The organism is Mucilaginibacter inviolabilis (assembly GCF_011089895.1).
Taxonomy (GTDB): Bacteria; Bacteroidota; Bacteroidia; order Sphingobacteriales; family Sphingobacteriaceae; genus Mucilaginibacter; species Mucilaginibacter inviolabilis.
Window position 1 is genome coordinate 346,027 of the sequence record NZ_JAANAT010000001.1, and the last position, 115,343, is coordinate 461,369.

The following is a 115,343-nucleotide window of genomic DNA, read 5'->3' on the forward strand; positions in this document are numbered from 1 at the left end:
AACAAAATATTATTCTATTTAATTAAGTTTGTTTTAAGAGGTTAAAAATATTGAAAAAAGGATCAGACTATATAAAAGAGTGGCACGAATTTGTTCATGAAGAGAACGAAGTGGCGTTTCATGAATTGTATTGTCACTATTTTAAATATCTTTCATTTATAGGGCTAAAAAAAGGTTTTTCAGTAAATAGGGTTAAGGATAATATTAACGATCTGTTCCTTAATTTATGGGAAAAGAAAGGGCAATTATACAGTGTAGTTAATTTTCACAATTATATTGTATCATCCTTCTTACGAAAATTATACCGAAGAGACAACCTGGAAATTGATGAAAGCATGCTAATTGAAATGGTACCCGGCCTGCAGGCTTATCCTTCGGTAGAAAGTCAATATATATCTCAACACACGCAAGATGATCTTAGCCGGATACTGAAAGTTTTTGTGGAGAAACTTCCTTACAAACAAAAGCAAATGATTTATCAAAAGTTTTATCTTGGATTATCATATAAAGAAATATCCGAAACTAACCACATCTCCATAAATACAGTATACAACACCGTTTACAAAGCCCTGGAAAAACTGAAAATAGAAATCGGCAAAGATAATCTTTCTGCCTTTTCGCTGGCATTAGCCTTGCTTTCTCTCCTTTGTTTAATTTATTTTCAAAAATTTTTATAAAAGAGTAGTGAAAAAATAAAATCCTGTACTCTATTGCTTATAAACACAATAAGATGCAGGATAAAGATATTTTCAACCTTTTAACAGACGAAAGTTTTTGCAACTATTGCCTTAAAACCAATGTTGAAGATGAGGAATACTGGGAAAATTGGTTGAAAAGAAATCCTTCTGAACGCGAAAATATTGCATCACAAAAAGCATTAGTTATTTTATTAGCGCATGAGGCGGCAACGCAGGTAACACAAAATGAATACCGGAAATTACAGCGGAGAATAAGGCTATCTGAAAAAAATAATGGTAAACTATTTTTGTTGTTCAGGCGATGGGCGATAGCTGCTTCTTTAATACTTTCCATTTCTGTTGGATATTATTTTTATCATAAAGCACGGGTCAACCAACAAATAAGTAGTATAGGTTCAAGTAAAATAGCGCCAGGTAATACTAAAACAATACTTATCCTGGCAAACGGCCAAAAAATAGAATTAAATGCCGCCACCGCAGGCACAGTAGCCAAACAAAGTAATACAACAATCCGAAAGACCAACGATGGCAGAATAATTTATGATGGCGACAGTAAAAATTTACTTTATAATACAGTCATAACGCCGCGGGGTGGAAAATTTGATCTGATACTTTCAGACGGCTCCAAAGCTACTCTTGATGCTGCATCATCCATAAAATATCCGGTTTCTTTTACAGGGAATGAACGGACAGTAGAAGTTACCGGACAAGTGTATTTTGAAGTAACACATAATGCTGCCAAGCCTTTCAAGGTCTTAACCAAAGGCCAAACAATTGAAGTTTTAGGAACACACTTTAATGTTAATGCTTATGACGATGAGCCTGCTATCAAAACAACGTTGCTGGAAGGTAGCGTTAAAATTAATTATCAAGGTAAAAATGTACTGTTAAAACCAGGGCAGCAAGCATCGGTAAAAAATGGAATCAGTGATATACGGGTAAATGTTGTTGATCCGGAGCTGGTGATCGCCTGGAAGAACGGATTATTTCGATTTAACAAGACTGATTTACTATCAGTTATGAGACAAATAGCACGCTGGTATAATATGGAAGTTGTTTATCCTGCGACATTAAAAAATACCGACCTATTTGAAGGCAGCACCCCAAGATCAGCAAATGTTCAGCGTATTTTAAGGCAACTTGAAGTTACCGGTCATGTGCGGTTTGAGGTTGACGGGAATAAGATAATTGTTAGGAATAAATAGATTTTTAAGATACTGACAAAACAATAATTTAATTGCATTAATAGCCTATGATAAAATAAAACTTACTTAAACCAATTCAGCCGGGTACAAAAAAGCGGAAGTGTTTGCAGCACCCCCGCCAATTTTTCCGGTTTGTTTGCCCCTGTTGGGAAATAATTCTTGTCAAAATATTTACATAAAACCAGATTTCAAATGTATAAAAAAATTATCCTATTTTTTTGTGTGCCATCGGGCTATCTCAGCAAATTCCTGTTTACAATGAAGCTAATAACTCTTTTTATTTTAGTAAGCCTGATGCAGGTTAGTGCTTCAAGCAGGGCTCAAAATGTAACTTATTCTAATAATCTCGCGTCGTTAGACAAACTTTTCAATGAAATCGAAAAGCAAACAAATTATCATGTGTTATGGTCATATGACAGGATAAAAAGCTTTCCTGCCTTTCGGGCCGATTTTAAGAAAACACCAGTTAAAGAGGTGCTTGATAAAGTATTTCAAGGTTCAAATTTGGAATACGTAATTGAAGAACAAACGATTCTGATTAAGGAAAAAGATTATAAAGCTGACCCTAAAACCGAAAATCCGGCCGATTTTACCCGAATGATCACCGGACGTGTTGTTGACGATAATGACAAGCCGTTACCAGGTTTAACAATTACTAATAAGAGAACTAAAAAAATATCAGTTTCCAATAATCAGGGAGAATATCAAATTGCTGCAGACGATGGAGATGTATTGTCATTTAGATTCATTGGATTTAAAACGGTTGAATTCATTGTAACAAACGGTAAGTCTACTTTTAATTTAAAAATGGAGTTAGTTACATCTTCGTTGGGTAATGTTGATGTTGTTGTAACAGGTTATAGTAATAAAAAGAAAAGTGAACTGACAAGCGCTATTTCGGTAGTCTCAGCCGAGAAGCTTAAAGATGTGACCACCAATGATCTCGGTTCAATGCTTCAAGGAAAGGTGGCTGGACTACAGGTGGTTGCCTCTTCCGGGGCTCCTGGGTCGGCTGCAGAGATCAGGTTGCGTGGAGTTTCATCTGTTAATGCATCGCAAAGTCCGCTTATTGTGGTTGATGGAATCATTGGCGGAAATTACGACCCTAATGATGTTGAAACAGTAACCGTATTGAAAGATGCTGGTGCAACCGCCATCTACGGTTCTCAAGCCAATGCTGGCGTTTTAATTATTACCACCAAAAAGGCAAAGGATAATCTGACACATTATGAAGTAAAGGCTACAACTGGTTTTCGTCAGGCCGATTTTGGGAAAATGCAAATGATGAACAGCAGTGAGCTCTATAACTATCAAAAACAACTATATAGAGATTACGTACCTGGGGCTCCTGACAATTCCTATGTAATTGATATTGTGAAATTTCAAAGTGAAAGGCCAGCATCTGTACTTAATAATAATACCAATTGGTTAAATACCATGTTCACCAGGGCCCCTGTTCAGAATTACTATTTTTCGGCCAGAGGTAAAACTGCCAAAAACGACTATTTTTTCGGAACAACTTTTTACGAGGAAAAAGGAACCTTTAATAATTCCAACTACAAACGGGTAAACTTACGTGCCTCGTCAGTTTATCATTTTACAGATAAAATAAGCCTTACCAACAATATAAATATCAGCGGAACCCAGGGCAAAAGTTTTGATTATACTGATATGTACAATGCTTACCTTAATCTACCATGGGACAATCCTTATGATGCTAATCATAACCCCATATATGTAGATGGTAAGTCAACTTTTAAATGGTGGTCAAGAGATAAGACCAATCCTTTAAACACAATAGCGAACTCTAACCACCCTTACAAAAATTTTGATGTAAACTGGGATGCCACACTAAGTTTGCCCATCACTAAATGGCTAACATTTTCCAGTGCCAACCGACTTTCTGCAAGTTATTTCACCAGTTCAAATTTTTATAGCCCCGAAGCTGCCGGAACCTATCATGGAACTGGTTATCTGAACCAGCAAAATACATTTAACTATGGAGGGATTTCAACAAACTTATTGCGATTCAATCTACAATATGGCGATCATGCCATCAGTGGTTTGGCAGGTGTCGAATTTGAAGGGAGCCAGAATAATTACTCGGGCGCCTCGGGCAAAGGGCTACCAACAGGTTTGAGTGTTTTAAATGTTGTTTCTAACAGTCAGGCTGTGAATGGTTATTATAATGACTATTCTATTATTTCTTATTTATCGCAGGCAAGCTATAGCTATAAAAACCGGTACTTTCTAACCGGTTCATACCGTGTTGATGGCTCTTCGGCTTTTCCCCCAGGAAATCGATATGCATCTTTTCCATCTGTTTCTGGTGCATGGCTAGCCAGTAATGAGGATTTCTTAAAAGAAAATAAAACTGTGAGTAGCCTGAAGCTAAGATTGAGCTATGGTGTTACCGGAAACCAAGATATAGGCGCTGCCAGGTATTTAGGACTTTATTCACTCAATAGCCAATACAACGCTACCGTTGCTGCAACACCTCTACAACTGGCCAGCCCTAACCTGACCTGGGAAAGCAAATATCAAACGGATGCGGGTATCGACATCGATTTATTCAAAAGGATTTCGCTTACCATCGATGTTTATCATAATGTAACCAAAAACCTGCTGCTTCAGGTTTCGCAGCCCCTGTCTGTTGGGTTTGAGACCAGGTGGGAAAACATTGGCCAGGTGGTTAATAACGGTTTGGAGTTTGGCATTTCATCAACCAATATTAAAACAAAGAATTTTCAATGGGTAACAGATTTTAATATCAATTTTAATAATAATAAACTCAGAGATTTTCCTTCCGATATTATTAAGACCGATCAACTTTCTATATCACAGATCTACAGAAATAATGGGAACCTTTATGAGTTTTATTTACCTAAATGGATGGGAGTCAATGCACAAACGGGGGCGCCGCAATGGGAAGTTATATCCAAGGATGGGGCCGGTAACATCACCAGATCTGTTACATCAGACTATGCATCAGCAACACCTCAAGAGTTAGGTTCTGCATTACCAAAATTTCAGGGAGGTTTTAACAATACTTTCAAATATAAGAACTTCTCGTTGGGGGTGAACCTTTACTTCCTGTCGGGTAATAAAATTTATAATAACAACCGATCGGTTACCATGAACGATGGTCACGAACCATACTACAATCAAATGGTAGCTCCTAAAGGGACGGTGTTATGGACTAAACCTGGAGATATGGCTACAGAGCCCAGTTATCAAAATGCCGCCAATTCAACCAGTCCATCTTCAAGATACCTGGAAAACGGTAGTTATATCAATATAAGGAATGTATCTTTTGGGTACACTTTACCCAAATCTTTTGTGCAGAGTTTAAAGCTTGATGAGGTCAGTTTATCCGTAACGGCAGACAATCTGTATACATTTACCAAATTCACCGGCCAGGATCCGCAAACTACCATCACTCCGGGGATCTATATAACCCCGGGAGTATCTGACTTCAAATACCCGAATAACCACCAATATTTTTTCAATATCAATATCAAGTTTTAACAATTGCAGAGATGAGAAATAAAGTAATTTTAATTGTATGCTTCTTAACTGTCGTATTGACAGGATGCAAGCTTGAATCGAATCCGAGCGATTCGATTACCACCGGATCCATCGCTAAAACTGCAGACGGTTTGACTAATGCGGTAAACGGGGCATATGCATTGTTTAAAGATCACCTGTCATTCAATGGTATTCAGAATGATAACCTGATGTATTTAAGGAACTTTTATCACTTAAGTGATTTTGCCTCTGATGATGTTGTTTGTGCCCAGGTAACAACAGATGAGTTGTTCTTAAGTTTCTCTCTTGATCATTCTCCTGCCCAAACTAATACCAGGTATTTCTGGTATATTTCTTATAAAATCATCAATACGGCCAACACCGTTATAGAGCAGGGCGAAAAGAGCGGTGATCAAAGTGCGCTTACCAAACAGCTAATAGGTGAGTGTTATTTTCTTAGAGCCTTTTGTCATTTTAACCTGGTTAGGTTATTTGCCAAACCTTACAGCATTGATCCTAATGCACCCGGCATTATTTTAAGAACTTCGTCAACGGAAAGCCCTCAAAAAGCGAGAGCTACGGTAAGCGAGGTATATGCTTCTGTCACTCAGGATGCAATTAAAGGAGCCTCTTTGATGAACCAGGCCCGGGGAGTACAGTACGGTTCGAAAGAAGCCGCTGAAGCCTTACTTTCCAGGGTGGCCCTTTATCAGGGAGCGTATCAGGACGCTATTAATTATTCAAATCAGGTCATTAATTCCGGCAGATTCTCTGAGGCAACATCGGCAACCTACCTTTCCCTGTTCTCTAACGCCGTGAGCAATTCAGAAACAATTTTCTGCATAGCTTTTACAGCTTTGGATGATTATGGGAAGTTTGGTTCAATAGCTTCACAGTATTATTCAAATGGTAACTCAGGATGGGGAGAAGAATTTGCATCAAAACCATTGCGTGACTTGTATGCCCAGAATCCCAATGATATCAGGGCAAACTATATTGTACCTTTAAAAGACGAAAGTGGTAATATTCAGTTAAAAAATGGTATACCGACTTATTATATTACGAAATTTTCCTTTCAGGGTGGAAGCCCTACATTAAGTTCGCCCATACTCTTCAGACTTTCTGAGATGTACCTTAATCGGGCCGAAGCGGAGGCAAATTTAAATCAGACGGTCGCGGCACTTAATGATATCGATGTAATTCGCAAAAACAGAGGACTGTCAAACGCGCTTTATAATGGTACCGTACCTGCAAACAGCACCTTGCTGCAAACTGTATTGCTGGAAAGAAGATTAGAGCTCGCCTTTGAAGGGCACCGGGCTTATGATGTTTACAGAAATAAACAAAGCATGAACCGTACTTACTGGGGATATCATCTGCCTGGCTTAAAAGAAAGCGACATTAACTTGAATGTAGATCCGGCTAATTACGCAGGAATGATCATTCCTTACACCAGTACAAAGATCATCTACTATCTGCCGGTTGACGAAATATTGTCAAATAAATTAGCAACCCAAAATCCATAACCTTAATTAAAATTCAAGAAAATTAGTTATGAAAATGATCAATAAGATTATACCCTATTTGTTGTTGCTATGTTTAGCTATAACCATAGACGCATGCAGAAAGAATGACAATGTAGATACTACAGATGTAACTTTCACTATCAGCCAGTCTGGCTATTCAGTTACTTATAATAACACTACGGCGGATGCCAAATCTTTTACCTGGACTTTTGGCGATGGCAGCACATCAACCGATAAAAGCCCTACACATATTTACAAAACCAAGGGCAAGTTTGTAACAAGTTTATCGGCAACCTTAAACAATGGTAAGGTGATTAGTGGTTCCACAATTATCAATGTGTCCAAAAGTTCGCCCATAAAATTAAATGATAACACCCTTGCTGATTGGGATACTATATCAAACCAGGTTACACCGACGGCAGCTCTAGGCAAAATAGTTAAAACATCCAAGTTTGATTATGACAGCCAGAATGTATACATCTACATGGAAATACAAACCACTGTAGCAGCGGGCAATATCTTTGATTTTTATCTGGATACTGATAATGACTCAACTACCGGATTTATCACCGGGACAATCCCTGGCGGCGGCTATGATTATTTGTTAGAAGGGCCCTTGCTGTCTACACCAAATGGGTTAGTACAACTCCAGCATACAGGCGCCCAAAACTCATTTAGCTTTACTCCGCTTAGCATCGCCGAGTATTATACTTTAGGCACAGTACAACAATCAAACGGTATAGTAAAGTTTGAAATGGCCCTTAGCCGCGGCAAAATTAGCGGATTAACAGGCAAAGCTTTACGTTTTGGCATCATTGTAAGTGATGCCGGCTATAACGAGTTGGGTTATATGCCAGGGCTAAATCAGCCGGCCATTACCCTAAACATCAGTCAATAACGAATAATCAACCATAACTATAAGCTTAATGGAAAACATTATTCCCAAAAACTCAAACAGACTCATCTCATTGGATGTAATGCGTGGCCTTATTATGATATTATTGGCGGGTGAAAGTTGCCTGGTGTATGAGAATTTAAAAGCCTTGCATCTCGGGGGTATTGCCAATGGCTTTATCGGTCAGTTTTTTCACCATCCATGGCATGGCCTGCACTTTTGGGATTGCGTTCAGCCCGCATTTATGCTGATGGCTGGTTCGGCAATGTACATGTCATTTCAATCGAAAAAGGCAAATGGCATAACATGGGAGCAAAACTTTAAACACATAGTTATACGATCACTTAAACTATTTCTTTTGGGTACGGGATTACATTGTGTTGCTGCCGGTAAGCTTGTTTTTGAGCTTTGGAATGTGTTAACACAACTCTCCGTAACCACTTTAATAGCTTATCTGATCATCAACAGATCTTTTTGGTTCCAATTAGGGGTATCGGCAATATTATTAGTGCTGACAGAAGTATTATATCGCAATATATTGATGCCTGGCTATGATCAACCTTTTGTGGAGTCGCACAATTTTGGATCTTACATAGATGCCATATTGATGGGCAAGATTAATATGGACGGTTGGGTAACTATCAATTGTATTCCTACCGCAGCGCATACCATTTGGGGTGTGTTGGCTGGTCGACTGTTAATGACTAATAGGCCGGCTCCTCAAAAAATCAGGTATTTAATCATTGCGGGAGTAATTGGTTTGATATTAGGCTACGGACTTGATTTTGCAAACATTACCCCTATAATAAAAAGGATCAGCACAAGTTCATTTGTTCTTGCTTCAGGCGGATGGGTGTTACTGATCATGGCCTTTTTTTATTGGCTTGTTGATATAAAGAAGGTCAATAAATATGCATGGGTTTGTGTAGTTGTAGGTATGAACTCCATATTTATTTACCTGTTTTTTGAAACGGTAGGAGCCCAATGGTTCAACGGGGCTGTAGGCATATTTGTAAAAGGGTTTATGGGATTTACAGGTGTATCTACAAATATTATTGCAGTGTTCTCGGCATTAGTTACCCTGTTTGTTGAGTGGTACTTGTGTTATTTTTTAAGTAAGCATAAGGTGTTTGTTAAAATATAGGTTATCTGTGCGAACCCGACACAATGATAATAGCCATTCCTAAAGGAGCCGGTCGGTAAAATAGTTTACCAGGCTCTTTTATACTGCAATTGTGATAGAAATTAGTTTTTACAAAATAGATTAATTAACCAAGTATATGATCAGATATATTCCCCTGACGATTCTTTTGCTGATGGCTATAGCAGTAAAGTCTGTAGCACAAGTAACCTATCCGGGTACAGAGCCTGGCAAAGCTGTCTCTAGTTCAGGGAGTAGTATTGTTAGTTTAAGCAATCATGCCTTGGCTATAACATTCAAGGTGGTGGCAAATAAGCTGGTTTTGGAAAGCTTTACAGATAAAGAAGCCGACAATATACTGAATCTCCGAAGTAGTCCTTTGTTCAGGATCGATTTACCGCATCGCGGATTTATTACTTCCTCAGAATTTATAGTGATCGGAAAAGGAATTCAGGTACGGTCGGACACCGGCAAAAATGCAGGAAAAAGCCTGGTTGCCGTGCTTTATAACAAGCGTTGGAACCTGACTGTCGACTGGGAGGCCCGGCTTGATGATCACGCTAATTATATAAGGCAGATCGTCAGCATCAGCCCGGGTAGCCCTATTCAGATTGAAAGTGTAAGGCTGATTAATATCAATAATAATAGAGGCTTTTATAAAGGAGGGGAGGTGGATGGTTCGCCGTTAATTAAGGGTAACATGTTTTTTGCTTTGGAACACCCAATGAGTAGTATAAGTCTGGATAATGGGCTCGCAACCGCAAAAATTTCCAGGCTTGTTCCGCTGACTGCTGCTGCACCACTGACTCTTTCCGCGGTATGGGGGGTAACGCCTCCGAACCAATTGAGGCGAGGGTTTTTATATTATATTGAAAGGGAGCGGGCAGTGCCATACCATCAAATGTTGCATTATAATTCATGGTTTGATATCTCTTATGGCATTTTAAAGCTGAACGATTCGCTTTGCCTGGATAGGATAAAGGTGTTTGGAGACAGCCTTATGCACAAGAGAAATGTTAAAATGAGAGCGTTCCTTTTCGATGACGGATGGGACGATCCCCGTACACTTTGGAAATTTAACTCCGGCTTTAAGGATGGGTTTAGTGAAATCCGCTCTGCAGCAGAAAAGCTAAATACAGGTATTGGTGTCTGGATCTCTCCATGGGGAGGTTATGATAAGCCGAAACTGCAGCGTATTGAATTTGGTAAAACACAAAAACCTCCCTTTGAAACCAATGATAATGGTTTTGCCCTGTCAGGTAAAGTTTACAAAAAACGCTTTACCTCTGTATCTACAGATTTTGTTAAGAAGTATAATGTGTCCATGTTCAAATTTGATGGCGTTGGTGCCGGAAACGGAGCCAGTGGGGCCAGTTTAAAATATCAAAAGGATATCGAGGCCCTGTTACGGCTGATCACCAATCTCCGTGCAATAAAACCCAATTTATATTTCAGTTTAACAGTTGGTACCTGGCCATCGGTTTATTGGTTGAAATATGGGGATGTGATTTGGCGGGCTGGGGAAGACACCGGTTTGGATGGAGAAGGGCCTAAAAGACAGCGTTGGATCACTTACCGGGATGGGCAGGTTTATAAAAACATTGTTAAGCGGGCGCCGCTGTATCCGCTAAATGCACTTATGAGCCACGGGATAGTCATCGCAGGTAATGGTCTGCCTGACTCTTTAGAAATGGATAACAAGAATATCCAGGATGAAATATGGTCGTTTTTTGGAACCGGTACATCCCTGCAGGAACTGTATATAAATCCTCATTTGTTGAATTCTGCAAACTGGGATTGTTTAAGTAAGGCTGCAAAATGGTCTGAAAGGAATGAATCTCTTTTTGATGATGTTCACTGGTGCGGGGGCGATCCGGCTAAAGGCGAGGTGTACGGTTATGCAGCATGGAAAGACGGCAAAGGAGTGCTTACATTAAGAAATCCAGGAACGGATAAAAGAAAATTTCAGGCTACAGTATCTCAATTATTGGACATCCCGCAAGGCGACGGTGACAATTACGCGTTTTGCGATACAAGATCCAATGATTATCATCAAATCAGTAAAGGAAGGTTATTAACTATTGAACTGGCACCGTTTCAAACTCTGGTAATGGATGCTATAAAATTAAAATAATGAATGTGTTTAGGCACTGGAATAAATCGCCTTTCTGTTAAGGCATTTTCCAAAACAGAATAATTAAATGACAAATTTAGATTTATACAATATTATCAACGCGTTTAACATTCAGGGAAAGGTTAACGATGCAGGTGTTTATGGTTCGGGGCATATTAATGATACATATTTATTCAAAAACAATGAACCGGGGTTTCCTGATTATCTTCTTCAAAAAATTAATATCCATGTTTTTAAAGATGTAAACGGCCTGATGTCTAACATCGATCAGGTGATCAGCCATCTTAAAAAGAAGGCCATCCTGACAGCTCCGCTTGATCCTGACCTTAACGTATTGACCCTGGTGAAATGTAAAAATGGTCAGCTATTTCTGGTTGACAATGATGGTGGTCACTGGCGTGTGTTTCATTTTATGAAAAATACTTCAAGTTATGATCAGGTCACCACCGAAAATCAAGCTTTACAAGGCGGATTGGCCTTTGGTAGCTTTATGAGTGCACTCTCAGATCTTGACCCGTCGTTATTGATTCAAACGATCCCCAATTTCCTAAATATAGAAAGCAGACTTAAAGATCTCAACATCGCTATGCACGTTGATGCTGCTAAGCGATTATCATCACTCCGGGATGAGACTGCCTTTTTATTGGAAAGATCATCGGCTATGATGAACATTTTGCAATTAGGCAAGTCTGGAATGTTACCACTCCGGATAACGCATAATGATACAAAGTTTAATAATGTTCTGTTGGGAGAAGGAGACCGGTTTCAATGTGTGATCGATCTCGATACGGTAATGCCAGGATATGCTGCTTATGATTTTGGGGACGCGATCCGGACGATCATTAACCAGGGTAGCGAAGATGAAAAGGATCTTTCGAAAATACAATTAAATCTGCCTTTATTCGCTGCTTTTACCCGCGGTTTCCTCTTTGCAACATCTTCATTCTTGCTGGAGTTGGAGATGTTGTCATTGGTTCAGGGCGTTTTACTTTTACCCTATATGCAGGCCGTTAGGTTCCTGACGGACTATCTCAATGGGGATGTTTATTATAAAATAAATGCGGAGCAACATAACCTTCAGAGAACCAGGGCCCAGATTCAATTGATAAAGATGCTGGAAAAAAATGTAGAGGAACTAAACAGTATTGTACTAAAGGAATGGATCAAAATTAAAAATAACCATTCAGCAATTAATATATCCTGAGGAAAAGCAAAGTCTGATTAATATGATGATTTTAGTATGGAACGGAAAAAAATTACAACCATCAAAGAGATAGCAAGGGTGCTTAATGTGGCTCCCTCAACGGTATCCAGAGCCCTTAATGGGCATCCGGGCATCAGTCCGGTAACTACAGATCGCGTGCGCAAAGTTGCTATGGCACAGGATTACTTTCCTAATCAGGCTGCCATATCCTTTCATAAAAAACGGTCATATACATTAGGGCTTATCGTTCCTGAATTCTCAGAACCGTTTTTCTGTTCTGCACTTAATGCGATAGAAAACGTTGCATCGGATCATAATTATAATATCATGATTGGGCAATCCCACGACGATATGGAAACGGAGACCAGGATCGTAAAGAAGTTTATGGATCGTCGTATCGACGGGCTGATCATTTCCATCGCAAAAAAGGGGAGTGATTATCAGCAATTATCAGCACTCGAAAAGCTCAATATTCCTGTGGTGTTTTTTGATTGCGTCTCGGATAGGAAAGACGTTCATTTTGTAGCCTCTAATCTGCAAACGGGTCTTTTAAAAGGTATTCGCGAGCTGGTAGGGGCGGGGCATCACAAGATTGCCCTGATAAACGGGCCAGCCACTCTTTCTGCGAGCCGGCAAAGGCTGGTTGCCTATGCCAAAGGACTTAAAGAACATGGTATCGAGCTAATGTCCGATTTCATTGTAACTACCGATCTTTCCAGGGAAGGGAATTTGTCGGCCTTAAATAAATTGATTGGACTAAGCGATCCACCTACAGCGGTTATCGTTTTTAACGATTATGTTTTTCTGGATTGCTTAGGACTGTTAGAGTCAAAGGGAGTAAAAGGTCTTTTGAAATTTATCAGCTTTGGGAACCTGCCGGATTGGAGCTTCTTTGAGCATCGGCCATTAGGTTCCATAGAACAATTTCCGGCCGAACAGGGGCAGATCGCCGCCAATATGCTGATAGAATTGATGAATGAAATGGCTGTTGAAGAACAGGGTCCGGTAAAATCTTTTCAAAGATATATTGATTCAGATATTATCTTCTTCGGCGATCGCGCAAAAGCAGATTAAGCAACCGTTTGCATAAGATAAAACAACCGTTTGCGTGGCCTAATTGGGTTATTATCAGTAATGTGCCATTTTTCTAATGCTTTGGCTAGTTGTAAATTGGTTCCTGAATTATAAACAAACCATCATAACTATGAAACACTACCTTTTCGCGCTTTTATGCCTATCCGTTTGCGCCGGATGTTCAAAGCAATCCTCGTTAGAACCTGCATCAAAAACTTCGCTCAAGGCAAATCACCTTTCTGTTTCGGGACTCCCTAATTATTATGTCAATGCCGCTACTGGCAATGATACTAATTCGGGGCTTTCTGCTACAAGCGCACTTAAAACTATCCAGGCCGGTCTGAACAAAACCACAGAAGGTGCAGGTGCAACCATCTATGTAGCGGCCGGAACCTATTATGAACGACTAAGCTGGCCACATTCCGGAGCTTCAGGAGCACCAATTACCCTTACCAGTTACAACGGTGGGGTTGTAAATGTGGATGGCAGTACGACCAGTTCTTCTTTGATTCCGTTATTAACTGTTTCCAGTAAAAGCTATATCCGGATTGATCATATCAATTTTACAAATAATATACAGGCTTATGCCAAGGGTATATATATTGCCGGATCAGGAACTGATGTGCAGGTAACCTATTGTGAAATTACCAATGTTGGCTGGACCGCCTGGACCACAAATGCGAGTGATCCCACATCTCCTACAGATAATGCTAATCCTTTTATTGTAGTTGGCACAGGTTCAAATTCCTACAACCAGATATATGTTGGTAGTAACAAGGTTTACAATTGTAGTACAGGATACAGCGAAGGCCTTACACTGGCCGGAAACGTGGAGATTTTTCTGTTAGAAAACAATACTATCCATGATGTACCCAACATCGGTATGGACATGAACGGTCATTATTCTTGGACCGGTGCGCCAGCGGCGGTTAATTATGTGCGTTCAGGAAACGTAAAACATAACACCGTTTATAACTGCTTTTCGAAAGTTGCACCTTCCGGTGGAATTTATGTAGATGGCGGGGCTTACATTAATATTGAAGGCAATACCAGTTACGGTAATGGCGTAGGGATCAGTGTAGGATGTGAAAATAATAATAATACTGCCGATAATATTAATATTCGTGATAATTTTATTTACAACAATGTGCATGCGGGAATGGTTATAGGAGCAAATCCGTCTAACTCAAAAGTAACCAATTCAACAATCTCCAATAATTCCTTTTTCCAAAACGTGTCTAAATCAGACTATGACGGTGAGATAGATATTCAAAACACAGACCATTTAAATATCATTAACAATATTGTTCAGTCAAGAAGCGATGTTGTGGTGGTCGCCCGGCAGGGTTATACATCTACCAATCTGACTATGGATTATAATAATTATTATACGGCATCAGGCACTGCAAACACCATAATATTTGACTGGGGTGGAATCAACGGGCAGGGTTATTATTCATTGGCTTCTTTTCAATCTGCTTTGGGTTTGGATCTGCATTCTACCTATGCATTACCAGGATTCGTCACAGCCAGCCTGCCAACACCTGATCTTCATTTAACACGTTCGGCAACGGCATGTATCAATAAAGGTTTACCATCCTTTACAGCGGCACCATGTGAGTTAGATATTGACAACCAGGCAAGGGTGCAAAACTCCAGGGTTGATATCGGGGCTGATGAAACACCATATTAAATACGCGATTAAGACTCTTTCTCAACCAATCATAAAAAGCCTCGTAAATCAATTTTACGAGGCTTTGCGTTTTCAGAGGAGAGGCGGGGACTCAATCTAACACCCTATACCATTTTTGGCCTTTTGAGAGACTTTGCAAATTTAACCGGCTTTAAAAGCCGTAATCAAGTCTTATTGATTTAAAGTGTGTTATTACTTTAACCTCAACCTTTACGAACAAATGGTTGGCTTAACTCGATGACATTGGAATCGGGGACCATGTAAGAGGCACTTTTTTTCCTCGGTTAAACTTGTTCTTTATAATTAGGGTCAAATTCCACAATCCATTCAATACCATATTTGTCTCTAAACATTCCGGCGTATGTACCCCAAGGACTGTCGCCAATGGGGCCTTCAATATTTCCACCTGCCGATAAGCCATTAAATAGATGCGCTGCTTCATCACGGCTTTCTGCACTCACTGCTATTTTGGACCGGTTTTCGTTTTCGTTTACTCTTCCCATAAATTCCGGAACATCATTGGCTATTAATACATTGTGTTTTCCTATAGGCAAAGCTATGGTCATTATTTTATTTGCTTCCTTTTCTTCTACCGGGAATTCATCACTTGATAGATCTTTGAAACGAATGATCTTGGTAAACTCGCCTCCAAAAACTGATTTGTAAAAGGTAAAAGCTTCTTCGGCATTGCCATTGAAATTGATCCAGGGGTTAATTGTTCTCATGATTTTTATTATTAGATGATTGATTTTTATAGTTGAACATTGAGCCTTTCCGCATTCTCGATGTGAATATGTAATATCTATGATAAGGTGGCCAACAGCTCCTCCAGGTTTTTCAAGGTCATGGTGAAACCTATTTTGAAGCCCTCCAATAACTTTTCCAATCGTTCAAATGATTCATTATAAATCGTAATGTCGACCCTGGTGATGCCGTTCTGCTCACTGAAATTGTAATCCCACTCAGATCCGGGCAGCTCGCGGTTTTCGTCCTTATCGGCAAACGCATTGTACATCTTAAAATTGGTTTTCGGGGTAATAGACGTAAATTCCTGCACCGACCAGCGCTCCTGTCCATCCGGGCTAATCATAGCGTAAAACCGGCGTCCTCCTACTTTGAAATCCATATACTTGGTTTGAGCGCGCATTGGCGCGGGCGCCCCCCATTGGTCCAATAATTCGGCTTTGGTAAAAGCATCCCATACCAGCGACTGACTGGCATTAAACTCCCGGGTGATGTAAACCATTTTCGCTGCCTTGTCTACATTAAAATCAAATAATAGATCCTTGTTCATTATTTCTGTGTTTTAATAGTTGTTAATAATTGGTCCAGTTGGTTAAATTGAGTTTCCCAGTTTTGCCTGAACTGGGCTAACCAATTGTCAAATTCCTGCATCTTTTTGGCGTTAAAGTGATAATAAATTTCCCGGCCGCTTTGCTTGGGTCTAACCAGATCGCATTCGTGCAACACCTTAATATGTTTTGATACCGCCTGCCGGGTCATATCAAATTTTTCGGCCATAACATTCGGCGTCAACGCTTGGATGGCCAGTAAAGTCAAAATAGCTCTGCGTGTAGGGTCGGCAATGGCTTGAAATATGTCCTGTTTCATGTTGTAATAACTAAAATAAGCAACCTTCAGGTTGCAAATATATGTGCAACTTTTGAGTTGCACAAGCGTATTGCGTTTTTTCGTGATATAATGATGGAAGTTTAGTGGTATTTGGTATTCGTTACTATAACTAACTAGCCCATGTTTTAATAAACATGAAGAAGGAACTAGAACATGAAAAACTTCATAATTATCCATTTTTTAATAATTATACTGAATTGATACAGATTATTTATAAACAGCAGAAAATTCAAAAAGAACTAGCTTGCTAAAAATTAATGCTTTAGCAAGCTATTGTATGCCAGGGCGGAAAAAATAGATTATTGAAAATGGTTCTGAGTAATTGAGTTTGTGTTTTAACTAATTGATAATGAGGTGTATATTTTTAGTTGAAAAGAGATAAATAGATATGTTTATCTCCATAAGTGGAGCCGGATGATCCTGAAATTTGATGTGTAAATTGTATTGCCGGATAGCAAAATGGCTAGTTTAGTGTGTAGATTCGGATATATAGGAAAAGAAAATGAGCTGTCGGAGAGTTGTCCTTGCTAATAGTTTTCCAACAGGACTCCAAAACGTTAAAAAAATTGAGAGAGGAGGCAATCTAAAGTATAGATTATTCTAAAAAGTATACTAAAGATTCGAATTATTTAAATCAATGTTATTCCTATGTTTCGCAAATGATCCATCTTAGGATTATCTGCCGGAAGGTCGGTTAGCAATCCGCTTATATCGGTTAATTCACAGACTTTGTAATGTTCTGTCAAATTAATTTTGGCGCTGTTTACGAGGGCAAATGTTTTGATTGCGTTTTTAAGCATTCTTTGTTTAAGCTCGCCGTCTGGCTGAAATACAGCGGTGATACCAAAATCTTTATGTAACGCACATGTACCCATAAAATAAACATCCGCAACAAAGTTGTTTACTTCTGAGCAGGCTTGTTCTCCGGTATTTATCTCCGTTTTTTTGTCATAGAGCCCCCCAAGAATAATTAATTCTATTCCTTTAAACTTCGATATGATTGGTACTAAAGCAAGATTATTGGTTATGAGGCGAAAGCTGGAATTTGAGGGCAGGTTCTGAGCGATGGCACAAATTGTGGTCCCTCCATCCATAAATATGGTTTGACCACTTTTGATGAATTGCTGCGCTTTCAGACCGATCAGGTTCTTTTCTTCAGAAAAATAACCCGTTCTGTCCTGAAAAGTGAGCGGGTTTTTGGACTGGGAAATGGCACCTCCACGTACCTTTAATAATAATCCATTATTATGTAAAGCATCTATATCTCTTCTGACCGTATCTTCAGAAACTTTCAATTCCGAGGATAAGGTATCGAATGCAACCTTTCCTTTTGTTTTTAAGGCGGCAAGAATATGACTAAATCTTTCTTCTTTTAACATTTTGGAATAAACAACAAATATAGCATTAGCAATGATTGTAATCAATTATCCGTTGTTCTCCTAAACCAATAAGAAACACCGACTGCAAACAGGAGAAATCCAGTAAATCCGAGTGCGACTGGCAGGGAAGTATGATGGGCGATAAATCCCAATGTTGCGGGACCAGCCAATTGTCCTGAATAACCAAAAGTGGAAATAGCGGCAATTGCTGCAGTAGATGAAACATTTTTAAGCCGTCCTGCTTCGCTAAAAAACACAGGAACGATGTTAGCTGCTCCAATGCCTAATAAAATAAACCCAAAAAGGGCGCTAAAAAGCCATGGAGTTAAGACCGCTATAAAAAGCCCGGTCGCTGCCGTTAAACTTCCGTAAACCACAACTTTTTTGCTGTTCAGCCGGGCTACAATATTGTCGCCCAGTAAACGCATGGTGGCCATCGCAACGGAAAAAGCGGCATAGCCAATACCGGCAAAAGCCAGGTTAACACCCCTGTTTTCTTTTAAAAAAACCGCACTCCAGTCCAGCATTGCTCCTTCAGAAAGAAAAACCGCAAAAGCCATCAGTCCTAAATAGATAACACTACCTTTTAACCATTGCAGCCTGGCCCTGGGTTTATCGTCAGACTTTTTTTCGAAATGAAATTTGTCACTTATTTCTTTTTCACACGGTGCTGTTAATAATGAGCGGTACTGTGTACCAACAATGAGTAAAAGCATAGCAGATATAGCAACTGTGGCAACAACCGGAGAAAGGCCTAACTTAATAAGAAAACCTAATCCAAGAGAGCCTAACAATCCTCCAACGCTGAATAGACCATGCAACGATGACATTATGGGTTTCCCGATGATGTTCTGGACCTGAACGCCATGGGCATTCATGGCTACGTCAACAGTGCCAATTGCTGAGCCGAATATAAAAAGGATTAAACCCATTGACACTATTGTATCCATCAATAATAATAATGGCAGGGTAATAGCAACAACTGTAGCGGATATCAAAATAATTATTCTACTCCCATACCTGGATATTAAAACACCTGTGATTGGCATCATAGAGACGGCTCCAGCCGCTAGCAATAATAACATTAATCCCAAATCACCGTCATTTAACGAAAGCCTGTCCTTTGCAAATGGCACCATGATCGCCCAACTCGAAATACCCAACCCGCAAATCAGAAAAATCGCCTTTGTTGCTATTGAGGATTTTGTAACAGCCACTTCGGAGGTAGGTTGTATATTTAAAAACATTTTGCAATTATATGCAATATTGCATATAATTGCAAAATAAAATTTAAGTCAACAACCATGTTAAAGAATTTTTTTTTCTTAATTACTCTATCTGCTGCAATCTCTTCCTGTGGTGAAAATAGTGATCAAACACAAAATCATGCCGACAGCACTAATGCCGCACATTTTGAAAAGGATGTAAAAAAAACCGATAGTGTTGTATCACCCGCACCGGCTGTCTCCATTGCCACTTCATCAGACAAAGGAGCTCAACTGATTATTCAGAATGACTGTAGGAACTGTCATAAAGAGCAGGAAAAGTTGATTGGTCCGGCGTTTACTGCTATCGCAAAGAAATATACACTTAAGGATATCGACGCGCTGGCTAGCAAAGTTATCAAAGGAGGTGCAGGTAACTGGGGCGATATTTCTATGAGCGCTCATCCATCTCTCCAAAAGAATGAGGCAAAAGAAATGGTTGCTTTCATCCTTAAAATGAAATAACGACTTGCCAAAATCATTCATATAGACATAATCATCAATTAAGGCACATTAAACATGAAGAAGAAAAACAAAATCGCAATGATCACAACAGCCATAGTAGCGTTGATGATTAATTGCTACGCAACGGTTAGTAATGAAAATAATGTACTAACGGCAAGTGAAAAAGCCGCAGGATGGAAGCTTTTATTTGACGGATACTCTACATCCGGTTGGCATTTATATAATTCTAAAGAGCCATTTACCATATGGAAAGTTAAAAATGGTGAATTGTTTTGCGACCCTCAGGATAAATCCGGTGTAGGCGACCTGGTGAGCAATACCCAGTTCAAAGATTTTGACCTGAAGTTCGATTGGAAACTGCCAAAGGGTGGAAATAGCGGGGTTTTTATTAATGTATTGGAAAGGAAGGATATTCCGGCGGCCTGGGCCTCTGGGCCTGAATACCAGCTACTGGACAGTTCGCATCCTGATTTTGTGAGGCCAAAATTACGTTCAGGATGTTTATACAGCTTTTCGCCGCAGAAAAATCCTGTTAGAAGCAAACCCGCTGATACCTGGAACCACTCGGAGATAAGACAAAAGAATGGCCAAATAGAATTTTTCCTCAATGGAGTGCTCACTGCAAAAGAAGATCTGAGATCTGACACCTGGAAGAAAAAAATAGCTGCGTCTCATTTTAAATCGTTTCCTGAATTTGGAAAATATTACAGCGGCGGTATAGCGTTACAGGACTGGTCGACAGGGATTTCGTTCAGAAACATCAAGATAAAAGAACTTTAATTTCTAAATAACCTAAACAGCTTTTCAAATTTTAACCTTTCAATAAATTTTATGATAAACAGAAGATCTTTTTTGCAGCAAACGAGCATTATTTCTGCTGGAATGATGCTCATGCCGGATTTGTTAACGGCAAAAACAAACCGTCAATACGGTTTGCAGCTTTTCGCTTTCAGAGAAACCTTGCCTAAGGAAGTTAATAGCATCATACCCAAAATTGCCCAAGCTGGCTATAAACAGGTAGAACCATTCGGTTATTCAAAAAAGAATGGCTTCTGGGGCCTTACTGCATCCGAATTTAAAAAGTTACTTGATGACAATGGATTAACTGTCCCCAGTGCTCATTACTCACTCGATTTATTCCTGTCGTCGGGAGATACGGCCCAGGTAGAGGAAGCGATTGAAGCAGCTAAGATCCTCGGGCAGAAATACATTGTTTTACCGTATCTTCCTGAGCAATATCGTAACAGTGCGGATGCCATGAATGCCGTTGTTGATAAAATAAATATTGCTGCTGATAAGATACAACAAGCCGGGCTGAAGATGGCTTATCACAATCATGATTTTGAGTTTAAAAATATAGGTGGGCAGCGTCTTTTTGACTTGTTGTTAAATAATACCAGTAGCAAGCAATTGGATTTTGAGATGGATATATACTGGGTCATCAGATCGGGAGAAGACCCTTTGAAATGGCTGCAGGATCATCCCAACCGTTTTAAGCTTGTACATATTAAAGATATGGAAAAAGCTAACCCTGCACTGAACACAGAGATAGGGAGCGGAAATATCGATTATAAAACCATACTTAAAAAAATTCGCTCTGCGGGCGTGAAATATTACATAGTTGAGCAGGAAAACTTTAAAATGGATCAGTTTTTAAGCATTGAAAAAAGCATTAATTATCTTAAACAAATAAGTTAAACGATTCGTTTTGATCTGGCCGTCTTTGGTTAACAAAGCTTTTTTGCTAATTTTTTATAGTAAATGCGAGGCGATTATATACTTGCTGCTTTTAACGGTAATATAAGCGGTAACGGGCGCATTAGTTCGCAATGTTCCATGACGATATTTTTTTGAGGCTCTTTATTTATCTTGACCTCATTAATTAGGATATTGTAACATGCTATTTTGATTTTTTTAGTAATGTTTGGATTCTCTTTTTTTGATTCGAGATCTTTTAACTGCTGGTTAGTTAAGTGGACAGATTCTTTGCGATCTCTAAATACGATAGGTCAAAGAGTCCTGGTTCGGACGGGAGTCTTGCAAATCTAATATATGCCGGAACATTTTCAGAGGAACAAGTAAGATCTCGAATGTACATAAAAGGGTAATTAACCATAACTTAAGGCAAAACCGGGTTGTGGTAATTGATGAACAGCCATTGGTTGGAACGAACCTGTTTAATTTCTTTGCCTTAAGCTAATGTTTAGGTAATATAATTACCATATACTACAACATGAAGTTAAACCGGAAGCTTTTTAGACTATTTATCGCAGAGTTTGTCGGTACGGCTTTACTTCTGGCAATCGGTTTAAGCGCGGTTATCCTCAATTGGGGTAAGGGATCCTGGACCGCCGCTTTGATTCCGTCAGTGCCATACCGACGTTTATTAACAGGCTTTCTTTTTGGCCTTACCGGGTGCATAATAAGCTTATCTCCGGTAGGTAAGGTTAGTGGGGCACATATCAATCCGGCAGTTAGTTTTGCATTTTGGCTAAGAGGAAAAATGAAAACAAAGGCTTTGGTTGGTTATATTATTAGTCAAATGTTGGGGGCTGTAGTCGGATGCCTGCCTCTGTTGCTTTGGCATGAGCAGGGTAGAAGCGTGGGTTATGGAATTACAATACCAGGTAAGCCAGGCGTTATTTTAGCTTTTTGTGGAGAGGTCGCGACTACGGCAGCACTCGTCACCGTGGTGTTTATTTTTGTTGGTAGTAAAAAATTACGCAATTATACACCTTTTACCATGCCATTTTTATTTGGTTTTATGGTATGGGCCGAAACTGCCCTTTCCGGATGCAGCACCAATCCTGCGCGGAGTTTTGGTCCTGCAGTAATAAGCGGTGTATATACCGGATATTGGATATATGTCATTGCGCCGTTAACCGGTGCTGCGTTAACGGCAGCAATTTTTAAACATTTCCGTTTGCATCATTACTACCATATCGAAGCGGCACGGATCAGTTACCATAACAGCCCCTCTCCGCAATCGCAGGATAAATGTAAATAAAACAACCATTAGCCGTCTTAAACAGAAATAGCATTAGCTATGCGTCAATGATATTTCTGTTGTTTCCTTTTTCTTTATTGCAGCATCGGTAATTATGGTGATGTAAAGCGTGTTAATATGATATAGACGCTCAAAAAAAGCATTCATGGTTTCGTTCAAGACAGTTGCCACGAGACAGAAACGCAAATTTGTGATCGAAAGTAGATTACTCTTTACTGATTTTATACAGGATAGCTTTTGAACTATGAAATTAAAGTGTAGAAAACCCGGGTAATTCAACTTTCACTCAGAATCTGCCTATATGTTTGCTACATTAAGATATAGTTATTGAATTGATATGATTAATTTGAATGACTATATCAATACCTGTTGCTTAACATTAACCTTTTTTCAAACTTTTTCTAATATTGTGGCTCATCCCGAATTCAGATTACCCAGATATGACATCAAAATTATAGGTATGATCTTTATCAAAAATAATTTATATCATGTTCATCATCTCTATCAATTACCTTTTGCCGGCTGCAATTGCGGTGATGTGTTAAGCTCCCTGGATATACTCAAAGTCTCATTTCAAAAACCAGTACTTAAGTAATGATTCTTTGGTTTGGTTCATTACAGAGGAAATTAGCCCGATTATTTATCCAAGGCGTCGTGCTATTGTTACTGTCAGGAGTCAGCAGCAGGAGTTACGCGCAGACTGAAAGTGTTACTTCCAGGATCTACTTTCCCGGATCCATTGGGTTGAACCTGCCGTTTGATGACTCCCGGCTCCACTTAAAAAACGGCACGATACTGACAACTGCACTAGAATACAGACCAGTTGATGGGAATGCGATATTCATTCGCTTCAATTATGACGCTATTCACAATCATTATCAGCAGGTTTATTCCAATTCGCCCACCAATGTAAATACAGGAAAACTATCCGCAGACATCTTTTCTCTTGGCTTAGGTTATCGCCGTAAAGCAGGAAGCATCAAACTGTTTGGTATTTTGCAACCCGGGTTAGCTATCAATAGTTATGACCGGGTTAATTTTAATCCGGAAACCATAAGTATCGATCAGATCAGTCGCCACCATTTAAGTATAAAACTTACCTCCGGGATAGAGTATTACCTGGCAGAACATTTTGCTTTAACACTTGAATCCTCTTATTTTTATCTCTCTCCACGTGGAAACTACAAATTACTTAACCCAAGTAGTTTAAATTTCAATATAGGTTTTACAACTACTTTGTTTTAAGTTTTGCAGCCTATTTGCAAAATGTACTTAAGCGACCATACATATTCAAGGTATAGTGTAATAACACGATTGATTCACGATTGGTTATTAATTTAATAACAACCTGATTAATACATTTCCCTTGTTAAACACCTTAGAAAGGGAGCGTCGTTACTTATTTATGATTTAAGCACGAACTAATTTATAGCGTTAATTTGGAATTCAGGCCTAATATTTTAAACGCTTCAATTTTATATTTTTTTGCATGCTTTTCGTAGTCAACCTGGTCATCAAGCATACTCAAAAAATAATAGGCTCCATCCGAGATCACAAAAATCAAATCAGATGCAAGTTCTGCGTCGGCACATTCTATTAATTTCTTATCCATACACTCCTGGATTAAATTTTTAAGCCATTCTCTTAGCAGGAGATGCATTTCTTTAAATTTAAACTTGATCAGCGGATTTCTGAATATGAGCGCAAAGCAATTATAAAATATGCTGTCATCTATATAATTATCCCATTTTCTTGAAAAGATGTTATTTAAAACTTCTACCAGCCGGTTCAAAGGATCGACATCCTCATTCTCAGGAATATATATTTTTTCGTAATTACTAATAATAAAATCGATCAATCCCAGCAGCATCTCCTCCTTAGTGGAAAAATAATGTACCACCAGGCTTGGATGCATATCCAATTCTTTTGCCACTTTACCAAATGAGGTGTTTTCAATTCCTTCGTTTTTAGCGATTTGATAAAAAGCTTCGATTATTCTTTTTTGCTGATCTTCTTTTAAACTTTTTCTACCCATACGTTCGGTAAAATTACCATAAAAGCACAAAAATATAATTGTAAAAATAAATTTACTGAATGTTCAGTTTATTTAATTTTATATTTACGAAAGCTTAACATGCGATGAGTTATTTTGATTGTTTTAAAAAAAGGCGTATGGATAAATTTTACAAAAGAATCTCTTAAACAATGTGCTTCGGTAATATCGATATGATCTACCAGGGCATGGGATGGCTCGGGACATTACTGTTCCTGATATCCTATTATTTGCTTGTTACCAAAAAGTGGAGGCTTTCATCCTATGCTTTTCATATTTCTAATCTGTTAGGCGGCATCCTGCTGGGCATAAATACTTACGTTGATCATTCTTATCCTGCTGCTTTCATCAACATTGCCTGGGCCCTTATCGCATTTTATGGGATGTATAACGATAAATGGAGGAAACAAGGTAGACCTCACAGTACTGATAATCAATAAGTAGATATTATTGATTGTCGCTATGCGAAAATAAAAGTGTAGAAAATCTTCATCTGAAGGTACTGAGAATACAGGCCTACCAAACAAAGATTTAAAAGTTAAACACAGTTATAAAAAGAAAAGAAATCAACAGAGTAAATGCTTTATCCCATTCCAGGTAATCGGGGTAAAATATTAACCGGCATGTGCGAGATGCCGGTTAAAAGAATCGCCATTAAACAGTACATCATTTAATTAACGAATTGCCAATTTATGCAAAAAAAAATTGACCCACGTTTTGAAATATCATGGATTTACAAAACATTTATTGTTGGCGTAGCCACAGTAGCCATTTGCGCTACTACGGCCAACGCTAATAATGCTCCTGCATCACTACCCCGACGCGGTAATCTAATGCGCAAAGATGCCATTGGAAATCAACAGGTATTAAATTTAAGCCACTCAATATCAGTGCCTGCTGAAATTATCAGGGGACATGTAACCGATCAAAAAAATCTTCCTCTTCCGGGTGTGTCTATCCTGGTAAAAGGAACTAACACGGGTACCACAACCAACCAGGAGGGCGATTTTTCGATCAAGGCCAAAACTGGTGATATCCTGATCTTAAAATTCATGGGCTTCAAAAGCCAGGAAGTAACCGTAACAGATAACAAGAAATATCAGATCACGCTTCAGGATGATGCCAAAGGTTTATCAGAAGTAGTTGTTACAGCACTCGGTGTTAAAAAAGAAAAAGCAAAGCTTGGGTATGCCGTTCAGGAGGTAAAAGGCGAAGATCTGGTTAAAGCACGGGAACCTAACGTTTTTTCCAATTTAACAGGCCGCGTTGCCGGTTTAACCGTTCAAAGCTCTACAGATCTGTTCCAGAGCCCAACTATCACTCTTCGTGGCCGGCAACCATTGATCGTAATTGATGGTATTCCGGATCAATCGGCCGATATCTGGAAGGTTAATGCTGACGATATCGAAAATATGACCGTATTGAAAGGTGCCAACGCATCTGCCTTGTATGGCTCTATCGGTCAAAACGGCGCTATCATGATCACAACCAAACGGGGTAAAGGTAAAGACCTGAGCATCGAGATCAATTCATCCACAGAACTGCAACCCAGCTTTATCAGAATACCCAAGGTGCAAACCGAGTATGGTGATGGCTTTAAAGGCCAATATAGCTATGTAGATGGCTCCGGTGGTGGTCCTGAAGGTGGTGGCTGGATCTGGGGTCCAAAATTGGATCAGAAAGATCCATCAACCAAAAGCGGCTTTGTTGAATTACCGCAATATGATAGCCCTATCGATCCGCAAACAGGTAAAAGAATACCTACACCGTGGATATCGAGAGGTAAAGATAATGTCCAGGACTTTTTCAGAACGGGCGTTATTTCATCCAATAACATCAGCATCACCAAAAGTTCAGATAAAGGAGCTTTCCGTGCTTCGGTTTCAAACGTTTACCAGGTTGGTATTGTGCCTAATACCGATTTGAATAATACATCCTTCAACCTGTCTGGCAATTATAACCTGTCTGACAACCTTACTGCAGACGCCCGTATAACCTTCAATAAACAATACACGAAGAACTTTCCCGAGGTTGGTTATGGTCCTACCAACTATTTATACAACCTCATCTTATGGACCGGTGCAGATGTTAGCGTAAAGGATTTGCGTAATTACTGGGCTCCGGGACAGGTAGGCTTGCAACAGCGCAATTATAATAACTCTTATTACAATAACCCTTATTTCCAGGCATATGAGTACTTAAGAGGGTATGATAAAAACAATACCTACGGGTCATTGAACCTGAATTACAAGATCAGCCCTGACTTTAGTATTCAGTTCAGAAACGGGATGAATTCTTACGGACTGAACAGGACTTATGATGAACCAAAAAGCTACATCGGTTATGGTAATAAATCAAGGGGTAACTTCACGGTTTCGAATGACAATTTCTTTGATATTACTTCAGATCTGATAGCCGACTTTAACCATACCTTTTCAGAAAAATTCAAATTGCATGCGCAGGTAGGCGGTTCAAATTATTATCGTAACGATAAATATGGCAGCGCGGCAACAGATGGTTTAACTATTCCCGGATTTTACAATTTAAGTAACTCAACCAACCCGGTTACTGCTACAAATGCCCTGGAAGAAAGACGCACCAGCAGCGTTTACGGTGTTTTGGATCTGGAATATCTGAATGCTATTTACCTGACCGCAACCGGCCGTAATGACTTTATTTCGACTTTACCTACTCAAAATAACAGCTTCTTTTATCCCTCATTTGGGTCGTCTGTAATAATTTCTCAGTTAACCAAACTACCAGATTGGTTTAGCCTGTTAAAAGCGCGTGGATCATGGTCGCAAGTTTCCAGTGCAACTTTAAATGATAACGCCTATACGTACAGCTATTTGCCAACCTATTCAAAAGGCTATACCTGGAACAACATTCCTTCGCTTTCCTATGGTTCATCGATATTGAATGCGAATCTGCATCCCCAAACTTCCAACAGTTGGGAAGTTGGTGTTGATACCAAATTTTTTAACAACCGTATCGGATTGGAAGCCACCTACTACCAGACCAGTGATTTTAACAATATTTTCTCCATTCCAATTTCCAACACCAGCGGTTTCAATTCACAACTGGTTAACGGAAATACCTACAAACGCAAAGGTTTAGAGCTTGTGTTAACAGCCACTCCGGTAAAAATTCCCGGATTTCGTTGGGATGTTGCCGCTAACTTCAGCACCTACCACCGTTATTTAACCGGTATATATAATAATGCACCAACCCTCAATAACCTGAAAGCTGGCGACCGCGTTGATAAGATCTACACCAGCGTATATCAAAAAGATCCAAGCGGCAATATTATTTATGGCAGCAACGGTTTCCCGTTAGATGATACTTTCCCAAGATCGGTAGGCTATGGTGATCCCGATTTTACCTATGGTTTAGAGAATAGCTTTACTTATAAGCAGTTCAGTCTGAAAGTATTGGTAGACGGACGCGTTGGTGGCTTAATGTATTCAACTACCAACCAGAAAATGTGGTGGGGTGGCACCAATATGGGTACACTCAACCATTACCGTGATGAAGCCAATGCAGGCAAGGCTACTTATGTAGGGCAAGGTGTGGTAGTAACATCAGGATCTGTTACTTATGATTCAAATGGCAACATTACCAGCGACACCCGGAAATTTGCGCCAAACACCAAGGCGGTCAACTATATCGATTACATGACCAATACCAGTAATTCGGCCAATACCAACTACAACTATTATTCACAAACATTTTTAAAGATCCGCGAGATCAGCTTTACCTGGCAGGTGCCCGGCAAATGGCTCAAAAGCTCCTTTGTTAAAGGACTTAACCTGTCTGCCGTTGGCCGCAACCTGTTCCTGTTTGCAAAAATTCCGAACGTAGATCCGGATACTGGTGTTGATAATCTTCAAACGCCGTCAACCCGCACCATAGGTTTTAATGCTAATATTAAATTTTAACCAGAAAATTGATGAAAAAGATATTTTTAGCACTGCTGGCCCTGGTGGCTTTAGGTGCCCCCGGATGTAAAAAGTTTAGCGAGTTTCAAACAGATCCTAACAAATCAACAACCGCTACACCCGACTTGCTTTTAAATACCGTTGAACAAAGCGCGTTTCAGTCAACCAGCCTGAACGTTGCCTTAGCAATAAGGCAGATGGCGGTTACGGAATCGGCCTCTAATTATCAATATTATGGCTGGACTCGTGGCGATTTTTCTAATTATAATAATCTTCGCCAGGTAATAAAAATGGAGCAGTCGGCTGCTACCATAAATAAACCGGAATATTTGCCGCTCAGCAAATTTTTCAGGGCCTGGTATTTCCTGCAGCTAACACAAAATTTTGGAGATATTCCCTATAGCCAGGCTTTACAGGGGGAGCAAAACCAAACCACTCCGGTGTATGATAAGCAAGAAAGCATTTACCTGGCTATCCTTGATGATCTGAAAGCAGCCAACGGCCTCATCACCTCGGGCACACCATCTGTTCAGGGAGATATTATTTACGGCGGTAATATGCAACAGTGGAAAAAAGCCATCAATACTTTGTCGCTGCGGGTACTGATGAGTCTTTCTATTAAGGCAAATAATACCACTTACAATTTTAAACAGCGCTTTGCCGATATTGTAAACAACCCCGCGCAATACCCAATTTTCGGCAGTAATGCCGATAATGCCCAGTTAAAGTTCTATGACCTGGACAATGACCGTTATCCCTATTACAACGATAATAGTATCCAAACCGCTTACTATATGGAGGAAACTTTTGTTGATATGCTTAAACAATTGAAAGACCCGCGCTTGTTTAGCTTTGCTCAAAAGGCTCCCAATCATTCCTCCGCAGCGGATAACGATTTTACGGCTTACGGCGGTATAAAAGGCAGCGATCCTGTTGACGTGAATGCGAAAAGACAGGTAAGTGGTGAGATATCCAGGATCAATCCTCGTTTTTACAGTAATCCAACTAATGAGCCCAGTATAGCCATGGGGTACGGAGAATTGCAGTTTATCCTGGCAGAAGCCGCTGCCCGGGGCTGGATAAGTGGAAGTGCGAATAGTTATTATCAGAATGGTATCCAGGCCTCCATGAGCTTTTATGGCATTGATCAGGCAGGTATAAACAGTTACCTAGCTCAAGCAGCAGTACAATTGAGCGGGGCAGATAACATTCAAAAGATCATCACTCAAAAATACATCGCTTCATTTATGAACAGCGGCTGGCAACCATTTTTTGAAAACCGCCGTACAAGCTTCCCAACCTTTGATGTTTCGGGTGATGGTGTATTGAACAACAAACGGGTACCTAAGCGTTTCCTTTACCCACAAACAGAGTTGCAATTAAACCAGCAAAATGTAAACGATGCTATAAAACGGCAGTTTCCTGGTGGCGATGACATCAATGCAACAACTTGGATCATCCAGCCATAATGTGCAAGCAACCTGATTATATTATCTTAGAAAATTAAAAATTATTGCAAATGATCGTTAATATGAAAAAAACATTGCTGATACTTTGTTCGGCGTTAACCCTATCGGCACATGCCCAAAAGGTTAAAAAAGCGGTATATATTATTGCCGACGGCATACCTGCAGATGTTATTGAAAAACTGGATTTGCCAAACCTCAAAAACGTGATCAAAGATGGTAAATATCTCCGGATACATGTGGGCGGTGACAAAGGGACCTATAATGAAACGCCTACTATTTCGGCGGTGGGTTACAACAGTCTGTTAACCGGAACATGGCTTAACAAGCACAACGTACCTGATAACGACATCAAGGATCCAAATTATAACTATCAAACAATTTTTAAGCTGTTTAAAGAACAATATCCCGCGAAAAAAATCGCGGTATTCTCCAGCTGGACAGACAACCGTACTAAACTGATAGGCGAGGGCTTAAAACAAACCGGAAATCTTAAGATGGATTACAAAGCGGATGGCTTTGAGTTAGATACGGTTCATTTTAAGCACAAGGGCGATTATATGCACCGTATTGATGAGGAAGTGGTGGCACAAGCCAGCAACAGCATAAAAACCGTGGCGCCTGATCTGTCCTGGATCTACCTGGAGTACACCGACGACATGGGACATGCACATGGCGACAGTCCGGAATTTTATGATGCGGTAAAGATGATGGATGCACAGATCGGAAAAGTTTATGAAGCGATCAACTATCGCAAGAAGAAATTCAACGAAGACTGGCTGCTGATCATTACCACCGATCATGGCAGAAGCGAAGCTAATGGCAGGGGACACGGCGGGCAGTCAGATCGTCAGCGCAATACCTGGTTGGTGACTAATTATCCTAATCTAAATCAGTACGCCAATGTTGCCGATCCGGGTATCGTGGATATCATGCCTACTTTAGCGAGGTTCATGAATGTGAAACTAACCGGAGATGCAGGTAGGGAAGTTGACGGCACGCCCTTGATCGGAGCCGTTTCCGTAAGTGATGTTAAACTAAATTACTTTCAAAATAGCATCGATGTATCCTGGAAATCATTGGATACCAAAGGAAATGTTAAGATTTATGTTACGCCTACCAACAACTTCAAAACAGGTGGTGTGGATAATTACAAGCTCATGGGCGAATATCCCGTAGCACAACGGCACGCGCTGCTGAATGTAAAAGATCTTCCCTCTGATTTTTATAAAGTGGTACTGGAAGCCCCGGACAATACCGTCAATAAATGGCTAATTATTACTGCGAAAAAATAACCTATTTTTTTGACTCTTATAAAAAAGCACCTTATAACAGGTGCTTTTTTATTGATTTAGGTTTTTAACTCATCTACTTCATATACTCTGTTTGTACTAATAGGTGATTTTGTAATGATTGAACCAGTATTCTTAATATAGACTAATGCGCTTTTAACTATCTTCTGCTTACCAGTGAAATTAGATAATTTTAAAATCTACACGATCATCAGCATCAGTATGTAATCGTGCAGCTACCAGGCCAACATGGGTAAATCCCATCACCGCATCGGCTGCGCAAATACCGGCAGCAACTTTCGGATTCCCTACCGTAAAAGGGCAATCTTGTACCATCTTGTACAGGTTTAAAAATAGATTTGAGGTAAAGCGAAGATTATTAGACCTTGTTTTTTCTTCACCAACAAATGTCACGATAAGCAATACAGTTAAAGCCAGCGAACTAGCCGAAGAAAAACCACGGAGCCACTTCTTTTTACTTTCTGAGATTGAAAATGCAGCACCTATAAAGCCCATGCCCGCCTTAAAAGAAGACAAGGCAACGTGGACAATTTCATAAGTTGTAACATCTGTGATTGTAAATTCGGCTTTATGATTTTTAGCCTGAAGTGCATGGTCCGCCACATTTGCCAAACTTAGTGTACTACTTAATAAGGAAAGGAGAGATTTAATTGTTGACAATTGCCCACGCTTGCGCCGCAGGTTTTGTTGCCAGCCCCCTGCTGCCGGCGCTGCACTTGTTAAATAGTTAAACAGGTCAAATGAGCCTACAATTATTTCAAGCGAACGGGTCACTTCATACATGATCACCAGCCATGACTCGGTTTGGTATACGGGATTGTCCGCTGGTTCTGGATCGGTTAAATTTTTTCCGGCTTTTGGTTGTACCCCTAAGCGTTCTTTAAACAGGGTATTTACTTCGTTTACGTCGATAGCCTTCACTTTATCATGCGGAAACGCGTCGCCGGTGGCTATTCTGTAAATTACGCGCAGGGGTAATGCAACCATTATAGACACAACACGAAGTACCGTAAGTTCGCGACCGCCAAGTATCAGTTTTAAAAGCCCGCTTAGTATCGGAATATCCATTTTTTCGTTTATTACGGCTTTAATGGCATTCAGCAGTAGTTTCAAAATGCTAAATAATGCTACTATGCCATGCTTTACCTCTTCGAGCACAGTGACAGCTATAATTTGCATTAAACGGGTTATTGTTTCACCTATGGAATCGGTTGAGATATGACTAAGCAGGTCGCCGATCATCGAAATGGCTTTTCCTGCGGTGAAAATTTCCTTCTCGAGCAAATCTTTTAAAACTCGCTCAATCTCTTCAGTAAAACTATCATTACTACCTGACGATAGTGTAGGTGAGGATTGACCATGAATCAAATGATAGGTAGCTAAATTGGCAGCCGGGTTTTGTAAAGGGCCGCTTCGCCCATCGGTTTTGTTGGTTTTGGTTGTATCCCCCAGCTTATTAACAATGTCTTCACCCGCAATAGCAATTTCAATGTCCCGAAATATCCCAGTAATTTTATCGCTTAATACATCTGCAGTACCAGCAATAATATCAAAACCATTGTTGATCACATCGCAGATCTTATCACTGGTTTCCAGAACATCGGTCCATCCGATTAACTTACCCAGCCATTCCAGAATTTTTTCCAGGTCGATGCCTATCAGCTTCAATACCCAGTTAAGGGCCTTAAACACGGCGCCGAGCGTATCCAATACAATGTTGAGTATTTTATCGCCTATAGCCAGTACAAATTGCAAACCCTCGTCAATTTTTTTCAAAACAAATTGTATCCCGTTTTCGAGTACAATTAACCCCTGCCTGATAGCGGCAATCGAAGTGTTAACAAACTCCGACAGGTAATGCAGGGCATCCCCGGCAAAATTTACGATCTCATCAAAAATATTACCCGGTGCGGCAATAAGTTCCAGATTGCCCGAAGCACCATAACTGAGCATGAAATTATCGGGCAGACTGTTAATCTCAAATCTGCCTGTGTGTAACACGCCTTTGTTTTCTACTGCTGTGAAGGTGTAGGAATCAAGAGCATTGCGGTTGCTACTTTTGAGCTCATGTCCCTTGTCTGCAAGTTGTGAGATATTACCGGCTACTGCTGTTAGGGTTTCATCATCATAACTACTGTTAGATAATACGGGTTTACCATCCTCTGTTTTTGCCCCCTTTAAATCGGCTGCCGATTTTATGTTTGCCAACCCTTTGGTTATTTTTCCGTTTGGATAAATATTAAGCGTTTTATCCATCCAGTCGGCAGTGAGGTGATAAATAGGGCAGGCGATATCATCGGTCATGGTGATAATGGTAATGTTACCCATGATATCGGTACTTACCTCTGCACTGCTGCCCTGGTCAAGGCTGTAGAGGAAGCCATTAATGGTCACATACACCCATTCCGACGCTGTGATTTTTACCTTCTCTTCAATCAGTATCTCTCCTTTTTCGCCTTCAAAGTGCAAATGTGTGGTATAGGAATTAAACTCAATAACATCTGTTTGCTCAGGTACGTTAATTACCTGCTGCCGCCATAATGTCGAACCGATATCCTGCCAGTAATGCTGGATGCTTTTATCCTGGGTTATCAGAAACAGCTCATTTCCCTGTCGCCCGGTATTGCGTATTGGTGCAATATGCAGTACATCCTCCTTAAACAATACCGGGTCATTCCATACATATTTTTCGCCTTTGGCCTCCTTTTTACCATATATATAGTACAGCTTATTACCTGCAGTTGATGCCCACACTACTATACTATCCTTATCCTGCCTTATAGTTAGTTCATGCACATCTTTTATTTTATCAGTTACCAATCCGCATTTGTTTACGGAGGCATTTTTAAAACAATATACCCCGGTTGATGAGCCCACAAAAATATCGGAGCATATAGAAATGCTTTTGTTTTTTGAACCTGTGGGTGTGCTGATGCAATTATAGGTAAGATGACGAAAAGGCTCGGGTATCATCACATTGCCGGCACTGTAGTCATAGCTTAACGACCCTAAGCTGGCATCGGCAAGCGTAGTGCAGGCAAGAGTTTGGCTTTCGCCGATATCGTATATGAAAAAGATTCCCGTTTGGCCAAATGCATATCCTATAGCAATATCTTTTAGGCTATCCGGGTGTTGTTTTACATCTTCCGGAAACTCATACTTCCGGGCACCTGCCGATCCATTTAACAGGTAGTAATATTTGTAGCCCTTAAGATTGCCGGCAACTATGCTTACTGGTGCTTTGCCATCATCACTAATGTTCATCAGCATTTGCTCAACTTTAAACGCCGCATCTACACCTTCAATTTTGTGTGACAGTGATGCGAAGTTTGCCCAGTCGGTTTCCGCGAAATTGTTTGAAAGGCGCGAAGCGGTGAAGATTACAGTATCACCCCCTGATTTTTTAACCATAGCAAGCGTGATCGAAATCCTCCCTTTAGCGTCCTGGGTCATGGCAAACGATACAGCATCCAGATCGGTCCCCAAACTATCGCTTAAATTAATTATTCCGTAGCCACCTTGTACAGAGCTATCGAGCTTTATAAGCGAAAATTTTTTATCGGTACCGATGGTGAAAATCATTGGCCATCCCTGATTGTCCTGTCCTACCTCAATATTTCCGGTAGGGTTGAGCGGCGAGGTGTGCTGCTGATTTTTCATTAGCTCGGCAACAATTGTCACATCTGCATTTGAAAATGCTTTGCCTTTAGCGGCAAGCTTTATTACATCGGTATCGTTCAATACCTCATTGTTATTAAGTGAAAACATTTTGATTTGATTTTTAGGTAAAAAATAGTTTTGAATCCCCTGATTAGCTTACCGAAGTAAGACTAACCTTACGTGTGGTTCTTAATGCCTCTAGTTTTTGAGCGAATTTCCTTGATTCAACCGCCACCTGTGAGTCTGTTTTGTAAGTAAGCGAAAGCGCCATATTACCTGTGGTATCCGCAACAGGATTTTTGAAAAAGAATACACCGCCCGCGGGGAGCATAACAGCGCTGTTAAAACTATCGTCCATATTACTTAAGGCAATAGCAATGTTGCCAAGCCCTGGTACCTGTGTTTTGAAAATATCGTCTAACAGCGACGAGAGGTTAAGGCCAAGAAAACTGAAAATGCTTGTCAGGAAGCTAAGTACACCACCTATTCCGTCCCAAACGTCGGCACAGGTATTTTTGCCTGACTCTGGTTGATATTTGTCTACAGTGCAGCTCTGTTCAAATTTAAGGGTAGGGTGACCATCTTTGTCTTTTACCACTTTGATAATGAATTTTGCGCTCCATTCGGTTCGCGTTTCTGCCCAGGCCCTTGCTGTGCATATCATATTTTTTTCCTTGCTTTTGTAAACAAACATACTTCCTTTAACATCGTAATGTATTTCTGTAGGATGGTTGCTGATCTTTACTTCAAAACTGTTCTGGTAAATGTCACTTTGGATATTCCAGTCGGATATCGCAAATTTATAGCCTGTTGCGGTAGCCTGTTTAGCCTCACTATACTCCTTTTTGGGGCCTAATGTCAATCCCTCTTTTAGTTTGTCATAGGTCTGGTCACGTAGTCTTTCATATAGAGGTTTAAGGATAAATTCTTCGCTGAAGCGGGATGCAGCATATATCATTTTCGCATCGCATTGGTCGTCGGGCGAAATCCAGTTACTTTCAAAATTATCAACACTGCTCTTGATGGTACCGTAACCGCCTTTGGTAACCAGTGCAAAGTTTAGGGTACTCAAATGCTGATGAACATTATCATGAAACATGGTGTAGGTTGTGCCTGTTGGCTTAATGCTATCGGGTACCTTTTCTTCTGCAGGTATGGCTGTTTGATCGTTCTGCGTTATGCTGTATCCCAGAATAAAGGGATTGCCTGTTTGGGTAAGCCATTTCAGATAAAAGTTCATGAAAATCACCAGCTGTTCTACACCTTGGTCTTTCGCTTTACCGGCATCAGTTTTTTCAGGGTCAAATTTCATCAGGTCGGTCGACTGGAAATTCATGAACAGGTGGTTTACATCAAACATATTTGACATAAACTTATTTAGCTGGTCTTCCACAAAGCCTGGTACTTTTATGTCCTTTGCCAAATTATCCTTTTGAAGTTGTTTCAGGTCCATGTTTATGGTAACCGCATATTGCCAGCCGGCAGCATCATAAGATACGAGTTTGGCTTTCTGGCCCTGACCCTTCCAAAACCAAACATTTCCTGCCAGGAATTTTAATATGAAGGTGATAACTTTGCCGCTGCTGCTGATGCTAACCTGAGGTTGTATCTCTACCTCTATTGTGGCTGATAAAGGTTCACCCTTGGCATTACGCGGAATATCGTCTGGCGAATCATAAACTTTAAATTTATACTCGTCGGTTTCTTCATCCAGTTCCTGCGTAATGATGAGCTCAGGATGAATAGTACCCATCCTGAGCAAATGGGTAAGCTGGTCATTAATGGTTTTTTCGGTAATGCTCACAACCATATCAAAATCTTTGAATACATCTGTGTTTTTCATGCTCTTTTAGTGTTTAATTGATTTGTTTTTAAATAAATAGCTATTTTGTTTAAAAGGGAATAGTAATTCCCGAAGGCTAAGGTAGCTGACGGAGCGAGGGGGATACAGACCGGAAAAAGGGTTATTACAGGCGGGTTTAACGCTTTATTAAAGGCTTGAAACAGGGTGGCAAAAAGCGGATTTAAGGCAGGCTTAAAGCGGGTTTCATCCTTGCGTAGTTAATCATTAATTAATTGCTTTGTAGGGGGATATTTCTTTTATATTTAAAAATTAAATCACAATTAATTATCCCTTCGGTTACTAAATCTTTTAATGATGAAATCACTCAATCTATTCCTAATTACGGCCTTTATCGCTCTAGCGATAGGCGCATGTAAATCACAAAACAATGATAATACACTGACACCCGCTGATGCCCAACTGTTGAAGGGGGCCATCAGTGATTCCACTGCGCGCAGACTGGTTAAAAATTTCGGAGGCCGTGCCCATGTTTTTAAACGAGGAGGACTAGTACGTCCTGACACACGTACAGTTTGGTTCAGTAAGGAGCAGCTAAGAAGCCTGTTAAATCGTGTAGATAGTGAAAAGGGCGACGGCATCCGTTTTTACCTTGCCGCTTACGACTCTGTTAAAAAAACAGATACCAAAAATATCAAAGAGGCTTATCTGAACTATTCTACATTGGTCATGGTTTCTACGCGCTTCGACTCTTTGAACAAGGTGCATTTAGATTATTATAAGAATGTGAAGAGCCTGGTTGGTTCCATTATCATGGCTACACCAGAAAACCAGGGAGAATTATGCCCACCACCGGCCGTCTGTTTGGCATCCGGCGCAACTTTATTGCAATAAATAAAAAGCTATGTCGGCCTATATAACGGTAAATACAACGGCCGAAGCGCTTTGCTTCGTGGTAAGTTTATTTTGTTTATACAGGGATAAGGAGCCAGCCTGGCGGCTCTTTATCTGTTTCCTGCTGGCAACCGTATTGGTTGAAATTTGCGGTATTTATGTACGTACGGAGCTGCACCGGCCTAATTTTATGTTATACAATGTATTTCTGCTGGTTGAAGGCCTGGTGCAGAGTTATTTTTTTTATTATCTATACAAAACTTACCGCGATACCCGTAGGCTGTTTACTGGATGGTTAATTATTTTTGCTTGTTTTTATTTTACTGAGCTTATTGAAAAACATTTTGAGGCTTATGTTTCAGCATCATCCACAACTATGTCTATCGGTTTGATCCTGGCATCGGTTTATTTTTATTATTTATTACTAAAAGAAGAAAAAGCAAGACACCTGATTACCTATGCGCCATTTTGGTGGGTTAATGGCACCATCTGTTTTTATTTTGCAGGCATTGCCTGCAATCTTTTTTTCACTTACCTGGTTCAGGACAGAACGCCGGGCATCGGCCACTCGGCAAGATACATTGTGTTTAGCATACTAAACATCATTTTGTATTTAAGCTGGTCGTACGCTTTTATATGCAGATATCGTCAAAGGATCTTATTTTCCTCATCGGATTAGCTTCTGTCATTTTCCTGATTGCGCCGGTAACACTCATTAGTTTTGTGATGCTGCACAATAACAGAAAAAAACGACATGAAAAGGAAAAAGCGTGGCTAAAAACCAGCTTTGAAAATGAGCTGCTGAAAAGTCAGATGGAGGTGCAGGAACAAACCATGCAAACCCTGGCCGGTCACCTGCACGACAACATCGGCCAGTTATTAAGTCTGACGACTGTTACACTGAGCACCATTAAACCTGACGATCCTGAGCTTGTACGCAAAAAAGTAGATTCGGCCTCCCAGCTGGCAAAGCGTGCCATTAAGGAACTTCGACAACTTTCCAGGCTGATTTACGGACAGGAACTGACCCGCAGAGGACTTGCCGAAGCCATTGCTTTTGAACTCGATTATTTAAGAACGGCAGACTTGCATATTATTACATTCAACAGTAATTATAAATCTAAAGAAGGGCAGCATGATAAAGAGATTATCTTGTTCCGTATTTTTCAGGAAATACTGAATAATGCCGTGCGCCATGCCGAAGCCACAACCATTGATGTTGTAGTTCATCAGGATGAGCAAAACCTGGAGGTGAAGATAAAAGATAATGGAAAGGGCTTTGTTGAAGAAGAAGTGATAAAGGAGAAGAGCGGGATGGGTTTGTTTAACATTCGTAAACGAGTAGCCCTTATTGGAGGTGATATAAGCATTTTTGCACAAAATGGCACTGAAATTAAAATTGTAGTACCTTACCCATGAAATATGGAAAACAAAGAAATCAGAATTGCTGTTGTAGATGACCATACGCTTTTCCGCCAGGGGATCAGCAGCCTGCTTTTGGAAAACGAAGAAATCAAGATCGTGTTCGACGCGGCAAACGGCGCTGTGATGAAGGAGAAAATAGGTAAACACCCATTACCCGATGTGATACTGATGGATATTACCATGCCCTTGGTTAACGGTTATGAGGCTACACGCTGGCTTAAACAAAATTATCCTTTGGTAAAAGTACTTGCCCTGAGCATGTTTGAGGACGATGAGCCGATTATCAAAATGCTGAAATGCGGGGCAGGTGGTTATATCTTAAAAGAATCCAATGCCTCTGACCTGATGTACGCTATTAAAACCATTGCCAGACACGATTATTTTTTAAATGATCTGGTGTCGGGCAAATTGTTGCGCTCTATCCAGGACGAAGTAAAAGTCCCTGACCCCATTGCTGATTTAACTGCTAACGAGATCCGGTTTTTAGAATTGTGCTGCTCCGAACTCACTTATAAAGAGATAGCGGGTAAAATGTGCCTGAGCCCGCATACCATTGACAACTATCGCGATGCCCTGTTCCAAAAACTCGACCTGAGATCGAGAACAGGGTTGGTAATATTTGCGCTAAAAAACGGTATTGCAAGATATTAGAGAGCTCAATTGAACCCTATTTACTTGTTCTTTTTCTATATCGCTTAACGTGGCAAAGATAATAGGTTGCTTGGCATTAGTGATATCAGCGCTACCAACCTTTGAGCTCATTATATTCTTTAAGTCCATCGGTGCATGCTCAAAAGCATGTATTCCAACGGAAAATTGTTTGCCATAAACCACAAATCATTTGTTTCGATTTGCTAATCGGAGTGTCACTACTGTTAACAGAAAGACCGTGTCACGAATTTTTGAGCATTTTTGGTGTTTTTTGAGCAATTAATGGAAATGAAAAGCCCTGTAAAATATTATTTTACAGGGCTTTAATCATATTTGATGATTCAAAAAGTGGAGCCGGAGGGATTCGAACCCTCGTCCAAACATGGTATAAGGTAAGCTTTCTACATGCTTAGCTTCTGTTTAATTGTAGGGAAGGGGAAGGTCAGTCGCTTACCTGTACCGTCTTCCTTAGGTGCTTTATCTCGCCTGCTTTGCACACCATTAAGCTGGCCAGTTCCGTTTTTCGATGCCCCGATTGCCGATTCAACAGAACGGAAAACCGGCGGGACAAAAGCTAGTTAATTCTAAATTAAGCAGCTAAGGCGTAGTTATTTTCGCCATTTGTAAGTTTGAGCGTTCAGATTTAAGCGCTAATTCACCCAACGCGCTGCATGCTTACTTACTTATCTCCATCCTGTCAATTCCGGTCGACCCCATTTTAATTGAGTTGCTTTACCTGTCGGCAGTTTGCAGTTAAGGGTACAAATATACAGAAAATACTTTGCAGTTGATGAACACTTCTATCCAACAAGATGTTTTATGAACGGTATTTTACTCATTACGTATACTAAAAGCCAGGATAGTAAAAAACATGACAAAGCTATAACAGGGATACTAAATGCTGGATTAAAAAGAGTGTAATTAATTTCGGCCAGGTCAAAAAGAGTTAATATTAATGCATGACTAAAATAGATCCCCAAAGTGAGTTTTCCTGCATTTTGGATTATTTTATTCAGTATAGGGCTCAATTTGACCACTGTGTGCTTAGCAGTTAAAAACGCACTTGCCGAAAGCAGGATAATAAATGGACTTATTGGCTCATAAAAAAAAGTGCTTAATTCATGATTTTTTAGCAGTAGGTAATGAGTGCCCAGAACGATGATTGACGCCATCATAACGAATGCCGCTGCAGTCATATAAACCAAGCCACGAATATGAAAATTTTTATAAGTAAGATAATAACCAAGCACCAGGTATCCAATATATCCTGTAAAATTATGAAGGTCGATAGCAGTATCGAAGCTACTTAAATAAGGCTTGCTGATCAGCACCGTTAAAAACCAAATACCAAGAAAATATAACAGCTCTTTTTCTGATGCCTGCTTTACAAATTTGCCTATGACGGGTATAAACAAATACAAGCCTATCAACAAATATACGTACCAGAGGTGATAGTAGGCACCGGTTTGAAACTGGAGTAAGATTAGCCGGATGTTTGCCCAAATACTGTCTGTAAAAACAAACTCTTCATTGTAGCATCGGTAAAGTACATAAACCGTACTCCAAAAAAGGAAAGGAAGTATAAGTCGGCCAAGCCTTTTCTTCAAGAAATCGCCCAGCTCATAATCCCGGTGCAGCAGCAAAGCGCCGGTAATCATCACAAAAACCGGTACGGCAAAACGTACCAGCGCATTATAAATGTCGGCTACCAGCCAATCTTGTATAGGGTTTCCTTTATGATAAAAGAGCAGGGGTGAGGCCGTGTGTAATACCACCACTGCAAACATGGCTATCAATCGTAAGTTATTTATCCAGGCTATGTTTTGCCGCGTATCCTGAGCGCTCTCCTGGTTAAACCTCATTTGTCAGAATAGTAATGGTTGGTTTAGGCATTTGGAATATTATTATTTACTAATTCAGGTAAATATAAAAACACCAATTATAAAATAAGGAAAATTAGTCTTTCTTTATTAGGTTCCGCTGTTTGCCACCCCAGTCACTTAATTGTTTCAGGATGGGGCCCAGTTCAAGAGCCATTTCGGTGAGTTCATATTCTACCCTCGGTGGCACTTCGGCAAAAACAGTCCGTTTAACCAGGCCATCCTCTTCCAGAGCTCTTAATTGAAGGGTTAGCATACGTTCTGATATATAAGAAAACTCTTTTTTAATCTCGTTAAACCTTCGTTTTTTGGTGCACAACTTGTCCATTATCAATAATTTCCATCGACCCCCAAGCTTATGAACCGCATAAGTAAGATCACAATCAATTACACATATTTCATTACGGGTATAGGTTGAGTTTTGCTTTCTTCCGGCCATTAGTTACTTTTTTGTTAGTACCATACAATTAATTACTTACCGTACAAATTTAAGGTTGCCGCCTAATTTTGCCAAAGAATTTTTTGACAACAAGTAATATTATAAAAATTATGGATCTGTATTTAAAAGGAAAAACCGCGGTAGTAACCGGCGCCAGCCAGGGCCTTGGGCGGGCAATTGCCAAAGAATTGGCTATAGAGGGTGTAAAAGTATTGGCCACCGCCCGCAATGAGGAATTACTAAAAAGTCTGCAGGAAGAAGTAGTAGCTGCAGGAGGTGTAGAGCCGGTTATATTTATACAAGATTTTGTTGCCCCCGATGGGCCTCAGAAAATCGCGGCGGCAGCTTTATTAAGCCTGGGTCATATTGATATACTGATCAATAATACCGGTCGAAGCCAGCCACTGGATGTTATTGGATCAGATGAAGCCTGGAGCGAGTCGATGACGATGGATTTTGACCGCCACAGACAATTGACCCAACAATTGTTACCGCATTTTATAGAGCGCAAGCAAGGTTCAATTTTGAACATCACCAGTACTTATGAGCTGCGCTCGATAAATGTTTCGGCAGTAGCCAAAGCAAGCATAGTAATGTGGTCAAAACAATTGTCTGGACAATTAGGTAAATACGGTATCAGGATCAATTGCCTGCAGCCTGGTCTTTTGGATACGGCCAATGTGCGCCGCGGCTTTACCGCCGAAGCACGCAAGGAATTTGCTGCCCGCGAAATCCCTCTGGGTGATTTTGGCGAACCGCAGGATATAGCCAATATGGCCACCTTCCTGGTATCGCCCCGGGCAAAATACATCACCGGTACAGTCGGGGTAGTGGATGGCGGGATGCGTCACTATGCTTTCTGATCTCTGTAAAAAAAAGGAGAAAATTAAAAAAGGCCGCTAAGCTCTGGCTTAGTAGCCTTTTTAATTTTTTAATCCAGATAATCGGGGGGATATAGTTTTTGACCATATTTTTCTGCCAATTGGTTTAATCTGGCCAGATCATCATTGCTGAAAGCCGGCGGAGGTAAAAATGTACCTGCAGCAACCGGGGTTCCTATTTCTTCAAAAAAAGCGTCTAAACCAGCTGGGATAACTGTACATAGCATATGAGCTGTTTGAGTGCTGGTATTTTTAAAACAATGTACTTCGCCGCCTTTAGGCACATTTACAAAAGCTCCCTTTTTTGCAGTGTATTTTCCGGCTTCGGTTTTAAACTCAATTTCGCCATCTATTACGTAAAATAATTCCTGTATATCTGCATGAGCATGAGGACCCGGCCCACCTCCTGGCGGCACAAGCATGTCAATAACCGCATAAGCCCCTTCAGTTTGTTTGCCCGAAACAATGATGCGATAAGCGTCGCCTACTACAGAGAGGCTTTCTCCCTGATCTTCATTTACGGTTGTTATATGGTTTGTCATCACAAAATGGGTTTAATGTAATAATACCATAAATGTACTTTACTTGCATGTAGAGTGCCAGACAATTCATATAACCTTTTCCCACAGATGTGTAAAGCCAGGCTATTCGCTTCTTAAACTTTTTACCGGACTGGCAATTGCCGCTTTGATAGATTGAAAACTTATAGTAACCAAGGCTATCAATACCGATATAAACGCTACAATCGCAAAAGTTATCCAGGTAACATTGATACGGTAAGCAAAGCCCGTTAGCCATTTATCCATCGCATACCAGGCCAATGGCCACGCAATGATATTGGCAATCAGCACCAGTTTTAAAAAATTGCCCGAAAGCAGTAGTACAATTCGTTGCACGGAGGCACCCAACACTTTTCGTACCCCTATCTCTTTTACTCTCTTTTCGGCAGAATGGGAGGCCAGACCGAACAGTCCCAAGCAGGAAATAAAAATAGCTAAGCCCGCAAGGATTCCTACAATTTGGCTCACCTGGTTATCGGCTTTGTAAACCTCGTTAAAATGATCGTCCAGAAACTGGTATTCAAATGGATAATCGGGGTAAAGACTATCCCATTTTGATTTGATAAATGCTATAGCCGCAGCAGTATTACTGCCGTTGATTTTAACAGAAATATTTCTAAAATCCCAGCTATGCGCGCACACCATAAACATAGGTTCAATTTTATACTGAAGAGAGTTAAAATTGAAATTTTTGGCAACACCTTTAATGGTGCCTAAAGAATCAAAGCCAAATTGCAGGCCTATCAGTGAAGATAACGGAGCTTTGGGCTGATCTTTTAATAGTGATTTTGCCAGAGCCTCATTCACAATATATTCCCTGCCGTTGATTTTTTTATCCGAAGAGAAATTTTGACCGGCTACCAGTTTTATTTTGTACAGATCCAGATAATTATCATCTACCACCAACAGCGTTGTGCCAAACTGCTGCAGCGGCCCATCGGCAGGTTTAAATGACACACCTGTTTGATCTAAATGACTTCCTAAAATATCCTGCGAGGCTGTTACTCCCGATACTAAAGTGCTGTTTAATAATTCGTTTTTAAATAGTTCGTATTTTTTGGTGGTAATCCTGTCCAACGGTATATTAACTATCTGCTCACGATTGTATCCCGGATCCTGTTTTTGCATAAACCTTAATTGCCTTAGTACAAATACCGTGGCTATCATTAAAAAAATAGCGCTGCTAAATTGTATAACAACTAAGATATTCCGGAGCAATCCTTTATCTTTTCCAACTTGTACAGAGCCCTTTAAAACCTTGGCTGCCTGAAACGAAGATAAGTAAATGGCTGGGTAGATACCTGAAATAAGACCGATAAGTACGGTACCCCCAAATACAAAAGATATAGCACCAAGACTGCCAAATACATTGAAGTTTATTTTTCTATCGCTCAGGTGATTAATATAGGGTAATGCCAGCTCAACCAGGGTAATTGCAAGAACCAGCGCGATAAACGAGATCAGCACGGTTTCTCCTAAAAATTGAAAAGCCAGCTGAAAGCGATGCGCACCTATAGATTTGCGGATACCCACTTCCTTTGCCCTTTCGGCCGAGCGGGCTGTTGAAAGATTAATGAAATTAACGCAGGCTATGATCAGTACAATCAAGGCGATAATGGCGAACAGGTTAGTCGACTTTTTATCAAATTTCTGATAGTTTATATAATCCAAGCCAATATCGGCCGAGTTGGCATGTACATCTTTTAAAGGCAAAACAAATAATTTCATGTATTTGGTTCCGTCTTTACCCAGGTGCTCTGTAATAAAAGATGGAAATTTCTTTTCCAGTAATGCCGGGTTAGCACCAGGTGCAAGTTCAAGATAGGTATTTAGCCAATTGCCTCCCCAATTCTTAAACATCCAGGGTTTATAAATGCTGCTGAATGAAAATAAGGCATCAAATTGCAATTGCGAGTTTTGGGGTATATTGGCAAGCACTCCGGTAACGGCAAAAGAAACGGTGTCATCGCCATAATGAGTTACGGTTTTGCCAATAGGGTTGGCATCGCCAAATAGTTTTTTGGCCGTTTTTTCGGTAAGTAAAATGCTATTGGGTTTACTAAGAGCTGTTTTTTGATCACCGCTGATCAGTTTAAAATCAAAGATCTGGAAAAAGGTAGAGTCGACCGCAAATGCCTCCGGCAAAAACATCCGCTCATTGTTATAGGTCATCTGGTATTTTTCGTGCCAGTTTATCCGTGTGAAATTTTTTATTTCGGGAAACTTCATTTTTAAAGCCGGTCCCATCGGAAACATGGATAAGGCAACTTTTTGTGTTGTACCTTCCTGACCCACCGTTTGTACCTCATTTAAACGGTAAATATTTTTAGTATGAAAATTATCGAAACTCTTTTCGTAGGCAACAAACATCATAATGACCATAAATGCGGCCATACCCACAGCCAGACCTATAATGTTAATTGCTGAGAAAACACTGTTTTTCCAGATATTGCGCCAGGCTATTTTAAAATAGTTCTTGATCATCGGTTTAATGTTCTATTAGGGTTAGGAAAACTAAACTACTGTCTTAAAATGTATGCCAAGCTTTTAATTTATTGATTTTTAACTATTTATATATAATATCCATTGCCGCATTGTATCAGAAGCGAACGCAGATGTGTATCAAAAGCGGATAGATGAAACACAAAAGAGGTATGATATTTAAAAAAGTCTGGATTGACTTTTATTTACCTCTAGGAGATATGGCATGGATGTTAATCGGTTACATTTGTGTATAACTATAAAAAATATGAAAACAATTCAAATGACAGGGTACGGAGATTCGTCCGTTTTGAAAATAGAAAACATAGCTAAGCCTACACCGGCGGCTGGCCAGGTGCTCATTAAAATAGCGGCTACAACTATTAATCCGTTTGATATGAAAATTCGTTCGGGTGCTATGCAGCAATTTATACCCATTCCAATTCCCTTCGTCCCCGGTACTGATTTTTCAGGAACGGTAGAGGAGACCGGCGAGAATGTAACCCGCTTAAAAAAAGGTGATAAAGTATTCGCGACCACATTTGGCGGCACCTATGCTGAATACATCGTGATAGATGAAAAAAATGTTTCTTTAATTCCGGATAATGTTGGCTTGAATGAAGCAGCAGCGCTGGCTGTTCCGCTGAATACCGCCTATAGTGTACTGATAGAAGGCGCGGATCTGCAAGCGGGACAAAAAGTGTTAGTTCATGGAGCAGCAGGTGCTGTTGGTATCGCACTGGTTCAGATGGCCAAAGCACTAGGTGCTTATGTTATAGGTACGGCTTCGGCAAAGGGTAAAGATCTTATTAAATCGTTAGGGGCAGATGAAGCGATCGACTATAAAACACAAGATTTTAGCCAATTAGTGCATGATGTTGACCTGGTTATAGACGGAGTAGGAGGCGAAACACTGCAGAAATCATACGCGGTGGTAAAAAAGGGTGGCAGGTTAATTAGCATTGTTATGCCTACTTCAGATGAAGAGGCCGAAAAATATGGTATCAATGCCGAGTTTATCAATTCTGTACCAAAACTTGAAAAATTAGCATTTGGTAAAAAATTGGTCGAGGAAAATAAAATTACGCCGCAGATAATCAAAGTCCTGAACCTGGAAGCTGCTGCAGAAGCACAAGATCTGGTTACAGCAGGAGGGCTTAATGGCAAAGTGGTATTACAGGTAAGTTAATAGGCTTGATTGCTAGTTTTAAAAGTTGGCTTTTATCTGGTAATTTGCTAATTGAGCAAGGGTTCGAATTCTACGGAGTTCGAACCAATTATTCAGTCTTGTATTACAGCATTTTTATAAAGTATGCTATGAAAAGCAATTAATTACTTGCATTTAATCTTCTTTCTATGCTTCAGACCAAATTCTATTAAAGCATTAATGACGGGCAGAGTTTCAATGGCATGGTCAGTAAGCGCATAGGACACTGTAATAGGCCTTGTATTATTCACAGTTCTTGTGATTAGTAAATTATCTTCTAACTGCTGCAATTCGTTCGATAATACTTTTGGTGTTATGTCTTTCGATGTTTCCTGTAAATCTTTAAATCGCATAGCTGAATAAAGGTACAAACTTCTCAAAATAACAATTTTCCATTTACCGCTCAATAATTCAATTGCATCCTTTAATGCTAATTGTCTGTCAATGGTGGGTTCTGATTCACATTTTGGTTTTTCCATAATTATAGTCACTATCCTAAAGGTAATGAATAGTGAAATTATAGTCAATGCCTGATAATTTTGCCTCTTTCAAACATAAAATTGACAAGAGGTATGAAAAATGATAGGGAAAGCAGTTTGGTAGGTAAAAAAGTTGTTCTATTAGGTGGTACATCAGGTTTTGGTTTTGCTACAGCATTAGCTGTGGCAGAGGAAGGGGCATCAGTGGTTGTGGTTTCAAGCAGCCGGCGAAAGGTAAACGACGCTTTATCCAAATTGCCAGAAGAAACTAAAGGTTTCGTTGCTGATCTTGGAGACGAAAAGCAGATAGAACAGCTTTTCAAAAAGATAGGCGAATTTGACCATCTCGTTTTTACAGCCGGTGATGAGTTGAAATTTAACGAATTGTTGGGATTGAACATTGATGAGGCAAAACAATCTATCAATTTGCGCTTTTGGGGGGCGGTTATGGCGGCTAAGCATGGAGCTCCACTAATAAGACAGGGAGGATCGATTACATTAACAACCGGTGCCCTTGGGAGAAAACCGAGGAAAGGAACAGTGGTGATTGCAGGAATGGCAAGTGCTATTGATGGGCTTACACGCGCGCTTGCCTTTGAACTTGCACCAATAAGAGTTAATGCAGTTTGTGCAGGAACTGTTAGAACCAATCTCTTAAGAAGTATACCCGAAGCAGCCAGGGAGGTATTCTACAGTCAAGTTGGAAGCAAATTGTTAACAGGCAGAGTTGGTGATGCAAATGAAATTGCTGAGGCTTATCTATACCTGATCAGGGGAAGCTTTAGCACAGGCCAGATTGTAGTGGTTGATGGTGGTAGTTTACTTACATAATTCCCTTTTCTCTAAACATCCTTGATTTTTTAAACGATTACCACCAATCAGATACCAATATAAAGTTCAACCGGTAATTTTATTAACAATTAAAGCCCGCGATTAGCGGGCTTTAATTGTTAAATATTTTTCTGATAATTACCTGCTTTCTGCAAGCTGCTCATTGTTCACCACACGTCCGGGATAAACTTTGAGGGCTTCTTCCAGGCATATCATGGCGTTTTGCAGGTCTTCATTTTTTAAAACGTAGGCCATGCGTACCTCATTAAGTCCGGCTCCGGGACTGCTGTAAAAGCCGGTGGCTGGTGCCATCATCACGGTTTGGTTATTATAGCTGAAAGTTTCCAGCATCCATTGGCAAAATTTATCGGCATTATCAATGGGTAATTTGGCTACTACATAAAAAGCGCCACCTGGATTAGGGCAGTAAACGCCATCTATTTTGTTCAGTGCACTTACTAAGGTATCCCGGCGACTAGTATATTCTTTATTTACGGCTTCAAAATAGCTATCCGGAGTGTCAACAGCCGCGGTACCCGCAATCTGCTCCACCATACCGGCGCTCAGGCGGGCCTGCGCAAATTTTAAACCAGCAGTTAAAACCGCTTTGTTTTTAGTGATCAAACAACCTAAGCGGGCGCCACAAGCACTGTAACGTTTACTTACAGTATCCATTACAATTACATTCTCTTCTAATCCATCCAGGTGCATAGGAGAGATGAAAGTACGGCCGTCATAGCAAAATTCCCGGTATGCCTCGTCCGAAAACAGGTACAGATCATATTTCAGGGCCAGTTCTTTCAAGGCTTCCAGTTCCTCTTTGGAGTATAAATACCCTGTAGGATTATTGGGGTTACAGATGATAATAGCCTTGGTTTTATCGGTTATCAGTTTTTCAAATTCACTGATAGGAGGAAGGGCAAAACCATTGTCAATAAATGAAAGTATGGGTTTTACTACTATATCGCTCTGACTGGCAAAGCCATTGTAATTAGCGTAAAATGGTTCCGGGATAATCACCTCATCACCCTGGTCAAGACATGCCATCATGGATATGGTGATAGCCTCTGAGCCTCCGGTAGTTACAATAATATTATCAGGTGTAATGTTGTAACCCAGTTTGTTATAATATTCTGTAAGCTTTTTGCGGTAAACCAGTGTTCCTTCGGATGGGGTGTAGGCCCAAACCTTAAAATCAATATTTTTAATGGCATTCAGCATGCCTTCAGGGGTTTCAATATCAGGCTGGCCAATGTTCAGATGATAAACTTTTTTACCATCCAGCTTAGCTTTATCAGCATAAGGTGTTAACTTACGTATAGGCGATGCGGGCATTCGCTGCCCTTTTTGAGATATTTTTGGCATGTGCAAAATTAATAAAAAAGAAAGTATTGTTATGGCATACTTCCTTAAACAAAAAAAGACCCTCAAAAAGGGTCTTTTTTTTATATTTTTTATCCCCTGTTTAGCAAGGGGCATCATCAGCAGCTTGCTGTGCTTTATTTGCTCGATGCGGGTTTGGCTACAACCTCACCAATAATGTTCAGATACTTTTCTGGCGTAACTGCATTTGATTTTACAACAATAGTTTTGTTGAAAGGCGCAGCGGCAGCAGCATTATAAGTGATCTTGATAGTGCCTTTTTCGCCACCTTTTACCGGAGTTTTGGTGTAATCGGCAATGGTACAACCGCAAGTTGGTCTTACTTCTGTCAAAATAAGGGGTTCTTTACCAACGTTGGTAAATTCAAAAACGGTGGTTACAGGAGTACCCTGAGGTATCTTGCCAAAGTCGTGTTTTTCTTCATTGAATTTAAACTCAGCTTTTTGGCTATCCTGTGCCGATGCAGTAAAGGCAAAACCTAAAACTACTGCGCAAATCATTAATATTTTTTTCATACTGTTATTTGATTAATACAAATATATAAGGTTTAACGTAAAACAAATATATAAGGTTTACCCCAAAATAAAAACTATTAGTTAAACTCCATGTTTTATTGTTAGTTTGCAAAATACAGAATAGAATTTTATAATTTTACCGTCTAAACGAAATTATATATGCCCGAATCTACCTTACGTGCAACCAGTAAATTTAATACTGCAGAACTGAGTTTTGATGATTTCAAGAAAATTGTGATTGACGATTATCGTATTGGTTACGAAAGCCGTCAGGCAAGTTTAATAGGCAGGAGAGAGGTTTTAACGGGTAAAGCTAAGTTTGGCATTTTTGGCGATGGCAAGGAAGTTGCCCAGTTAGCCATGGCCAAAGCCTTCCGCGCAGGCGATTGGCGCGCGGGATACTATCGCGATCAAACCTTTATGTTTGCTACCGGGATGAGCAACCTGAAAGAGTTTTTTGCCCAGCTTTATGCCAACCCCGATATTGAAAAAGATCCCGCATCTGGCGGCAGGCAAATGAATTGCCACTATGCAACCCGTTTTGTGAACGCCGATGGTACCTGGGTTAACCAGGCTGAAACCATGAATTGCTCGTCAGATATTTCCACTACGGGCGGTCATATGCCCCGTTTGCTGGGTTTGGCTTACGCATCAAAATTATACCGTCAGAATAAAGAGCTGGAATACCTGAAACAGTTTTCTGTAGGAGGTAATGAGGTTGCCTTTGGAACTATAGGCAATGGCTCCACATCCGAAGGTTTATTTTTTGAAACCTTTAACGCCGCTGGTGTGCTGCAGGTGCCTATGGCCATTTCTGTTTGGGATGACGCTTACGCTATCTCCGTTCCGGCAAAACTGCAAACAACCAAAGAAGATATATCCGAAATACTCAAAGGCTTTCAGCGTGAAAATGGTTCCAACGGTTATGAGATATTTAAAGTAAGAGGCTGGGATTATATCGCCCTTTGCGAAACTTATGAGCGTGCTATCACCATATGCCGCGAGCAGCATGTACCGGTATTGATCCATGTAGTGGAGATGACACAGCCGCAGGGCCACTCCACCTCAGGTTCACATGAGCGCTATAAATCAAAAGACCGCCTGACCTGGGAAGAGGAACACGATTGCCTGCTTAAAATGCGCGAATGGATGATCTCTTCGGCAATTACTACTGAAGCTGAATTGGAGATACTGGAAGCCGAAGCTAAAAAATATGTACGGGAATGCCAGCGCGAAGCTGCCGCCGAGTTGGGTGATATCATTAAGGTTGAAGTTGAGGAAACCGCTCGCTTAATTGACAACCTGGCCTACACCGTGGCTGCTAAAGAGGAAATTACCAGTATTGCTACCGAGTTACGGTCGAGCTATGATGCCGGTCGTAAAGATACCGTAGGTTCCGTGCGTAAAGCCCTCCGCCTAACCGTACATGAAACAGTAGCCGAAAGACAAGTATTGATAGATTGGCTTAAAGCAGAAACCGCCAAAAATAAGGAGCGTTATGATTCCAAATTATTTTCAGGAACTCCACAATCTCCTTTAAATGTGCCTCTTGTGCCGGCTATTTATAGTGAAGATGCACGTTTGCTTGACGGTCGTGAGATATTAAATGCTTGTTTTGATTCTCACTTTGAACGCGATAAAAGCATTGTAGCTTTTGGCGAGGATGTAGGCGCTATCGGCGATGTGAACCAGGGATTTGCCGGTTTGCAAAACAAGTACGGCGATCTGCGTATTACCGATACCGGCATTCGCGAAACTACTATTATAGGGCAGGGTATGGGTTTGGCTATGCGCGGTTTACGCCCAATTGCCGAAATTCAATACCTTGATTACCTCATCTATGCCATGACTGTTTTGAGCGATGATATTGCCAGTTTGAGCTATCGTACCAAAGGTGGGCAAAAAGCACCGCTGATTATCCGCACACGAGGCCACAGGCTCGAAGGGATCTGGCATTCAGGCTCGCCAATGGGTATGATCGTAAACTCGATGCGTGGTTTTCATCTTTGTGTGCCCCGTAATATGACCCAGGCCGCTGGTTTGTACAATACCCTGTTAAGGGGCGACGAACCGGCCATCGTGATCGAAAGCCTGAACGGGTATCGCTTAAAAGAAAAACTTCCTGAAAATGTAGGAGAATTTACCGTTCCATTGGGTAAGGCTGAGATACTGAAAGAGGGCGGAGACATCACTGTTGTGTCTTACGGATCAACCCTGCGTATCGTACAGGAAGCAGCTGTTGAGCTTGATAAAATGGGTATACACATCGAAATTATCGACCCACAAACGCTGTATCCTTTTGATATCGACAATACTTGTGGTACTTCTTTAAAAAAGACCAGCAAATTATTGGTGGTTGACGAAGATGTACCGGGAGCAGCATCAGCCTATATTGTTCAAAAGATTGTAGAAACCGAAAATGGTTACTATTCTCTTGATGCACAGCCCAGAACGTTAACCGCTAAAGAACACCGTCCTCCGTATGGTTCCGATGGTGATTATTTCAGCAAACCATCTGTTGATGATGTGATCGAAGCGGTATATGCCATGATGAATGAAGCTAACCCTGCTAAATATCCGCCGATATTTTAATTAGTGGATTATTGAGTTAGTGAATAAAAACGTTGTCATTTCGACGAGGAACGAGGAGAAATCTTGTACGTGAAGCTATTAAGTTGTATAAGATCCCTCTTCGTTCCTCATTCGGGATGACATTTTGTAATAATCTCTTGCTCTCGCGAGCTTTCAGCTGAACATTATTTTCGTTATCCAGGCATTTTCTCATGTTCGATTTTTGGGCTTAAATCTTTAAGTTTGCAGCCATTCTATTCTATATACAAACATTATGGATTCTACAACATTCACCACTATATCAAATATTATCAAAACGCGCCGTTCTGTAAAGCCGGCTGCTATGAACGGGCAAAAAATACCTAATGAGCAGGTTTCTGCCTTATTAGAATTGGCCGATTGGGCGCCAACACACGGTTATACCGAACCATGGCGCTTTATTGTGTACGAAAATCCAGCCGATTTTTGCCATAAACATGCTGAAATATATAAACAAGGAGTTAAGTCAGAGGATTTTAACGAGCTGACTTACAATAATCTGCAGCATCAGGGTGATAAGGTATCACATGTGATCATCGTAACCATGAAACGCGGCGATCTGCCTAAAATTCCTCCATTTGAAGAGATCGCAGCAGTATCCAGTGCTATCCAGAATATATTGCTTGGTGCTACGGCCCTTAATGCGGCTTCTTTCTGGAGCACCGGCGGCGCCATTTTAAAGCCTGGCATGAAAGAGTTTTTGCAACTACGCGAAGAAGATAATGTACTCGGTGTACTATATCTTGGCTACGCCGATCAATATCCCGAAGGCAGAAGAAACACCCCGCTAGAAGAAAAGATCAACTGGGTTAAGTAAAATACATAACAAACAGGTCATTGCTGACATACCTGGAAGTATAAAACATAAGACAACCACCATGTCATTGCGAGCGCGGCGTGACAATCTCCTTGCGTTCGAATTTTAAGACTTACGAAGTTTTCAAAACTTCGTAAGTCTTATGAATAAACTGATTAGAATAGCTATGAGATTGCCACGTCGTACCTCCTCGCAATGACATATCAGAGATAGAGTAAACTTCATTATTCCACATTCAAAATTCAGCATTCGATATTTTCAATCTTTCATCATCCACCACTTATTTTTCCCTCAAAACAATAATTCTTAACCTTCTGTCGTTTTTCTCCGTATAAATTCGAGCTTAATTGCTTTAACTTAAACTTATTTTCATTTTAGTAAAAAAATATCCTAAAATGATTTTGAGTTAAGTAAAAACTTATACATTTGTAATTGGCCGGCTCCTAATTCTGGTCAGTTACCGACTTAACCTGTTGCTAATTTAAATTATTGTTTAAAATTAAACTCAACACAAGTATGAGGAAACACTTATGGTGTGTCACATTCTCGGTTCTATTTTTAGCTACAACTATTGTTAGTTGGAGATCCGTAGGTGCGAACAAATCAGATGGAAAAGTAAATTCAACTCTAAATGCAAAAGAATTATTTAATCAGTATGTAAATAATTTATATCAGGCGGCCAGCTTACAGCAAACCGGTTTGACATTTGATGTATTTGAAAAAGCGATTACAGGTTATACCAATTTAAAACTCAATCACCAATTACCACAAAGCAGTTCTGTATTAACAGTGGTCGATTTTACCAAATCGAGCCGCGAAAAACGTATGTGGATTATTGATCTCTTCAGTAAGCAGTTGTTACTCAATACTTGGGTAGCACACGGACAGGGCAGTGGTGAAGAAATGGCCACCAGTTTTTCTGACAGGAACGACTCGCACCAAAGCAGTTTGGGCTTTTACCTTACAGATAAGGTTTATATGGGCAAACATGGCCGCTCTTTACATTTGGATGGTCTTGACGAGGGTTTTAACAGCAATGCCCGCATGCGCGATATTGTGATTCACGGCGCCAGTTATGTAAGTCAGGCTGCCATTAATCATCAGGGATACCTTGGACGCAGCTTTGGCTGCCCGGCGGTACCTGCCCATCTTGCCAACACCGTGATTAATACAATCAAGGATAAAACGGTATTATTTATCAATGGCAATGATGATAGCTACACTTCCAAATACCTGGACGAAACAGGTCCGCTCAACTTCATAGCGGCGGATACCACCGCTTTTGATCTAGCAAGACTGTAGTTCTGGTATCAAGTATCAAGATTTTTAGCTCCCGCAAGTAAAACTAGCGGGAGCTAACTAAAATGGATTATAGCCACTTAGGACTTTCTGTAGTCTATTGCTAATAAACCGAGAAAGCCTAACGTTTAAACTTTTCAACCACTGTAAAGACTCATTTGTAGTAACGGGTAAAAATGCGCTGTAAACAATTGGGTCTATACCCTCGTCTAGATAAACAAAAAGAAATCCGTCAGGGCCATTATAGACGTCTATCACAGTAAAAGGTCGAATCAATAATCTATTATGGATTTGTAGCCAACCCCTTACATCCTGTTGCATTTCTGCTTGCGAATCGGTTAATCCATAATCTAATAAGTAACAATATTTACCTGCAAGAAAAAAAAGTTCCTTTAGTACTGTTGGAAAATGATTCCCATTATTATATATTGTTTCGAGGCTTGCAATTTCATCTAATGAAATCCCTTCAATGGTATTTAAGACAGGCGTCCCTGAAGTTGGAAGTGTACTATTTGCTTGTAATTCCTTTAAATATTTTACAGTCATATCAAACTAATAAACATTCTAATTCTGAGATTAACGCAACATGCAAGATTTCAACCTGTTATTTTTTGTCGTGATACTTGATACTAACTACTTGATACTAATTAACACCCATCAAAGGTTTTAAATGATCGTACAATACAATATCCAGTCCGTACACATCCTGGCGATATTGTAATGCGCCGGTGTCATCCGCCCAGCAGGTAACATAGGTAATGTAAATCGGGGTTTTTTTAGGCAAGCCAATATTGGTGGGTTCTGGGTTATCCTCGCTCATATCCTTGGCAATCGTATCGTAATTTTCCCCCTCGCCAAAAAGGTTTTTAGCAAGTCCCTGAGGATCGCCCAGGCGTACACAGCCGTGGCTTACAGCGCGCATCGCTTTTCTGAAAGCCGATTTTGCCGGTGTATCATGCAGGTACACGCTGCTTTTATTTTTAAACAGGAACTTTATTTTCCCTAATGAATTGTCTTCCCCCGGGCGTTGTTTAAAATCATATTGCAGGTTATCGGCAGTCACGGTCGACCAGTCTATCGATTCCGGATCTTCAATTTTTATCCCGTCTTTGTAAACGTCTATGTTCTTGTTTGATAAATAGTAAGGATCTTCGGCAGCCTCAATAATGATCTCTTTGGTGGCTATGCTCCTCGGGATATTCCAGGTAGGGTTAACCTCAACGCTATGGATCACGCTGCTCAACTGTGGTGTTTCGCGTGGGAAAGGTTTATCATACCGGTCACTATCGGCATAAGATATCAGGCTGGCTCTGCCGTCCATGTTACGTCCCTGGCCCACACAAACCTTCATGTTTAAAACAGATTTGCCACCCTCCATCACGTCCAGCTTAAAATCGGGGATATTTACTATGACATATTTTTGTTCGGTTGGCTTATTTTTCCAGCGCAGGCGTTCCATGTTCACCAAAAAATACCGTTTGGATTCCTCGGCAGATAAGCCATCTATCACAGTATTATTCAGAAATGCCTTTTGCAGGGCTTTGTACTGTGGGTCGGCCGGCTGAATGCTATCCAGGTAAGTTTTCAGGTCTTTTACCAGTAACACATTTTTCATGCTGGTGCTATCAGGGCGTTTGGTAGCGGTAAAATACCGGGAAAATATTTTCCGGGGATTCACAACCCCATATTGCAGCGCGTTAGAATATTTGATCAGCGAACTTGCGGTAAGCAATTCCAACCGGGCAAGTTCATGATAGGCTTCATCGGTTGACATAATGCCATTTTTGTCATGAAATTTGGCAACAAGAGCTCTGATAGCTGCAATATGATATGGTTTTTTGCTAAGCCCATGCTCGGTGATCTTGTCAAAATAATCGGGCAGTATATCCAGATCGCCGTTAAAAAAATGATCCATCACTAAAACAGGCTGATAACCGTTCCCCTTTACAAAAGCCTCAATCACCTCTTCGTTTGCTATTTGTGATTTTTGACTTTCAATCTCTTTTTTCAACGCAGCGGCCAGTGTATCAGGGTCAACGTCTTCATATATTTTATTCTGGGTTACTTTAAAAAGTCGGTCGGCTATGGCCGAATGTTTTTTCTTGCAGCTTTGAAAAGCAAGCATGGATACAAAAAGACCCAATATCAGCAGGTAAACGGAGGTCTTTTTTGTGAAGGTAAAAGTCATGATAAACGTACAGTTAATTACCCTTGCGTTAGCAATAGCCATACCACAAAGTAAAATGGCAACGATTATTTTTTAAAACCGCTGTTTTGTATCAAAACGGCCGGTGAACAGGAGACGCGTGCTTATTTATAAATCATAAGCTGTAGCATTTTAGCCAGCCGTTTCTATATTTCCATACAAAGATATGGTATTAAAGTTCTAAGTTGGGAGTGGAAAGGTTTAAGATAAGGTTATAATAACTACCGTAGTTTAAATTACTGCAGAGATGCAAATTTTGTACCTCCGCAGTAATAAGCAGGTTTTTATATAGTGATAATGACTCCAATAGAGTGGCCACTATTTATGCCCCGCAATCAGATGAGTTCAGGACAATAACCTGGTGGTTTTCATTATACGAAATACAGGTACAATAAAGATTGCACGAGCCGGAAGAATAGTTACCTTGATTGTCGGTACCTTCACAGAGGGTGCGCTGACAGTAGGGTTGGGTTCTTGCGCCTCCCTTTACATTTTTCATCTGGTCTCGATTGAGCAATCTTCCAAATGCCGAAGTTAAATTTGATTTTTTCATTGGTTAAATAATATATAATATAATTGGTTTGCTTGATGATGTAGATTGCGATGTATGATCTGTAAACAAAAAATATTATCTATTTCTGTTTATTTATCAGGTTATTATGTAATACTAATATAAGTATTTTTTTATAATTGAATATTTTAACCAGGGGGAATAATGCATCATATCTACCCTGTTATCCCTTCTGTTGAAGCAAACGGGTGTCACTGCACTACCTTGTTTCTGCCTGTGGCGATAATCAGACGATAGATTAAAACACGCCATAAGTTAAACGGTGTGTTGGCTGTAACGTTTTTTATCGGGGTGTAGTCTTAATTTTAATTGCCATCCAAAATGCTGGCCTTTATAATATCCATATGAAAAAACCTATCACTTTGTTTACTGTTCTGCTGATTTGTTTAGCAGGCAGCACTTTGGCGCAACGCAAGCCGCTGAATATTATTCGCGATAGTATTTACTCCAACATACTCAGAGAAAAACGATCGATAGAGATTGTACTGCCAGAGGGTTACAGTGGTACCGCCGCCGCCAAATACGATGTTATTTATATTACCGATGGTGAATGGAATACACAGATAGTAGGCAATATTGAGCGCTTTTTAGAGATCCAGTTTATACCGGCCAATATTATGGTTAGCTTGCCTAATACCATGCTGCAAGGCCAAAATATGCGCGGGCGCGATCTTACACCTACCCGGGCCGACGGTGATCCGCAATCGGGCGGGGCGGCCAATTACATTGCCTTTATAAAAACGGAGTTGATGCCTTACATTAACAAAAAATACCGTACTACCGGCATGAATACTTATCATGGCGGTTCATATGGCGGCCTGTTTGGCATGTATATGCTAATGAAAGAGCCCCAGCTGTTTCAATCGTATTTGCTGGCTGATCCAAGTTTTTGGTGGGATAAGGATTATCTGCCCAAACTGGTACGCGATAGTATAAGTAAGATCGACTTAAACAACACCACTTTGCTAATCACCGGGCGCGAGGGAGAGCCGGCCCGCGAGCAGCGGATAAATATCATGGATTCGATACTGCAAAAGGCGGCTTCTGTTGGGTTTCATTATAAACGATTGCTGTATAATGATGAAACACATAACAGTATGATTTTTCGTACGGTGTATGATGGGTTAAAATTAACTTACCATGGGTACAGCAAAGAGGGTTTGAATTTTTATCCCGAGGGCGGCGTACTGATGAGAGACAAGCCTTTTAAGATGCGTTTCCAGGGTGATTTTGTGAAAGAGCTGCATTACACCACCGATGGCAGCGTGCCTACTATGGCATCGCCTAAAATGAATGGTAATGATTTGACGCTTAATAATATTACACAATTAAACTTTAAAGAACTTACCTATCGCCCGGGATATGAACAGCAGGGGAGTGCTAATTTTATCATAGGTGATGCCCTGCCCGCAAGCCCTAAGCTCAAAAACTTCAGCCCCGGCGGCTGGAATTACGCTTATTACGAGGGTAACTGGAACACCCTGCCCGACTTTAAAAAGTTAAAGCCGCTAAAAAAAGGCTGGGCGGGTAAAGACTTCGAGCTGAGCAAGTTGCCAAAACAGCAAAATTTCGCCTGTGTGTTTAGCGGGCAATTGGAAATAGCACAAACAGGCTATTACATTTTTGGATTGCGCGGCGATTGTGAGTCCAGGATGTACATCAATAACCAGTTGATACTTACCCAGCAAACGGCAGGTATTAAATCGTACCTGCTACCCTTACAAAAAGGGTTTTACAGCATTAAGGTTGAATACCTGGAGAAACAAGGCAAGCAACCATCGCTCGATATTCTTTACGCGCCTGAAAATGGCAATGGCGGCATAATACCCATGGAACTGCGTTATGGGGATGTGAGATAAGACTATCGACTTAAATTCGTATATTTGTATACGTACCAGCCCGGTTTTCTTTTCAATAGGAAACCGGGCTGTTTAGTTAAGGAAAAAAGAGCCCCAAAACAGACTATTTTTTATTTAGTTATTTGAATGTCAGTTATTTAATGCTTTTTAAAGCTTTCAAAACCCATCAAAAAATTGTTAAAAAGTGTTAAAATGGCGTTAAAATTTAGTTAAACAGCATAAAAACCAACCGTTTTTACCCTGTTTTTGACTAAAAAAGTGTTAAAATTAAAGGTTTAAAAAGTTTTTTGAGATATAAAATCGAACCAATTTTTAAAAACGATGACAGCAAAAAGCAAAACAGAAGTCTGGCTTCGCGGACCTTGGGATGATGTGCCGGGTCTTCTCCAGCCCGTAGCCCACGCCTTGCTACAAGCCCGGGAAGAGCTACAGGAACTGATGGCCGATTTCCCGGATCGGCTGCTATGGCAAAAGGTAGCAGGTATGGCATCTCCCGGCTTTCATCTGCAGCACTTAACCGGTGTACTAAACCGTCTTTTTACCTATGCCAGAGGCGAAATGCTTACAGCAGAACAACTGGATTACCTGTCGGCTGAAGGGAATGCAACTGAAAATATAACCACCGCTGGTTTGGTTCAGCGATTTGATAAGGAGGTTAGTAAAGCCATTGCCCAGTTGCTAGCAACCGATGAACAGACCTTAAAGCAGTTCCGTGGGGTAGGCCGGGCGCAATTACCATCAACCGTAATAGGCTTGTATGTACATTCTGCCGAACATACCATGAGGCATTTAGGTCAGCTTTTGGTTACGGTTAAAGTATTGAGAAATAGCCTTTAGTCGGCCTGTTTAATAATAATTGGTTTGGTGTGCGGACTCAACTTTTTCAGCACAAAAAAGCCACTTGAGGATACCAGGCATACTGAAGCTAGTATCCACCATAACGTCGAAAAACCACCATGAGCAATGATTTGACTGCCAACCGCGGGAGCTATGACCTGCGCCGCCGACCATGACATACTGTACAATGCGGCATATTCGCCGCGATTACCATTAGTGGTTCGATTTATCCAGTAGGCGTTCATGAAAGGCATGCTCATGATTTCGCCAAGGGTAATCATCGCTACCACCAATATAGCTACCCATGCGGCGTGTGGCAGTAAATTTAACATTGCAAAGCTGGCGCCTGCTATAATAATACCTGTGCAGATATACGTAAGCGGGTTTCTTTTGCCCTCCAGCTTATGGATCAGTATCATTTCTACCAATACGATAAGGATGCCATTCAGTGCCAGTAGAAAGCCTATAAAGCGCTCATTGAAATGCCACTGGATATTGTAAAACACCGGTTGCATAATAAAGAACTGAAAAAAGCAGGTGGCAAACAAAGTGCTCAACAGGATAAATACCAGGTAGATACCATCTTTATAGGCAGAGGTTGATGCTACGGCTTTATCGGCCAGATCTTTAACCGTCTTTCTGATCGTGGCCCGTGGCATCAGTTTCAGTAGCAGAAGCGCGGCAAAAATATTGGTACAACCATCAACCCAAAAAAGTAAATGGTAGTTGAATGAGGCCAGAAAACCGCCCAATCCGCCGCCAAAAGCCCAGCCTAGGTTGGTGGCCAAGCGATTGAGTGAGTAGGAGCGGGTCTTGTTCTCGTCGTTGCTGTAATGCGCTATGGCTGTGGAGTTAGCCGGGCGAAATGATTCGTTGCAAATGCTCAGTACAAAAGTGCCGATGCTCACGCTCAAAAAAGTATGCTGATAACCCAATACCAGGAACAATATGCCTCCAATAAACAGCGCACCAACTTGAATATCGTAAAAGCCTATTTTATCGGTTAATCTGCCGCCAATGAATGCTCCGGATATGGCCCCAATACCAAAAAATGCCATCACCCAACCTGATTGCACAATGGTAAAATGCAATTGCTGAATGGTGTATATGCTCATAAAGGGTACTACCATAGTGCCGCTGCGGTTAATGAGCATCACAATGCTTAGGTACCAGCTGTTTTTTGATAGTCCGCTATAGGCTTGTTTGTATAATTGGATGACAGAGGTTAACATAGGTTTACAAAGATATAGATTGGGCTTAAGGCTTAAAGCTAAAAGCCCAAAGCTTTTTTATGAGCTTCGGGCTTTTGAACTATTTAATGGGCTTTAGGCTTTGTGCCTTAGGCTTTCAGCTTAAAATAGAATTTCGGTTCCGGAGCCAATGATCGGCCAGTACCAGTGCGGCCATGGCTTCAACAATAGGTACAGCGCGAGGGACGACGCAAGGATCATGACGACCTTTGCCCGATATTTCGGCAGCATTACCCTCGCTGTCAATAGTGGCTTGGTTTTTCATGATAGTAGCCACGGGTTTAAAGGCAATCTTGAACTCAATAGGCATGCCATTGCTGATACCGCCCTGAATACCACCAGAAAAATTGGTAATGGTGCTGATATCGCCTAAATGCGATTTTACAAAGATGTCATTATGTTCTGATCCGCGCATTTCGCTGCCGGCAAAGCCCGAGCCGAATTCGAAGCCATGCACTGCGTTAATGCTCAGCATAGCTTTACCCAGATCGGCGTGAAGCTTGTCAAATACTGGTTCGCCAAGGCCTACAGGGCAGTTTTTTATATGACAGCTGATCTTACCGCCAACAGTATCGCCGTCTTTACGCACACTGTCAATAAAAGTGATCATTTCCTCGGCAGTTGCCGGATCAGCGCAACGCACAATGTTCTTTTCGCGTTCGTCGATAAACTCCTGTACGCTGTCTATGCTTACATTAGGCGCATTGATAGTACCTACACTGCTTACATGGGCCGCTATCTCGATACCCTGACTTTTTAATAGAAGTTTGGCCAAAGCGCCTGCAGCAACACGTGCAGCGGTTTCGCGGGCAGATGACCGGCCTCCACCACGGTGATCACGGATACCATATTTGGTTTGGTAAGTATAATCGGCATGGGAAGGACGAAACACATCCACGTTATGGCTGTAATCTTTGGAGCGTTGATCTTCGTTAGGGATCAGCATAGCTATTGGCGTACCTGTGGTTTTACCTTCAAATACACCTGACAGGATTTTTACGGTATCGCTTTCTTTACGCTGCGTAGTTATTTTTGACTGACCGGGTTTGCGTTTATCCAGTTCGCCCTGAATATAATCCAGATCGACTGGTAATTGCGCAGGGCATCCATCAATAATTACCCCAATTGCTTCGCCATGCGATTCGCCAAAGGTAGTTATCCTGAATATTTGCCCGAATGAGTTGCCTGCCATTGTTTTAGATGTGTGATGTTTAAACCGTCATTGCGAGGTACGAAGCAATCTCTAAGCTATACAGATCCTCTGTGTGATTTGGGGATTGCTTCGTACCTCGCAATGACGAGTGATGATTATATTTTAGTCTCTAAATTAAGCTTCTATTTCCTGAACTTCAAAGCCAAGTTTGGCCAGGTCGGTCCAGAAAGCAGGATATGATTTATCAACTACCGGCCCGTTCTCAAATTCCAGTTCTGGAATGACCAAAGCAAGTGGTGCAAATGCCATTGCCATACGGTGATCGTGATAGGTATTGATAAACATACGCTCCGGAATAAACTTACCGCTGCAATTCAGTTGATATACCTCGTTATTTTCGATGAGTTTTACACCCATTTTGGCCAGCTCGGTCTGCAAAGCTAAAATACGGTCGGTTTCTTTAATTTTTAAAGTTTCCAGACCTGTAAAAGCTGCTTCATGTCCTAAAGCTGCGCACACCACAACAATGGTTTGTGCCAGATCGGGGCATTCTTTCAGATCGAATACCTTATGATTAAAAGGTTTGTTCTCTTTGGTTAACTGAACACCACCATCCCTGAATTGAGAAGTGATACCAAAGTTAGCCATAATCTCGGTGATCACACTGTCACCCTGTAAGCTGTATGGGGTCAAGCCAGTCAAAAATAGCTCTGCCTGATCGGCAAGTGCCGCTATCGCATACCAGTATGAGGCCGCACTCCAATCGGGTTCCACATGTATAGAGGTAGTGGTAAATTCCTGATTGGTTATAGCAATGACGTTATCTTGCCATTGGTGTTTTATACCTGCGGTTTCCAGCATGGCAAGCGTCATTTCTACATATGGGCGCGAGGTTAACTCACCTTCAATGTGGAGTTCCAAACCAAAAGGCAGCCGTGCAGCGATGAGCAACAAAGCAGTAATATACTGACTGCTGATGTTACCTTTAATACTGATCTTACTAGTTAGCTGCCCGAAACTGCCTTTTAGTTTTATTGGAGGATATCCCTCTTTTTCTTCGTAATCAATATGGGCACCTAACTCTCTCAGCGCATCAACCAATATACCTATTGGTCTTTCCTTCATCCTTTGGCTGCCAGTTAATATGACTTCATTATCCTGTATGGCAAAATAAGCGGTTAAAAAACGCATAGCAGTACCAGCAGGGCCGATGTCGACAGTAGTGAGTGGTGAGTAGTGAGTGGTGAGCGGTTCTCCACCTGCAAGAATTTCTTGATTCTTGACTCTTGACTCTTGATTCTTTCTCAAAATACCCGCCAGCAATACTGCATCAGCGGCATCAGATACGTTCTCAACCTTAACCTTACCATTGCTTAAAGCTTCGATCACCAGTGCACGGTTACACTCACTTTTTGAACCGGTGAGATTTACCGTGCCGCTTATTTGCTTATTACTTTTTTTCAGGATGACGTTTTGCATCAGTATACTATATTAAGCGTGGGAAAGTTTTTCTGCTGCTTGCCCCGCTTCATTTTTATTCATGATCTCGGTTTGTCTGCGGATTGACTCACTGTGTAAAAGCTCCAATAACTTCTCAGTAAATTCCGGACTTAACTTTAATGCTTTTGCGTAGTTGGTGCGTTTTTGAACAATCTCATCCCAACGGCCCACCTGTAAAATGGTAATATTGTTATCTTTTTTGTAGTTACCGATCTTCTCAGCAATTTGCATACGCTCAGCAATTTTCTGGATAACCAGGTCGTCAATTTTGTCAATCTGGGTACGTAGTTCAGCAAGTTTGTCGTTTAGTTCGGCACTGCGGATCTCTGGTTTACGTAAAGCCAGGTGATCAATAATGTCAGCTAATGCAGCAGGAGTAACCTGTTGTTTGGCATCTGTCCAGGCAACGCTTGGATCAATGTGCGACTCGATCATTAAGCCTTGCATATCCAGGTCTAATGCTTTTTGAGAAATGTAACCGATCAGGTCGCGGTTGCCTGAAATATGGCTTGGATCATTAATTAAAGGCAATTCTGGTGCTAATGTTTTTAACTGGATAGCGATATCCCACATTGGCTCATTACGGAAAGCTGATTTTTCGTAAGACGAGAATCCACGATGAATAGCGGCCAGTTTAGTAATACCTGCATTATTGATACGCTCCAAAGCACCAATCCATAAAGAAAGATCAGGGTTAACCGGGTTTTTAACCATTACTGGTACGTCAACCCCTTGTAGAGCATCAGCAATTTCCTGCACGGTGAAAGGGTTAACGGTTGAACGTGCGCCTACCCATAAAATATCAACACCTGCTTTTAAAGCTTCCTCTACGTGTTTAGCGGTAGCCACTTCAACAGCAGTAGGTAATCCGGTTTCTTCTTTGGCGCGTTTAAGCCATTCCAAACCTATGCTACCGATACCTTCAAACTCACCCGGACGGGTACGTGGTTTCCAGATACCTGCACGCAACGCAGAGATGCGACCTGTTTGAGCTAATAAATGAGCAGTAGCCACTAATTGATCTTCGGTTTCGGCGCTGCACGGGCCTGCAATTACCAATGGTTCTTTTCCGGTTTTGATCCAGGTATGAAGCGGCTGTATGTTTAAATTCAGTTTCATTGTTTTTTGTTATTTGTCCGGCGTTTTAGTTTTTTACCGGTGTGTTTTTATATTTTGTTTAAATCTTCAGTTATTAATTACGGGTCTTAGACATTTCTGCGGATATTGATATACTTTCTTATCCGGTCATTTTTTTGAGGTTTAGGAGTTGTTGTTAATTCATCGTCATGTCTTTCATATTCACCAAGTATGTTAAAATTATGCGTGTATTTAAGTATTTGTCTTATAGATACATCGTATTGTTTGGGTTCATCCCATTCAATATCTACGTAAAAATTATATTCATTCCGTTTACCTAAAATAGGCATGGATTGTATCTTGCTCATATTTACACCCTCTTCGGCAAAAATATTAAGCACTTTAGCTAATGCTCCCACTTTATTGCTAACCTGAAAACAAAGTGAGGCTTTATTAGAGATCTTTTTTTCCACGTTATCGTGGTGGGTAAGGATCAGGAAACGGGTAAAGTTCTTTTTGTTTGATTCTATCCGGCGCTCCAGTACATCAAGTCCATAAAGTTTAGCAGCAAGTGCGTTCGCTATAGCAACAGTATCCGTTAATTGTTCTTCTCTGATGCGTTTGGCGCAAGCCGCGGTATCATTACTTTCTACAATTTTAAGATGTGGGTATTCATCAAAAAAATCAACACACTGGCGTAAAGCGATAGGATGGGAGGTCACATATTTGATATCCTCAAACTTTACGCCTGGTAGTGCCATTAAATGTAATTGAATGGGCAGATAGATTTCGCCCACTACCGGGAAACCATAATCAAGCAATAGGGTATAATTTGGCAATATACTCCCGGCAATGCTGTTTTCAATGGCCATTACCACATAATCTGCCTCCCTGTTTTTTAGGGTCTCAAAAGTTTGCTTAAATGAGTTGCATTCAATGGTTTGAGCATTTTCTCCAAAATATCGTAAAGCAGCTTCTTCGTGAAAAGAAGCTCTTATTCCCTGGATTGCAACTCTTGGTCTTTCTATCTTCATAAACCTCGTTAAAGCAAAAAGTCCCGGCATTTTGTGCCGGGACTTTTTAAGTTCTTTATGTGTGTGTTAAGTACATATTAGTCCCGGCTCTCACTGTTAAAGTAAAAGTAGTAACCGAAGTAATATGCGCTTGTAAATTTCATTTGTTTTTTATTACGTTGTAAATGTACGGTAAAAAATGTTTTTGTCAATAGAAAATTTTATTTTTTGTAAAATAGTTGGATTGAAACAAATTTTATTCTGTTTAAATTGATTTTACAGTTGTTTGAATATATTTTTTGGTTTTAAAATCAACGGGTACAATATAATTATCTGCATGATCTTTTAATTTAAAAAAAAACAGGCTTGTTGATATCTTAATGTAATATCCGAAAACTGAAGAGCTTGTTCTAAAAATCAGGCAGAATGTTTTTGCTCATCTGCATGGGTAATATGTTGTATTTCGTATTCCCTTTGCAGTACACGGGCAGTTTGTGAACTACCATCATGGCTCCATCCTGGCGGGTTTAATAGATATCCTAGCTTGTTTTTAAAACCGGGCGCAATTTTAACATCATGGATCAACGCTTTCCACTCATGAAAGATAATATTCACCGGCCCCATATCTTCGGGTTGTTTGGTGAGGCCGTATTTAACCGGCTCCGGCAGATCCTCATCTCTGAAGGTGCCAAAAAGCCTGTCCCATATAATGAGTACCATCCCCATATTTTTATCCAGATAGGGGATGTTCGAGGCATGATGTACCCGATGGTGTGCCGGCGTTACAAATAGCCACCCATACCATTTAGGCAACGATACTTTATACTGCGTATGTACTATATTACCGTAAAGTTGGGTAATGAGGTAGGCATACAAGATATCAATGGCGGTAAACCCCATCAATGCCAGCGGCAGATAAAAAAACGTTCGGTAAAACGGTTCGAAAACTGTTGACCGGAAACCTGTGGTTAAATTAAAATGCTCAGAAGAATGATGTGTTACATGCATTGCCCAAAAGAGCCTGCAATAATGCCCCGTGTAGTGTAACACCCAGTATAAAAAGTCCTGTACTATAACCAGCACAAACCAATACAAATAGACGTTATGTATTTGAAAAAGCCTGAACTGATAGGCAAAACTCAGCATAAAAAAAGTACTGGCTTTAACTATAAGATTGGTAACTACCGCTAGCGATGTAAGATAAATATTATTAAAGGTATCGCGTTTTTCATAGTACTTACGATTTTCCCAGTAGCTTAAGCCCATTTCAACAAGGGTTAATACAACCAGCAAGCCCATCAGTACCAGCGCGGCCTTATTCCGGGGATCTAACTCAGACATTTTACAAATTAATGTAATACATTAAACTTTCACGAAGTTCGGCTTCTGTGCAGATATTATCAATATTGCATTCCCCGATTTTATTCAGCAGTGTGCAATTTATTTTATTATCCTGGTTCTTTTTGTCCTTTTGCATGATAGCAAATAAAGTATCAAAGCTATCCTCCTTGATCGTATATCTTGGATAAAGGGAACCGAAAACGCTGGTTATCTCACTTAACTCAGTTGAGCTTAAGCCGGTTTTTTTATGGGCGAGATATGATTCGCAGATCATGCCGATAGCGATAGCTTCGCCATGTGATAATGGGTCTGCATCATTGATCAATGAATTGGTTTCAACGGCATGACCAATAGTGTGACCAAAATTTAAAGCTTTGCGGATACCTTTTTCTGTAGGATCTTCGATAGTGATCACATTTTTTATTTCTACAGAACGATAAACCAGCTGAACCGATGGCTCTTTTAAATCACTTGATTTAAGCTCTTCCCAATAAGCCGCATCAGCTATCAGTCCGTGTTTAAGCATCTCAGCAAGGCCCGAAAGTATTTGTCTTGGTGGAAGGGTTTTTAAAAAGTTATACTCAATAAATACAGCCTTTGGCTGTGTAAACGTACCTACGATGTTTTTGATGCTATCAATATCGATACCTGTTTTGCCACCTACGGAAGCATCTACCTGTGATAGCAGGGTAGTAGGTACATGTACAAAATCAATCCCTCTTTTAAATGTCGAAGCTGCAAAGCCTCCCAAGTCGGTCACAACGCCACCACCCAGGTTTATCATCAAACTTTTACGGTCGGCGCCAAAATCTATCAGCATTTTCCATACGCCGATGCAAAAATCAATGTCCTTGCTTTCTTCGCCGGCGTTTATCTCGATAAGGTCATAATCACCCAGCTCGTCCAATTTATTTTTTACAAGTGGCAAACAATGAACACCAGTGTTCTCGTCAGTTAAAATAAAGAATTTGGAATAGGCTCCTTTTTTTACAAAATTGACCAGTTCGTCAACGCTATTATTAAAATATATAGGGTAATTGTCGCTTTGAATAGTATCCATTATCATATCACCAGGATTTTATTTCCCCTAAATTCAACAGTATCTCCGCGTTTAACTTTAAGGCGTTTTCGGTAATCAACCTCACCATTATATTTTACTTCTCCCTCACTTACAACTATTTGTGCCTCCCCGCCGGTTGATACCAGGTGGGTAGCTTTTAGCAGTTGTATCATGGGAATATAATCGCCTGTTAATTTAAATTCTGTCATGGAGCGGCAAAAATAAACTATTCATGGAATAATGAGATATCATTTTATAATTTTGCAAATGCTTTCTAACCAAACGAACAATAAAACTCAACAGGTTAAGCCCTCTTTTGAAAATACAGAAATCGCTTTCCGTCACTCATCTAATGCTGATCTTAACCGGGCATACTGGTTATTCAGGATAATCAATATTAACTTTTTAGTAAAAATAGGCCCTCCGGTAACCAACTTTGCTATTAAAATTGGTTTACCTATTAAAAGCTTGATCAAGGCCACTATATTTAAACATTTTTGCGGTGGCGAAACCATTAACGAGTGTAATAATACCATTAAAAATTTGCACAGTGGTGGAGTAGGCACCATATTAGATTACTCCATAGAAGGAGAAGATGACGAAGCCGTTTTTGACAGCACGCGCAATGAGATCATCCGTACTATTGAGCGCGCAACTTCAGACAAGGCTATACCACTTACCGTTTTTAAGGTAACCGGTGTAGGCCGTTTTGCGTTACTGGAAAAATTGGATGCTAAATTGGCTCTTAACGCTGAAGAAGAAAAAGAGTGGCAGCGAGTACAAAACCGGGTATTGGCCATATGCGATAAAGCTTATACCAATAATGTACCGGTAATGATTGATGCCGAAGAGAGCTGGATACAGGAAACCATTGATCTTTTGGCGCTGACCATGATGAGCCGCTTTAATACCAAAACGGCCATAGTTTATAACACCTATCAGATGTACCGCCATGATAAGCTGGCATCTATACTGAATGATCATGAAATTGCCGTTAGTGAGGGCTTTATTTTGGGAGCTAAAATTGTGCGTGGCGCCTATATGGAAAAAGAACGCAAACGTGCTGATGAAAATGGGTATCCTTCACCAATACAACCAGATAAAAAATCTACTGACCTGGATTATGATTCCGCTTTAGACTACTGTACCACCAACATCAATAAAATAGCATTTATCGCCGGTACGCATAATGAAGAAAGTTGCCGTTTACTGGCCGAGCTTTTGGATGCCAAAGGAATTGATCATAAACATCCGCACGTATATTTTTCGCAGCTGTTAGGGATGAGCGATAACCTGAGCTTTAACCTGGCCGATGCTCAATACAACGTTGCTAAATATGTTCCATACGGCCCAATTAAAGCTGTATTGCCGTATTTATTCAGACGGGCACAAGAGAATACGGCTATAGCGGGCCAAATGAGCCGCGAGCTTAGCCTTATTGTAAAAGAACGGAAAAGACGGAAACAATAACTATATTTTTATAGTAATACCAAAAGCCATTTCTTTAAAAGGGGTGGCTTTTTTATTACCGCTAAAAATGCTGTCATCAGTATTCAATCGACAAAAAAGTGGGTTTACATGGTTTACACTTTTTAGGGTTAACATGTGATTAAATTATTGATAGTCAATTATTTATGCTTTATTTCCCTCAAAAAGTGTAAACCATGTTTTTGTATAAATTTTACTGGCTAAACATTAATTGATAACTGCTCATGACACCGGGAGCACCTATCGAATTGAATTAAAGGTGGTTTATTGAGATATTTCTCAGTTTTCTTAATAATTAAAGAACAATCATTTAATGAGGGGCTAATATTACCTAACTTAAATTTATTGCATTATTGACTAAATAAAATATCATGCAATTAAAAAGAACCTCATTCATTTTCCTTATCTCCTCGTTATTATTGGTATCCTGCCAGAAATCATTAGTAACCCCAATTTCAACAGATCCTACGGCGATCAGTACCAACAAAGCTAAAACTCAGGCGGTGGTACAAACTTTTGATGAAGATTTTGAATCCGGATCAAAGACAGCGTATGCGGCGGCAGACGTTGTGTTGAATAGTGGTTCCTGGAATCTTAACGACGCCTTGATCGGAACCAGTGCCTCCGATCAGAAAAATGGCAGCAAGTCTGTTCGTATCCGTAACACGGGCACTCTAAGTATGAACTTTGATGTGAGTACAGGAGCATCAACCGTTACCATGAATTATGCGGTTTATGGTACCGATGGGGCTTCTGCGTTCCAGTTATGGGTTTCCTCAGACGGGGGAAGCAGTTATACACAAGTAGGAGGAATTGAAATAACCGTTTCCAGCACTACTTTAAATACAGCTACTTTTAACGTTAACCAATCCGGTTCTTTACGCTTTCAAGTGAGAAAAACTTCTGGTGGTGCTAACCGCATTAACATTGATGATTTTATTATCAATAGCTTCGACTCAGGTTCAGGTGGCGGTGGCACCGGGGGAGGAACGGGAAGTTCTACCGCTGATAATACCAACCTCTTATTGGGTAACCCAACCGGTGCTACTAACAGTACGGCTAATCCAAATAACTACCTGATCGATCAAACTTATTATACCGAAAGCTACAATCGTGATAAAGGTGTACCTAATTGGGTAAGCTGGTACGTAGGCAGTACATCCTTAGGTTCTGTCGATCGCTCTAATGATTTTCGTGCAGATACCAATTTACCCGCCGGCTGGTATGAAGTATCTAATACCAGTTATTCCGGTTCGGGCTTTGACCGTGGTCATAACTGTCCCAGCGCCGATCGAAGCTCTACTACTGCGGCTAACCAATCTACTTTTTTAATGGATAATATGATTCCGCAGGCCCCCAATAATAATGAGCACACCTGGGCCAATCTGGAAGCTTATGGCCGGTCACTGGTAACTGCCGGTAGTGAAATCTATGTTGTAATGGGTAGCTATGGTTCAGGCGGTACGGGTTCCAGTGGTTCTGCCATTACTGTTGATAATGGACATGTGGTTGTACCTTCTAATATATGGAAAGTGATTGTGGTTATTCCCAACGGAAATAATGACCTGAGTCGTATTACTGCTGATACCCGTGTGATAGCCGTAAATACGCCAAATATCAATTCGATCAGCTCTGATTGGACGCAGTATATTACTACTGTAAAAGATATTGAAAACGCTACTGGCTATACTTTGTTCTCCAATTTATCAGCCAGTGTGCGTACAGCGCTGGAAACAAAGAGAGACGCAGGTACGGCTAACTAATCTAATCATCTGCATTAATCAGAAAATAACATCCTGATTAATACAAATGCTGCCAAATGATATCAAAGACATCAGTAGCATTGATGTTTTTGATATCATTTTTCTCATCCGTAACGATAATAGGTTTATAAGCTTCGGGAACACCAATTCGCCCATGCGATCCTTTTATTAAAGTAGCATCAAGTGGTATAACATCCATTACGTATCTCAAGCCTGCTTTTTTTCTTAAAAGCTTGTAGCCTGCCCTTAATTTGGAGGTCATAAACATCTCCACCGGATCATAGCCGGGTTTTTTGTGGATATCAACTACACGGGCATAATCGGGTGCTTTAGCATCATCGAGCCAAAAATAATAGGTGAACCAGCTGTTCTCGGCCGCCATCAGTACCAGGTCGCCTGAGCGCTCATGCTGAATATGGTGTTTAGCCTGTTCTGCTTTGTCAAGTACCAATTCTACACCGGGAATACCTTGCAATAATGTTTTTACCTGTTCTGTTACTGTTTTATCATTGATATAAATATGGGCTACCTGATGGTCGGCGACGGCAAATGCTTTTGATGCACCGGCATCCAATAACTCCAATCCGCGTTCTGTCCTGATCTGTAAAAGACCTTCGTTCCGCAATATGCGATTAAGGTGTATCGGATTATTTACTGGAGCAATACCATATTCGGAAAGCAGTATGATACGTGCTCCCTTGTTTTGGTAAAAAGTCACCAATTGTTCAACTACAGCGTCAATCGCTTGCAGCTCTTTACCAATTTTGGCCAGATCGGGCCCGAATTTTTGGAGGCAGTAATCAAGGTGGGGGAGATAGATCAGGGTAAGAGTAGGGTTATGCAACGCTTCATTCTCCATAGCCGCATCTGCTATCCATTGTGTCGATTTAATATTAGCGCCGGGCCCCCAAAACTGGAATAAGGGGAATTGCCCCAGTTTATTTTGTAAATGATCGCGTAATTCGGCTGGATGGGAGTAGCAGTCGGGCAGTTTACGTCCGTCTGCCAAATAATTCGGACGGGGAGTTACGGAATAATCGGCCGATGAATACATATTATACCACCAAAACATATTGGCACAGGTAAAAGATGGGTCTTCTTTTTTGGCCTTATCCCAAATTTTTTCGCCCTGAACAAGCTTGTTTGATTGTTTCCAGAATTTCACCTCGCTATCGGCATGATCATACCAGCCATTGCCCACAATGCCCGTATCTGAAGGGAATTTACCCGTTAAATAAGTTGACTGTACCGAAGTGGTAACTGCAGGCAACAATGGCTCAATAGTGCTTAAATGCCTTTGGGCGATGTATTGTTGCAGAAAGGGTGTATGTTGTCCTATAACCGAAGATGATAATCCTACAATATCAATCACTACTGTTTTATTCATGGCATCTGTTTTATGATGATGATAATTTTGTTTTTACCCAGTTTAGCTCCCTGGTAATTGATTCATTTAGCGGCATTTTTAATGAGGAAGGTAAAACACCCCAGGTATAGGTTTCTACTTCCAGGTGGTTGGTGAAAGGATTGTTCTTTTGAAGCGAAAGTACTTCTGTAATATCTGTTTGGGTAGATTTAACCAGGCCCATATCTTCCACAAAGATCGGGACATGAAAATGCGCCCGCCATTCCGTAATATCCGGGTTATGTTTATCTGCCAATGCCTCTGAAAGATCAGGAAAACGCATCAGCGAACCATCAGTACGTTTAGCGATAACCTGATGAAGGTAGGTTGGTTCATCAAATTTTGAAAGTTCATTGGTTACTTTTAGCCTTTCGTCAAGCAATACAGGAAGTTGAGCTTTTAATGCCGCGCTAATTTGAATTTTGCCAACTTTAATGCCTTTCGTCCTGAGCTGTTCAATGATGGTTGTATGCGGCTCATAGCCAATAGCAAAGTGACAGACATCGTAACACAAACAAACGTGCCTTTTCAGTAATTGCTCTGCTTCATCTGGCGTTATACCTAATTTTTCTGAACAGTAGATTTTACTCTGCGTGAGCAGATCGTTTTCAAACCAATTGATAAATTCCGGTCCCGATTCCAGAAAACCATCCGGTTCAGGCTCAATATCGAGGTGTAACAAAATACCGGTAGATTCATAGATGTAATGTAACGCTTCGACTACGGAAAGGATATTTTTAGTCGCTACATTTTTAGCCTGTTCACTTTCTTCGGCATTTGTAAACCAAGGCTTATAACTTAAAGGTGAAGTTGAAATGCCACCCTCCATTCCCTCGGGTAACAGCACCGCCAGTATGTTAAATAATCGGATGGTATAAGCTGTGCGTTCCTTCGTAGTCCAATCGGGAGCGTGTACCTGATCTTTAACTCTGGTATGATGAAAGCCACCGTATGGAAAGCCATTCATGGTAAAAACATATCCACCAACCGCTTGCAGCCATTGTTTAAATTCAGGGAGATGATCATCCTCCAATATTTCTATACTAGCCTGGTTAGAAAGACGTAACCCTATTCCCATAGGCTCATGGGGCGAAAGGTCTTTTTTAATCGGAGGGAAGCTTTCTTTTAAAATAGCAAAATGTGCAGCCCAGCTTTCGCCTGCAAAAATATTTGTGCAGAAAGTTAAGTGACCTGAATTGATTTTCATAAGATCGAGGATGAAAGATTATTATGCATTGCTTGCTGACTGGGCTCCTGCAAAATTTCACCAGCTTTTTTAACAAGCGCAGCGTCAATTTCATGGACTTCTTCGCCTTTGCCTATAGCTGTCAGCAGGGTGATGGTTAATTGGCCGCCCAGATGTTCGCGAAACTCTTGTAAGCCTAATAATATGGGACTATCATCCTGCTTAACTTGTAGCAGAGGATGTGTAAGCACAAATCCCAGTTTTTGGATCAGGTTTAATACTCTGTTTGATTCCTCAGTTGATAAACGGCCCGATAAATTGGAGTATACAGTATCTAAAGCTATTCCCATGGCAACGGCCTCACCATGCCTGACCTCAAAATTGGTGAGATATTCTAATTTGTGCGCACTCCAATGCCCAAAATCAAGTGGACGTGAAGAGCCACTTTCAAAAGGATCGGCACTACGGATATGCTCCAGGTGTAATTTGGCGCATTGCCATATCTGGTAGTTCATGGCAGCTTTATCCCGCTGTGCCAGTAAGTCGGCGTTTTCTTCCAGCCAGATAAAAAACTCTTGGTCTTTGATTAACGCAACTTTAATGGCTTCAGCTATACCCGACCGCCAATCCCGATCAGATAGCGTTTCTAAAAACAAGTCATCATTAAAAACTGCTACAGGAGGAGAGAATGTACCCAGGAAGTTTTTCTTATTAAAATAATTGATACCATTTTTAACGCCTATACCTGAATCATTTTGAGATAAAACCGTAGTGGGTATCCGAATATGTTTAACACCTCTATGACTAATGGTTGCAGCATAGCCAACCATATCAAGCATAGCGCCTCCGCCAATGGCTGCCACAAAGGAATGCCGGTCTATCCCGTGGATGTTTATGGCCTCCAGAACCTGATCCAAATACCGGGTATCATTCTTTACCACTTCACCACCCGGAATAATCAATATATCCTGTATTAACTTCGTTTGATTATGTTGAATAAAATAATCTTTTATCTGGCCAACCAAAGTAGGATGAGCATTTGCTACACCATTGTCAATTACGAAAAGAATTTTTTTTATGGAAGTAGAGATATTGCTACCGGTTAGAAAATCATTGATGAGCTTATTATTAGGATCAAAAAGCGCCGATGTGAAAAAAACGTTGTAACTAAATTTTACCGTAAATGATTGGTGTAGCGTATCCATATAGTATGGTATTGGAAATATTTATTAATGAACATCATGAAACTAGGTAACAGCAAAAAGCTTAGACAACCACATGGATACCGGCAATAAGGCAGCAATGCCCAAAGCCGGATAAATGGAGCCGAAGGTAACTGCCCAGGCTGCATCCATTAGTATCAATGATATAACGCCGGCTTTAACCGCAGCGCCAATGTTTTTACCGATAGGTTGTTGTATAGCTTTGCCAAGTGGCTTAAATATCATCCATGCAAATGGCACCAGGAAAATAAGCGACCATAACCACTGTTGATTTACAAACGAAAAATACAGAATGGAGCCTATAACAATAGCATAAAGAATGGCCGCTATATACAGGTTTTTCTGATTCCCGCCATGCACTTCACCACGGCTTGTCATGGTGATGGAAAATATATAAATAACCGGGATGCAGGCAAGCCAGTAATGGCTGTAGAGCATAGCTGGAATGATACTAACACCCAGCAATAGATTCAAACCCCGGCAGATTCCCATGTTTAAAGGGCCAAAAAAGGAGTGATGCTTACCTGCTTTATTATATAATACAGCAAAAAAAGCGATAGCTGAAGCAAATATCCCGGATGTTAAACTATGCAATGCTGCCAGAACTATACCTGTTAAAAGCAATATCGAACCCAGTAGCGTTGCCTCTGTTAAGGTGACTAATCCGCTTGGTATGGCTCGTTCTGGACGCTCTATGCGATCTAAATCGGCATCAAAAACATCGTTAAAAACTATACCCCCTCCGTATAAGCAAGCTGTTGAAAAACACAGCAATATGATAGCGAGCCAATGACCTGCAACTATACCCGTAAACACACCGGCAATAGCAATACCAGCCAATATATCAGCCACGGAGGTGATGATATTGGCGGGCCTCATCATTCGTAAATAAATGAATAACTTTTTCAACTTAGCTGATAATGATAGAAGATTTATCGATACGTGGCTGCTGCCCTCCGCGTAAAATGGTGTTGCCCTCAAATTTTCCGCTTTGATCGATACTTTTCGGACTTGTGAAATCAGCTTCATCGATCTGGCCGCTTTGTGCAAATGCGGTTATGGCATTGCGATAGGTTATGAGTTCAATATCCTGATCGCTCAAGCCACGCATTTTCATCAATGCAGCGGTTTTAGGAACCGCAAGCGGATCACTGATACCCCAATCAGCAGCAGAATTGATCATGATACGCTCCGGTCCATATTGTGTGGCAATATCAACCATACGTTCATTCCCCATTTTTGTGAATGGATAAATGGTGAAAGCAGCCCAAAAGCCCCTGTCAAGTACCTCTTTAACGGTTTCCTCATTGTTATGATCCACAATCACCATATGTGGATCAAGGCCATGTTCCAGCGCAATATCCATACTGCGTTGTGTGCCTCTCTTTTTATCACGATGTGGCGTATGGATTTGTACGGGTAAGCCGGCTTCTTTGGCCAGCTCCAGCTGTAGCCGGTAATATTTTTCTTCGGCGGCGGTCTGGTCGTCAAAGCCAATTTCGCCAATACCAACCACACCATCCTTGTAAACAAACAGAGGTAAAAGTTCCATCACCTGTTCGGCTAAAGGTTCATTATTAGCTTCTCTTGAATTGAGGCCAATGGTACAGTAATGTTTGATGCCAAACTGAGAGGAACGAAATCTCTCCCAACCGATCAGGCTGCTATAATAATCTCTAAAACTATCTAATCCTGTACGTGGTTGCCCCAGCCAAAACGCGGGCTCAATAAGGGCTACAACGCCAGCATCGGCCATGGCCTGGTAATCATCTGTGGTGCGGGAGGTCATGTGCACATGCGGGTCAAAAAACTTCATCCCTTTTACCGAACTTAAATCAAACGCTTCAAGAGTTTTTTTCTCCTCCTTATCTTTTTCTATCGAATGACTACAACACATAATTATATTTTTAATTTATAGATACCTTGTCCCAATTTAATGCTTTATCAGTTACTACCGATTTCAATTCAGGAATTTTACTTAACCATTGCTTTGCCGGCTCAAAATCAGACTCTGGAATAGCTAACGCTATCGCTTCTTTTTCGGCCATATCGCCACCAGCAAGACCAATTTTGATGGCTTCGAAAATTTTTTCGTCGATGAATTTGGCCACCAATCTCCATAATACTGGGTTTACCCTACGACCAGCAGCCCATCGTTCACGAGCATAATCACTAAGGATGAGTGCCAGTTCTTTATTTGCCCGCTGGTCCAAACCAATAATTAGCGGTACTTTTTTTTCGGTAAAAAAGGCCTTTAATATAAGTTGATTCCAGGCGGCCTGATCCAGATATACTGATGGATAGGGATTGTCATACATAATGGCCTCTAAAACAGAACCTATATTACTTCGGATACCTTCCGCGCATCGTTTTACCCATATCTCAGGATAGGCAAGAAAAGACAATGCGGAATATAGCGCCACAGCCTCATTCATTTCTGCTGATAGGAACAAATTTTCAATGGTTTGATGGTATTTGTCTTTATCCGTTGAATCCCATTGCAAAAGTAACCATACGCGGCAAAGCCTGTCAACAGTCCAGTTTTTAAACGGGTTTATAACGGTGGATGAATCAGATTGCAAGTTACCTATGTTTATAACCGATTTTCCAGTTTTTCTGGGAATGATCATAAACGCTGTATTGAGCGCAGAATAATCATTGGGCAACTTATTAAATTGTTGAAGCCACATCCAGGTATCAGGTGAAACATTATCTTTAATAATAGTTGCTATAGAGGCTCCTATTTTTGCTATATCATCAATAGACATAAAAAATCAAATCATGGGTGAGTAATGAAATATTACGAAATGTACATGAATGGGGTAGTTAAAATATTTATGTAGCAAAATAATTGATCAGCAATGCTGCGGAGATGATCAATAAGCCAAAAAACTCGCGCGTTTGCTCAATATACGGTTTGGTTGCTTGCATACTTTCAACCAAACTTGGTTTCTTATATTTTGTTATCCAATCACGTACACCATCTTTAGCAAAAAATAAGATTACAGCATAAATCAAATAAAAAGCTACCAATAAAAGCCATATGGTGTGGTAATATTTACCAAAGACAACCAGACCACAGCTAATAGAAGCACTTAAGTAGATGGGTACCCAAAGCCAGGGATCAACATCATTTAAATTAAGGTAAGCAAATACCAAAAACGATAAACAAAAAATAATGTTTAGGATAATTAGGATCATAAAATTTGAATTAATATGGTATGCAATTGCGACATTGGAAACCATATCCTCAAAAGGTTATGATACTTGGCTTGTTATCGATTGCAAAAGCTAATATGAGGGTAAAAAATGTGAAATGAAAATTTCAATTTTTTTAGTTGAAATCCAGGCAGATTTTCTTTAGGATTTGGCATTCAAATGTTTGTTTGTGCTCCATATTTATCAGAAAAATTGGTTGGTCACAATTAATATAACAAACAGAGCTTTTAACGCATAGTACATTAAAAGCTCTGTTTAATCAATAATGTTAAATCTTATTTAATTCAATATATCATAAAACATGGTTATTTGAGTAATGTTGGTATAGCTTCCCTCGCCATCGGCATTATGCTTTACTCTGATGCGGATATAGCGAACCGGAGGTGGATTATTATCTAGATCGGTTTTAAAAGGAGCCTGGCCATCGTCGGTTCTTTTAACTTCTTTTAATAGCTTCCAGCCTTTTGAAATAGCTTCGGCGGTCCAGCCCGGGTCATTGGGGGCTAAAGTTGTTGCTGCATTTGTTATATCAGCAATACCCCAAACCTCAAAATCATCCGGATTATGACAGCAGTTACGACCTATCTCTTCTACCTTGGTAAGTTTGGTGTAAATTTTACCCATATCAAATGTAAGAGTTTGGGGTAAGGGGTTGGCGCCATCACTATGAAACAGGTTAGGGAAACCATTTGGACTAGTGCTGCCATCCCAAAGTCGATCAATATCAGTGCCTGAATTATATGGATTCATATCATTGGGTAGTTTTACCTTTTTGAATAATGATTTATCACATGGTACACTACCGTCAATTTTGGGGAACACATCTGATTTTGGTGAGTAAAATACATCAATAGCGTTACGATCAGGTATATAAGAAGAGTTATAAGTGATGTCGGTGCCTCCTTTATAATCCGGGAAAGTTATCGAAGAACTATCAGGGCTAAGCACCTTTTGTACGCTTTGCCCGGCTCTATTGGTATATTTTATGGTTGTACCTATATTAATGGTGTCAGGCTGGATAAAATTGAGCGTTACGTATCCGTTTTTACTAACAGAATAAGGGGTGGTTGCATTATATCCTCTGTTAAGCAGTGTGGATATATAAATAGGGCCATATACTTTTGCATTATTTACTTCATATGGAATGGACTTGTTGCCTTTAGCATCGTATGAATATATAGTAAAAGAATAAGTGTATTCTGCAAGTCCTTTGATAACTGTTTTTATGGTATCGGCTTTACCAGAGATATTTACGATTTGGGAATCGGCCTTGTTGTTATAATAGATTACATACTTGGTAATGCTGGGGTCGGTACTTGCTTTCCATTTAAGCCCGATCTCTAAATTACCGGGTTGTACAACAGCGTTTGCCACCGCGCCTGTATACACAATTTCGTGCCCGGTATAGTAGTTTTTATAATCATTTCCGAGATTATTCTTCTGGCAACTATAAAGAGTAATCACTAATGAACAAATGAATAGTATATGATATTTAATTTTTTTCATGTCTTTTATGTTTTAATAAGCGACTGATCTATTGTGGCTGTCCGTAAAATGATAGCTCCATAATGTGCGCGAAATTGCCCCCAGACCATGTTTGAGCTACGGCCACACGTATAAAATGAACAGGAGGAGCCGAAATAGAAATGTTGAAATTAACGCCCGCCAAGACGAAAGCATTGTCAGCTGCATTTGTAGCGCCAGGAGGTAAACCAGATGGAGGGTTCGGATAACGGAAATTTCCCAGATTTGTCCAGTCGCCAACTACTGCGCCAACGGCTGCGGATACAGGTAATTGAGCGTCCTGAGGTGATGCGACATTGGAGCCCCACAATGAAAAGAGTTTAGGATTACCATGCCCAAAGGCATATTGATCCGGTCTTTCCCAAATGATGAAACGACTTAATTTATAAGTAAGCCCTACATTGAATGTACATACAAAAGGAGGGACGTGGCCGGGGTTAGTGTGCCAGCCTGCAGAATTGCCGTCTGTTTTTCCATCCCATAAGTTGGGAAGCACCCATCCATATCCAATCTCTGTGTCACTTGCTAAATTATAGGGGCTGAATTTGCTTTTATCAAGCAATTGTTCAAATAAAGGTGTTATGCTCTTTTTGAGTGTATCTGAAATATTGCCATATTTATCTGTAACATATACTCCAAAATCTCTTGGGTCGGTATTGTAACCCCTTACAGAATAATCAATGGTATCTGCCGTGGTATAATGCTGATCCTGAATTTCCATCGTGTTTGTTGCCTTGTTAAACGCTGTAACAATCACCCCAATTTCTTTTTTCAGAGGATTAAGTGCTTTTACATTAACCCCTCCAAAATCGGTTGTCATGGTGGTGGTTGATTTAATAGATATATAAGGGGGAGTTTTAGGGTGTACCTTCACCGTAACGGGATCCGATAACACATCAGCCCTGCTTACAGTGTATAATGTTACATCATAATCCTGTTCTTTGGCAAAACCTTCAACAGTTACCGTATCACTGTAATAGGACGATTTTGTTTCTCTTGGTACATTATCCCTGATCTGATATTTTGCCAGTACATAAAGTATATTTTGAGAGTTAGGCAATTGATAGGTGATATATGATCCACCATTATAGTTATTAACCTTAACATTGGTAATTACTCCTGGTTTTGATTTATCGGTTGAAATAGGCGCCCGGGCGCCATCATTTCGTTTACATGAAATTACACTTAGTACTACCGCCAGTAAAAAAAGTAGCAGTGAGTAGTTTTTAATTCTTTTCATAATTTTTCAATTATATGATTGCTCTATTTTTTGATATTACCAGTTCAGATTTTGAACCAGATTATTATTAATGATCAGGTCATTATCTGTTATTGGCCACAAATAGTTTCTGACATTAAAAATTGGTGATACCAGGGTTCGTGGCCGGTAATAATTTGCTGACGAAGCTTCAAAAATATTCCAGCCCTGCAATGGTCTGCTTAATACACTTTGCAGCTCTTTCCAGCGCCGCAGATCCCATCCGGGCTCACATTCAAAAGCTAATTCTATGCGGGTTTCCTGGTGTATAATGTCACGTAATCCATTTTGGGAGGCATACTTGCCCGGATTTGTTGAAAAATTTGACCAGGCGGTAACCACTCCGGGTAAGCCAGCCCTTTGACGTACCTTGTCAAGCCATGGAACAACTTCAGCGTAAGATTTACCTTGCTCATTCAATGTCTCGGCATAAAGCAGATACAAGCCAGCCAGTCTGATGAGTGGTAAATGGAAATCGGCAATAGTGTAGCCATCATCATAAACGGTTAAATAATTAACCAATTTTTTAGGCCAGTAACCTGTAATGTTTAGCCTTACGTTATCTGTTGGGCCTGAAAGGGCCGCACTACCGCGTCCCTGAATGTAATACAGGGTTTCCTGGTTTACCATGCCATTGCCAAACCATATCCCTCCATCAAAGCCCAGATCGGCATAAAATCTTGGTTCCCGGTCAAAATGGGCTTTAACAGTTTCGTATCCGTTACCTATATAAAACCGGTTTGCATTATCGCCAGTTCTTACACTGTAGCGATTGGCATAATCCCAGGTTTTATCCTCATTAATTGGTACACCATTATGAGTATAAAATAATTCCTGCTCAGAGATAGGTACCGCAAAAGTACCCTGGAATGAAGGATTGGCAGCAGCCTTAGCGGTTAGCCTTGGGCCACAATAAGTTTGATCTGGAAAAGTTGGATTCAGCGCCCATATTAATTCAGTATTAACATCCCACTTTTCGGTTATGGAGGTTTGCAGATCCAAAACAGTTTTTAATGAGTCTGAAAGTTTGGTAATGTTTGCCGGCGCTATAAAAGTATGTAGTTTGGCGCCATTTGTTTCGCTAACGTTAATTGCTGCAAGGCAGGCAGCAGCAGCTTTATCCCACTTTTTAGCGTCATAAGTTGAACTAAAAAGTGCCTGTCCATCTTTGTTTTTTACGCTGATATAGTCTGGATTACCATTAAATAAAGGGCTTGCAGCAGTTGCCAATACCTCTGCTTTTACGGAGAGTGCAATAGGTGTGGTTACTCGGCCAAGTTCTTTTGCCTGATTTAGTATTACCGCGGGCAAATCAGGGGCAGCCTGGTCAAGCAACCTGACTATATAATTCACTACAGAATCTACAGGAGCTCTTTTTACTTTTACAGCCTCGGCCGAACTATTGATCGGAAGGTTTACATCAATAATTGGAACAGGGCCATATAGCCTGAAGAGGTAAAAATGATAATAAGCCTTCAAGAATTTAACCTCAGCTATCCACCTTTTCTTTTCGTCCGGTCCAAGATCAATAGGTTTATCAATGTTTTCAAGCATGGTGTTGCATCTCCTTAACGCTTGAAAGATGGCTTGTCCACCGTTTGATCCATCCCAATAATTAAGCCCGGGGTTAGCACTGTTCTGCGTACCTCTGATCAAGTTAAAGCCGGTTGGGTCGATACCTTGATTATCTGTAAGGTTATTTGGGAAAATGATTTCTGATGAAGTGGTAAAACCTGCATCATTTTGAACATATGTTAATTGTTGTATGGTAGAATAACATGAAAATAAATAATTCTCAGCTTCATTACGGTTCCTGAAGGCATAATCGATCGTGCCAACATTCTCGGGAGTAACATCGAGGTACTTTTTACATGACACGCTAGTTAAAGCTAACAGGGCCATGTATAAATATTTGTAATATGATTTCATATTTTAAGTAATTGTCAGTTAATATTAAAGGTTGACATTTAAGCCTACGTTGAACACCTTTTGAACAGGATAGGCAAATGCGTTACCCCCTTGTTCCGGATCCCACAACTTGAAAGGACTCCAGGTAAACAGGTTTAAGCCGTTAAAATATATCCGGGCATTTTTTAGAGATAGGGCTTTTGACAGGCGCGCGGGCAATGTATAACCAATTTCAAGTGATTTAAGCCTCATAAAGCTGCCATCGCGTAGCCACCATGTACTGTTTTGCCTGTTGTTTTCTATTACGGCACCATTAGGCCCAAGTCTTGGATATAAGGCGTATAGATTTTGATTATCTTCAGACCAATGGTCGTCGGCATAAGCTTTTAGCAATGCTGTATTCCCCGTAAAATATGAATCCGGGCTTTTGATAAATGGTGCTGTCCGGGCAGGATCAATAAAAAATGATACGTTTGCTTGTCCCTGGAAAAAAGCAGAAAGATCAAAGTTTTTAAACCCTGTAGATATACCAAAACCATAAACTATTTGCGGTACTGTTGGGTATCCGATAAAAGTTTGATCGGCAGCATCAATTTTACCGTCACCATTTAAATCGCGGTATTTAATATCGCCACCCTGCGGAGGTGTTCCCCCGGTGCTAAATATTTGTGAAGGTGAATTTTTTGCTTCATTATCATCCACAAATAAACGTTCAGCTATATAGCCATATGCTCGGTTAAGCGGTTGCCCGATAATATTGCGGTATCCCTCTTTGTAATCAGGTTGTTCATACTGGGTATATTTATTGGTAGAATAGGTGAAGTTTCCCCGGGCAGATAACCATATATCTTTGGTAATTGATTGTTTACCATCTACGGAGATATCGATGCCTTGTGATTGTACCTTACCCACGTTGGCAGATATGCCTGATTCCAGGCCCATGGTGGATGGTATAGAGGAGCGGTCTTGTAGAATATTGTATTTGTCGTTTCTGTAAACTTCGGCTATAACATTAAACTTTTTAAATAAGGTAAATTCAAGGCCAAGGTTAGTTTGCTTTGATGTTTCCCATGTTACATCATCATTCTCATAACTATTAATCCTAACACCATTATGGGAGTAAGCATTATTTGTTCCAAATGAAGCAGAGTTGCCCCCGTTAAGATTTACGTCTGATAGATAAAAGAACCTTTGACTCCCGATTTGATCGTTACCTACTAAACCATAGCTGGCGCGTAGTTTAAAGCGGTCAAACACATCGTACAGATCACCCCAGAACTTTTCGTCAGATACGATCCAGGAGGCACCAATTGTTGGGAAAAAGCCAAAGCGGTGATTTGCCGAAAACCGTTCGGATCCGTTATATCCAAAGTTAAATTCAAGGAAATACCTGCTTTTGAAGGAATAGGTAGCCCGACCAGCTACTGTTAAGTTACGGTATGGTAATGAATATTGTAAACTATAGGTGTTGGTACGGGGATCGAGATTATTAGAATACAATTGTTGCTGACGGGTGCCTATTAAGGAAGCGCTAACATTGTGGTTCTTCCCGATAGACCTGTTATAATCCAGTACACCCTGGAAATAAACAAAGGTTTGCAGGTTATCTGAATAAGGGTCGCGGGAATAGGAAAGATATTCCTGCGCCTGCCCCGGTTGCGAGTTTATCCAGAGTAATGTATACTGATTGGTTGTCTTATCATAATTCTGTGTAGTATAATAAAAGGGATTATAATAAAGCTGCGACCTGAAGTAAGCATATCTGTTGGTACTGAAGATACCATGGAAATTTAACCCGGACGTAAGAAATTCAAGACTTTGATTTAATTCCAATTGTGCCAGCATCCTTGATTCCGAAAAGTTTTGATGTCCGGAAAGGAGAGAAGCATACGGATTGATATATTGAGTGGATCCTAAGCCACCGTTTGAGGCCGGCGTATTACCAAACAAAATATGTTTAGTCCGAAGATTAGCCGAATCGGGCGGGAAGTAAGCCGGAAAATCAACCGGACTGGTATGCATTACTAAATTGTAAAGATCCGTTTGGAAGTTAGCATCGTTGGTGCGAGGGCCATTATACTCATTAAAGGTGCCTGCTAAACGTACAATAAGTTCGGTTTTATCGGTTATATTAATATTAACGTTGGAACGTATCTGGTAATTTTGAAATTTTACGTTGTTGTTGTTATTATTCCGGATGTCCGTTCTCAAAATACCGTTATCATTATCATATGAACCGGCAACATAGTAACGGGCAACACCACCGCCGCCTTGTACACTTAAATTGCCCCGTTGGGTACTGGTTCGGTTTTTAAATAGCATGTCGAGCCAGTTAACTGCCGGATATACGTATTGGTTACTTCCCGGTGCGTGATTGATAGTGGCTTCGGTATTTAATATTTTGTTCTGGTCATAAGGTAACGGATCTAAGGGATAACGGGTACGTACGGCTTCATTAAAAAGCTTCATGTACGTAATTGGATCGGCCAGCTGGAGTGTTTTGACAGATTGCGATGAAGCGTTTTCAACCCTGAAATTAATCTGCGATTTACCTGTCTTGCCTTCTTTTGTTTTAACCAGAATAACGCCGTTACCACCGCGTGCTCCGTATAATGCGGTGGCACTGGCGTCTTTTAGAATAGAAAAGCTTTCTATATCGTCAACATTTAAACGGGCCAGATCGGATGCAGTTAGCTCAACGTTATCTATCAGTATCAAAGGGCTCTGCCGGTAACCGAAGGTTGTTACCCCCCGAATAAAGAATGTAGAATTATCTACACCTGGCTGCCCGCTGGGCTGATAGGCTATAACCCCGGCTACCTGGCCTGCCAATGCATTGGTAAGGTTACTGGCAGGTATTTTTAAATTACCAGGTTTTACTGTGGTAACAGAGCCAACAATGGCCTCTCTTCTTTCTTTTTTTCCATAAGCTGTAACCACTACCTCATCAGCCTGTTGTACATCTTCTTCCAGTGTAACAGTAAAAAGCTTGGTTTGAGGTGTGACTAGAAATGTCTGTGATTTAAAGCCTACAAAGGTTATTTTAATTGTAGCACCATCTTTCACATCTAAAATAAACTTACCATTAATATCTGTTACTGTACCTTGCTTGGAATTACCCACAACTGAAACACTTACTCCTGTTAACGGCACTCCCTTATTATCTTTAACCGATCCTGTTACAGTAATATCAGCTAATATTGATGTGTTGGTGCTAAAAGCTTCCACACCTGGCGCCTCTTTAGTAATGATGATGGATTTTCCATCAATAATGTAGGAAAGTTGTAAGTTTTTAAGAGCTGTTTTAAGTACATCATCAAGGGAAGTGTTCTTGAAATTAACATCAAGGGTATACGTTTTTTGTGATCCCTTTGGCGACCAAAATACATTGTATCCCGTTTGTCGGTTAATTTCACTGAACAACTGTTTCAGCGTAACATCATTTTGTTTATAAGTTATTTTTTGTGAAAAGACCGATGCACTGACCTGCATAAATGCCAGCAGGAGTATAAGGCTCGTTATTTTCATTATAAGAAGGAATTTCTTGGTGTAGCACGAATGCGTACAAATGTTTGTAGTAAAATTTTTGTACATTTGTTTAGGCTGGTTAATGTTAAAATTGTTATCTCCAATAGCATTTTAGTTTAATAAGCTTTAAGATCAGAGACATCGCGAGTGTCTCTGATCATGCTTTTAAACTATTCCTTTTTCGTTAAGTAGAATCTTCCATTTTCTTCCCGGTTTAAATCGATTAAGTTATAATTTGGTTTGTTTTGTTTTGGTAACTCTGATAGTAGAACCTTCAATGATAAACCTGGCACCAGTAGCTTGTTCTATCATTTTTAATAAGGTGGATATATTTGAAAAACGGGTGGTTACAGCAGATAATGGTTCTTTTTTAACACTTTCATCCTCATATATAATTTTCACGTCGTACCATCTGGCTATTTGCCGCATAGCTATTTCCAGATCTTCATCATCAAATCTGAAAAACCCATTCTTCCAATCTATGGCGTCACGAGGATCTACCTCTGATATTTTGATTGTGGTTGTCAGGTCGGCTTCCTGCCCTGGTTTTAGTGTTGTATTGTTAGCTCCAACGGTAATTTTAACAGCTCCCTCTAACAACGTGGTTTTGGTACTAAGCTCATCGGGATAGGCATTCAGGTTAAAATGGGTGCCCAAAACTTCAACCAATTGTTTATGGGTTACTACTTTAAAAGGCATGTTTTTATTATGCGCTACTTCAAAGTAAGCCTCTCCACTAAGTTCAACCTTTCTTTCCTTGGATAAAGTAAAACTTACCGGATATTTTAAGGATGAAGCAGCATTTAGCCACACACGGGTTCCATCCGGCAAAAGCAGCTGATATTGTCCGCCTTTTGGTGTTTCTATGGTGTTGTATTGTATGGAGCCATCGTTAGGCGCACCTGAATTAGCACTATATATTAATTGATCATCAGCGGTTTTAATTACCTGACTTCCTTTTTGCTGTGCTATTTTGCCGTTTTTAACGTCGGCTAAGAATATTTTTTTTCCATTAGCTAATACCAGGAAAGCTTTGTTACTGCCAGGTTTAATTTGCTGATTAAGTGCGATTGTTGAATTTACGTTTTGCTTGTGTTTGCCAACAAAAAAAAACGTACCAACTGATAATATCATTAATACAGACGCCGCAACTGCCCACCTTTTATATCCAAAAGATTTTGATTTTGAAAAGTTGATTTCGCCCAGGAGCCGCGTCAGTATTTCTTCGCGAACACTACCTTCGTCCTCTGGAAATTCAGATGCTTCGTTCGAAACTTTATTGTACCAGTTGGTCAAAGCCTGCTTTTCTGAAGCAGTAGCCCGGCCTTCCTTGTGCTTTTGTATTAAGTTATAAATGGTTTGGCGGTTCAATTGGTATTGCGCTTTATAATGGTATGTTACATGAAAAACGTTTTACCCTATATCCTCACTAAAATAAATTTTAACTTTTATTAAAATATTACTTAATAGCTTAATTTTAAAGGATGGAACGATATAATTGAAGAGATATCAATATTAGGCCGCCATATTTTTTGAGACCGCCGCGAATGATTTTAAGGGCGCGTGTAAGATTGGCTTCGACCCCTTTTTCTGTAATTTGCATCTCAGCAGCTATTTCTGAGTTTTTCATACCGTTTTCACGGCTGTAGCGGAAAACCAGGCGGCATTTTTCCGGAAGTTCCTCTACTATACTATCGATATATTGCTGCAGGAAGCGGGCATCCAATTTATCTTCCGTATAGGCCAAGGTTTCAAGGTCCAAATTTTGCTGCGCTAACTCACTGCGACGTTGCTCTTTCTGATAATAATGGTATATACTTAATTTAATGGCTCCGGCAAGAAAAGCAGGTAGATTTCGGATATCAGAAAGGTTACATTTTTCCCACAGTGAAATAAACACATCATGTACAATATCTTTAGCTACAGCGCTATCTTTGCAGTGATTCCACGCAATGGCCAGCATTTGCTTCCAGTACCGGTTATAAATTTCGGTAAACGCGGCCTGTTCACCTTTCTTTAAATGAAAGGTAAGCAGTTCATCAGTATAATTGTTATAATCTGACATATAAGGAGGGGGCCCTAAGCTTGAAAATTTTAACAGAAAAAATTAATAGCCACGAGACAGGATTACATGCAGATCATTCCAATAAATCACATTTCTAATTTGAGGTAAAGCTTTTCCCATATTTTATTTTAAATAAATACAAATTATATAATCACGCGCAGCCTCAACCCTAATTATACCCTGAATACCTTTGCCCAGGTAACATATTTAAATTTTAAGCCAATAGTAAAGTCATTGATAATGAGTAAACTACTTTTGCTTGTGACAGTCGAAATTGGTTATAAATGAACAAGTCAGGGTGGCTAAGATAATAAAAAACGTTAAATCATCGCCAACTTTTAAATGCTTCCTAATATAGTAAAATTGCACGTCTTTTAACTAGCCCATCTAGTGTTATTTGTATACTGAACATTGTTCATTATATTTGCGATGCATTTTATCATTCATGGGAGTTACAGAAAGAAAAGAACGAGAAAAAACAGAGATGAGGGAGCTGATCACAGCTGCTGCCATGAAAATGTTCCTGGAGGATGGCTACGCTAAAACTTCCATTCGGGGTATAGCAGATGCCATAGAGTACAGCCCCGGTACAATTTATTTGTATTTTAAAGATAAGGACGAACTGTTGTATGAAGTACAAGCTGATGCTTATGGCCGCTTATTAGAAGTGTTTCAAAAGGAAGCGACTAGTACCGATCCACTCGAAAGGCTTAGTCAGATAGGTAGGGCTTATATTGATTTTGGCTTAAATAATCCCGAGCTCTATGATCTGATGTTCATTATCCGTTCCCCAATGAATGTTGACGAAAAGCTTCATAAGGTTAATGGAGAAAACTGTCTGAATTTTTTGATCGAATGCCTGACGAATTGTATTAGTAAAGATTTGCTCCGTATTAATGACGTACAGCAGGCTACGTTACAAATATGGAGTACTGTACATGGGTTGGTATCTCTTCACCTACGTTGCCGCTTAAAAATTATGGTTGAGTCCGAGGAGGAGGTACCCCAGATGTTGATAAAAACAATGGAAGATTATTTAGCATCTGTAACAAAATAAAAAAAATTTAGTCTATTAATAAACACTGTTCATTATGTAAACGTCGAATATTTCTTTTGCCATGTAGAAGTAATATGTCAGGCATTCGTTCTTAAACAATATTTTAAATAAATTTTTTTGTCTTTTAACTAAACATAGTTCATTATGTATACATTGTTCACAAGGGGATTAATTCCCATTTTTACTTTTTTGTTTTTATGTCATATAAGTGCGTTAGGCCAAAACCATCACCAGCAACTTGATGATTATGTGGACATAGCCTTTGCACAAAATCAAGGACTGAAGGAGCAGCAGTTTGATCTGGATAAGGCCATGTCGGCTTTAAAGGAAGCTCAGGCCATGTATTTGCCAACGGTGAGTTTGCTTGGGAGTTATACGCGGTCGGCAGGTGGGCGTACCATAGATGTGCCGGTTGGAGATTTGGTTAATCCGGTTTATACTGCACTTAATCAACTAACCAATTCTAACAAATTCCCTCAGCTTAAAAACGAATCATTTCTGCTCAACCCCAATAACTTTTACGATGCCAAATTACGAACTTCATTACCGTTGATTAACGCGGAGATCCGCTATAATAAGTTAATCAAGCAACAACTTATTACCAGTCAGCAGGCTGCTGTAAATGTTTATAAAAGGGCCTTGGTAAAAGATATTAAGACAGCTTATTATCGGTATTATCAATCGCTGCAAAGCATCGCAACTTATAATAGCGCTACATTATTGATAAAAGAGAATATTCGGGAAAACGAAAGTATGCTCCGGAATGGCATCCGTAATGGAACAGCCTTGCTCCGGTCAAAAACAGAACAGGAAAAAAATAACGCGGCATTGATACAGGCGCAGCATAATATGAAAAATGCGAAATCGTATTTTAACTTTCTGTTGAACCGCCCACTACAGGATTCTATATTGATCGAAAATGAAACTGTTGCGGATATAATTACAGCCCCCGATACTAGTGCTGGTATCGGCCGTCGGGAAGAAATAAAGCAGCTGCGTACCATGCAACAAGTTTATACGCTTGATTATAAACTGCAGAAATCTGGCTTTATTCCTAAAGTTAACACATTTATTGACTTGGGGTCGCAGGGGTTTGATTTTAACGTAAATAATAAAACGCGGTATTATTTATGGGGAGTAAATCTGCAATGGGATATTTTTACCGGCGGGCAGCGTAAGTATCGTGCCGAACAATCAAGAGCCAACGTAAACTCAACTATTGCTCAACTTGATCAGACCCAGCAATCCTTGCAGCTCCAGTTAGATCAAACCTATAATAATTATCAATCTGCTAAAGCAGCCTATAAAAGTATTACTGCTCAGTTATTGTTTGCCGGTAAATATTATAACGACCAGCTAAAGGCCTACAGAGCTGGTCAATTGCTTTACCTTGAATTGGTAGATGCACAAGATCAATTAACTACTGCGCGCCTGCAAATGGCAGATGCGGAGGCCAATGTACAAATTGCCCTTGCCGAACTTGAACGTGAGCAGGCTACTTATCCTATTAACAACCCTAATCAGAAATAAATTATATGAAAACCTTTAAATATACCGGTTTATTAATGTGCATTCCTTTGATGTACTCTTGTAAATCGCATCCGGTTGCGATCAGTAAAAATGGTGGCACTGACACCATACCTGTACAAACTATACTATTAAAGCAACAGAATAACAATGCTATTATGGCTGTATCGGGGCAATTTACCACCGATGATGAGGTAATGTTATCCTTCAAAACAGGAGGGATCATTAACAGCCTGAATGTAAAAGAAGGTGATGCTGTGAAAAAGGGTCAGTTGTTGGCCACACTTAACCTTACAGAGATCAACGCACAGGTGCAACAAGCCAGTCTTTCTGTTGAAAAAGCACAGCGTGATTATCAGCGTATCCAAAATTTATATAAGGATAGCGTAGCTACACTGGAACAATTACAAAATAATAAAACAGCACTACAACAGGCACAGCAGCAATGGAATATGGCAAAATATAATCGCCAGTATTCAGAAATACATGCCCCAAAGGATGGATACATATTACGCAAACTCGCTAATGCGGGGCAACTGGTGACTGCTGGTACTGCGGTATTGCAAACTAATGGAGCGGAAACCAATAAATGGATTTTGCGTGTGGGTATTAGTGATAGTGAATGGGCAAGGTTGCAGTTGAACGACCATGCACAAATTCAAACGACTGCATTGCCTGGACAAACACTTCAGGGCACGGTTACGCGTAAATCAGAGGGGGTGGATGCAGTTACCGGTACTTTTAGTGCAGACATCACTCTTACAGGTAAAAAGCCCAAAGCTATTGCAGCAGGAATGTTTGGAAAAGCCGTAATTACGCCTACACACACGAGTGAAGGCGGCAGCGAATGGCAGATTCCTTATGAAGCACTGTTAGATGGCGATGGTGCCAGTGGTTATGTTTTTGTAACTGACGACAATAAAACCGCTCATAAGGTAAAAGTAACCGTTGCCGGAATCAATAAAAACACAGTCACCATCAACGCTGGGTTGGAGGATGCTAAAGCCCTTATTATCTCAGGATCCGCCTATCTTACTGATAACAGTGCTATAGTTGTTCAATCACCTAAAACTGCAGCCAAATGAAAATATCAGAATATGCTGTGAAGAACAGCCAGTTTACGTTGGTGATCTTTATCATGATTATTGCTTTGGGAGTAACCACTATGCTGAATATGCCCCGTTCCGAAGACCCGGAGATGCACCCCCCAGCTTTTTTGGTTATTGTTAATTACCCGGGAACAAGTCCGCGTGATATTGAAGACAGAGTAGTAACACCTTTAGAAAAAACAATAGGTGGTTTAGATGATATAAAACGTATCCGTACCAATATTTCCAACGGGGTTGCTGTATTAAGAGTTGAATATAAATACAGTAGTAATATCGATTCTAAATACCAGGAAATAGTTCGGGAGGTAAATAATAAACGAAGTGAGCTTCCTGCGGATATTACCAATATTGAGATTCAAAAGCAGCAACCAACAGACGTGAATGTATTGCAGGTTGCTCTGGTATCAGAAAATGCTCCGCGTAGCTTACTACAACACTTTGCCGAAAAATTACAGGACGAACTGGAGAAGGTATCTTCCCTAAAACAGGTGGCGATCTTTGGTCTACCAGGTCAGCAGGTTCGCATAGAGCTTGATCTTGAAAAAATGGCACAAATGCACTTACCCGTAAGCGCCGTAATTAACAGTTTACACAGTGAAATGGCCAGTGTTCCCGGAGGAAGTGTTGACGCTGCTCATCTTACATTTAATATCAAGAGTAATGATTATCGCACGCTTGATGCGGTGAATAGTACAATTGTTTATGCTGCAAACGGTAAAAATATTCTATTAAAAGACATTGCCCATGTATATTATGGCTATGGGGAAGAAAAACATATAACCCGATTGAACGGGCACCGTTGTGTGTTTGTAACGGCAGCACAAAAAGATGGGGAAAACATCAATAAAACGCAGGCGGATTACATTAAGGTGCTTATCAATTTTAAAAAACTATTACCCGTTAATGTAGATCTGGTACAAAATTTTGATCAGGCTGATAACGTGAGCAGGCGCTTAACCGGTTTAAGTCACGATTTTATTATCGCCATTTTACTGGTTGCCGTTACTTTGCTGCCTTTAGGTCTGCGTCCGGCTGTTATTGTGATGATTTCCATCCCGCTTTCACTGGCCATTGGTATTGTGTTATTGCAGCTGTTTGGGTTTAATCTGAATCAGTTAAGTATTGTAGGTTTAGTTGTTGCGTTGGGCCTTTTAGTAGATGACAGTATTGTTGTGGTAGAAAATATAGAACGTTGGATGCTGGAAGGGCATAGCCGCCTGGAAGCTACCTTGAAAGCAACCGGACAGATTGGTAAAGCTGTGGTGGGATGTACTGTTATCCTGATCATTGCATTTATGCCATTGGTGTTTTTACCTGAAGGATCGGGCGATTTTATCCGGTGTTTACCGCTGGCGGTTATTTTCTGCGTGTTGGCATCTATGCTGGTATCGTTAACCATTATTCCGTTCTTATCAAGCCGTCTGTTAAAAAATCATACCGGCAATCCCGAAGGAAATTTCCTGATGCGTGCATTGAAAAGACTAATCCATGGCAGCTATGCGCGCTTATTGGATAAAGCGCTTCAAAGACCATTTTTAACCATTGGAGTAGCTATTGTACTGTTTGTATCTGCCATTTATTTGTTTGGTGTAATTGGGTTCAGTCTGTTCCCTTCATCAGAGAAGCCGCAGTTTTTAATAAATATTACCACACCTAATCAGTCCAATCTGCCTTATACGGATAGTGTTTCGCGGGAAATTGAAAAACAATTAAAAAAGGAACCGCTTATTCAATATTATGCCACCAATGTTGGGCATGGTAATCCGCGTATTTACTATAATGTAAATGCAGAAAATAACCGCAGTGATTTTGCACAGCTTTTTGTGCAGTTAGACAATGATACCAGGCCAGATCAGAAATTAGCCTTAATACAGCGTTTGCAGCACCGTTGGGCACATTACCTGGGTGCTAAAGTAGAGGTGAAGAATTTTGAACAAGGTCCGCCTGTGGTGGCACCAATTGAGGTACGTTTGTTCGGCGATAATCTGGATACTTTACGAGCCTACTCCTTAAAAGTTGAACAATTGTTACACCAAACAGCGGGAACCATGTACGTAAATAACCCGGTAAGTTTATTGAAAAGCGATATACGTATAGCCGTAAATAAAGAAAAAGCACAGCAGTTGGGCGTAAACTCTTTGGCTGTGGATCAGATAGCAAGATTAGCCGTTACCGGCCTGGACATGGGTACTTATTACAATAACGATAATAAATACGGGTATACCGTTTTGCTTACCCGAATAAAAGAAGGGCGCCCTAGTATTGATGCTTTCAGGAATCTATATGTAAATAATGCTCAAGGCAATGCATTACCTCTAAAGCAAGTGGCAGATTTGCAGTTGGAAGCTTCACCAGCAGTTATTAATCACCAGGAAAAGAAACGGGTTGTATCGGTACAGGCTAATGTGCAGAAGAGTTTCCTGGTTAGCCGTGTAATAGATGATGTAATTCAAAAAATGGACAAACTAAAACTCCCTCCAGGTTACAGTTACGAAATGGGTGGTGAGGTAGAGTCAAAAAACAACTCTTTTGGTGGTTTTATGAGTATTATCCTGGTTACCGTATTTGTATTTATAGCGGTACTTGTATTGTTATTCAAAACATTTAAAAGTACGCTGATTATCCTTTCAGTAATACCATTAGGTGTAGTGGGGGCGGCTGTTGCACTTTGGATTACGGGTAATTCTTTGTCATTTGTCGCTATTATCGGGTTGATAGCCTTAGCCGGTATCGAAGTGAAAAATACTATTCTGTTGGTAGATTTTACTAACCAATTAAGACAACAGGGCAAGGGACTTCAGGATGCTATTCGCGAAGCCGGCGAAGTCCGGTTTTTACCCATTGTACTAACATCCCTTACTGCTATAGGTGGATTAATCCCGATCGCGACATCGACGAATCCATTGATATCGCCGCTGGCTATAGTTCTTATTGGAGGGTTAATAAGTTCTACATTGTTATCCAGGATTGTGACACCAATTGTGTACGAATTGATTCCGCCGGCAATAGAAAGCGATAAACTAGATGAATAAGTCTGAAATTATACGGATACGACAATAATAACTGTCGTGTCCGTATAATCCTTTTCATTATTTATCGGCGTTATTCAGATCCCACACTTTTAAAGATTTAATCATGGTCTTACCGTCAGAAAATAAAGATAATCCAGTAGCATCCTTATCAGGGTAAATCATGGTGGATATTACTTTTTCCCCGCTATTGCCAAAAACCTCTAATGATGATTTATCTATCAATACCTGTATTCTTACGATACCATTTGCAGATTCCATTGGGGCGGTTTGAACCAGGTTCCGGGGATCTTTATTTCCGCTCTCAGATCCGGTACAGTCTATATATAGTTCTTTTTTAGTGACATCATAGCCAATTATAATTTTTTGATTGGCACCCTTTTTTTCTGCTACAATGACTCCTGCTTTTTGGGCTTCATCCAGCTTAAATTCTACATCTATCCAGTTGGCATTGCTGTTAAAACTGCTATTGCCAGATAAATCAAAACGACCATTAATGGACAAATTTTCTTTAATAAGTTTTTTACCCTTTGATAGTTTTGAAAGTGAATTGCTTATGATGATTGAGGGAATTTGTATCAATTCTATGCCCTTGTTTGTGGTTTTTAAAGAAAGGTCATGAGGTATAGACATCTGGCCCTTCCAGGGATAGGTTTCTTTACGACCATTTTGTAGCCAGCCTAGTAATATCTTTTTGTTCCCCGGAGCATCACGCCAGGCTATGGCTGCATAAAAAGCATCACCATAATCAACAGTCAGTACTTTATCCGCAGGATTGTTATTTTTAAATGTAATGCCATCAAAATCGCCTATGTAGTACTGCATTAATGGCCCATGATCTCCACCTGAGGATACAAATAGCACCCATTTTGTACGGGTTGGATCTCCGTCAACCCTCAGCGGCAGAAGTGATGGACATTCCCAGCCATTTTTGGTATAACCAGCGGGACCAAAATCGCTTAGTTTGGTCCAGTCCTTCAGATTTTTTGAACCATAAATGCGTACCATATGTTCATCGACCATAGCAACTGTCATGATCCATTGTTGAGTGGGTTCATACCAAAATACATTCGGATCACGGAAATCGTGCATTTGTAGGTCAATAACTGGGTTATTTGCATATAATTTGTATGATAAACCATTGTCATTGCTGTACGCGATAAACTGCGATTCCTTTTTCTGCTTAGGCTGATCGGCGGTAAAGATGGCAACAATGGGAGCCTGGCCATTTACACCAAAGCCACTGGTATTATTTTTATCAAGTACTGCTGATCCTGAGTAAATCCAGGTAGTGGTGTCTTTACTCAAAACTTCAGGAATGGCTACTGGTAAATGTTTCCAATGGATGAGGTCCTTACTGGTAGCGTGCCCCCAGCTCATGTGTCCCCATTTATTTTCAAAAGGGTTATGTTGGTAATACAGGTTAAATTCTCCATTCAGGTAAATCAGACCATTAGGGTCGTTGGTCCAGTTAGTTGGTGGCGTAAAATGATAAACCGGGCGCCATTGCGGCGTAGCTGTTTCTTGTTGTGCAAATAGCCTTAAGGATATAAATAACAGGGGTACGATTATTAGTTTGGTTTTATACATGGTTCTGATATTTTTCTGATAATTACTGTTCGGGTTAACCAATATTATAACGGCGATCAGGCAAAATCTATCGGTGTGCCAATAGCTCTTTTTCGATAATCGGTTGGGGTAATACCGGTTTTTTCTTTAAATATTTTAGAGAAATAGAAATAACTGTCAAAGCCCAAGTCATAAGCAATTTGCTTTATAGGAGTAGTCGGGTTGTTCAAAAGCTCTTTGGCCCGTTCTATTTTTAATTGGATATAATATTGACCCGGTGAAAGTCCTGTATAGCTTTTAAAAGCTTTCCTGAACCAGGAGTAACCTACCTGTAATTCTTTGGCTGCCTGCTCGGGTGAAAAGTCATTTACTACATTTGAGCGGAACAACAACCTGGCTTTATTAATGATCACTTCTTTTTCTTCGCACTCTACCTCGTTTTGTTTAAAAATAAAATGAAAATTTCCCATCAGATGCAAGGCCGCTCCTGAAATTAATGGTTGATAGCCCGTGGTTTCTTTTTTTGTTACTTCAATAATGTTGTTAAACAGACTGAGTATACCCTCATGAAAACCAACGTAGATCGTTGGGTTATCTGGTCTTAAGAAGTTTTTCCTTAGTAAATTATCTGCGATATCTCCTTTTATGCCTACCCAATATTCGTCCCAGCCAGTTTCGCTGTCTGGTTTATATCGATGCCGCTCTCCTGGGAAAAGAATAATGATAGTTCCTGCCTTTATTTCGCGAGACTTGCAGCTGTCTGATTCAAAAATTCCTTTACCTCGTGTAATATAAATGATTTGGTATTCATTTAACACGCGCCCCATGTCCCAGTTAAAATAATGATGAGCAGGGTGGGTCTTAAATGGGTATAAACCTGTGGCTCCAATATGGGTACAACCCGTATTTAAAACACATAGCCCCCAGTTTTCATCTTCGCGGCTTACAGGTAGATATTTATAATAGTTGATCATGTAATTATGCTACTATAACGATTTAGTGGGTGGAAAACACCCAACTTACTATAACGATAGTACCAAAGAATTGTGGTTTATAAACATTAAAAATAGGAACATTTTACGTATAAACAAGACCGGTGTCAAAAAGTGTAAGTTAAATATCAAAACCTATATTTCAATTTAGCCTCAGTAAAATACTTTTGAATATCAATTTAAATTTTTTCTCGGGTATAAGCGAGTGGATAATTCTAAGTCTTCTGTCTTTTAAATGGTTACGTTTAAAATATTATAAATCGCAATGATGAAAAAAATAATGGGCCTGGTTTTAGGAGTATTTTGTTTAGGCATATGCACGGCACAAACTCCGCAACTAAAAGTTAATTGGAATGAAGTGGTTATGATTTCTAAGTCGACTCCTACACTGCAGGTAGTTGGCAATTCTATGCTGCGTCGGAAGGCGCCAATGCACGATGGCTCTTTTGACGCGCTGCGTAATCTAAACGCCGATTATGTGCGTTATGTACCCTGGTTTCCGTATCCAAAGCTGGCTGTAGCCGAATTGGAGGCTCCAACCGCTACTAAAACATCGTGGGATTTTAGTTTGATAGATCCAATGACGATAGACTTTCTGGAAGCCACCCAAGGACATTCTGTAATTATGAATTTTAGCACCATACCGCAATGGATGTTTAAAACGGAGAAGCCTGTTGCTTATCCCGAAGACGCCAACCAGGTTGCCTGGAATTATGGTGGTGGTACTGAGTTGAGAGATACTACCATGAAAGAGCTGACGGATTATTATGTGCGCCTCATCAGTTGGTACACCCAAGGTGGATTTACTGATGAGTTGGGGAAATACCACAAATCTGGTTATCATTATGAAATTCCGTACTGGGAAGTATTAAATGAGCCCGATCTGGAACATAACATGTCACCACAAACCTATACCAAAATTTATGATGCTATGGTAACAGCAATAAAAGCCGTGTTACCCAATATTAAATTTGTAGGACTGGCGCTTGCGTATGAAAGACCTGAATGGTTTGAATATTTTCTGAATCCGGCTAATCATAAACCGGGCATTCCGTTGGACATGATATCTTATCACTGTTACGCCAATGCTAACAGCAATCAAAAGTTTGAGGCGTACGAATATTCAGTATTTGATAAAGCGGAGCATTTTATAAGTATAGTAGCCTACATCGAAAGTATTCGCAAACGGCTATCACCAAATACTAAAACAGATATTAATGAACTGGGAACGTTTGTAAGCGGCGAAATGCGTGATCAACCCATTACTCCGGCTTACTGGAACCTGTCTGCAAGTGTGTATGCTTATTTCTTTATAGAACTTACCAAAGCCGGTATTGATGTTATAGGTGAATCTCAACTAGTTGGCTTTCCCAGTCAGTATCCGGATGTAAGTATGATTAATTATGAAAAGAATAAACCCAATGCCCGCTTTTGGGTACTCAAACTCATAAAAGACAATATTAATCCGGGCAGTAAATTGGTAAGAACCAATATAGAAGGGAATAATGGGGATGATATTGTTGCGCAGGGATTTATAGATGGAGGAGATAAAAAGATACTGATCCTTAATAAACGTAATAAAACCATTAAGATAAAAGTGCCACAGGATATTAAAGCTGCTAAATTGAGTATGCTTGATAGTACCATTGGAGATAAAGAGCCTGTGCAATCAACATTAAACAACGATTTTATTGAGATTAAGCCTTTTGCCGTTGCTATGCTTGTTGCAGGTAAATAAGGATACTAAAATCATATCTTTTATGCGGGTATTTAAATCAAAAACTATAAGGCAATTATAATGAATAGGTTCTTATTTCTCTTTATAATCATTTTCTATAGTTTGAGTATTGCTCATGCACAGGTAAGCAAATTAAAAGAACAATTTATCCATCCACCTAACAGCGCTAAACCGGGTGTATACTGGTATTTTATGGATGGCAATATGTCGGAAAAATCGATCACTGCTGATTTGGAGGCCATGAAGAAAGCCGGAATAGGTAACCTCATTTTTCTGGAGGTAAATGTAGGGATCCCACGCGGTCCTGTTGAATTTTTAAGCGAAGAGTGGCAGGGTATGTTTGTTCACGCGGTAAAAGAAGCTAAGCGTTTAGGGATAGAGATAACATTAGGGATAGGACCGGGTTGGACAGGTAGCGGCGGTCCTTGGGTACCTATAGAGAAGTCTATGCAGCATTTGGTCAGTAGTTCTGTCAATATAACCGGAGGCAAAAAACAACCCATTATTTTACCTAAACCCTTACCTAAGCAGCCTTATTTTGGTGAAGGCGCTTTTACACCTGAACTAAAAAAACAGTGGAATGATTTTTATGAAGATGTAGCTGTGCTGGCTTATCCAACTCCATCGACAGCAACCTCAAAAATAACTGATATCGATGAAAAAGCTTTATTTTATCGCGCACCTTATTCATCTGTTAGAGGGGTTAAACAATATCTGCCAACAACAGCCGAATACGTTGAGCCAGCTAAAAATGCGGTGATTGATAGGTCTAAAATTATAGATCTTACGGGTAGGCTCCAGCCTGATGGTACGATCAATTGGATGGCGCCAAAAGGTAAGTGGACTATCATGCGTTTTGGCCGCAGGAACAACGGTGCTATTACCCGTCCGGCTCCAGTACCAGGTTTGGGCTTTGAGGCTGACAAATTTGATATCGTAGCACTTAACGCTCATTTGGATAACTATATAGGCAAATTGATAAGGAAAACCGGCATTCCGGACTTAAAAGATGAAGGTGGTTTAAAAAGACTGCATATGGACAGTTGGGAAATGGGGGCTCAAAACTGGACTTCCCATTTTCGTGAAGAATTTAGAAAGCGCAGAGGGTACGATCCTTTAACCTATTATCCGGTGTATGCAGGTAATATTGTTGAAAGCAATGAAGTAAGTGAACGCTTTTTATGGGATCTTAGGCAAACGGCGCAAGAACTTGTCTTAGAAAACCATGCGCAACAGGTTAAAGCATATGCCAGGCGTTATGGGTTACAGTTATCTATTGAGCCTTACGATATGAACCCTACGGCCGATTTGGAATTGGGTAATATTGCCGATGTGCCTATGTGCGAATTCTGGAGTAAAGGATGGGGCTTTAATTCATCATTTAGTTGTATTGAGTCTACTTCAATAGGTCACGTCAATGGGAAATCGTTGATCCCGGCAGAGGCTTTTACCGCTCAGGATGAGGTTTGGAAACAATATCCCGGATCAATGAAAAACCAGGGCGACTGGGCTTTTGCCACTGGTATCAATCGTTTTGTATACCATACCTTTCAGAACCAGTTCCTGGCCGATTCATTGCGCCCCGGTGCCACCATGGGCCCTTATGGTGTGCATTGGGACAGAAACCAAACCTGGTGGCCAATGGTTGGCAGTTATCATGAATATATATCACGCTGCCAGTATATTTTACAGCAGGGCCGTGCTGTTGCTGATATACTTTATTTAACCCCCGAAGGCTCGCCGCATGTGTTTCGTCCACCTTCATCAGCAATGGATGGTGATGTGATCATGCCTGACAGAAAGGGTTATAATTTTGATGGTTGTGCACCGGGTCAGCTTTATCGGGCAAGCGTGCAAAATGGTATGATTGTATTTCCTGGCGGGGCCAGTTATAGGCTACTTGTATTACCAGCAGTTAAAACCATGACACCAGCCTTACTTCAGAAAATAATGGCGCTCGTAAATGATGGCGCTGTGGTAGTAGGGGTACCTCCTGTAAAATCGCCGGGATTATCCGGGTATCCCTTATGTGACGTACAGGTTGGTACATTAGCTAAAACACTTTGGGGTACTTTGCAAGAACCTGATCAGCAAAGTATACATCCATATGGAAAAGGCAAAGTGATATGGGGAGGCAATCTGGATAAACAGATCAATGATCTTTATCCTGAATATGACCTTACAGCTCAACTATTAAAGTCGATGGCTGTTGAACAAGATTTTGCTGCCGATGGTACATTGCGTTACACACACCGAATGACAGATGATGCTGATATTTATTTTGTAGCTAACAGAACAGGAGCCACTGTAGAAACAAGCGCAACTTTCAGGAGTAATAAGGGTAATCCGCAGCTTTGGGATGCCGTAACCGGCGAAATAAGGCCACTGCCAGAATATACTGTAAATGGACAGTTAACCACCGTGCCGTTAAAGCTTGATGCTTATGAAAGCTGTTTTATTGTGTTTGCCGGGGCTGAATCTTCTATGCCATTTACTCATAAAAACTTTGCTGTAAATACGATAATCAAAACATTTGATGGCCCCTGGCAGGTCTCGTTTGATACTAAATGGGGTGGCCCCAAAAGTATCCGTTTTGATCAGTTAGTGGATTGGACATTGAGGCCAGAAGATGGTATCAGGCATTATTCCGGTACAGCAACCTATTACAAGGACTTTGATATGCCGGTAAAAACAGGTAAGATGAATAAAAGCATATATCTGGATTTAGGCGAAGTTAACCAGATGGCCCGCGTTAAACTCAACGGGAAAGATATGGGTGTGGTTTGGACAGCACCCTGGCGCGTGAATATGAATAACGCCATTTTGAAAAAACACAACAAGCTTCAAATTGAAGTAGTGAATTTATGGGCAAACAGGTTGATCGGTGATGCCAATTTTCCGGATGATGGTATACTAAATGGACGCTGGCCTGACTGGTTAACCCAGGGCAAGCCGAGAACAAGCCATAGGTATACATTCTCAACCTATAACTATTACACAAAAGATTCCCCTTTAATAAAATCGGGTCTGGTAGGTCCTGTTACAATCCAGGAAAGTAATCGTTAATATTCATAAAATATTACAACACGTAATATCACACCATAAGATGATCAACAGTAATTTAACTATCGGGGTATTTGGAATAGGCTTAGATGTTTATTGGAAGCAATTTGATGGGCTCAAAACATATTTGGAAGGTTGCCTGGAAACATTATGCTTAAAATTTGACGACATACCGGTACGCATTGTTAACGCCGGAATAATAGATACCGTTAATAAGGCTTTTGATGCGGGGAAACAATTCAGACAGGAGGATGTAAATATGGTGTTTTTGTATGTAGGTACCTATGCACTATCGTCAACTGTAATGCCTGTGGTGCAAAAGTTAAACGTACCCGTTATTGTACTTAATCTTTCTCCGGAAGCTTGTATTGATTATCAAAGCTTTAATCAATTAACTGATCGCACAACAATGACAGGAGTCTGGTTAAGGCATTGTTCCGCTTGCCCGGTGCCCGAGATAGCTAATGTTTTTAAACGCACAGGTATTAATTTTCATCAGGTGACAGGTGTACTTGAGAATGATGAGATAAGCCATAAGGAAATAACGGAATGGGTAGAGGCCGCTAATGTGGCACACATTATGCAAAGTAACCGGATGGGATGTATGGGTAACTATTACTCAGGTATGCTTGATATCTATACTGATCTTACTCTGCAGATAAAGTATTTTGGTGGGCATTTTGAACATATTGAGGTAGAGGAGCTTACCGCTATCAAAAATACTGTCACCCAGGATGAAGCAGAGGGACGCATAGCAGAATTTTATGTGAAATTTGATATACAGGATGATTGCTCTTATGCAGAGTTACTGAGGGCTGCCAAAACATCTGTAGCGATGGATAAGTTAATAGCCAGGTACCAGCTTGGGGCATTTGCTTATTATCATAAAGGAACCGGCAATCCCGATAATGAAGATACCATGAGCTCTATTATTTTAGGGAACTCATTGCTTACTGCTAATGGTATACCGGTAGCAGGCGAGTTTGAAATAAAGAATGCACAGGCAATGAAGATCATGGATAGTTTTGGTGCAGGCGGTTCCTTTACAGAATATTATGCCATGGATTATAAAGATGATGTGGTTTTGATGGGGCATGATGGTCCGGGTCATATTGCTATTGCCGAAGGCCGTACAAAGGTAAAGCCTTTACAGGTTTATCATGGTAAAGTAGGGCGGGGGCTTTCGGTTGAGATGACTGTTAAATGCGGCCCGGTTACCTGTCTCTCTATTCTTGAAAAAGGGAACGGCGAACTCATGATGTTGGTTGCCGAAGGAGAGTCTGTTGATGGACCTATTCTTCAAATAGGAAACACTAACAGCAGGTATAAATTCCCTATCGGTTCCCGTGAATTTGTTAACAATTGGAATAGTTATGGGCCCGCACACCATTGCGCTGTAGGGGTGGGGCATATCAGTAGTAAGCTTAAAAAACTATCGGCAATATTAGGCATGGATATGGTAAAGGTATGTTGAAATGTTAAATGTGTTTTCAGTGCTGGTGAGCTTCTTATTTTATTGAAAAATTGCGATCTGATTGCAACAAAGCTCATACAGCGCAATTAGCGAAAAACATAAACCTATAAAAATAAGCAGGCTTCTTGCCCAATTCATCGTACTCCATTCTTTCCAAGCCCTGGATAGTTTTTCAATATCTGATAATTGCGCTGTCTTGAACATGATATCATTTCTTGGATAGAAATACAGAAAAGTAAGTATATCTGCCAAAATATACAGTATAAATGCAATACCTGAATACAGGCGCACAGATGAAATTTGCCAACAGATAATAGGGGCGGTTAAAGCTAAAATTTGACTGATTGGGGAAAATGCTTTAAAAAAAGTACCTGGATTGTATTTTTTAGCATACTCTCTTGCTGTCGCAATGGAATTGGGAATGTCTGCACCCCATGATCTTGCATCAACAAGAGATGTATACACATTAATAAAAAGCAGTCCATTGGCACAGATAATCGATAATAACAAAATGATAATTTTCATACGCCATATTTTATAAATTAAGTAAAAATAATTATTTTTGGACAATGTCCAAAAAATCTTTAATTACTCGCGAAAAAATCCTGGCCAAAGCCTTGGAAATGTTTAATGAAAGAGGAGTTGAATACGTAGGCTTACGTGAATTAGCGGTCTTGTTAGGCATGCGGGTAGGTAACATTACCTACTATTTTCCAACAAAAGATGACTTGGTTAACCAGCTTTCGATCGATCTCAATAAACTGAATTCTGAAATACTAATAGTCGATAAGGAGATAACCTTGATTTCTTTTTTAGAGATGTTTAAAAAAGCCTCATTAATCCAATTAAAATATAGGGGATTGGTGTTAAGCATGGTTCATTTGCTTACTCAGAATAAAGTGATCCTGGCAAGGCATCAACAAACGCAGATTGACAGAAATATTATTTTAACCAAAAATGTAGACAGACTTATTGAAGCAGATTATCTGAAGATAGACACGGAGGTAAGAAAAGGCTATCTGATACAAACTATCGGTTTAATTGCGAGATTTTGGATTTCTGAAGCAGCTATTTCTTTTCAGCAATTAAGCCAGGAAGAACAAAGCAATAATTATGTATTGCTAATTGTAAATATTTTATCACCATACCTTACCCAAAAAGGGGCAGATGAACTTGTTCAGTGTTTTGAAAAATCATCATTCATGCCTAGCCCCTCATAATTATCAAATGGCTTTTGCCTCTTTGAAACGAAAAATATCATCCACGGCTTTTGGGTAACCACCTGCTTCCCGGAAAGACTGAGCTATTTTTTGAATATTAGTTAAGTAAGATTGATCGGTACATACGCTTTTAACAGCTTTGCTAATTTTCTCTGAGTTTATGTCATTAATGTCAAGTGATATGGTTGCCCCTAATTCTTGTGCTCGTTTAGCCAGCAGGGGTTGATCGGCGCCCAATGGAATACAAATGAAAGGCACTTCTGCATTAATCAGATCGCTGATACTGTTCATCCCCGCATGAGTAATAGCTACACTGATATATTTTAACAGGGCAGATTGGGGTACATAGTCCCGGATGATAAAATTGGAAGGTATGGCCATTGCTGAGAGGTCGACTTTATGCGCTGCCATAATCACCAATCCCGGCCATGTAGCAAACGCTTGAAAGAAAATATCATAAAGCACAGGATTAAAATTTCCGAAAACCGTTCCCAAAGAGATATATAAAACCGTCCTTCCTTCTAGTTTTTCGAACGGAAAATCCAGATTTTCTTTACGGAAAAAGATTGGTGGGCCAACAAATTTATAGCTATCATCAAAAAAGTCCGGGTCTGGCACAAAAAATTTCGAAGTATATACCAGGTTAAGTTCACTTTTATTTAAGAGTAACTCCATCATGTCTTCTGGCATTTTTATTTTATAGGTGTCTTCTAGTTGGGCTGCGATTTTTAAATATATCGCTGTCATAGCTTCCGCGCCCGGGAACTGATTGAACTTTGCAGTAGAGAAATGACGTAGCCCTGCAAAAACGGCTAATGAAGATATTGCTGGAATATTCAGGATTTGAACTATTGGTTTGGTAAAAAGAAAAGCCGCCGAATGAATAATATAATCAAATTTGATATCTTTAGTTTGCATTAAAATATCAGAGATTATTTCAGGAGCCTCGGTCATTACCTGTTGTATAACTGTAAACAGGCCGCCCGGTTTACCGACCACCTGGCCATTTTTCGGTGTGAAAATATCCAGATCGCCTTTATAAGCCTTGAATTGTGCCCCCGTGTCTTCAATCTTTTCACGGAATGGTTCTGCTGCAAAATAAACTACTTTTTCGCCTTGTTTAACTAATTCGCTCACCAAACCCAGGGTTGGGTTAACATGCCCGTGAGAAGGCATTCCTAAAAATAATACATTTGCCATATCAGTTGAGACGAATGAAACGTCAAAACATTTTAAATATATTTATTAGTTTGCATTTCCTGTTAACGTCCGCATGGAGTCAGTAGAGGTTGGTTATAACTATAAGCATATTAAATCTTTCTGTTTATAAGCAATGCGCTGTGGGGAAGCAGATTTTTGTTTATATATGTTGTAAGTATTGTTATAATTATTAATTTAGTTGCTTTTATTAATCGTATTGTGAAATTTCCTAAACTGAACGCACAGAGACGTTTAAAAGCGTATACACTCACCGAAGTACTCGTCGTGTTAGTCATTATCGGCATTCTGTTATTGTTGGCTCTCCCGAATTTATTGCCGCTGATTACTAAAGCAAAAAGTACAGAAGCTAAATTGCAGTTGACACATGTCCAGACCCTGGAGAAGAATTACTTTTATGAGCATTCTAAATATTCTAAAGACCTGACTGAGATTGGTTTTATCCAGGATAAATTGAGTACTGAAAGCAAGGATGCACATGCCAATTACCGCATTGAGATCGTCAGCGCTAGCAACACGGGCTTTACTGCGCGTGCTACCGCAGTGGTAGACTTTAATGGTAACGGTACTTTTAACGTGTGGGAAATGGATCAGGATAAGAACCTGAAAGAGGTAACGCCGGATTAATGTTGCTCGCTATTTACATTATCACTATATCCCTGCTAGGAGTTATTTTTATACAGGATATGATGTACCATGCAGTTACCTGGTATCTGTTTCCTGTGCTCATGGCAGGGTTGTTGTCTTTGAGGCTTTTATCTGGTGAATCGTTTGCCGCGATAGGTCAATCTTCAGTAGTTAATTTTGCTGTCATATGCATGGTTTTACTAGTGCTTACCCTTTATCTGTTATTAAGAAAGGGCAGGTTACTGAATATTACCAAAGAGCATTTGGGCATAGGTGATATTTTGTTTTTTGGTGTTGTTGGCTGCTATTTATCTGTGCTGAATTTTATGCTTTTTTTTAATATAAGTTTAGTCTGCGCCGTCTTGTTGTATTTACTATTAAAGGTGATAACCAAAAGTAAACATATTCCGTTGGCCGGATTTCAGTCTTTGGTATTTATTGTATTTTTAGTGGGGGACCGCTGGTATTTTCATTGTCATATTACAGATGATACCTGGTTATTGCGTTTGTATAATATATGAGCCTAAATCAAGATCTTTATTTACCTGCAGGTAATATCCATTTACTGGCTCAGGAACAAGCCTGGTATTATAGAGTTTTACCTAAGAATAGTGCACCGGGGTATATCGAACTATATTGTGAAGAAGGGGCTGATGCAGAGGTATTGGTACCCGAATTGGAAATTTTACTAGGGCTGGAAGTTCAATTAGAACCTATTCCCGCGGCAGATATTGCCAGGCTGCTTTCTAAATATTATATTAAAGATACGGCATCCTCCGGGGCTTCGCAGGTGCCGGTGAACCAGAACGCCGAAGATTTTTTGTTTAATCTGATTGGTGAGGCCAAAAATCTGAAAAGCAGCGATATCCATATTGAACGTTATGAGAATAAATGCAGGGTCAGGATTCGGATTGATGGATTGATGGTTGAACGCTACCTGCTGAAGAATGAGGAGTATCCTGCGCTGATCAATAAGATCAAGATCTACGCAAATCTGGATATCGCCGAAAAACGCCTCCCTCAGGATGGCAGGATCAACTTTAAGCACCAGCATCTCCAGTTTGACATACGGGTTTCCGTATTACCCACCCTGCACGGAGAAAAAGTGGTATTAAGGTTATTGAATAACGATGCCACAGCAATCGATCTGAATACACTTGGTTTTTCTCCTTTTGATCTTGAAAACTATCTGCAAGGGGTGAAGAGACCCAATGGTATCTTGTTGATCAGCGGACCTACGGGTTCGGGGAAGACTACTACACTGTATGCGACATTAAAGTTGCTCAACCAGGAAACCCGGAACATACTTACTATTGAGGATCCGGTAGAATATACATTGGAAGGGATTAACCAGGTGCAGTTGAAAGAGTCTATAGGGTTAACCTTTGGTGCGGCGCTTCGTACCTTTTTAAGGCAAGATCCCGATGTGATTATGGTGGGAGAAATCAGGGATCCGGAAACTGCCAATATGGCCATCCGGGCGGCATTAACAGGGCACCTGGTACTGTCCACCATCCATACCAATTCTGCCTGGGGAACTGTTTCGCGTTTGATTGACATGGGGATGCCGCCGTTTCTGGTAGCGAATACCTTAAATACAACGGTTGCACAAAGGCTGATCCGTTTGTTATGTCCACATTGTAAGGTGAAAAAGGATTTTCATACTTCGCTTTACCCTAAGCAATTTAAGCCTTATCAGGATGTAGAACATCATTATGTTGCACAGGGTTGTGAACAATGCTATTACACAGGATATAAAGGCCGAAAGGCAGTATATGAAGTAATACCAGTTGACCAGGAGTTGGCACAGGAAATTAAAAGCGGAAATATGAACATCCAGAACCTATTGAAAGAAAGAGGGGTACAAACCCTGGCAGAAAATGCTTTTCAGTTGTTCAGTGAAGGTAAAACGTCTATAGAGGAAATTTATCCGTTGTTGTTTAATTATTGAGGGAGGGCCATGTATAAAAAATTTACTTACGTTCTATTTATTTTATTGATCTGGATAGGGAGCTCTACGCTTCAGGCACAGCAGATCGACCGGGTACAGGAAATTCAGCAAAAGCTGGAAAACCTGGCGGGAATTGTACCGGGGTTGAACCAGAAAGTACAATTGTTGGTGACCGGGGTTTCCATTCGTGAATATCTCAATGCCCTGGCTCGATCCAACAATTTGAGTATCAGCTCAGATCCTGGTCTGAATTTTCCAATTTATGATACCTTTAATGGAGTTACTGCAGCAAATATTTTGGTGCTGCTTTCACAAAAATACAATCTGGATCTTTCGGTAGTTGGATCCATTATTTATATCACTCTTTATCATGATCCGAATCAGTTTTTAAAACCACCTCCTAAAGAGATCAATGCCAAGTATAATTCACAAGGAAACACACTTTCGCTGGAATTGGAAAATGATAGCCTTCCGGCCGTGGCTAAAAAGATCATACAGGTTTCCGGTAAAAATGTTATGGTACCCACTTCGTTACAGGGTAAGCGGGTAACATCCTTTATCAGTAATGCGCCATTTGAAACTGCATTGGAAAAACTGGCTTACGGCAATGATATCAAAATGGTGAAGACAGTAGATGGATTTTATCTTTTTCAGCCTTTAGGAGAAAATGAAGAATTATATGTAAATGGAGATCGAAATACCAGTGTACGAAAAACATTTCGGCCAGCTGCACCGTCAACAACTGGAGGAGCCACCGGTTTGTTTGTACGCGTGGTGAATGGGCAAAAACTCATCTCTGCGGATGCGGTTAATGCTCCAATCCAGGATTTGTTAAAACAGGCTTCGCAGGAAACGGGTAAAAGTTATTCTATTTACTCAGATATCAAGGGACAGATCACCTTGCATGTTAATGATGTAAGTTATGATGCCTTTTTAAGTTTAATATTTAAAAGCACAGATTATACTTTTCATTCAGAGAATGGTATTTATCTTATTGGAGATCGTAAACTAGAGGGATTGCGTACTTTCCGGCCCATACATTTACAGAACCGCTCGATTGATACAGTGGTGACCATGATTCCCAGCGAATGGAAAAGAGGTGTGGAGATCAAAGAGTTTAGAGATCAGAATACCATTATGCTGTCGGGCTCCGGTGCGCAGATGGATGAAATAGAGACTTTTATCCATAACTTGGATGTATTGGTACCTGTGGTGCTGATCGAAGTAACTATGATCGATGTACGTAAAAGCCACTCAGTATCTACCGGGATATCTGCCGGGGTTTCTGACAGCGTTAAGACCGGAGGAACTTTGCTGGGAGCAGGTGGTTTGAATTATACCTTCGGTGCTAAGTCGATCAATGATTTTTTAAGCAGAATTGGCGGAACTAACCTGGGGCATGTGGCCCCGAATTTCTACCTAACCCTGAGTGCGATGGAGGCTAAAAATAATATAGATATACGCCAGATACCCAAAATGGCCACGCTTAACGGACATTCAGCCAAGCTAAGTATAGGAAGTAAACGTTATTACAAAAATACCACACAGAATGTAATTCCTTCTCTTTCCAATTCGCAATCTATATTTACCAATGTATACCAGGAGGTAAATGCCGACCTATCGATCAATATCAGGCCTATTGTTTCTGGTAATGATCAGGTAACGCTGGGCATCACGGTCAATAATTCTGATTTCTCAACTATCCCAACTGACGGTTCACCACCACCGCAATCTATCAGTAAATTTGAAACCAGTTTGCGTGTGCATAGTGAAGACACAATTGTGCTTGGGGGATTGGAGCGGACAGAAAGTGATGAAAGTGGTTCTGGTGTACCCTTACTTTCGCGGATCCCTATTCTCAAATGGTTGTTTAGTAGCCGGACAAAGGGAGGTTCAAAGGTAGTTTCCATACTATTTATCAAATCCACCATTATTCGTTAAGATATGGGCTTGCTGGAACCCTATTATTCGATTAGCCAGGCCATCGGTATTACGATGACGATCCAGAAGGATGGTAACGTTCAATTGGATGGATGTCAGGTGATGGTAAAGGATAAGCAACTCCATCTGGAGAAGAAAATTCCGAATATTGATAGCGTGGAAGGGCTGGGTAAGCAATTTAGCAAGAGTATACCTGTGGCGTTGAACCTTTCTGGAAGGGGGGTTCTGTATAAACAGATTCCAGGTGCGGGGGAGATCAACGCCTCCAATTTTTCCACAATTTTGCCCAATGCAAGCCCGGACGATTTCTATATACAGCATTTTGTTTCCGGAAACCAATCGTTTATCGCCGTTATCAGGAAGACAGATGCGGATAAGTGGATCGACGCACTGGTTAAACAGGGTTTCCAGATTTACATGCTTAGTTTAGGGCCTTTTCCTGCTCAGCATGTTTTGCCACAACTTAATATTTACAGTGAGGAGATCATTTTCAACGGCGTACGGATTGAAAGGGACGAGGATTTCCATTGGAAGACTTTTCGATATGAAGAATCGGCGCAAGCTCCATTTCCTTTAAAGATAGATAACGAGGCAATTGACCAGGAATTGGTTATGCCTTATGCAGCTGCTTTTCAGTTAGTTTTATCGGCCAGATTGGATGTTATACAAGCAGAGGTACCGGGGTTACAAGCAATCTTGGAGCAGCTTTTAAATGATAAAAAACTCAAGGTCAATGGTTTTTTGATCCTGCTTGCCTGTTTTTTGCTACTACTCATTAATACGGTGATTTTTTCATCCATGAATAATGACAATCAGCGATTGAGTCAGCAGGTAACTAGTTCAGTACAGAATACCAGTGATGTACAAACTATTAAAGATGATATTGCACAAAAGGAGGCTTTACTCAAAAATCTAGGCTGGGAAGGCGGAATTCGCAAAAGTATATTGATTGATCAAATTGCATCATTATTACCACCTGGAATTAGTTGGAAAGAAATAACAATAAACCCAATTGACCGCCTGGGAAGCCGTGCGCAAAGATCTTTACAGTTTGCCCGTCAGAAAATTGAGGTAAGGGGTATTTCGCCGCAGATCATCCCGATAAATGAATGGATAGCCAGAATCAAAACCCGACATTGGGTAAAGGGTATCCAGCTAGAAAGCTACACATACAATAGTGAATTGAATACAGGGCAGTTTATCTTAACAATTACTTATTGATATGTTGAAGTGGTGGCCTTTTAAAAAAGATTATTTATTAATTGTTGCGGCAGTTGTTTTGTTGTTGATTTGCTATCAGCTGGCTTTTAAAAACACGATTGCTGCCTGGCAATTAAACAGACAATTAAATAAGCAACAGCTTCAAACTGCCGATGTGAGTTACCAGCCTAAATACCTGGATAGAAAAAGTAAAAACCTAGATCATATTTTGGATTTGTACCGCTCAGATACGGCTGTTTTCAGAAGTAATACGATCAGTATCATTGCTGTGTTAGCCGAGAAAAACCGGGTAAAACTTGCAGAAGTACCAGCCCAGGATGTGGTTTATAACACAGAAGGCGCGATTATTCAGAAACTTAATTTTGAAGGGAATTTTTTTGCTTTGAACGGGTTTTTAAATCAATTGGAATCATCTGAAAACGTAGGCATTGTTAGGGCAGTTGAGTTTAAATTAGAAAAAAAAGATGCCGAACCTGTAGCAAAAAAGCTCGTGATGGGAATTTACATGGAAATTCGTAAATAAGAAACAGCTTATTTAATGCAATCTGTTATTGGAAACTCCGTAGACTGGTAAATTTCTTATATCTTAACTAAACCGTTCTTCATTTTTAAGTTGAAACTCTGTTATTGGGAATGTTGGGTCTCTTCAAACTTTATTGAAAGCTATTACTCATCTGGAACATAGGAAGATACATGGCAATTAGAATAGTGCCCACAATAAGCCCTAAAAAGACAACGATGAGCGGTTCCATCATACTACTCAGGGTGGTAGTTTGGTATTCCACTTCATCAATATACTGTTCAGATATCCGGGCAAAAAAATAATCCAATTTATTACTTTCCTCGCCAATTTTTAGCAGCATGATCATTTTTGCAGGATAAATGCTAAATCGTTCAAGACTCTGATGGAGGGCATGACCCTGTAAAATATCGTCTTCTACTTTTTGCAAAGAAGATTCTATCGGGTAATAGCCAATCATTTGGCGACTGAGGGAGATGGCCCGAAGCAAGGGTATATGAGCACTGATCAACAGACGCATAGAGTTACAGAAACGTGCCAGGTAAATCTTTTGCACGAGGTTCCCAGCAACGGGAATCTTTAATAATAGCCCGGAGAAGACTTTACGGAAACGTTCTGTTTTTCGTACATACCAGAAAAAACCAGCTATAGAAGCCAAAAACAGAATAGCAGGTAAAAAATTACTTTCCATTGCTTTTGATATACTGATGATCTTTGCGGTGATCCAGGGTAGCTGCCCTCCAAAACGGGTGAATACATCGCTGAACATGGGTACAACAAATTCGAGCATGAAGAATACAGCACCCATCGAGGTACACATTACAATACAAGGGTAACTGAGTGATGATATGATTTTTCTGCGCTGTTTAACTTTGTTTTGATAGAATTTAGCGAGGTCTTGTAACACCTCAGTCAGCTTACCTGTCTCTTCTCCAATTTCCAGGCTAAATATTTCGTAAACAGAGAATTTGCCGGTTTTTTCCAGCGCTTTTGAAAAACTGATACCCTGTAACACCTTTTCCTGAATGTCTTGGAATAGTTGTTTATCCTTCTCTTTTTCCTGGCTGGCAGTGATCAGCTCAAAACTGCTTTTTAAGTTAATACCTGCCTGGAGCAAAGAACTCAATTCCAGGTACAGAAACTCTTTTTTCTTGTCGCTTAGTTCTTTACTGCCAAAACTGATGTCCTTATTTAACAAGGCCAGTAAGCCACCACCATTATCAT

At 40.4% G+C, this 115,343-nt stretch carries 89 protein-coding genes and 1 other RNA gene (1 of these 90 running past the window's edge); 46 read left to right on the top strand and 44 right to left on the bottom strand.

Annotated features, from left to right (window positions below; translation table 11 throughout):
- The first annotated feature begins 50 nt into the window (after positions 1–50).
- The 10 genes from G7092_RS01270 (at position 51) to G7092_RS01315 (ending at position 15,098) form a co-directional block, all read left to right on the top strand.
- Positions 51–677 carry an RNA polymerase sigma factor gene (locus G7092_RS01270; protein ID WP_166085409.1) on the top strand — a complete coding sequence of 209 codons (627 nt, stop codon included), beginning with the start codon at positions 51–53 and terminating at the stop codon, positions 675–677.
- Positions 678–730: 53 nt separating this feature from the next.
- Positions 731–1,903 (top strand): FecR family protein, encoded by a 1,173-nt coding sequence (locus tag G7092_RS01275; protein ID WP_166085411.1) that lies wholly within the window; start codon positions 731–733, stop codon positions 1,901–1,903.
- Positions 1,904–2,161: 258 nt separating this feature from the next.
- Complete coding sequence (locus G7092_RS01280) at positions 2,162–5,431, top strand: SusC/RagA family TonB-linked outer membrane protein (RefSeq protein ID WP_166085412.1); 3,270 nt, start codon at positions 2,162–2,164, stop codon at positions 5,429–5,431.
- 11 nt (positions 5,432–5,442) lie between these two features.
- A complete protein-coding gene (locus G7092_RS01285; RefSeq protein ID WP_166085414.1) occupies positions 5,443–6,957 on the top strand; it encodes a RagB/SusD family nutrient uptake outer membrane protein in 1,515 nt (504 codons plus the stop codon).
- A 28-nt stretch (positions 6,958–6,985) separates the two neighbouring features.
- On the top strand, positions 6,986–7,855 hold the full coding sequence (locus G7092_RS01290; protein WP_166085417.1) for a PKD domain-containing protein: 870 nt from the start codon (positions 6,986–6,988) through the stop codon (positions 7,853–7,855).
- A gap of 28 nt (positions 7,856–7,883) precedes the next feature.
- Positions 7,884–8,996 (top strand): acyltransferase family protein, encoded by a 1,113-nt coding sequence (locus tag G7092_RS01295; protein WP_166085419.1) that lies wholly within the window; start codon positions 7,884–7,886, stop codon positions 8,994–8,996.
- A gap of 136 nt (positions 8,997–9,132) precedes the next feature.
- Entirely contained in the window at positions 9,133–11,127 is a 1,995-nt protein-coding gene (locus tag G7092_RS01300; protein ID WP_166085421.1) for an enterotoxin, read from the top strand.
- A 67-nt stretch (positions 11,128–11,194) separates the two neighbouring features.
- Positions 11,195–12,331, top strand: coding sequence for a phosphotransferase enzyme family protein (locus G7092_RS01305; RefSeq protein ID WP_166085424.1), 1,137 nt, complete (start codon positions 11,195–11,197; stop codon positions 12,329–12,331).
- A 36-nt stretch (positions 12,332–12,367) separates the two neighbouring features.
- Positions 12,368–13,405 carry a LacI family DNA-binding transcriptional regulator gene (locus G7092_RS01310; RefSeq protein WP_166085426.1) on the top strand — a complete coding sequence of 346 codons (1,038 nt, stop codon included), beginning with the start codon at positions 12,368–12,370 and terminating at the stop codon, positions 13,403–13,405.
- A 130-nt stretch (positions 13,406–13,535) separates the two neighbouring features.
- Complete coding sequence (locus G7092_RS01315) at positions 13,536–15,098, top strand: right-handed parallel beta-helix repeat-containing protein (protein ID WP_166085428.1); 1,563 nt, start codon at positions 13,536–13,538, stop codon at positions 15,096–15,098.
- Between the two features lie 284 nt (positions 15,099–15,382).
- Here the strand turns inward: G7092_RS01315 and G7092_RS01320 are convergent, their stop codons facing one another.
- From G7092_RS01320 to G7092_RS01340, 5 genes are all read right to left on the bottom strand, one after another.
- Positions 15,383–15,823 carry a VOC family protein gene (locus G7092_RS01320; RefSeq protein ID WP_166085430.1) on the bottom strand — a complete coding sequence of 147 codons (441 nt, stop codon included), beginning with the start codon at positions 15,821–15,823 and terminating at the stop codon, positions 15,383–15,385.
- A 77-nt stretch (positions 15,824–15,900) separates the two neighbouring features.
- On the bottom strand, positions 15,901–16,392 hold the full coding sequence (locus tag G7092_RS01325) for an SRPBCC family protein (RefSeq protein WP_166085432.1): 492 nt from the start codon (positions 16,390–16,392) through the stop codon (positions 15,901–15,903).
- The gene (locus tag G7092_RS01330; RefSeq protein WP_166085434.1) at positions 16,392–16,709 is read right to left on the bottom strand and encodes an ArsR/SmtB family transcription factor; all 318 of its coding nucleotides are present in this window, start codon (positions 16,707–16,709) and stop codon (positions 16,392–16,394) included. Before G7092_RS01330 ends, G7092_RS01325 begins: the two co-directional genes overlap by 1 nt.
- Positions 16,710–17,359: 650 nt before the next feature.
- Positions 17,360–18,109: a DeoR/GlpR family DNA-binding transcription regulator gene (locus G7092_RS01335; RefSeq protein ID WP_166085436.1), complete on the bottom strand. Its 750-nt coding sequence runs from the start codon at positions 18,107–18,109 to the stop codon at positions 17,360–17,362.
- A 41-nt stretch (positions 18,110–18,150) separates the two neighbouring features.
- Entirely contained in the window at positions 18,151–19,356 is a 1,206-nt protein-coding gene (locus tag G7092_RS01340; RefSeq protein WP_166085440.1) for an MFS transporter, read from the bottom strand.
- 57 nt (positions 19,357–19,413) lie between these two features.
- On the opposite strand from G7092_RS01340, the gene G7092_RS01345 reads away from it, so the two are divergent.
- From G7092_RS01345 to G7092_RS01365, 5 genes are all read left to right on the top strand, one after another.
- Positions 19,414–19,839, top strand: a complete 426-nt coding sequence (locus tag G7092_RS01345) for a c-type cytochrome (RefSeq protein ID WP_166085442.1) — start codon at positions 19,414–19,416, stop codon at positions 19,837–19,839.
- Positions 19,840–19,893: 54 nt separating this feature from the next.
- Positions 19,894–20,619, top strand: coding sequence for a 3-keto-disaccharide hydrolase (locus G7092_RS01350; RefSeq protein ID WP_202985191.1), 726 nt, complete (start codon positions 19,894–19,896; stop codon positions 20,617–20,619).
- A gap of 51 nt (positions 20,620–20,670) precedes the next feature.
- Positions 20,671–21,537 (top strand): sugar phosphate isomerase/epimerase family protein, encoded by an 867-nt coding sequence (locus tag G7092_RS01355; protein WP_166085444.1) that lies wholly within the window; start codon positions 20,671–20,673, stop codon positions 21,535–21,537.
- 535 nt (positions 21,538–22,072) lie between these two features.
- Positions 22,073–22,846 carry an MIP/aquaporin family protein gene (locus tag G7092_RS01360; RefSeq protein ID WP_166085446.1) on the top strand — a complete coding sequence of 258 codons (774 nt, stop codon included), beginning with the start codon at positions 22,073–22,075 and terminating at the stop codon, positions 22,844–22,846.
- A 654-nt stretch (positions 22,847–23,500) separates the two neighbouring features.
- The gene (locus G7092_RS01365) at positions 23,501–24,091 is read left to right on the top strand and encodes an outer membrane beta-barrel protein (protein WP_166085448.1); all 591 of its coding nucleotides are present in this window, start codon (positions 23,501–23,503) and stop codon (positions 24,089–24,091) included.
- Positions 24,092–24,272: 181 nt separating this feature from the next.
- Here G7092_RS01365 and G7092_RS01370 read toward each other — a convergent pair whose 3' ends face one another.
- On the bottom strand, positions 24,273–24,881 hold the full coding sequence (locus G7092_RS01370; RefSeq protein ID WP_166085450.1) for a TetR family transcriptional regulator: 609 nt from the start codon (positions 24,879–24,881) through the stop codon (positions 24,273–24,275).
- Between the two features lie 170 nt (positions 24,882–25,051).
- Between G7092_RS01370 and G7092_RS01375 the strand changes: the two genes are divergently transcribed.
- The 4 genes from G7092_RS01375 to G7092_RS01390 all read left to right on the top strand — a co-directional run bounded on the left by G7092_RS01375 (position 25,052) and on the right by G7092_RS01390 (position 31,598).
- Positions 25,052–25,339: a CBU_0592 family membrane protein gene (locus tag G7092_RS01375; RefSeq protein WP_166085452.1), complete on the top strand. Its 288-nt coding sequence runs from the start codon at positions 25,052–25,054 to the stop codon at positions 25,337–25,339.
- Between the two features lie 252 nt (positions 25,340–25,591).
- Positions 25,592–28,837, top strand: coding sequence for a SusC/RagA family TonB-linked outer membrane protein (locus G7092_RS01380; RefSeq protein WP_202985192.1), 3,246 nt, complete (start codon positions 25,592–25,594; stop codon positions 28,835–28,837).
- An 11-nt stretch (positions 28,838–28,848) separates the two neighbouring features.
- Complete coding sequence (locus G7092_RS01385; protein ID WP_166085455.1) at positions 28,849–30,306, top strand: SusD/RagB family nutrient-binding outer membrane lipoprotein; 1,458 nt, start codon at positions 28,849–28,851, stop codon at positions 30,304–30,306.
- A 62-nt stretch (positions 30,307–30,368) separates the two neighbouring features.
- Positions 30,369–31,598, top strand: a complete 1,230-nt coding sequence (locus G7092_RS01390; RefSeq protein ID WP_166085457.1) for an alkaline phosphatase family protein — start codon at positions 30,369–30,371, stop codon at positions 31,596–31,598.
- 180 nt (positions 31,599–31,778) lie between these two features.
- On the opposite strand, the gene G7092_RS01395 is transcribed toward G7092_RS01390, so the two are convergent.
- Together G7092_RS01395 and G7092_RS01400 are read right to left on the bottom strand one after the other, a co-directional pair.
- Positions 31,779–35,384 (bottom strand): hypothetical protein, encoded by a 3,606-nt coding sequence (locus G7092_RS01395; protein WP_166085459.1) that lies wholly within the window; start codon positions 35,382–35,384, stop codon positions 31,779–31,781.
- A 43-nt stretch (positions 35,385–35,427) separates the two neighbouring features.
- Positions 35,428–37,119, bottom strand: a complete 1,692-nt coding sequence (locus tag G7092_RS01400) for a hypothetical protein (protein ID WP_166085461.1) — start codon at positions 37,117–37,119, stop codon at positions 35,428–35,430.
- Positions 37,120–37,431: 312 nt separating this feature from the next.
- Between G7092_RS01400 and G7092_RS01405 the strand changes: the two genes are divergently transcribed.
- Genes G7092_RS01405 through G7092_RS01420 form a run of 4 tightly spaced genes read left to right on the top strand, consistent with a single transcriptional unit; the run spans position 37,432 to position 40,047 of the window.
- Entirely contained in the window at positions 37,432–37,971 is a 540-nt protein-coding gene (locus G7092_RS01405; RefSeq protein ID WP_166085463.1) for a hypothetical protein, read from the top strand.
- 10 nt (positions 37,972–37,981) lie between these two features.
- A complete protein-coding gene (locus tag G7092_RS01410; RefSeq protein ID WP_166085465.1) occupies positions 37,982–38,650 on the top strand; it encodes a hypothetical protein in 669 nt (222 codons plus the stop codon).
- Complete coding sequence (locus tag G7092_RS01415; RefSeq protein ID WP_166085467.1) at positions 38,608–39,390, top strand: sensor histidine kinase; 783 nt, start codon at positions 38,608–38,610, stop codon at positions 39,388–39,390. The genes G7092_RS01410 and G7092_RS01415 overlap by 43 nt, the downstream gene beginning before the upstream one ends.
- Positions 39,391–39,393: 3 nt before the next feature.
- Positions 39,394–40,047 carry a response regulator transcription factor gene (locus G7092_RS01420; protein WP_166085469.1) on the top strand — a complete coding sequence of 218 codons (654 nt, stop codon included), beginning with the start codon at positions 39,394–39,396 and terminating at the stop codon, positions 40,045–40,047.
- Between the two features lie 346 nt (positions 40,048–40,393).
- Here G7092_RS01420 and ssrA read toward each other — a convergent pair.
- From ssrA to G7092_RS01435, 3 genes are all read right to left on the bottom strand, one after another.
- Positions 40,394–40,762: a transfer-messenger RNA gene (gene ssrA, locus G7092_RS01425) on the bottom strand.
- 85 nt (positions 40,763–40,847) lie between these two features.
- On the bottom strand, positions 40,848–41,909 hold the full coding sequence (locus G7092_RS01430; protein ID WP_166085472.1) for an acyltransferase: 1,062 nt from the start codon (positions 41,907–41,909) through the stop codon (positions 40,848–40,850).
- Between the two features lie 94 nt (positions 41,910–42,003).
- Positions 42,004–42,366: a winged helix-turn-helix transcriptional regulator gene (locus G7092_RS01435; RefSeq protein ID WP_166085474.1), complete on the bottom strand. Its 363-nt coding sequence runs from the start codon at positions 42,364–42,366 to the stop codon at positions 42,004–42,006.
- A 110-nt stretch (positions 42,367–42,476) separates the two neighbouring features.
- Between G7092_RS01435 and G7092_RS01440 the strand changes: the two genes are divergently transcribed.
- Positions 42,477–43,229: an SDR family NAD(P)-dependent oxidoreductase gene (locus G7092_RS01440; RefSeq protein ID WP_166085475.1), complete on the top strand. Its 753-nt coding sequence runs from the start codon at positions 42,477–42,479 to the stop codon at positions 43,227–43,229.
- 68 nt (positions 43,230–43,297) lie between these two features.
- Here the strand turns inward: G7092_RS01440 and G7092_RS01445 are convergent, their stop codons facing one another.
- A complete protein-coding gene (locus tag G7092_RS01445) occupies positions 43,298–43,789 on the bottom strand; it encodes a cupin domain-containing protein (RefSeq protein WP_166085477.1) in 492 nt (163 codons plus the stop codon).
- A 102-nt stretch (positions 43,790–43,891) separates the two neighbouring features.
- Positions 43,892–46,291 (bottom strand): ABC transporter permease, encoded by a 2,400-nt coding sequence (locus G7092_RS01450; protein WP_166085479.1) that lies wholly within the window; start codon positions 46,289–46,291, stop codon positions 43,892–43,894.
- 265 nt (positions 46,292–46,556) lie between these two features.
- Here G7092_RS01450 and G7092_RS01455 point away from each other — a divergent pair, with 265 nt between their 5' ends.
- Complete coding sequence (locus tag G7092_RS01455) at positions 46,557–47,477, top strand: NADP-dependent oxidoreductase (RefSeq protein WP_166085481.1); 921 nt, start codon at positions 46,557–46,559, stop codon at positions 47,475–47,477.
- Between the two features lie 143 nt (positions 47,478–47,620).
- On the opposite strand, the gene G7092_RS01460 is transcribed toward G7092_RS01455, so the two are convergent.
- Complete coding sequence (locus G7092_RS01460; RefSeq protein WP_166085483.1) at positions 47,621–47,974, bottom strand: winged helix-turn-helix transcriptional regulator; 354 nt, start codon at positions 47,972–47,974, stop codon at positions 47,621–47,623.
- A gap of 93 nt (positions 47,975–48,067) precedes the next feature.
- Between G7092_RS01460 and G7092_RS01465 the strand changes: the two genes are divergently transcribed.
- Positions 48,068–48,805: an SDR family oxidoreductase gene (locus tag G7092_RS01465; RefSeq protein WP_166085485.1), complete on the top strand. Its 738-nt coding sequence runs from the start codon at positions 48,068–48,070 to the stop codon at positions 48,803–48,805.
- Positions 48,806–48,943: 138 nt separating this feature from the next.
- Here G7092_RS01465 and G7092_RS01470 read toward each other — a convergent pair whose 3' ends face one another.
- Both G7092_RS01470 and G7092_RS01475 read right to left on the bottom strand, forming a co-directional pair.
- Positions 48,944–50,170, bottom strand: coding sequence for a pyridoxal phosphate-dependent aminotransferase (locus G7092_RS01470; protein WP_166085487.1), 1,227 nt, complete (start codon positions 50,168–50,170; stop codon positions 48,944–48,946).
- Positions 50,171–50,304: 134 nt separating this feature from the next.
- On the bottom strand, positions 50,305–50,703 hold the full coding sequence (locus G7092_RS01475; protein WP_166085489.1) for a DUF1573 domain-containing protein: 399 nt from the start codon (positions 50,701–50,703) through the stop codon (positions 50,305–50,307).
- A 159-nt stretch (positions 50,704–50,862) separates the two neighbouring features.
- On the opposite strand from G7092_RS01475, the gene G7092_RS01480 reads away from it, so the two are divergent.
- The 3 genes from G7092_RS01480 to G7092_RS01490 all read left to right on the top strand — a co-directional run bounded on the left by G7092_RS01480 (position 50,863) and on the right by G7092_RS01490 (position 55,432).
- Complete coding sequence (locus G7092_RS01480; RefSeq protein ID WP_166085491.1) at positions 50,863–53,295, top strand: alpha-ketoacid dehydrogenase subunit alpha/beta; 2,433 nt, start codon at positions 50,863–50,865, stop codon at positions 53,293–53,295.
- Between the two features lie 253 nt (positions 53,296–53,548).
- The gene (locus G7092_RS01485) at positions 53,549–54,130 is read left to right on the top strand and encodes a nitroreductase family protein (RefSeq protein WP_166085493.1); all 582 of its coding nucleotides are present in this window, start codon (positions 53,549–53,551) and stop codon (positions 54,128–54,130) included.
- 516 nt (positions 54,131–54,646) lie between these two features.
- Positions 54,647–55,432, top strand: a complete 786-nt coding sequence (locus G7092_RS01490; protein WP_166085495.1) for a murein L,D-transpeptidase catalytic domain family protein — start codon at positions 54,647–54,649, stop codon at positions 55,430–55,432.
- Positions 55,433–55,489: 57 nt separating this feature from the next.
- Here G7092_RS01490 and G7092_RS01495 read toward each other — a convergent pair whose 3' ends face one another.
- A complete protein-coding gene (locus G7092_RS01495) occupies positions 55,490–55,975 on the bottom strand; it encodes a hypothetical protein (protein WP_166085497.1) in 486 nt (161 codons plus the stop codon).
- Between the two features lie 97 nt (positions 55,976–56,072).
- A complete protein-coding gene (locus tag G7092_RS01500) occupies positions 56,073–57,617 on the bottom strand; it encodes a L,D-transpeptidase family protein (protein WP_235953756.1) in 1,545 nt (514 codons plus the stop codon).
- A gap of 933 nt (positions 57,618–58,550) precedes the next feature.
- Here G7092_RS01500 and G7092_RS01505 point away from each other — a divergent pair.
- Both G7092_RS01505 and G7092_RS01510 read left to right on the top strand, forming a co-directional pair.
- Complete coding sequence (locus tag G7092_RS01505) at positions 58,551–60,065, top strand: alpha/beta hydrolase-fold protein (RefSeq protein ID WP_166085498.1); 1,515 nt, start codon at positions 58,551–58,553, stop codon at positions 60,063–60,065.
- A gap of 321 nt (positions 60,066–60,386) precedes the next feature.
- Positions 60,387–60,902 (top strand): DinB family protein, encoded by a 516-nt coding sequence (locus G7092_RS01510; protein WP_166085500.1) that lies wholly within the window; start codon positions 60,387–60,389, stop codon positions 60,900–60,902.
- Here the strand turns inward: G7092_RS01510 and G7092_RS01515 are convergent.
- From G7092_RS01515 to G7092_RS01550, 8 genes are all read right to left on the bottom strand, one after another.
- A complete protein-coding gene (locus G7092_RS01515; protein ID WP_166085502.1) occupies positions 60,899–62,134 on the bottom strand; it encodes an MFS transporter in 1,236 nt (411 codons plus the stop codon). The two genes, G7092_RS01510 and G7092_RS01515, sit on opposite strands and share 4 nt — an antisense overlap.
- A 115-nt stretch (positions 62,135–62,249) precedes the next feature.
- On the bottom strand, positions 62,250–63,344 hold the full coding sequence (gene aroC / locus G7092_RS01520) for a chorismate synthase (protein ID WP_166085504.1): 1,095 nt from the start codon (positions 63,342–63,344) through the stop codon (positions 62,250–62,252).
- 135 nt (positions 63,345–63,479) lie between these two features.
- Entirely contained in the window at positions 63,480–64,784 is a 1,305-nt protein-coding gene (gene aroA, locus G7092_RS01525) for a 3-phosphoshikimate 1-carboxyvinyltransferase (protein WP_166085506.1), read from the bottom strand.
- 12 nt (positions 64,785–64,796) lie between these two features.
- A complete protein-coding gene (locus G7092_RS01530) occupies positions 64,797–65,924 on the bottom strand; it encodes a chorismate mutase (protein WP_166085508.1) in 1,128 nt (375 codons plus the stop codon).
- A gap of 86 nt (positions 65,925–66,010) precedes the next feature.
- The gene (locus G7092_RS01535) at positions 66,011–66,916 is read right to left on the bottom strand and encodes a prephenate dehydratase (RefSeq protein WP_166085510.1); all 906 of its coding nucleotides are present in this window, start codon (positions 66,914–66,916) and stop codon (positions 66,011–66,013) included.
- 396 nt (positions 66,917–67,312) lie between these two features.
- Entirely contained in the window at positions 67,313–68,236 is a 924-nt protein-coding gene (locus G7092_RS01540; RefSeq protein WP_166085512.1) for a sterol desaturase family protein, read from the bottom strand.
- Position 68,237: 1 nt separating this feature from the next.
- Positions 68,238–69,296, bottom strand: a complete 1,059-nt coding sequence (aroB, locus tag G7092_RS01545) for a 3-dehydroquinate synthase (protein ID WP_166085514.1) — start codon at positions 69,294–69,296, stop codon at positions 68,238–68,240.
- Positions 69,297–69,298: 2 nt separating this feature from the next.
- On the bottom strand, positions 69,299–69,505 hold the full coding sequence (locus tag G7092_RS01550; RefSeq protein ID WP_166085516.1) for an RNA-binding S4 domain-containing protein: 207 nt from the start codon (positions 69,503–69,505) through the stop codon (positions 69,299–69,301).
- Positions 69,506–69,563: 58 nt separating this feature from the next.
- On the opposite strand from G7092_RS01550, the gene G7092_RS01555 reads away from it, so the two are divergent.
- Complete coding sequence (locus G7092_RS01555) at positions 69,564–70,766, top strand: proline dehydrogenase family protein (protein WP_166085518.1); 1,203 nt, start codon at positions 69,564–69,566, stop codon at positions 70,764–70,766.
- Positions 70,767–71,155: 389 nt separating this feature from the next.
- Positions 71,156–72,547: a DNA/RNA non-specific endonuclease gene (locus tag G7092_RS01560; protein ID WP_166085520.1), complete on the top strand. Its 1,392-nt coding sequence runs from the start codon at positions 71,156–71,158 to the stop codon at positions 72,545–72,547.
- 37 nt (positions 72,548–72,584) lie between these two features.
- Here G7092_RS01560 and G7092_RS01565 read toward each other — a convergent pair whose 3' ends face one another.
- From G7092_RS01565 to G7092_RS01625, 13 genes are all read right to left on the bottom strand, one after another.
- The gene (locus G7092_RS01565; RefSeq protein ID WP_166085522.1) at positions 72,585–73,934 is read right to left on the bottom strand and encodes an alkaline phosphatase family protein; all 1,350 of its coding nucleotides are present in this window, start codon (positions 73,932–73,934) and stop codon (positions 72,585–72,587) included.
- Positions 73,935–73,944: 10 nt separating this feature from the next.
- Positions 73,945–75,159 carry a metabolite traffic protein EboE gene (gene eboE, locus G7092_RS01570; RefSeq protein WP_166085524.1) on the bottom strand — a complete coding sequence of 405 codons (1,215 nt, stop codon included), beginning with the start codon at positions 75,157–75,159 and terminating at the stop codon, positions 73,945–73,947.
- Positions 75,156–76,343 (bottom strand): 3-dehydroquinate synthase, encoded by a 1,188-nt coding sequence (locus tag G7092_RS01575; protein ID WP_166085526.1) that lies wholly within the window; start codon positions 76,341–76,343, stop codon positions 75,156–75,158. The genes eboE and G7092_RS01575 overlap by 4 nt, the downstream gene beginning before the upstream one ends.
- 42 nt (positions 76,344–76,385) lie before the next feature.
- The gene (gene eboC / locus G7092_RS01580) at positions 76,386–77,243 is read right to left on the bottom strand and encodes a UbiA-like protein EboC (protein ID WP_202985193.1); all 858 of its coding nucleotides are present in this window, start codon (positions 77,241–77,243) and stop codon (positions 76,386–76,388) included.
- Between the two features lie 28 nt (positions 77,244–77,271).
- Positions 77,272–78,258, bottom strand: coding sequence for a TatD family hydrolase (locus G7092_RS01585; protein ID WP_166085529.1), 987 nt, complete (start codon positions 78,256–78,258; stop codon positions 77,272–77,274).
- Positions 78,259–78,268: 10 nt separating this feature from the next.
- On the bottom strand, positions 78,269–79,129 hold the full coding sequence (locus tag G7092_RS01590) for an EboA domain-containing protein (protein ID WP_166085531.1): 861 nt from the start codon (positions 79,127–79,129) through the stop codon (positions 78,269–78,271).
- Between the two features lie 67 nt (positions 79,130–79,196).
- Positions 79,197–79,562: a transmembrane 220 family protein gene (locus G7092_RS01595; protein WP_166085533.1), complete on the bottom strand. Its 366-nt coding sequence runs from the start codon at positions 79,560–79,562 to the stop codon at positions 79,197–79,199.
- Positions 79,563–79,859: 297 nt separating this feature from the next.
- Entirely contained in the window at positions 79,860–81,086 is a 1,227-nt protein-coding gene (locus G7092_RS01600; RefSeq protein ID WP_166085535.1) for a DUF4998 domain-containing protein, read from the bottom strand.
- A 28-nt stretch (positions 81,087–81,114) separates the two neighbouring features.
- Positions 81,115–82,344 (bottom strand): DUF5000 domain-containing lipoprotein, encoded by a 1,230-nt coding sequence (locus G7092_RS01605; RefSeq protein ID WP_166085537.1) that lies wholly within the window; start codon positions 82,342–82,344, stop codon positions 81,115–81,117.
- 36 nt (positions 82,345–82,380) lie between these two features.
- Complete coding sequence (locus G7092_RS01610; protein ID WP_166085538.1) at positions 82,381–84,291, bottom strand: RagB/SusD family nutrient uptake outer membrane protein; 1,911 nt, start codon at positions 84,289–84,291, stop codon at positions 82,381–82,383.
- 24 nt (positions 84,292–84,315) lie between these two features.
- The gene (locus G7092_RS01615) at positions 84,316–87,798 is read right to left on the bottom strand and encodes a TonB-dependent receptor (protein WP_166085540.1); all 3,483 of its coding nucleotides are present in this window, start codon (positions 87,796–87,798) and stop codon (positions 84,316–84,318) included.
- A gap of 228 nt (positions 87,799–88,026) precedes the next feature.
- Positions 88,027–89,169: a FecR family protein gene (locus tag G7092_RS01620; protein ID WP_166085542.1), complete on the bottom strand. Its 1,143-nt coding sequence runs from the start codon at positions 89,167–89,169 to the stop codon at positions 88,027–88,029.
- Between the two features lie 106 nt (positions 89,170–89,275).
- Positions 89,276–89,863: an RNA polymerase sigma-70 factor gene (locus tag G7092_RS01625; protein ID WP_166085544.1), complete on the bottom strand. Its 588-nt coding sequence runs from the start codon at positions 89,861–89,863 to the stop codon at positions 89,276–89,278.
- Between the two features lie 445 nt (positions 89,864–90,308).
- On the opposite strand from G7092_RS01625, the gene G7092_RS01630 reads away from it, so the two are divergent.
- The 4 genes from G7092_RS01630 to G7092_RS01645 all read left to right on the top strand — a co-directional run bounded on the left by G7092_RS01630 (position 90,309) and on the right by G7092_RS01645 (position 96,588).
- Complete coding sequence (locus G7092_RS01630) at positions 90,309–90,920, top strand: TetR/AcrR family transcriptional regulator (protein WP_166085546.1); 612 nt, start codon at positions 90,309–90,311, stop codon at positions 90,918–90,920.
- Positions 90,921–91,064: 144 nt separating this feature from the next.
- Positions 91,065–92,450 carry a TolC family protein gene (locus G7092_RS01635; protein ID WP_166085549.1) on the top strand — a complete coding sequence of 462 codons (1,386 nt, stop codon included), beginning with the start codon at positions 91,065–91,067 and terminating at the stop codon, positions 92,448–92,450.
- Positions 92,451–92,455: 5 nt separating this feature from the next.
- Positions 92,456–93,532 (top strand): efflux RND transporter periplasmic adaptor subunit, encoded by a 1,077-nt coding sequence (locus tag G7092_RS01640; RefSeq protein ID WP_166085551.1) that lies wholly within the window; start codon positions 92,456–92,458, stop codon positions 93,530–93,532.
- Positions 93,529–96,588, top strand: a complete 3,060-nt coding sequence (locus G7092_RS01645) for an efflux RND transporter permease subunit (protein ID WP_166085553.1) — start codon at positions 93,529–93,531, stop codon at positions 96,586–96,588. The genes G7092_RS01640 and G7092_RS01645 overlap by 4 nt, the downstream gene beginning before the upstream one ends.
- Positions 96,589–96,645: 57 nt before the next feature.
- Here the strand turns inward: G7092_RS01645 and G7092_RS01650 are convergent, their stop codons facing one another.
- Both G7092_RS01650 and G7092_RS01655 read right to left on the bottom strand, forming a co-directional pair.
- Entirely contained in the window at positions 96,646–98,175 is a 1,530-nt protein-coding gene (locus G7092_RS01650; protein WP_166085555.1) for a glycoside hydrolase family 32 protein, read from the bottom strand.
- Positions 98,176–98,231: 56 nt separating this feature from the next.
- The gene (locus tag G7092_RS01655; RefSeq protein WP_166085557.1) at positions 98,232–99,128 is read right to left on the bottom strand and encodes an AraC family transcriptional regulator; all 897 of its coding nucleotides are present in this window, start codon (positions 99,126–99,128) and stop codon (positions 98,232–98,234) included.
- Between the two features lie 283 nt (positions 99,129–99,411).
- Between G7092_RS01655 and G7092_RS01660 the strand changes: the two genes are divergently transcribed.
- Genes G7092_RS01660 through G7092_RS01670 form a run of 3 tightly spaced genes read left to right on the top strand, consistent with a single transcriptional unit; the run spans position 99,412 to position 105,421 of the window.
- Positions 99,412–100,884, top strand: coding sequence for a GH39 family glycosyl hydrolase (locus tag G7092_RS01660; protein WP_202985194.1), 1,473 nt, complete (start codon positions 99,412–99,414; stop codon positions 100,882–100,884).
- A 60-nt stretch (positions 100,885–100,944) separates the two neighbouring features.
- Complete coding sequence (locus tag G7092_RS01665; RefSeq protein WP_166085559.1) at positions 100,945–103,950, top strand: glycosyl hydrolase; 3,006 nt, start codon at positions 100,945–100,947, stop codon at positions 103,948–103,950.
- 40 nt (positions 103,951–103,990) lie between these two features.
- On the top strand, positions 103,991–105,421 hold the full coding sequence (locus G7092_RS01670) for an arabinose isomerase (protein WP_166085561.1): 1,431 nt from the start codon (positions 103,991–103,993) through the stop codon (positions 105,419–105,421).
- A 39-nt stretch (positions 105,422–105,460) separates the two neighbouring features.
- Here the strand turns inward: G7092_RS01670 and G7092_RS01675 are convergent, their stop codons facing one another.
- Entirely contained in the window at positions 105,461–105,946 is a 486-nt protein-coding gene (locus tag G7092_RS01675) for a DUF1772 domain-containing protein (protein ID WP_166085563.1), read from the bottom strand.
- A gap of 44 nt (positions 105,947–105,990) precedes the next feature.
- Between G7092_RS01675 and G7092_RS01680 the strand changes: the two genes are divergently transcribed.
- Positions 105,991–106,641 (top strand): TetR/AcrR family transcriptional regulator, encoded by a 651-nt coding sequence (locus G7092_RS01680; RefSeq protein WP_166085565.1) that lies wholly within the window; start codon positions 105,991–105,993, stop codon positions 106,639–106,641.
- Between the two features lie 3 nt (positions 106,642–106,644).
- Here the strand turns inward: G7092_RS01680 and G7092_RS01685 are convergent, their stop codons facing one another.
- Positions 106,645–107,841: a macrolide family glycosyltransferase gene (locus G7092_RS01685; RefSeq protein WP_166085567.1), complete on the bottom strand. Its 1,197-nt coding sequence runs from the start codon at positions 107,839–107,841 to the stop codon at positions 106,645–106,647.
- A 219-nt stretch (positions 107,842–108,060) separates the two neighbouring features.
- Between G7092_RS01685 and G7092_RS01690 the strand changes: the two genes are divergently transcribed.
- The 5 genes from G7092_RS01690 (at position 108,061) to G7092_RS01710 (ending at position 114,122) form a co-directional block, all read left to right on the top strand.
- Complete coding sequence (locus G7092_RS01690; protein WP_317169980.1) at positions 108,061–108,486, top strand: type IV pilin protein; 426 nt, start codon at positions 108,061–108,063, stop codon at positions 108,484–108,486.
- 517 nt (positions 108,487–109,003) lie between these two features.
- Positions 109,004–110,437, top strand: coding sequence for a GspE/PulE family protein (locus G7092_RS01695; RefSeq protein ID WP_166085570.1), 1,434 nt, complete (start codon positions 109,004–109,006; stop codon positions 110,435–110,437).
- Positions 110,438–110,446: 9 nt separating this feature from the next.
- Complete coding sequence (locus tag G7092_RS01700) at positions 110,447–112,378, top strand: type II secretion system protein GspD (protein ID WP_166085572.1); 1,932 nt, start codon at positions 110,447–110,449, stop codon at positions 112,376–112,378.
- 3 nt (positions 112,379–112,381) lie between these two features.
- Positions 112,382–113,599 carry a hypothetical protein gene (locus G7092_RS01705; RefSeq protein ID WP_166085574.1) on the top strand — a complete coding sequence of 406 codons (1,218 nt, stop codon included), beginning with the start codon at positions 112,382–112,384 and terminating at the stop codon, positions 113,597–113,599.
- A 1-nt stretch (position 113,600) separates the two neighbouring features.
- Positions 113,601–114,122 (top strand): hypothetical protein, encoded by a 522-nt coding sequence (locus G7092_RS01710; protein ID WP_166085576.1) that lies wholly within the window; start codon positions 113,601–113,603, stop codon positions 114,120–114,122.
- 130 nt (positions 114,123–114,252) lie between these two features.
- Here G7092_RS01710 and G7092_RS01715 read toward each other — a convergent pair whose 3' ends face one another.
- On the bottom strand, positions 114,253–115,343 hold the 3' portion of the coding sequence (locus G7092_RS01715) for a type II secretion system F family protein (RefSeq protein WP_166085578.1). 64 nt of this gene lie beyond the right edge of the window; only the last 1,091 of its 1,155 coding nucleotides appear in the window; its start codon lies off the right edge, out of view — the gene reads right to left on this strand; its stop codon occupies positions 114,253–114,255.

Bases quoted from the DNA above. Each gene is read 5' to 3' on its own strand.
- G7092_RS01475 (WP_166085489.1), bottom strand. From the start codon at position 50,703: ATGAAAAAAATATTAATGATTTGCGCAGTAGTTTTAGGTTTTGCCTTT.
- G7092_RS01680 (WP_166085565.1), top strand. From the start codon at position 105,991: ATGTCCAAAAAATCTTTAATTACTCGCGAAAAAATCCTGGCCAAAGCC.
- G7092_RS01385 (WP_166085455.1), top strand. From the start codon at position 28,849: ATGAAAAAGATATTTTTAGCACTGCTGGCCCTGGTGGCTTTAGGTGCC.
- G7092_RS01370 (WP_166085450.1), bottom strand. From the start codon at position 24,881: ATGGGTAGAAAAAGTTTAAAAGAAGATCAGCAAAAAAGAATAATCGAA.
- eboC (WP_202985193.1), bottom strand. From the start codon at position 77,243: ATGATGAGGCCCGCCAATATCATCACCTCCGTGGCTGATATATTGGCT.
- G7092_RS01705 (WP_166085574.1), top strand. From the start codon at position 112,382: ATGGGCTTGCTGGAACCCTATTATTCGATTAGCCAGGCCATCGGTATT.
- G7092_RS01650 (WP_166085555.1), bottom strand. From the start codon at position 98,175: ATGTATAAAACCAAACTAATAATCGTACCCCTGTTATTTATATCCTTA.
- G7092_RS01510 (WP_166085500.1), top strand. From the start codon at position 60,387: ATGACAGCAAAAAGCAAAACAGAAGTCTGGCTTCGCGGACCTTGGGAT.
- G7092_RS01495 (WP_166085497.1), bottom strand. From the start codon at position 55,975: ATGACTGTAAAATATTTAAAGGAATTACAAGCAAATAGTACACTTCCA.
- G7092_RS01455 (WP_166085481.1), top strand. From the start codon at position 46,557: ATGAAAACAATTCAAATGACAGGGTACGGAGATTCGTCCGTTTTGAAA.
- G7092_RS01685 (WP_166085567.1), bottom strand. From the start codon at position 107,841: ATGGCAAATGTATTATTTTTAGGAATGCCTTCTCACGGGCATGTTAAC.
- G7092_RS01405 (WP_166085463.1), top strand. From the start codon at position 37,432: ATGATGAAATCACTCAATCTATTCCTAATTACGGCCTTTATCGCTCTA.
- G7092_RS01640 (WP_166085551.1), top strand. From the start codon at position 92,456: ATGAAAACCTTTAAATATACCGGTTTATTAATGTGCATTCCTTTGATG.
- G7092_RS01490 (WP_166085495.1), top strand. From the start codon at position 54,647: ATGAGGAAACACTTATGGTGTGTCACATTCTCGGTTCTATTTTTAGCT.
- G7092_RS01350 (WP_202985191.1), top strand. From the start codon at position 19,894: ATGAAGAAGAAAAACAAAATCGCAATGATCACAACAGCCATAGTAGCG.
- G7092_RS01450 (WP_166085479.1), bottom strand. From the start codon at position 46,291: ATGATCAAGAACTATTTTAAAATAGCCTGGCGCAATATCTGGAAAAAC.
- G7092_RS01305 (WP_166085424.1), top strand. From the start codon at position 11,195: ATGACAAATTTAGATTTATACAATATTATCAACGCGTTTAACATTCAG.
- G7092_RS01595 (WP_166085533.1), bottom strand. From the start codon at position 79,562: ATGATCCTAATTATCCTAAACATTATTTTTTGTTTATCGTTTTTGGTA.
- G7092_RS01485 (WP_166085493.1), top strand. From the start codon at position 53,549: ATGGATTCTACAACATTCACCACTATATCAAATATTATCAAAACGCGC.
- G7092_RS01505 (WP_166085498.1), top strand. From the start codon at position 58,551: ATGAAAAAACCTATCACTTTGTTTACTGTTCTGCTGATTTGTTTAGCA.
- G7092_RS01435 (WP_166085474.1), bottom strand. From the start codon at position 42,366: ATGGCCGGAAGAAAGCAAAACTCAACCTATACCCGTAATGAAATATGT.
- eboE (WP_166085524.1), bottom strand. From the start codon at position 75,159: ATGAAAATCAATTCAGGTCACTTAACTTTCTGCACAAATATTTTTGCA.
- G7092_RS01470 (WP_166085487.1), bottom strand. From the start codon at position 50,170: ATGCCAAAAATATCTCAAAAAGGGCAGCGAATGCCCGCATCGCCTATA.
- G7092_RS01560 (WP_166085520.1), top strand. From the start codon at position 71,156: ATGCAATTAAAAAGAACCTCATTCATTTTCCTTATCTCCTCGTTATTA.
- G7092_RS01670 (WP_166085561.1), top strand. From the start codon at position 103,991: ATGATCAACAGTAATTTAACTATCGGGGTATTTGGAATAGGCTTAGAT.
- G7092_RS01630 (WP_166085546.1), top strand. From the start codon at position 90,309: ATGGGAGTTACAGAAAGAAAAGAACGAGAAAAAACAGAGATGAGGGAG.
- G7092_RS01330 (WP_166085434.1), bottom strand. From the start codon at position 16,709: ATGAAACAGGACATATTTCAAGCCATTGCCGACCCTACACGCAGAGCT.
- G7092_RS01700 (WP_166085572.1), top strand. From the start codon at position 110,447: ATGTATAAAAAATTTACTTACGTTCTATTTATTTTATTGATCTGGATA.
- G7092_RS01590 (WP_166085531.1), bottom strand. From the start codon at position 79,129: ATGTCTATTGATGATATAGCAAAAATAGGAGCCTCTATAGCAACTATT.
- G7092_RS01695 (WP_166085570.1), top strand. From the start codon at position 109,004: ATGAGCCTAAATCAAGATCTTTATTTACCTGCAGGTAATATCCATTTA.
- G7092_RS01315 (WP_166085428.1), top strand. From the start codon at position 13,536: ATGAAACACTACCTTTTCGCGCTTTTATGCCTATCCGTTTGCGCCGGA.
- G7092_RS01660 (WP_202985194.1), top strand. From the start codon at position 99,412: ATGATGAAAAAAATAATGGGCCTGGTTTTAGGAGTATTTTGTTTAGGC.
- aroA (WP_166085506.1), bottom strand. From the start codon at position 64,784: ATGCAAAACGTCATCCTGAAAAAAAGTAATAAGCAAATAAGCGGCACG.
- G7092_RS01300 (WP_166085421.1), top strand. From the start codon at position 9,133: ATGATCAGATATATTCCCCTGACGATTCTTTTGCTGATGGCTATAGCA.
- G7092_RS01380 (WP_202985192.1), top strand. From the start codon at position 25,592: ATGCAAAAAAAAATTGACCCACGTTTTGAAATATCATGGATTTACAAA.
- G7092_RS01625 (WP_166085544.1), bottom strand. From the start codon at position 89,863: ATGTCAGATTATAACAATTATACTGATGAACTGCTTACCTTTCATTTA.
- G7092_RS01445 (WP_166085477.1), bottom strand. From the start codon at position 43,789: ATGACAAACCATATAACAACCGTAAATGAAGATCAGGGAGAAAGCCTC.
- G7092_RS01345 (WP_166085442.1), top strand. From the start codon at position 19,414: ATGTTAAAGAATTTTTTTTTCTTAATTACTCTATCTGCTGCAATCTCT.
- G7092_RS01360 (WP_166085446.1), top strand. From the start codon at position 22,073: ATGAAGTTAAACCGGAAGCTTTTTAGACTATTTATCGCAGAGTTTGTC.
- G7092_RS01275 (WP_166085411.1), top strand. From the start codon at position 731: ATGCAGGATAAAGATATTTTCAACCTTTTAACAGACGAAAGTTTTTGC.
- G7092_RS01285 (WP_166085414.1), top strand. From the start codon at position 5,443: ATGAGAAATAAAGTAATTTTAATTGTATGCTTCTTAACTGTCGTATTG.
- G7092_RS01420 (WP_166085469.1), top strand. From the start codon at position 39,394: ATGGAAAACAAAGAAATCAGAATTGCTGTTGTAGATGACCATACGCTT.
- G7092_RS01665 (WP_166085559.1), top strand. From the start codon at position 100,945: ATGAATAGGTTCTTATTTCTCTTTATAATCATTTTCTATAGTTTGAGT.
- G7092_RS01325 (WP_166085432.1), bottom strand. From the start codon at position 16,392: ATGAACAAGGATCTATTATTTGATTTTAATGTAGACAAGGCAGCGAAA.
- G7092_RS01415 (WP_166085467.1), top strand. From the start codon at position 38,608: ATGCAGATATCGTCAAAGGATCTTATTTTCCTCATCGGATTAGCTTCT.
- G7092_RS01675 (WP_166085563.1), bottom strand. From the start codon at position 105,946: ATGAAAATTATCATTTTGTTATTATCGATTATCTGTGCCAATGGACTG.
- G7092_RS01610 (WP_166085538.1), bottom strand. From the start codon at position 84,291: ATGAAATCATATTACAAATATTTATACATGGCCCTGTTAGCTTTAACT.
- G7092_RS01605 (WP_166085537.1), bottom strand. From the start codon at position 82,344: ATGAAAAGAATTAAAAACTACTCACTGCTACTTTTTTTACTGGCGGTA.
- G7092_RS01355 (WP_166085444.1), top strand. From the start codon at position 20,671: ATGATAAACAGAAGATCTTTTTTGCAGCAAACGAGCATTATTTCTGCT.
- G7092_RS01375 (WP_166085452.1), top strand. From the start codon at position 25,052: ATGTGCTTCGGTAATATCGATATGATCTACCAGGGCATGGGATGGCTC.
- G7092_RS01535 (WP_166085510.1), bottom strand. From the start codon at position 66,916: ATGAAGATAGAAAGACCAAGAGTTGCAATCCAGGGAATAAGAGCTTCT.
- G7092_RS01600 (WP_166085535.1), bottom strand. From the start codon at position 81,086: ATGAAAAAAATTAAATATCATATACTATTCATTTGTTCATTAGTGATT.
- G7092_RS01585 (WP_166085529.1), bottom strand. From the start codon at position 78,258: ATGTGTTGTAGTCATTCGATAGAAAAAGATAAGGAGGAGAAAAAAACT.
- G7092_RS01540 (WP_166085512.1), bottom strand. From the start codon at position 68,236: ATGTCTGAGTTAGATCCCCGGAATAAGGCCGCGCTGGTACTGATGGGC.
- G7092_RS01710 (WP_166085576.1), top strand. From the start codon at position 113,601: ATGTTGAAGTGGTGGCCTTTTAAAAAAGATTATTTATTAATTGTTGCG.
- G7092_RS01635 (WP_166085549.1), top strand. From the start codon at position 91,065: ATGTATACATTGTTCACAAGGGGATTAATTCCCATTTTTACTTTTTTG.
- G7092_RS01555 (WP_166085518.1), top strand. From the start codon at position 69,564: ATGCTTTCTAACCAAACGAACAATAAAACTCAACAGGTTAAGCCCTCT.
- G7092_RS01655 (WP_166085557.1), bottom strand. From the start codon at position 99,128: ATGATCAACTATTATAAATATCTACCTGTAAGCCGCGAAGATGAAAAC.
- G7092_RS01515 (WP_166085502.1), bottom strand. From the start codon at position 62,134: ATGTTAACCTCTGTCATCCAATTATACAAACAAGCCTATAGCGGACTA.
- G7092_RS01430 (WP_166085472.1), bottom strand. From the start codon at position 41,909: ATGAGGTTTAACCAGGAGAGCGCTCAGGATACGCGGCAAAACATAGCC.
- G7092_RS01310 (WP_166085426.1), top strand. From the start codon at position 12,368: ATGGAACGGAAAAAAATTACAACCATCAAAGAGATAGCAAGGGTGCTT.
- G7092_RS01565 (WP_166085522.1), bottom strand. From the start codon at position 73,934: ATGAATAAAACAGTAGTGATTGATATTGTAGGATTATCATCTTCGGTT.
- G7092_RS01465 (WP_166085485.1), top strand. From the start codon at position 48,068: ATGAAAAATGATAGGGAAAGCAGTTTGGTAGGTAAAAAAGTTGTTCTA.
- G7092_RS01575 (WP_166085526.1), bottom strand. From the start codon at position 76,343: ATGGATACGCTACACCAATCATTTACGGTAAAATTTAGTTACAACGTT.
- G7092_RS01395 (WP_166085459.1), bottom strand. From the start codon at position 35,384: ATGTTTTCACTTAATAACAATGAGGTATTGAACGATACCGATGTAATA.
- G7092_RS01320 (WP_166085430.1), bottom strand. From the start codon at position 15,823: ATGAGAACAATTAACCCCTGGATCAATTTCAATGGCAATGCCGAAGAA.
- G7092_RS01280 (WP_166085412.1), top strand. From the start codon at position 2,162: ATGAAGCTAATAACTCTTTTTATTTTAGTAAGCCTGATGCAGGTTAGT.
- G7092_RS01480 (WP_166085491.1), top strand. From the start codon at position 50,863: ATGCCCGAATCTACCTTACGTGCAACCAGTAAATTTAATACTGCAGAA.
- aroB (WP_166085514.1), bottom strand. From the start codon at position 69,296: ATGGATACTATTCAAAGCGACAATTACCCTATATATTTTAATAATAGC.
- G7092_RS01440 (WP_166085475.1), top strand. From the start codon at position 42,477: ATGGATCTGTATTTAAAAGGAAAAACCGCGGTAGTAACCGGCGCCAGC.
- G7092_RS01340 (WP_166085440.1), bottom strand. From the start codon at position 19,356: ATGTTTTTAAATATACAACCTACCTCCGAAGTGGCTGTTACAAAATCC.
- G7092_RS01410 (WP_166085465.1), top strand. From the start codon at position 37,982: ATGTCGGCCTATATAACGGTAAATACAACGGCCGAAGCGCTTTGCTTC.
- G7092_RS01390 (WP_166085457.1), top strand. From the start codon at position 30,369: ATGAAAAAAACATTGCTGATACTTTGTTCGGCGTTAACCCTATCGGCA.
- G7092_RS01645 (WP_166085553.1), top strand. From the start codon at position 93,529: ATGAAAATATCAGAATATGCTGTGAAGAACAGCCAGTTTACGTTGGTG.
- G7092_RS01295 (WP_166085419.1), top strand. From the start codon at position 7,884: ATGGAAAACATTATTCCCAAAAACTCAAACAGACTCATCTCATTGGAT.
- G7092_RS01500 (WP_235953756.1), bottom strand. From the start codon at position 57,617: ATGACTTTTACCTTCACAAAAAAGACCTCCGTTTACCTGCTGATATTG.
- G7092_RS01460 (WP_166085483.1), bottom strand. From the start codon at position 47,974: ATGGAAAAACCAAAATGTGAATCAGAACCCACCATTGACAGACAATTA.
- G7092_RS01400 (WP_166085461.1), bottom strand. From the start codon at position 37,119: ATGAAAAACACAGATGTATTCAAAGATTTTGATATGGTTGTGAGCATT.
- G7092_RS01615 (WP_166085540.1), bottom strand. From the start codon at position 87,798: ATGAAAATAACGAGCCTTATACTCCTGCTGGCATTTATGCAGGTCAGT.
- aroC (WP_166085504.1), bottom strand. From the start codon at position 63,344: ATGGCAGGCAACTCATTCGGGCAAATATTCAGGATAACTACCTTTGGC.
- G7092_RS01530 (WP_166085508.1), bottom strand. From the start codon at position 65,924: ATGAAACTGAATTTAAACATACAGCCGCTTCATACCTGGATCAAAACC.
- G7092_RS01550 (WP_166085516.1), bottom strand. From the start codon at position 69,505: ATGACAGAATTTAAATTAACAGGCGATTATATTCCCATGATACAACTG.
- G7092_RS01290 (WP_166085417.1), top strand. From the start codon at position 6,986: ATGAAAATGATCAATAAGATTATACCCTATTTGTTGTTGCTATGTTTA.
- G7092_RS01335 (WP_166085436.1), bottom strand. From the start codon at position 18,109: ATGTTAAAAGAAGAAAGATTTAGTCATATTCTTGCCGCCTTAAAAACA.